The sequence below is a fragment of the Plantactinospora sp. KLBMP9567 genome (assembly GCF_033446045.1).
GTDB lineage: Bacteria > Actinomycetota > Actinomycetes > Mycobacteriales > Micromonosporaceae > Plantactinospora.
Genome location: NZ_JAWQRR010000011.1, coordinates 113775 through 229117 on the forward strand (window position 1 = coordinate 113775; position 115343 = coordinate 229117).

The 115343-nt window shown below is 72.6% G+C and carries 103 protein-coding genes, 2 tRNA genes and 2 pseudogenes (1 of these 107 only partly in view); 34 read left to right on the forward strand and 73 right to left on the reverse strand.

The genetic code is table 11. The annotated features are described in order from the left end of the window. The 4 genes from rpsP to R6Y94_RS09310 all read right to left on the reverse strand — a co-directional run. Window positions 1-184, reverse strand: the start of a protein-coding gene (gene rpsP, locus R6Y94_RS09295) for a 30S ribosomal protein S16 (protein ID WP_318395383.1). 296 nt of this gene lie to the left of the window's left edge; the window shows 184 of its 480 coding nt (coding positions 1-184); the start codon lies at window positions 182-184; its stop codon lies beyond the left edge, outside the window. A gap of 341 nt (window positions 185-525) precedes the next feature. Continuing rightward, window positions 526-1392 carry a carbohydrate ABC transporter permease gene (locus tag R6Y94_RS09300; protein WP_318395476.1) on the reverse strand — a complete coding sequence of 289 codons (867 nt, stop codon included), beginning with the start codon at window positions 1390-1392 and terminating at the stop codon, window positions 526-528. Next, window positions 1389-2297 carry a sugar ABC transporter permease gene (locus R6Y94_RS09305; protein ID WP_318395384.1) on the reverse strand — a complete coding sequence of 303 codons (909 nt, stop codon included), beginning with the start codon at window positions 2295-2297 and terminating at the stop codon, window positions 1389-1391. Before R6Y94_RS09305 ends, R6Y94_RS09300 begins: the two co-directional genes overlap by 4 nt. Beyond that, a complete protein-coding gene (locus R6Y94_RS09310; RefSeq protein ID WP_318395385.1) occupies window positions 2255-3694 on the reverse strand; it encodes an ABC transporter substrate-binding protein in 1440 nt (479 codons plus the stop codon). The genes R6Y94_RS09305 and R6Y94_RS09310 overlap by 43 nt, the downstream gene beginning before the upstream one ends. Before the next feature lie 139 nt (window positions 3695-3833). Here R6Y94_RS09310 and R6Y94_RS09315 point away from each other — a divergent pair, with 139 nt between their 5' ends. Next, the gene (locus R6Y94_RS09315; RefSeq protein WP_318395386.1) at window positions 3834-4892 is read left to right on the forward strand and encodes a LacI family DNA-binding transcriptional regulator; all 1059 of its coding nucleotides are present in this window, start codon (window positions 3834-3836) and stop codon (window positions 4890-4892) included. 94 nt (window positions 4893-4986) lie between these two features. Here the strand turns inward: R6Y94_RS09315 and R6Y94_RS09320 are convergent, their stop codons facing one another. The 14 genes from R6Y94_RS09320 to ftsY all read right to left on the reverse strand — a co-directional run bounded on the left by R6Y94_RS09320 (window position 4987) and on the right by ftsY (window position 21160). After that, on the reverse strand, window positions 4987-5634 hold the full coding sequence (locus R6Y94_RS09320) for a DUF402 domain-containing protein (protein WP_318395387.1): 648 nt from the start codon (window positions 5632-5634) through the stop codon (window positions 4987-4989). Between the two features lie 19 nt (window positions 5635-5653). After that, entirely contained in the window at window positions 5654-7060 is a 1407-nt protein-coding gene (gene proS / locus R6Y94_RS09325; protein ID WP_318395388.1) for a proline--tRNA ligase, read from the reverse strand. A gap of 133 nt (window positions 7061-7193) precedes the next feature. Then, window positions 7194-8273, reverse strand: coding sequence for an amidohydrolase family protein (locus R6Y94_RS09330; protein ID WP_318395389.1), 1080 nt, complete (start codon window positions 8271-8273; stop codon window positions 7194-7196). A 138-nt stretch (window positions 8274-8411) separates the two neighbouring features. Continuing rightward, a complete protein-coding gene (locus R6Y94_RS09335) occupies window positions 8412-8987 on the reverse strand; it encodes a Uma2 family endonuclease (RefSeq protein ID WP_318395390.1) in 576 nt (191 codons plus the stop codon). An 87-nt stretch (window positions 8988-9074) separates the two neighbouring features. After that, a complete protein-coding gene (gene ffh, locus R6Y94_RS09340) occupies window positions 9075-10616 on the reverse strand; it encodes a signal recognition particle protein (RefSeq protein ID WP_318395391.1) in 1542 nt (513 codons plus the stop codon). Window positions 10617-10888: 272 nt separating this feature from the next. Continuing rightward, entirely contained in the window at window positions 10889-11587 is a 699-nt protein-coding gene (locus tag R6Y94_RS09345; protein ID WP_318395392.1) for a response regulator transcription factor, read from the reverse strand. After that, entirely contained in the window at window positions 11584-12786 is a 1203-nt protein-coding gene (locus tag R6Y94_RS09350; RefSeq protein ID WP_318395393.1) for a sensor histidine kinase, read from the reverse strand. The genes R6Y94_RS09345 and R6Y94_RS09350 overlap by 4 nt, the downstream gene beginning before the upstream one ends. Before the next feature lie 37 nt (window positions 12787-12823). After that, a complete protein-coding gene (locus R6Y94_RS09355) occupies window positions 12824-13645 on the reverse strand; it encodes an ABC transporter permease (protein WP_318395394.1) in 822 nt (273 codons plus the stop codon). After that, window positions 13635-14567, reverse strand: a complete 933-nt coding sequence (locus R6Y94_RS09360; RefSeq protein WP_318395395.1) for an ABC transporter ATP-binding protein — start codon at window positions 14565-14567, stop codon at window positions 13635-13637. Before R6Y94_RS09360 ends, R6Y94_RS09355 begins: the two co-directional genes overlap by 11 nt. Window positions 14568-14669: 102 nt before the next feature. Then, on the reverse strand, window positions 14670-17075 hold the full coding sequence (locus R6Y94_RS09365) for a [protein-PII] uridylyltransferase (RefSeq protein WP_412102720.1): 2406 nt from the start codon (window positions 17073-17075) through the stop codon (window positions 14670-14672). Window positions 17076-17090: 15 nt separating this feature from the next. Beyond that, the gene (locus R6Y94_RS09370) at window positions 17091-17429 is read right to left on the reverse strand and encodes a P-II family nitrogen regulator (protein ID WP_196205300.1); all 339 of its coding nucleotides are present in this window, start codon (window positions 17427-17429) and stop codon (window positions 17091-17093) included. Between the two features lie 24 nt (window positions 17430-17453). Beyond that, window positions 17454-18848 (reverse strand): ammonium transporter, encoded by a 1395-nt coding sequence (locus tag R6Y94_RS09375; protein WP_318395396.1) that lies wholly within the window; start codon window positions 18846-18848, stop codon window positions 17454-17456. Between the two features lie 251 nt (window positions 18849-19099). Next, entirely contained in the window at window positions 19100-19888 is a 789-nt protein-coding gene (locus R6Y94_RS09380) for an aminoglycoside phosphotransferase family protein (protein WP_101370291.1), read from the reverse strand. Between the two features lie 90 nt (window positions 19889-19978). Then, window positions 19979-21160, reverse strand: coding sequence for a signal recognition particle-docking protein FtsY (gene ftsY, locus R6Y94_RS09385; protein WP_412102724.1), 1182 nt, complete (start codon window positions 21158-21160; stop codon window positions 19979-19981). 178 nt (window positions 21161-21338) lie between these two features. Here ftsY and R6Y94_RS09390 point away from each other — a divergent pair, with 178 nt between their 5' ends. Then, a complete protein-coding gene (locus R6Y94_RS09390) occupies window positions 21339-23102 on the forward strand; it encodes an alkaline phosphatase D family protein (protein ID WP_318395398.1) in 1764 nt (587 codons plus the stop codon). 35 nt (window positions 23103-23137) lie between these two features. Here R6Y94_RS09390 and R6Y94_RS09395 read toward each other — a convergent pair whose 3' ends face one another. Together R6Y94_RS09395 and R6Y94_RS09400 are read right to left on the reverse strand one after the other, a co-directional pair. Then, window positions 23138-23347, reverse strand: a complete 210-nt coding sequence (locus R6Y94_RS09395) for a DUF397 domain-containing protein (RefSeq protein ID WP_318395477.1) — start codon at window positions 23345-23347, stop codon at window positions 23138-23140. 57 nt (window positions 23348-23404) lie between these two features. Further along, window positions 23405-24385 (reverse strand): annotated as a pseudogene (locus tag R6Y94_RS09400) (helix-turn-helix domain-containing protein); the annotation flags it as partial. Window positions 24386-24623: 238 nt separating this feature from the next. Here R6Y94_RS09400 and R6Y94_RS09405 point away from each other — a divergent pair. Further along, entirely contained in the window at window positions 24624-25142 is a 519-nt protein-coding gene (locus R6Y94_RS09405; RefSeq protein ID WP_318395399.1) for a DinB family protein, read from the forward strand. Window positions 25143-25209: 67 nt separating this feature from the next. Here the strand turns inward: R6Y94_RS09405 and R6Y94_RS09410 are convergent, their stop codons facing one another. The 3 genes from R6Y94_RS09410 to R6Y94_RS09420 form a co-directional block, all read right to left on the reverse strand. Then, window positions 25210-25833 carry an HAD-IA family hydrolase gene (locus R6Y94_RS09410; RefSeq protein WP_318395400.1) on the reverse strand — a complete coding sequence of 208 codons (624 nt, stop codon included), beginning with the start codon at window positions 25831-25833 and terminating at the stop codon, window positions 25210-25212. After that, a complete protein-coding gene (gene smc, locus R6Y94_RS09415; RefSeq protein ID WP_318395401.1) occupies window positions 25834-29412 on the reverse strand; it encodes a chromosome segregation protein SMC in 3579 nt (1192 codons plus the stop codon). Window positions 29413-29877: 465 nt separating this feature from the next. Beyond that, window positions 29878-30072 carry a hypothetical protein gene (locus R6Y94_RS09420; protein ID WP_101370286.1) on the reverse strand — a complete coding sequence of 65 codons (195 nt, stop codon included), beginning with the start codon at window positions 30070-30072 and terminating at the stop codon, window positions 29878-29880. Window positions 30073-30487: 415 nt separating this feature from the next. Between R6Y94_RS09420 and R6Y94_RS09425 the strand changes: the two genes are divergently transcribed. Both R6Y94_RS09425 and R6Y94_RS09430 read left to right on the forward strand, forming a co-directional pair. Further along, window positions 30488-31864: a CAP domain-containing protein gene (locus R6Y94_RS09425; protein WP_318395402.1), complete on the forward strand. Its 1377-nt coding sequence runs from the start codon at window positions 30488-30490 to the stop codon at window positions 31862-31864. A 244-nt stretch (window positions 31865-32108) separates the two neighbouring features. Next, window positions 32109-32930: an endo alpha-1,4 polygalactosaminidase gene (locus R6Y94_RS09430; RefSeq protein ID WP_318395403.1), complete on the forward strand. Its 822-nt coding sequence runs from the start codon at window positions 32109-32111 to the stop codon at window positions 32928-32930. A 5-nt stretch (window positions 32931-32935) separates the two neighbouring features. Here the strand turns inward: R6Y94_RS09430 and mutM are convergent, their stop codons facing one another. The 9 genes from mutM to rsmD all read right to left on the reverse strand — a co-directional run bounded on the left by mutM (window position 32936) and on the right by rsmD (window position 38780). Then, window positions 32936-33799, reverse strand: coding sequence for a bifunctional DNA-formamidopyrimidine glycosylase/DNA-(apurinic or apyrimidinic site) lyase (gene mutM, locus R6Y94_RS09435; RefSeq protein WP_318395404.1), 864 nt, complete (start codon window positions 33797-33799; stop codon window positions 32936-32938). 13 nt (window positions 33800-33812) lie between these two features. Continuing rightward, on the reverse strand, window positions 33813-34736 hold the full coding sequence (gene rnc / locus R6Y94_RS09440) for a ribonuclease III (protein ID WP_318395405.1): 924 nt from the start codon (window positions 34734-34736) through the stop codon (window positions 33813-33815). Continuing rightward, window positions 34733-34882 (reverse strand): hypothetical protein, encoded by a 150-nt coding sequence (locus R6Y94_RS09445; RefSeq protein ID WP_318395406.1) that lies wholly within the window; start codon window positions 34880-34882, stop codon window positions 34733-34735. Before R6Y94_RS09445 ends, rnc begins: the two co-directional genes overlap by 4 nt. Before the next feature lie 85 nt (window positions 34883-34967). After that, complete coding sequence (locus R6Y94_RS09450; protein ID WP_318395478.1) at window positions 34968-35945, reverse strand: phosphate acyltransferase PlsX; 978 nt, start codon at window positions 35943-35945, stop codon at window positions 34968-34970. A 117-nt stretch (window positions 35946-36062) separates the two neighbouring features. Further along, window positions 36063-36236 (reverse strand): 50S ribosomal protein L32, encoded by a 174-nt coding sequence (gene rpmF / locus R6Y94_RS09455; protein ID WP_089254967.1) that lies wholly within the window; start codon window positions 36234-36236, stop codon window positions 36063-36065. A gap of 8 nt (window positions 36237-36244) precedes the next feature. Further along, window positions 36245-36808 carry a YceD family protein gene (locus tag R6Y94_RS09460; RefSeq protein WP_318395407.1) on the reverse strand — a complete coding sequence of 188 codons (564 nt, stop codon included), beginning with the start codon at window positions 36806-36808 and terminating at the stop codon, window positions 36245-36247. A 181-nt stretch (window positions 36809-36989) separates the two neighbouring features. Then, window positions 36990-37487 carry a hypothetical protein gene (locus R6Y94_RS09465; RefSeq protein WP_107258419.1) on the reverse strand — a complete coding sequence of 166 codons (498 nt, stop codon included), beginning with the start codon at window positions 37485-37487 and terminating at the stop codon, window positions 36990-36992. Window positions 37488-37719: 232 nt separating this feature from the next. Further along, window positions 37720-38205, reverse strand: coding sequence for a pantetheine-phosphate adenylyltransferase (coaD, locus tag R6Y94_RS09470; protein WP_318395408.1), 486 nt, complete (start codon window positions 38203-38205; stop codon window positions 37720-37722). Further along, a complete protein-coding gene (gene rsmD / locus R6Y94_RS09475) occupies window positions 38202-38780 on the reverse strand; it encodes a 16S rRNA (guanine(966)-N(2))-methyltransferase RsmD (RefSeq protein WP_318395409.1) in 579 nt (192 codons plus the stop codon). Before rsmD ends, coaD begins: the two co-directional genes overlap by 4 nt. Before the next feature lie 376 nt (window positions 38781-39156). Here rsmD and R6Y94_RS09480 point away from each other — a divergent pair, with 376 nt between their 5' ends. After that, a complete protein-coding gene (locus R6Y94_RS09480) occupies window positions 39157-40095 on the forward strand; it encodes a cell wall anchor protein (RefSeq protein WP_318395410.1) in 939 nt (312 codons plus the stop codon). A 199-nt stretch (window positions 40096-40294) separates the two neighbouring features. Here R6Y94_RS09480 and recG read toward each other — a convergent pair whose 3' ends face one another. Together recG and R6Y94_RS09490 are read right to left on the reverse strand one after the other, a co-directional pair. After that, window positions 40295-42547, reverse strand: a complete 2253-nt coding sequence (gene recG, locus R6Y94_RS09485) for an ATP-dependent DNA helicase RecG (protein WP_318395411.1) — start codon at window positions 42545-42547, stop codon at window positions 40295-40297. Window positions 42548-42677: 130 nt separating this feature from the next. After that, window positions 42678-44407, reverse strand: a pseudogene (locus R6Y94_RS09490) (DAK2 domain-containing protein). A gap of 223 nt (window positions 44408-44630) precedes the next feature. On the opposite strand from R6Y94_RS09490, the gene rpmB reads away from it, so the two are divergent. Then, window positions 44631-44822: a 50S ribosomal protein L28 gene (rpmB, locus tag R6Y94_RS09495; protein ID WP_101370273.1), complete on the forward strand. Its 192-nt coding sequence runs from the start codon at window positions 44631-44633 to the stop codon at window positions 44820-44822. Between the two features lie 253 nt (window positions 44823-45075). On the opposite strand, the gene R6Y94_RS09500 is transcribed toward rpmB, so the two are convergent. Together R6Y94_RS09500 and R6Y94_RS09505 are read right to left on the reverse strand one after the other, a co-directional pair. After that, on the reverse strand, window positions 45076-45543 hold the full coding sequence (locus R6Y94_RS09500; protein WP_318395412.1) for a GNAT family N-acetyltransferase: 468 nt from the start codon (window positions 45541-45543) through the stop codon (window positions 45076-45078). A 101-nt stretch (window positions 45544-45644) separates the two neighbouring features. Further along, window positions 45645-46583, reverse strand: a complete 939-nt coding sequence (locus R6Y94_RS09505) for a thiamine-phosphate kinase (RefSeq protein WP_318395413.1) — start codon at window positions 46581-46583, stop codon at window positions 45645-45647. Window positions 46584-46798: 215 nt separating this feature from the next. Between R6Y94_RS09505 and R6Y94_RS09510 the strand changes: the two genes are divergently transcribed. Together R6Y94_RS09510 and R6Y94_RS09515 are read left to right on the forward strand one after the other, a co-directional pair. Continuing rightward, on the forward strand, window positions 46799-47032 hold the full coding sequence (locus R6Y94_RS09510; protein WP_318395414.1) for an Lrp/AsnC ligand binding domain-containing protein: 234 nt from the start codon (window positions 46799-46801) through the stop codon (window positions 47030-47032). A gap of 3 nt (window positions 47033-47035) precedes the next feature. Continuing rightward, window positions 47036-47737 carry a DUF3515 domain-containing protein gene (locus R6Y94_RS09515; protein ID WP_318395415.1) on the forward strand — a complete coding sequence of 234 codons (702 nt, stop codon included), beginning with the start codon at window positions 47036-47038 and terminating at the stop codon, window positions 47735-47737. A 73-nt stretch (window positions 47738-47810) separates the two neighbouring features. Here the strand turns inward: R6Y94_RS09515 and R6Y94_RS09520 are convergent, their stop codons facing one another. Beyond that, complete coding sequence (locus R6Y94_RS09520) at window positions 47811-48905, reverse strand: D-alanine--D-alanine ligase family protein (RefSeq protein ID WP_318395416.1); 1095 nt, start codon at window positions 48903-48905, stop codon at window positions 47811-47813. 380 nt (window positions 48906-49285) lie between these two features. Between R6Y94_RS09520 and R6Y94_RS09525 the strand changes: the two genes are divergently transcribed. Both R6Y94_RS09525 and R6Y94_RS09530 read left to right on the forward strand, forming a co-directional pair. Beyond that, entirely contained in the window at window positions 49286-50644 is a 1359-nt protein-coding gene (locus R6Y94_RS09525; protein ID WP_318395417.1) for an ATP-binding protein, read from the forward strand. Then, entirely contained in the window at window positions 50644-51792 is a 1149-nt protein-coding gene (locus R6Y94_RS09530) for a tetratricopeptide repeat protein (protein ID WP_318395418.1), read from the forward strand. The genes R6Y94_RS09525 and R6Y94_RS09530 overlap by 1 nt, the downstream gene beginning before the upstream one ends. A gap of 152 nt (window positions 51793-51944) precedes the next feature. Here R6Y94_RS09530 and R6Y94_RS09535 read toward each other — a convergent pair whose 3' ends face one another. Next, complete coding sequence (locus R6Y94_RS09535) at window positions 51945-52166, reverse strand: hypothetical protein (RefSeq protein WP_318395479.1); 222 nt, start codon at window positions 52164-52166, stop codon at window positions 51945-51947. Between the two features lie 469 nt (window positions 52167-52635). Between R6Y94_RS09535 and R6Y94_RS09540 the strand changes: the two genes are divergently transcribed. From R6Y94_RS09540 to R6Y94_RS09555, 4 genes are all read left to right on the forward strand, one after another. Next, a complete protein-coding gene (locus R6Y94_RS09540) occupies window positions 52636-53481 on the forward strand; it encodes a helix-turn-helix transcriptional regulator (RefSeq protein ID WP_318395419.1) in 846 nt (281 codons plus the stop codon). Window position 53482: 1 nt separating this feature from the next. Continuing rightward, window positions 53483-53707 carry a DUF397 domain-containing protein gene (locus R6Y94_RS09545; RefSeq protein ID WP_318395420.1) on the forward strand — a complete coding sequence of 75 codons (225 nt, stop codon included), beginning with the start codon at window positions 53483-53485 and terminating at the stop codon, window positions 53705-53707. Between the two features lie 156 nt (window positions 53708-53863). Continuing rightward, window positions 53864-54454: an HD domain-containing protein gene (locus tag R6Y94_RS09550; protein ID WP_318395421.1), complete on the forward strand. Its 591-nt coding sequence runs from the start codon at window positions 53864-53866 to the stop codon at window positions 54452-54454. Between the two features lie 268 nt (window positions 54455-54722). Beyond that, window positions 54723-55610 carry a hypothetical protein gene (locus R6Y94_RS09555; protein WP_318395422.1) on the forward strand — a complete coding sequence of 296 codons (888 nt, stop codon included), beginning with the start codon at window positions 54723-54725 and terminating at the stop codon, window positions 55608-55610. A gap of 27 nt (window positions 55611-55637) precedes the next feature. Here R6Y94_RS09555 and R6Y94_RS09560 read toward each other — a convergent pair whose 3' ends face one another. Next, window positions 55638-56300, reverse strand: coding sequence for a DUF998 domain-containing protein (locus R6Y94_RS09560; protein ID WP_318395423.1), 663 nt, complete (start codon window positions 56298-56300; stop codon window positions 55638-55640). Window positions 56301-56521: 221 nt separating this feature from the next. On the opposite strand from R6Y94_RS09560, the gene R6Y94_RS09565 reads away from it, so the two are divergent. Continuing rightward, on the forward strand, window positions 56522-56713 hold the full coding sequence (locus tag R6Y94_RS09565; RefSeq protein ID WP_318395424.1) for a DUF397 domain-containing protein: 192 nt from the start codon (window positions 56522-56524) through the stop codon (window positions 56711-56713). Between the two features lie 15 nt (window positions 56714-56728). On the opposite strand, the gene R6Y94_RS09570 is transcribed toward R6Y94_RS09565, so the two are convergent. The 5 genes from R6Y94_RS09570 to R6Y94_RS09590 form a co-directional block, all read right to left on the reverse strand. Further along, complete coding sequence (locus R6Y94_RS09570; RefSeq protein ID WP_318395425.1) at window positions 56729-57793, reverse strand: ROK family protein; 1065 nt, start codon at window positions 57791-57793, stop codon at window positions 56729-56731. A 393-nt stretch (window positions 57794-58186) separates the two neighbouring features. Next, window positions 58187-58768: a hypothetical protein gene (locus R6Y94_RS09575; RefSeq protein WP_318395426.1), complete on the reverse strand. Its 582-nt coding sequence runs from the start codon at window positions 58766-58768 to the stop codon at window positions 58187-58189. 92 nt (window positions 58769-58860) lie between these two features. Further along, window positions 58861-59985 (reverse strand): cystathionine gamma-lyase, encoded by a 1125-nt coding sequence (locus R6Y94_RS09580; protein WP_318395427.1) that lies wholly within the window; start codon window positions 59983-59985, stop codon window positions 58861-58863. 26 nt (window positions 59986-60011) lie between these two features. Then, entirely contained in the window at window positions 60012-61007 is a 996-nt protein-coding gene (locus R6Y94_RS09585) for an NAD(P)H-dependent glycerol-3-phosphate dehydrogenase (protein ID WP_318395428.1), read from the reverse strand. Between the two features lie 76 nt (window positions 61008-61083). After that, window positions 61084-61806, reverse strand: a complete 723-nt coding sequence (locus R6Y94_RS09590) for a lysophospholipid acyltransferase family protein (RefSeq protein ID WP_318395429.1) — start codon at window positions 61804-61806, stop codon at window positions 61084-61086. Window positions 61807-62053: 247 nt separating this feature from the next. Between R6Y94_RS09590 and cofC the strand changes: the two genes are divergently transcribed. From cofC to R6Y94_RS09615, 5 genes are all read left to right on the forward strand, one after another. Next, window positions 62054-62698: a 2-phospho-L-lactate guanylyltransferase gene (gene cofC, locus R6Y94_RS09595; RefSeq protein WP_318395430.1), complete on the forward strand. Its 645-nt coding sequence runs from the start codon at window positions 62054-62056 to the stop codon at window positions 62696-62698. Window positions 62699-62784: 86 nt separating this feature from the next. After that, a complete protein-coding gene (locus tag R6Y94_RS09600) occupies window positions 62785-62982 on the forward strand; it encodes a cold-shock protein (protein ID WP_318395431.1) in 198 nt (65 codons plus the stop codon). A 542-nt stretch (window positions 62983-63524) separates the two neighbouring features. Then, window positions 63525-65756, forward strand: coding sequence for an RNA degradosome polyphosphate kinase (locus R6Y94_RS09605; RefSeq protein ID WP_412102725.1), 2232 nt, complete (start codon window positions 63525-63527; stop codon window positions 65754-65756). Between the two features lie 68 nt (window positions 65757-65824). Next, entirely contained in the window at window positions 65825-67360 is a 1536-nt protein-coding gene (locus R6Y94_RS09610) for a CYTH and CHAD domain-containing protein (RefSeq protein WP_318395432.1), read from the forward strand. Further along, on the forward strand, window positions 67348-68325 hold the full coding sequence (locus R6Y94_RS09615) for an NUDIX hydrolase (protein ID WP_318395433.1): 978 nt from the start codon (window positions 67348-67350) through the stop codon (window positions 68323-68325). Before R6Y94_RS09610 ends, R6Y94_RS09615 begins: the two co-directional genes overlap by 13 nt. A gap of 254 nt (window positions 68326-68579) precedes the next feature. Here the strand turns inward: R6Y94_RS09615 and R6Y94_RS09620 are convergent, their stop codons facing one another. From R6Y94_RS09620 to leuC, 3 genes are all read right to left on the reverse strand, one after another. Beyond that, the gene (locus R6Y94_RS09620) at window positions 68580-69182 is read right to left on the reverse strand and encodes an HU family DNA-binding protein (RefSeq protein ID WP_318395434.1); all 603 of its coding nucleotides are present in this window, start codon (window positions 69180-69182) and stop codon (window positions 68580-68582) included. Between the two features lie 174 nt (window positions 69183-69356). Then, a complete protein-coding gene (gene leuD / locus R6Y94_RS09625) occupies window positions 69357-69944 on the reverse strand; it encodes a 3-isopropylmalate dehydratase small subunit (protein WP_318395435.1) in 588 nt (195 codons plus the stop codon). Between the two features lie 14 nt (window positions 69945-69958). Then, a complete protein-coding gene (gene leuC, locus R6Y94_RS09630; protein ID WP_318395436.1) occupies window positions 69959-71413 on the reverse strand; it encodes a 3-isopropylmalate dehydratase large subunit in 1455 nt (484 codons plus the stop codon). A gap of 49 nt (window positions 71414-71462) precedes the next feature. Here leuC and R6Y94_RS09635 point away from each other — a divergent pair, with 49 nt between their 5' ends. Further along, entirely contained in the window at window positions 71463-72149 is a 687-nt protein-coding gene (locus tag R6Y94_RS09635) for an IclR family transcriptional regulator (RefSeq protein WP_101370253.1), read from the forward strand. A 789-nt stretch (window positions 72150-72938) separates the two neighbouring features. Here R6Y94_RS09635 and R6Y94_RS09640 read toward each other — a convergent pair. The 3 genes from R6Y94_RS09640 to R6Y94_RS09650 form a co-directional block, all read right to left on the reverse strand. After that, window positions 72939-73011 (reverse strand) — tRNA-Glu (locus R6Y94_RS09640). 82 nt (window positions 73012-73093) lie between these two features. Beyond that, window positions 73094-73168: transfer RNA gene (locus R6Y94_RS09645), tRNA-Gln, on the reverse strand. 103 nt (window positions 73169-73271) lie between these two features. Next, complete coding sequence (locus R6Y94_RS09650; RefSeq protein ID WP_318395437.1) at window positions 73272-74075, reverse strand: fumarylacetoacetate hydrolase family protein; 804 nt, start codon at window positions 74073-74075, stop codon at window positions 73272-73274. Window positions 74076-74231: 156 nt separating this feature from the next. Between R6Y94_RS09650 and R6Y94_RS09655 the strand changes: the two genes are divergently transcribed. Both R6Y94_RS09655 and R6Y94_RS09660 read left to right on the forward strand, forming a co-directional pair. Then, window positions 74232-76136: a hypothetical protein gene (locus R6Y94_RS09655; protein WP_318395438.1), complete on the forward strand. Its 1905-nt coding sequence runs from the start codon at window positions 74232-74234 to the stop codon at window positions 76134-76136. A gap of 57 nt (window positions 76137-76193) precedes the next feature. Next, entirely contained in the window at window positions 76194-77075 is an 882-nt protein-coding gene (locus tag R6Y94_RS09660; RefSeq protein WP_318395439.1) for a 3-methyladenine DNA glycosylase, read from the forward strand. Window positions 77076-77136: 61 nt separating this feature from the next. Here R6Y94_RS09660 and R6Y94_RS09665 read toward each other — a convergent pair whose 3' ends face one another. After that, on the reverse strand, window positions 77137-77895 hold the full coding sequence (locus R6Y94_RS09665; RefSeq protein WP_318395440.1) for an SDR family oxidoreductase: 759 nt from the start codon (window positions 77893-77895) through the stop codon (window positions 77137-77139). 147 nt (window positions 77896-78042) lie between these two features. After that, a complete protein-coding gene (locus tag R6Y94_RS09670) occupies window positions 78043-78759 on the reverse strand; it encodes a TetR/AcrR family transcriptional regulator (RefSeq protein WP_318395441.1) in 717 nt (238 codons plus the stop codon). A gap of 94 nt (window positions 78760-78853) precedes the next feature. On the opposite strand from R6Y94_RS09670, the gene R6Y94_RS09675 reads away from it, so the two are divergent. Continuing rightward, the gene (locus tag R6Y94_RS09675) at window positions 78854-79891 is read left to right on the forward strand and encodes an aminotransferase class V-fold PLP-dependent enzyme (RefSeq protein WP_318395442.1); all 1038 of its coding nucleotides are present in this window, start codon (window positions 78854-78856) and stop codon (window positions 79889-79891) included. Between the two features lie 15 nt (window positions 79892-79906). Here R6Y94_RS09675 and arfB read toward each other — a convergent pair whose 3' ends face one another. From arfB to R6Y94_RS09700, 5 genes are all read right to left on the reverse strand, one after another. Then, window positions 79907-80329 carry an alternative ribosome rescue aminoacyl-tRNA hydrolase ArfB gene (arfB, locus tag R6Y94_RS09680; RefSeq protein WP_318395443.1) on the reverse strand — a complete coding sequence of 141 codons (423 nt, stop codon included), beginning with the start codon at window positions 80327-80329 and terminating at the stop codon, window positions 79907-79909. 17 nt (window positions 80330-80346) lie between these two features. After that, on the reverse strand, window positions 80347-81219 hold the full coding sequence (locus tag R6Y94_RS09685; RefSeq protein WP_318395444.1) for a S1C family serine protease: 873 nt from the start codon (window positions 81217-81219) through the stop codon (window positions 80347-80349). 89 nt (window positions 81220-81308) lie between these two features. Then, the gene (locus R6Y94_RS09690; protein WP_318395445.1) at window positions 81309-82268 is read right to left on the reverse strand and encodes a VWA domain-containing protein; all 960 of its coding nucleotides are present in this window, start codon (window positions 82266-82268) and stop codon (window positions 81309-81311) included. Continuing rightward, window positions 82265-83275, reverse strand: coding sequence for a DUF58 domain-containing protein (locus R6Y94_RS09695; protein WP_412102726.1), 1011 nt, complete (start codon window positions 83273-83275; stop codon window positions 82265-82267). Before R6Y94_RS09695 ends, R6Y94_RS09690 begins: the two co-directional genes overlap by 4 nt. A 44-nt stretch (window positions 83276-83319) precedes the next feature. Continuing rightward, entirely contained in the window at window positions 83320-84369 is a 1050-nt protein-coding gene (locus R6Y94_RS09700) for an AAA family ATPase (protein ID WP_318395446.1), read from the reverse strand. Window positions 84370-84539: 170 nt separating this feature from the next. On the opposite strand from R6Y94_RS09700, the gene R6Y94_RS09705 reads away from it, so the two are divergent. Next, window positions 84540-85676: a hypothetical protein gene (locus R6Y94_RS09705; protein ID WP_318395447.1), complete on the forward strand. Its 1137-nt coding sequence runs from the start codon at window positions 84540-84542 to the stop codon at window positions 85674-85676. Between the two features lie 125 nt (window positions 85677-85801). Next, a complete protein-coding gene (locus tag R6Y94_RS09710; RefSeq protein WP_412102727.1) occupies window positions 85802-86740 on the forward strand; it encodes an endonuclease/exonuclease/phosphatase family protein in 939 nt (312 codons plus the stop codon). A gap of 139 nt (window positions 86741-86879) precedes the next feature. On the opposite strand, the gene R6Y94_RS09715 is transcribed toward R6Y94_RS09710, so the two are convergent. Both R6Y94_RS09715 and cimA read right to left on the reverse strand, forming a co-directional pair. Next, window positions 86880-87395, reverse strand: a complete 516-nt coding sequence (locus R6Y94_RS09715) for a hypothetical protein (protein ID WP_318395448.1) — start codon at window positions 87393-87395, stop codon at window positions 86880-86882. Between the two features lie 528 nt (window positions 87396-87923). Next, entirely contained in the window at window positions 87924-89513 is a 1590-nt protein-coding gene (gene cimA / locus R6Y94_RS09720; protein WP_318395449.1) for a citramalate synthase, read from the reverse strand. Between the two features lie 448 nt (window positions 89514-89961). Between cimA and R6Y94_RS09725 the strand changes: the two genes are divergently transcribed. Then, window positions 89962-90438, forward strand: coding sequence for a PRC-barrel domain-containing protein (locus R6Y94_RS09725; protein WP_318395450.1), 477 nt, complete (start codon window positions 89962-89964; stop codon window positions 90436-90438). Window positions 90439-90581: 143 nt separating this feature from the next. After that, window positions 90582-91319, forward strand: a complete 738-nt coding sequence (locus R6Y94_RS09730) for a tyrosine-protein phosphatase (protein WP_318395451.1) — start codon at window positions 90582-90584, stop codon at window positions 91317-91319. Between the two features lie 228 nt (window positions 91320-91547). Here R6Y94_RS09730 and R6Y94_RS09735 read toward each other — a convergent pair whose 3' ends face one another. Together R6Y94_RS09735 and R6Y94_RS09740 are read right to left on the reverse strand one after the other, a co-directional pair. Then, a complete protein-coding gene (locus R6Y94_RS09735) occupies window positions 91548-92645 on the reverse strand; it encodes a branched-chain amino acid aminotransferase (protein ID WP_318395452.1) in 1098 nt (365 codons plus the stop codon). A gap of 187 nt (window positions 92646-92832) precedes the next feature. After that, window positions 92833-93864 (reverse strand): 3-isopropylmalate dehydrogenase, encoded by a 1032-nt coding sequence (locus tag R6Y94_RS09740; protein ID WP_318395483.1) that lies wholly within the window; start codon window positions 93862-93864, stop codon window positions 92833-92835. Between the two features lie 250 nt (window positions 93865-94114). Between R6Y94_RS09740 and R6Y94_RS09745 the strand changes: the two genes are divergently transcribed. Both R6Y94_RS09745 and R6Y94_RS09750 read left to right on the forward strand, forming a co-directional pair. Beyond that, window positions 94115-94975: an FAD:protein FMN transferase gene (locus R6Y94_RS09745; protein ID WP_318395453.1), complete on the forward strand. Its 861-nt coding sequence runs from the start codon at window positions 94115-94117 to the stop codon at window positions 94973-94975. A 391-nt stretch (window positions 94976-95366) separates the two neighbouring features. Next, a complete protein-coding gene (locus R6Y94_RS09750) occupies window positions 95367-95720 on the forward strand; it encodes a hypothetical protein (RefSeq protein WP_318395454.1) in 354 nt (117 codons plus the stop codon). A 60-nt stretch (window positions 95721-95780) separates the two neighbouring features. Here the strand turns inward: R6Y94_RS09750 and serA are convergent, their stop codons facing one another. The 6 genes from serA to R6Y94_RS09780 form a co-directional block, all read right to left on the reverse strand. After that, complete coding sequence (gene serA / locus R6Y94_RS09755; RefSeq protein WP_318395455.1) at window positions 95781-97385, reverse strand: phosphoglycerate dehydrogenase; 1605 nt, start codon at window positions 97383-97385, stop codon at window positions 95781-95783. A 280-nt stretch (window positions 97386-97665) separates the two neighbouring features. After that, complete coding sequence (mpgS, locus tag R6Y94_RS09760; RefSeq protein ID WP_318395456.1) at window positions 97666-98910, reverse strand: mannosyl-3-phosphoglycerate synthase; 1245 nt, start codon at window positions 98908-98910, stop codon at window positions 97666-97668. Between the two features lie 204 nt (window positions 98911-99114). Continuing rightward, window positions 99115-100128, reverse strand: a complete 1014-nt coding sequence (ilvC, locus tag R6Y94_RS09765) for a ketol-acid reductoisomerase (RefSeq protein WP_203858481.1) — start codon at window positions 100126-100128, stop codon at window positions 99115-99117. A gap of 71 nt (window positions 100129-100199) precedes the next feature. Beyond that, window positions 100200-100715 carry an acetolactate synthase small subunit gene (ilvN, locus tag R6Y94_RS09770; RefSeq protein ID WP_101370234.1) on the reverse strand — a complete coding sequence of 172 codons (516 nt, stop codon included), beginning with the start codon at window positions 100713-100715 and terminating at the stop codon, window positions 100200-100202. Window positions 100716-100725: 10 nt separating this feature from the next. After that, window positions 100726-102663: an acetolactate synthase large subunit gene (locus R6Y94_RS09775; protein ID WP_318395457.1), complete on the reverse strand. Its 1938-nt coding sequence runs from the start codon at window positions 102661-102663 to the stop codon at window positions 100726-100728. Window positions 102664-102917: 254 nt separating this feature from the next. Continuing rightward, window positions 102918-105236, reverse strand: coding sequence for a putative bifunctional diguanylate cyclase/phosphodiesterase (locus R6Y94_RS09780; RefSeq protein WP_318395484.1), 2319 nt, complete (start codon window positions 105234-105236; stop codon window positions 102918-102920). A 293-nt stretch (window positions 105237-105529) separates the two neighbouring features. Here R6Y94_RS09780 and ilvD point away from each other — a divergent pair, with 293 nt between their 5' ends. Next, complete coding sequence (gene ilvD / locus R6Y94_RS09785; protein ID WP_318395458.1) at window positions 105530-107377, forward strand: dihydroxy-acid dehydratase; 1848 nt, start codon at window positions 105530-105532, stop codon at window positions 107375-107377. A 54-nt stretch (window positions 107378-107431) separates the two neighbouring features. On the opposite strand, the gene R6Y94_RS09790 is transcribed toward ilvD, so the two are convergent. The 5 genes from R6Y94_RS09790 to R6Y94_RS09810 all read right to left on the reverse strand — a co-directional run bounded on the left by R6Y94_RS09790 (window position 107432) and on the right by R6Y94_RS09810 (window position 111034). After that, window positions 107432-108466 carry a hypothetical protein gene (locus tag R6Y94_RS09790; protein WP_318395459.1) on the reverse strand — a complete coding sequence of 345 codons (1035 nt, stop codon included), beginning with the start codon at window positions 108464-108466 and terminating at the stop codon, window positions 107432-107434. Then, entirely contained in the window at window positions 108463-108831 is a 369-nt protein-coding gene (locus tag R6Y94_RS09795; protein WP_318395460.1) for a GntR family transcriptional regulator, read from the reverse strand. Before R6Y94_RS09795 ends, R6Y94_RS09790 begins: the two co-directional genes overlap by 4 nt. A gap of 103 nt (window positions 108832-108934) precedes the next feature. Then, window positions 108935-109858 (reverse strand): alpha/beta hydrolase, encoded by a 924-nt coding sequence (locus R6Y94_RS09800; protein ID WP_318395461.1) that lies wholly within the window; start codon window positions 109856-109858, stop codon window positions 108935-108937. Next, window positions 109851-110321: a hypothetical protein gene (locus R6Y94_RS09805; RefSeq protein ID WP_318395462.1), complete on the reverse strand. Its 471-nt coding sequence runs from the start codon at window positions 110319-110321 to the stop codon at window positions 109851-109853. The genes R6Y94_RS09800 and R6Y94_RS09805 overlap by 8 nt, the downstream gene beginning before the upstream one ends. Window positions 110322-110425: 104 nt before the next feature. Then, a complete protein-coding gene (locus R6Y94_RS09810; protein WP_318395463.1) occupies window positions 110426-111034 on the reverse strand; it encodes a TetR/AcrR family transcriptional regulator in 609 nt (202 codons plus the stop codon). A gap of 165 nt (window positions 111035-111199) precedes the next feature. Between R6Y94_RS09810 and R6Y94_RS09815 the strand changes: the two genes are divergently transcribed. Continuing rightward, window positions 111200-111919 (forward strand): siderophore-interacting protein, encoded by a 720-nt coding sequence (locus tag R6Y94_RS09815; RefSeq protein ID WP_318395464.1) that lies wholly within the window; start codon window positions 111200-111202, stop codon window positions 111917-111919. 141 nt (window positions 111920-112060) lie between these two features. On the opposite strand, the gene R6Y94_RS09820 is transcribed toward R6Y94_RS09815, so the two are convergent. Further along, window positions 112061-112852, reverse strand: coding sequence for a maleylpyruvate isomerase family mycothiol-dependent enzyme (locus tag R6Y94_RS09820; RefSeq protein WP_318395465.1), 792 nt, complete (start codon window positions 112850-112852; stop codon window positions 112061-112063). Window positions 112853-113188: 336 nt separating this feature from the next. Here R6Y94_RS09820 and R6Y94_RS09825 point away from each other — a divergent pair, with 336 nt between their 5' ends. Further along, window positions 113189-115186: a M14 family metallopeptidase gene (locus R6Y94_RS09825; protein ID WP_318395466.1), complete on the forward strand. Its 1998-nt coding sequence runs from the start codon at window positions 113189-113191 to the stop codon at window positions 115184-115186. The last annotated feature ends 157 nt before the right edge of the window (window positions 115187-115343 follow it).

Below are 115343 nucleotides of genomic sequence, written 5' to 3' on the forward strand. Positions count from 1 at the left end.
CAGAGAGCCAGTACTGCACCCGCTCCGACTTGACCTCGATCACCGAAGGGTGCTCCTTCGGCTGGTAGATCCCGACGAACTCGATCGCCCGACCGTCGCGCTTGGTGCGCGAGTCGGCGACGACAATGCGGTACTGCGGGTTGCGGATCTTACCCATCCGCAGGAGCCGGATCTTTACGGCCACAGTGTGTTCGCTCCTGTTGCGATTCTCACCGTCCCGGACACGGGCGGTGCGCGGGTGAGAGCCGACCGGCACAGTGGGGTTTGAGCCGGGGACTGCTCGATGGACTGGCGACACGCCCGGGTTAGAGGGCGCCGGACGCGTGCCGGATACCAGCGACCCATTGTGCCAGACCCGGCCCGGGAACCTCACACCGGTCGGCGAACTCGCCGGCGGGGCGCGCTCCGGGCGATCATGGCTGGTGGCCGCTTCGCTCGCCGGGGGCGCGCCCCGCCGTCCCGACCACCCCGTCCGGGCCTCGATCAGGCCGCGCCTCCCCCTTCCCGCGCCCGTACCGCTGCGGCTCAGCCCTTGACCGCGCCCTGTAGGCCACCGACGATCTGCTTTTCGGCGAATGTGAAGAAAAGCAGTGCCGGCAGCATCGCCAGCGAGGTGAAGGAGAGAATTCCCGCCGTGTCGGAGGTGTACTGGCTCGAGAAGTTCTGCACGCCCAGTGGCAGGGTGTGCAGATTGACGTCGCCGAGGACGAGTAGCGGCAGGAGGAACGCGTTCCAGCTCGCCACGAACGCGAGGATCCCGACCGTGACGAGCGCGGGCCGCGACAGCGGCAGCACGATCAGCCAGAGGAACCCGAGCCGGCCCGTGCCGTCGATCGCGGCGGCGTCCTCCAGCTCGCGCGGGATGGCGGCGAGAAAAGGACGCAAGATCACGATCGTGAGCGGCAACGCGAAGGCGACCTGCGGGAGGATCACCGCGTAGTACGAGTTGATCAGGTTGAGGTCGCGCAGCATGAGGTAGAGCGGCAGGATCGCCGCCCCGGCCGGGAAGAGCAGGCCGAGCGTGAAGAAGGTGTAGAGCGCCTCGCGGCCCCGGAAGGTGTACCGGGCGAGCACGTACGCGGCGCAGACACCGAGCACCACGACACCGAGGGTCGTACCCAGGGCGATCACCGCACTGTTGAACGCCTGACCCCAGAAGTCACTCTGGGTCAGTACCCGGACGTAGTTGTCGAAGACCCACGGGTCGGGCAGCCCGGCCGGGTCCGCCACGATCTGCGGGGTGGTGCGGAAACCGCCGACGATCACGTAGACGACCGGGGCGATCGACACAGCCGCGACCGCGAGCGCCAGCGCATAGGTGAGCGGGCTACCCCAGGACACCGGGCGGCGCTTGGACGGTGGGGGCAGGACAGCGTTCGCGGCCACGGTCAGTTCGCCCTTCTGGTGATGGCACCCTGGATGTCGCGGCGGAGGAAGAAGCGCTGGAACAGCAGCGCCGCGACGAAGGAGATGACGAAGAGGATCACGGCCACCGCGTTGCCGTAGCCCCACAGCCGGGCGAAGAAGCCGTTGTCCACCATGTACGTCGCCATGGTGGCCGACGCGCCGAGCGATCGCACCGACGGTACCGAGGTCACCCAGATCACGTCGAAGACCTGCAACGAACCGATCATCGACAGGAACATCCAGATCCGGATCGTCGGGCCGAGCAGTGGGAGCGTGATGTGGCGCTGGATCTGCCACCAGCTCGCGCCGTCGATCGAGGCGGCCTCGGTCAGCTCGTGCGGCACGTTCGACAGGCCGGCGAGCAGGAGGATGATGGCGAAGCCGACGTACTTCCAGGTGAGGACGGCCAGCAGCGTCCAGATGACGACGTCGAGGTCGGCGAGCCACGCCTGGACCAGGCTGCCCAGTCCCAGCGACCGCAGCAGCGCGTCGGCCGTCCCGCCGTCAGTCAGGATCAGCTTCCACATGATGCCGACGGTGACCTCGGCGAGCACGTAGGGCACGAAGACCAGCAGGCGGAACACGGTGCGTCCACGGAAGCGCCGGTTGAGCAGCAGCGCCACGGCGAGCGCGATGGGGCCCTGGATCACCAGCGACCCGACCACGATGATGGCGTTGTTGCGCAGCGCGTCGAGGAAGATCGGGTCCTGGAAGGCGAGGACGTAGTTGTCGAAGCCGACGAACTCGGTGGGCGGCCCGACCCCGCGCCAGCGGAAGAGGCTGTAGTAGACCGCGAAGCCCATCGGCACCAGCACGAACATCACGTAGACGACGACCGCCGGTGTCGTCAGCCCGATGATCTCGTACCACTTACGGCGTTTTTCGGCCACGCGGGAGGACGACCGCCTCCGGGCGGGCCGGACGCCCGCCGGCGGGGGCGGCGCCGCCCCCGCGGGGGTGAGGGGTTGGTTGGTGGGGGGCACGTGCGTGCGGGCGCCTTCATGGCGTCGACGACCTGCTGCGGGCTGCCGCTGCCGGCGAAGATGGCGACGATCGCGTCGTTCATCGCGTTGCCGACGGTGCTGCCGAAGGCCGTGTCCAACCAGAGCTGCACGTAGGTCGCTCCGGACGTGGCCTCCAGGATGGACTTCAGGGCGGGGTCCGCGACACCGCTCTCCGCACCCTTGGCGACGGGCAGGCCGGTGCCGGTCTCGGCGTAGCCCTTCTGCACCTCGGGGCTCACGATGTACTTGAGGAACTCGACGCACTCCGCCGGGGCGTTCTTGGCGCAGGCGAACCCGTCACCACCGCCGAGGGCCGCCTTCGGGTCACCGGCCGAACCGGAGATCGCCGGCACGGGGAACCAGCCGAGGAACTTGGCCAGCGCCGCCTTGTCCTCCGCGACGGTCTCCAGGGTGCCCTTGTTCCAGTCACCCATCAGCTCCATCGCGGCCTTGCCGTTGGCGAGCATCCCGTTCGCGCTGGTCGGGTCGTTCTGGCCCGGGGTGGCGATGAAGTTGGGCTGGAACGGGTTGGTGCCGATGAAGGTCTTCAGGTCCTCGCCGGCCTTCACGAAGCACGGGTCGTCGAAGACCGCCTCGGTGGAGGCCTTCTTCAGGGTGTCGACCGAGCAGGCACGCAGCGCGAAGTTGTACCACCAGTGCGCGGCGGGCCACTTGTCACCGGCACCGAGGGCGATCGGGACGACGTTGATCGCCTTGAGCTTGGTGACCGCGTCGTTGAGCTCGTCGAACGTGGTCGGCACGGCGGCGATGCCGGCCCGGTCGAACATGTCCTTGTTGTACCAGATGCCCTCGATGCCCATCCGGTACGGCAGGCCGTACTGCTTGCCTTCCACCGCCCAGATCTCGGCGGCGCTGCCGATGTTGGCCACCTCCGCCTTCACCTGCTCGGTGATGTCCTTGAGGTAGTCGGCCTCCACCTGCTCGCGCATCTCGCCGCCGCCCCACGCCTGGAAGATGTCCGGCGGGTCGGTGGTCAGGAGCGCAGCAGGGAGCCGGGTGCGCTGGAGCTGGTTGGTCTCGATCGCCTCGATCTGGATCGTGACGGTCGGGTGGAGCGCGGAGAAGTCCTTGGCGACCTTCTCCCAGTAAGTCTTGCCTGGCCCGTCCTGCGAAGCGTTGTGCCACCAGGTCAGGGTCACCGGGTTCTTGTAGAGCTCTTCCTCAGCGGGCGCTTCGTCGCCGCCGCCGCTACATCCGGCAGCAAGGAGTGCGCTGGTCGTAAGCAGCGCCAGGACGGTGCCCGCGCGGCCTTTCATCGCCATCGAATGTCTCCTCGACTATCAGTCGCGGTACTCACCTGAACGGCGAGTTTTACAGCCGCGTAACTCGGTGTCAACCGTTGTCGATAACGGTTTCGACTCCCCTGTCACGGGGCGCTGGCAGCCCTCTATCATCGTCGGCGTGGCGTTTCCGCAGCGTGTCAAGATGTCGGACGTGGCCCGTACGGCCGGCGTCTCCGTCGCGACGGTATCCAAGGTGGTAAATGGCAGGTACGGCGTGGCGCAGGCGACGGTGGAACGCGTCCAGCAGGTCATCCACCAACTCGGGTACGAGGCCAGCCTAGGGGCACAGAGCCTGCGCAGTCACCGCACGAACGTGCTGGGAATCCTGGTCGCGGAGTTCGAGCCGTTCTCGACCGAGCTGCTCAAGGGGGCGTCCAGGGAGGTCGTCGGGACCGGCTACCAGCTGCTGGCCTACTCCGGCGGCGACGGTGCCAGCGCGGCCATCGGCTGGGAGCGGCGGTCACTGGCCCGGCTCTCCGGAACGCTCATCGACGGGGCCGTGATCGTCACGCCGACCGTGGTCGAGACCAACCAGGGCTTCCACGTCGTCGCCGTCGACCCGCACACCGGCCCGTCCGGCCTGCCCACCGTCGACTCCGACAACTTCGCCGGCGCCGTACTCGCGACCAACTACCTGCTGTCACTCGGCCACCGCCGCATCGGGCACATCAGCGGACGCTCCGACCTCGAGTCGGCACGCCTGCGCGAGGCCGGGTTCCGCAAGGCGATGGCCGACGCCGACGTCCCGGTGGACGAGCGACTGGTACGGGTCGGCGGGTTCCGGACCGAGAGCGCCGCCGGTACGGCCGCGGAGCTGCTCGCCCTCCCCGACCGGCCGACCGCGGTCTTCGCCGGAAACGACCTCTCCGCGATCTCCACCCTCGACGTCGCCCGGAGCATGGGCCTGCGGGTACCCGACGACCTCTCCGTGATCGGCTTCGACAACGTACCGGAGTCGGCGCTGGTCAACCCGCCGCTGACGACGATCATGCAACCGCTGCAACGGATGGGCGCCGAGGCGTTGCGCCTGCTCATCGACCTGATCGGCGGCGTCGAACGGGACACGCACATCCGGCTCCCCACCGAGCTGGTCATCCGGGCGTCCTGCCGGCCCTACGCCCCTGCCCGCGAGCCGAGCCTGCCGCTCTCCGCCCGCGCCACGCCGGCGGCTGGCTGAACTCACCGCGCCGGTCACGGCCTTCCGGTCTCCAGCGAACGGACCTCCGGTCTCCACCGCACGGGTGGGCGGTTCAGCGCACGTGGTGGGTGGTTCAGCGCACGGGTGGGCGGTCCCAGCCGGGCGGCAGGTCCGGCGCGGTCCAGGCCGGATCGGGGACGAAGTCGCACCAGGTGCCGTCGAACGGGAACTGCGCCGCCTCGGCGATCTTGATTACCCGCTCTCCCTCGGCGCGTACCGCCGCCGGGTCCGGGACCCAGTAGTGCTCCGGGACGGCGAGCCGCTCGGCGAACTCCCCCTCGTCCTTCCACTCCCAGGTGTGGTCCGGCCAGACCACCACGTCGAGATCCTGGTCCACCACGTCCACGCCGGCCAGCTCGCCGTCGTCCCAGCGGACGCCGTGCTCCTCCAGGTTGACGTACCAGTTGGCAAACCGGTCCGCCGCGTCCCGGAAGAACCAGACCGAGTGGACCGCGCCGGCCGGCAGGAACTTCAGTACCGGCGGTCCGGCCCAGAGGGCGACCCGCAACCGGTAGGTCGAGGCGGCCACCCACTCGGTGAACGGCATCGCCCGCATCCCGCGACCGTCCGCCGTGACCTCGCTGGCCACCTGGGTGCCCCGGGCGACCCAGAGCAACAGGCCACGGTCGTCATCACTGACCACCCGGGCCGGGCGGACCCAGCCGATCCGGCCCCGCCGCACGTTGCGGTGCACGACGACGCGGCCCGGTGGGAAGCGCATCCCGGTCACATCCGGCCGGTCAGTAGGAGCGGGCGAGGATGGCGGTCAGATCCGGCTCGTCCTCCGAATCCGGCACCGAGCCGTCGGCCCGGCGCAGGCAGCGGACGGTCACACCCTGAGCGTTCGCCTCCGCCTCCCCCTCGGCACCGACGGCCGACCACGGCACCCGGGCCCAGCCGGTGCCGGCCGCCTCGATCGCCTCGGCCAGCGAATCCACCGCGACGGTGTGCGACTCGCGCCGGGCCAGAGCCTCGTCGTAGAGCGCCTTCTGGTCGGCGTCGAGCGCGGCGAGGACCCCGGCGACCACGTCCGGCACCGGGACCGGGGTCTTGGCGCCGGTGGTCCGGCGGACCAGCACCGCATTGCCGGCGGCCAGGTCGCGGGGACCGAGCTCGATGCGTACCGGATAGCCCTTGAGCTCGGCGTCGACGGCCCGGCGGCCGAACGGGGTGTCCACCCGGTCGTCGAGGGCGACCCGGACCCCGGCGTCGCGCAGCGCGTCGCAGAGCTTCGCGGCGGCCTCGGCGACCCCGTCGCCGGCCTTCACCACCATCACGTACGCCTGCACGGGCGCCAGCCTCGGCGGCACCCGCAGCCCGTTGTCGTCGCCATGGCACATGATCAGCCCGCCGAGCATCCGGGTCGAGCTGCCCCAGGAGGTGGTCCAGGCGTGCTCGACGCTGCGCTCGGCAGAGGTGTAGGTGATGTCGAAGGCGCGGGCGAAGTTCTGCCCCAGCTCGTGCGAGGTGCCCATCTGGAGCGCCTTGCCGTCACCCATCATGCCTTCGAGGGTGTAGGTGTGGGTGGCACCGGCGAACCGCTCCCGGGCGGTCTTCAGCCCGGTCAGCACCGGGATGCCGAGCACCCCGACCATGAAATCCTCGTAGACCTCGTGCAGGATCTTCCGGGCGTACGCCCGCGCGTCGGCCTCGTCGGCGTGCGCGGTGTGCCCCTCCTGCCAGAGGAACTCGGTGGTCCGCAGGAAAACCCGGGGCCGCAGCTCCCAGCGCACCACGTTCGCCCACTGGTTGAGCAGCAGCGGCAGGTCGCGGTAGGAGTCGACCCACTTCGCCATGAACTCGCCGATCACCGTCTCGCTGGTCGGCCGGACCACGACCGGCTCGGCGAGCTGCTTGCCGCCACCGTGGGTGACCACCGCCAGCTCGGGCGAGAAGCCCTCGACGTGCTGCGCCTCCCGGCGCAGGTAGCTCTCCGGAATGAAGAGCGGGAAGTACGCGTTCTCCGCGCCGGCGAGCTTGATCCGGGCGTCCATCTCGGCCTGCATGCGCTCCCAGATGGCGTAGCCGGCCGGTCGGATGACCATGGTCCCCCGCACCGGGCCGTTGTCGGCGAGCTGTGCCTTGGCGATCAGGTCCTGGTACCAGCGGGGGAAGTCCTCCGCACGGGGAGTGAGCACGCGTGCCATGAGGGCACATCCTATGCGTCGGCCCGGGGCCCGACGCGCCCGGCCCGCTGCCGCCGACCGTCAGCCCGTCACCTGCGCCGGTCGCCGTGAGCCGGCGCACGGTGCCAGCGGACCGACCCGGCCAGGCGCAGAGTCAGCGCAGCACCCGGCCGCGCAGCACGACGCGCTCGGGTGCGCGTACCACCCGCAGGTCGGTCCGGGGGTCGGTGGGGTACACCACCAGGTCGGCGAGGCCACCCTCGACCAGGCCGGGGAAGCCGAGCCAGTCCCGGGCCCGCCAGGAGGCGGCGGCCAGCACGTCGACGGTGGACATCCCGGCCTGCTCGTGCAGCAGCAGCATCTCCTCGGCGGCCAGCCCGTGGTCGATCCCGCCGCCCGCGTCGGTGCCGACGTAGATCGGTACCCCGGCCTCGTACGCCGCGCCGACCACCGCCGGGAAGTTGTCCCGGAGCGCGAGCATGTGCTTGGCGTACCCGGGGAACTTCGCGGCGGCCCGCTCGGCGATCTCGCCGAAGGTGGCGATGTTGATCATCGTCGGCACCAGCGCGGTGCCGCGCCGGGCCATCTCGTCGACGAGGTCGAGGCTGACCCCGGTGCCGTGCTCGACCGAGTCGACCCCGGCCCGGACCATCACCTCGACCGCCGCCTCGGAGAAGGTGTGCACCGCGGCGCGGGCGCCGGCCGCGTGCGCGGCGGCCACCGCGGCGGCCACGGTCTCCGGCTCCCAGGACGGCGCCAGGTCGCCGACGTTCCGGTCGATCCAGTCCCCGACCAGCTTGACCCAGCCGTTGCCGGCCCGGGCCTGCTCGGTCACCGCCGCCGGCACGTCGGCGGGCTCGACCTCCACCGCGATGTCCCGCAGATACCGCTTCGGCGGCGCGATGTGCCGCCCGGCGCGGGCCAGTCGCGGCAGGTCCGGCTCGTCCTCCAACTCCGGGTACGGGAACGGCGAACCGGCGTCCCGGATCGCCAACACCCCGGCGTCCCGGTCGATCCGGGCCAGCTCGCGGGCCTGGTCGAGCGAGGTGATCGGCACCGAGCCGGGAGCGATCCCCGGATGGCAGTGCGCGTCGACCAGACCGGGCAGCACGAAGCCGCGATCGGCCACCGTGACCGCCCCGGGGACCGGGGTGAAGGTGACCCGGTCGCCGACCAGCCACAGGTCGCGGACCTCGTCGTCCGGGAGCACGACCCCTCGTACGTGCAGCGCCATGCGCACATTCCTACCCGATCGGGCCGGGGCGACCCGCCGCACCCCGGCCCGCCCCGCCGCAGATCACGCCCCGGCCACCCGTGGCACCGCCCTCGCCGCGCGACGCGACCCGACGTCACACCTCGACGCGATCCGACGTCACACCTCGACGCGGCCGCGCAGGCCGGCCCAGCGGGTGGTCAGGGCCGGCAGGTCGACGGTCACCTTCCAGGGACGCTCGGTGGAGTAGACGTCGTCGGTGTGTACGGCCGGCTCGTACTCCCCGGTCGGCCCGAGCACGAACTCGGTGAGCGTCATCCGCTCGTGCAGCGGGTCGACCACCCAGTAGGTCGGCACCCCGGCGCGGGCGTAGACCCGGGCCTTGTCGTACATGTCCTGGAAGGTGGAGTCGGGCGAGATCACCCCGACCGCGAGGACGGCGTCCTGCACCGGGACCGGGCTGCGGGTGACGTGCTCGGGTCGCAGCGCCACCACGTCGGGCCGGGGCTCGTTGCGCCGGTCGACCAGCATCGACAGGTCGATGCTGACCACGTACTCCGGCGGGCAGTTCGCCCGCAGTGCGAGCAGGATTTCGACACAGAGGTCCTGGTGCAGGTGGGGGGACGGCACGATCAACCTTCCGTTGATCAGCTCGTACGGAAGGTCCTTCGGCAGCTCGCCGAGGTCGTCAACCGTCCACTCCTGCCGCTCCGACAGCATCGGCGCCGCGGTCATGACCACTCCTTCCCGGCGCGGCCGTTACCCTACGCGGTCAGGCTATCGCCCGCTGTCCCGGACGACGGACACCCTGTCCGTCCCCGGTCACTTCTCGTTCGGGCGCTTGCCGAGCTTGTTGAAGTCGAGCTTCGGCGGCTTGAAGCCGGGCGGCAGGCCCTGGCCGCCCTGGAGTGCGTTCGGGTCCAGCCCCGGCGGCAACTGCGGCATGCCGCCCGGGAAGCCGCCGGCCGGACCGCCGACCCGGGGCCGGCCGCCGCCCTTGGTGCCCTTGCGCTTGTTCTTCGGCGACTTGGTCGCCTTGCGTCGCCCACCGGGCAGGCCCATCATGCCGCCCATCTGCTTCATCATCTTCTGCGCCTCGGCGAAGCGGTTGAGCAGCTGGTTGACGTCCATCACGGTGACACCGGAGCCGTTCGCGATCCGGGCTCGCCGCGAGCCGTTGATGACCTTCGGGTTGGTCCGCTCACCCGGGGTCATCGACCGGATGATCGCGGTGACCTTGTCGAAGTGCTTGTCGTCCACCTCGGCCAACTGGTCCTTCATCTGCCCCATCCCGGGCATCATGGCCAGGACGTTGGCGATCGGACCCATCCGGCGTACCGCGATGAGCTGGTCGAGGAAGTCCTCCAGGGTGAACTGCTCGCCGCCCATCAGCTTGGCGGTCATCTTCTCTTTCTGATCGGCGTCGAAGGCCTGCTCGGCCTGCTCGATCAGCGTGAGCACGTCACCCATGCCGAGGATCCGGCTGGCCATCCGGTCCGGGTGGAAGACGTCGAAGTCGGTCAGCTTCTCGCCGGTGGAGGCGAAGAGGATCGGCTGGCCGGTGACCTGCCGTACGGAGAGCGCGGCACCACCGCGCGCGTCACCGTCGAGCTTCGAGAGCACCACGCCGGTGATCCCGACGCCGTCCCGGAACGCCTCGGCGGTGCGTACCGCGTCCTGACCGACCATCGCGTCGATCACGAAGATGACCTCGTCCGGGTCGACCGCGTCCCGGATCGCGGCGGCCTGCGCCATCATCTCGGCGTCGATACCGAGCCGGCCGGCGGTGTCCACGATGACGATGTCCCGGGCGGCCCGCCGGGCGTGCTCGATCGACGCCTTGGCGACCTGTACCGGGTCGCCGACCCCGTTGCCCGGCTCCGGCGCGAAGACCTCGACCCCGGCCCTGCCGCCGAGCACCTGCAACTGGTTGACCGCGTTCGGCCGCTGGAGGTCGGCGGCGACCAGCAGCGGCTGGTGCCCCTGCCCCTTCAGCCAGCCGGCCAGCTTGCCGGCCAGGGTCGTCTTACCCGAGCCCTGGAGGCCGGCGAGCATGATCACCGTCGGGGGCTGCTTGGCGAACTGCAACCGGCGCCCCTCGCCGCCGAGCACGGCGACGAGTTCCTCGTGGACGATCTTGATTACCTGCTGGGCCGGGTTGAGCGCCTGGGACACCTCCGCGCCCCGGGCCCGCTCCTTCACGCTGGCGATGAAGGACTTGACCACGGGCAGGGCGACGTCCGCCTCCAGCAGCGCCAGCCGGATCTCCCGGGCGGTGGCGTCGATGTCGGCGTCGGTGAGGCGACCCTTGCCACGCAGCTTGGTGAAGATCCCGGACAGGCGGTCACTCAAAGTGTCAAACACGGCGCAGCATCCCGTTTGTCGTATTTACCCGAGCATGGCATGGCCGAGGCACGGGTGCCCGGCCACCGCAAGGGTAGCCGCCCACCTCCCCCGCCGCCTCCGCCCCGCCCCAGCCGGGCTAGGCCGGGCGGTGGTGGCGGCTGGTGGTGGTGGCGGTGGTGGCGGCGGTGGCGGTGGTGGCGGTGGCGGTGGCGGTGGTGGGCGCACAGGCGGGGCAGCTCGACAGTCTCGCGGCCAACCTACCCCGCCCGGCCGGGCAGCGGGGCGGACCGTCAGGGCTCGACCAGGCCGGACTGGTAGGCGTACACCACCAACTGGGCCCGGTCCCGGGCGCCCAGCTTGACCATGGCCCGGCTGACGTGGGTACGCGCCGTCGCCGGGCTGACCAGTAGCCGGCTGCCGATCTCGTCGTTGCTCAGCCCCTCGCCGACCAGCCCGAGCACCTGCCGCTCCCGCTCGGTCAGCGTGTCCAACCGGGGGTGCGGCCGGAGCACCCGGGACGGCCGGGTGGCGAACTCCCGCACCACCCGCCGGGTCACCGACGGCGAGAGCAGCGCCTCGCCGCTGGCGACCAGCCGGATCGCCCGGAGCAACTCGACCGGCTTGGTGTCCTTGGTCAGGAAGCCGCTGGCGCCGTGCCGGAGCGCCTCGAAGACGTACGAGTCAAGTTCGAAGGTGGTCAGCACCACCACCCGGGTACCGGCCAGCTCCGGGTCGGCGACGATCCGCCGGGTCGCCTCGATGCCGTCGATTCCGGGCATCCGGACGTCCATCAGCACCACGTCGGGGCGTTCCCGCCGGGCCACCGCCAGCGCGCCCAGCCCGTCGGCCGCCTCTCCGACCACCCGCAGGTCGGCCTCGCTCTCCACCAGGGCGCGCAGTCCCAGCCGCACCAGGTCCTGGTCGTCCGCGATCAACACCCCGATCGGCGTGCTCCGCCCGGTCGCCATCCCGCTCTCCTCCTCGGTCATCTCCGCTCCCCCGTGATGCGGCGTGCCTGCGCGGGCAGCCGTGCGAAGACCCGGAACCCGCCCCCGGGGCGCGGTCCGACCTCCAGGACGCCACCGAGCGCGTCGATCCGCTCCCGCATCCCGGTCAGCCCGTGGCCGTCCCCCGGCCCCGCCACCGCCGACCCGCCGTGTCCGGTGTCGACCACCTCGACCGTCACCTCCGGCGGCAGGTACCCGATCCGGACGGTCGCGGCGGCGGCGCCGGCGTGCCGCAGCACGTTGGTCAACGACTCCTGCACCACCCGGTACGCGGCCAGGTCCACCGCCACCGGCAACGGCCGGCGCTCCCCGGTGATCTCCAGGGTGACCGTCAGCCCGGTCTGGCGCAGCCGGGCGGCCAGCGCCGCCACCTGGTCCAGCCCGGACACCGGAGCGCGGTCGACGGCGGCGTCCCGGCGGACGACCGAGAGGGTGACCCGCAACTCGTCCAGCGCCTCCCGGCTGGTCCGGCTGATCGCGGTCAGCGCCGTCTCGGCCTGCTCCGGGCGCTTCGCCAGCAGGTGTAGGGCGATCTCGGCCTGCATGTTGATCGCGGCGAGCCCGTGGCCGACCACGTCGTGCACCTCCTGGGCGATCCGCAGCCGCTCGTCGTCGGCCAGCCGGCGGGCCTGCTCGATCCGGTCCCGGGCGGCGGCGTCCCGGTTGTTCCGCACCGTGACCCCGACCGCGAACGGTACGACGACCCACGCCGAACCGGGCAGCAGGCCGGTCAGCCCCACCGGTTCACGCAGGGACACGAAGACGTGCACCAGCAGCACCCCCAGGGCGGGGGCACAGCCGAGCACCGCCCGCCGGATCGGCAGGTGCCGGGCAACCGTGTAGACCGCGACGGAGAACGAGATCAGGATCGGCCCCGGCGGATACCCGACCACCAGGTACGCCGAGGTGGCCACGATGCAGAGCGCCAACGTGACCAGCGGCCAGCGCCGGCGTACGACCAGCGCCAGCCCCGCCGTCGCCACCAGTGCGTACGCCGCATCGTCGACCGGCGCGGCGTCCGGGAAGTTCTGCGCCGCGCCGGTCGTGCCGAAGTAGCCGAAGACCAGCAGCACGAGCGCGAGCGCGGCGTCGGCCAGCAGGCTGCCCCACCGCCTGTCGGCCGGTCGCACCCCGCCGTCCGCTTCCCGCCCCTGCATCGCCATCTGTGCCGAGGATGTCATGCCGGTTCCCCTCCCAGCAGGCCCCGCCGGTACGGCTTCAGAGGATGTCCCGGCGGTGCAGGTACGCCCCGGCCAGCAGGACGAAACCGAGCAGGTACCCGGCGAGGACGACCGCCGCCTGGCCACCGCCGACGACCGCACCGACCCCCGGGGCGTCGGCCGAGGCGCCGAGCGCCGCCGCCAGCGCCCCGGCGTTCGGTCCGGGCAGCCCCTTCTGGAGTTCCGCCACCCAGTCCAGGATCGGCGCGGCGACGGCGGCCAGCAGGTTCTGCACGGCGAGCAGCCAGACCAGGCCGAGCCCGATCGGCAGCGCCACCCCGCGCAACAGCACCGCCAGCAGTACGCCGAACCCGGCCCAGACCATGCTGATCAGCCAGCCGCCGCCGATCCCGACCGCCAGGTCGCCGACGGCCGGCCAGTGCACCGGCTGCGACTCCGCCACCGCGATCAGCAGGCTGGTCAGCGCGCCGACCCCGAAGAGGGTCAGCACCAGCGCCAGGGTGGCGGCGGCCAGCACCAGCAGCTTGCCCAGATAGACCGACAGCCGGGAGGGCCCCTGGGTGAGCAGGGTCTTCCAGGTGCCCCAGGCGTATTCGGCGCCGACGGTGAGTACCGCCAGGATCAGACAGATGGCGCCGACGAAGACCGGCAGTCCGCCGATCGAGTTGCCGACCAGCCGCGCCGGCAGCAGCGCGTCGAGCGCCCGGTCGCTGAGCACCCCGGCGGAACCGTCGGCGTAGGCGGCGTACGGGACGAAATAGGTGAAGACCAGGCTGAGTACGGCCGCGACGGCAAGCAGCAGCCACGTGCCCGGTCGACGGACCATCTTGATCGCTTCCGCTCGGCAGCTAGCCCACATGGTCGGCCCCTCCGGTCAGTTCGAAGAACACCTGCTCCAGGTCGCGTTCCAGCGGCCGGAGTTCGCGTACCGCCACTCCGGCGCCGACCAGCTCGGTGTTGAGCCAGGCGGCCCGGTCCGGGTCGACGGACAGGTCCAACCCGCCGTCGACCACCCGTACCCGGTCGGGGCCGAGCAGTGCCCGTACCCGCTCCTCGGCGCCGCCCAGCGGCTCGGCCAGTACCCGCAGCCCGGCGGCGCCGCGCAGCTCCGCGACCGTGCTCTCGGCGACCAGCCGGCCCCGGGAGACCACCCCGACCCGGTCGCAGACCTGCTGCACCTCGCCGAGCAGGTGGCTGGAGAGCAGTACGGTGCAGCCCGCCTCCGCCAGCCGGCGGACCAGGGCCCGCATGTCGGCCATCCCGGCCGGGTCGAGCCCGTTGGTCGGCTCGTCCAGGATCAGCAGCCGGGGATCCTTCAGCAGGGCGGCGGCGACACCGAGCCGCTGCTTCATCCCGAGCGAGTAGCCGGCGTACCGGTCGCCGGCCCGGTCGGCGAGGTCGACCAGCTCCAGCACGGTCCGGATCCGGATCGGCGGGATGCCGGTGAGCCGGGCCAGCACCCGCAGGTTGTCCCAGCCGGAGAGGTAGGGATAGCAGGCCGGCCCCTCGATCAGCGCGCCGACCCGGTCCAGTTGGCCGGGGGCGCCTGGCGGCCGGCCGAACAGCCGGACGGTCCCGGCGGTGGGCCGGACGAGGCCGAGCAGCATCCGCAGGGTACTGGTCTTGCCGGCGCCGTTCGGGCCGAGGAACCCGTACACCTCGCCGCTGCGTACGGTGAGGTCGAGCGAGTCGACGGCGACGAGGTCGCCGTACCGCTTGGTCAGGCCGCGGGTCTGCACCGGGTGCGGCGGCCCGGCGGGGCCGGATGGCATTTCCGTCATGCCCTCGACGATCCCGCCCGGCGGGCCCGGCGGCGTCGCCCGGCGAGCGACCTCCCGACTACGCCCGCTGACGTAGTCGGGCCGTCCGGCCGGCGCGACGGTTCAGCCGGCGGCGGCCAGCACGGCGGCCTCGACCCGGTCCCGCTCGGCCTCGTCGGGCCAGCTCCCGACCAGGTAGAAGGCGTCGACCACGTCGCCGCCGAGGGTGGAGATCCGGGCCGCCCGCACCTGGGCGCCGGCCTCGTCCAGCGCGCTGCTGACCCGGTAGAGCAGCCCGCCGGCGTCGGCGGCCCGCAACTCCAGCACCACGGCGTCGGTGGCGGCGGCCCGGTGCCAGACCACCCGGGGTGGCGAGCCGCCGCCCCGGGCCGCCAGGGCACGGCCGCGCAGCCGCTGGGTCACCGAGACGTCGCCGCTGACCGCCCGGCGCAGGTCGGCGGCGAGCGCGACCGGGTCCGGCGGGGTGCCGTAGCGGGGCTGGACCAGGAACTCGACCAGGGCGGTCTCCTTGACCATGCTGGCGTCGGCGGCGAGCACCTCCAGCCGGTGCAGGGCCAGACATCCGGCGACCGCGGCGAGCAGGCCCCGCCGGTCCGCCGCGGCCACCGCCACCCGGTCCCCCTCCAGGTGTACGGCCGGCAGCGGCCCCGCCACCAGCGCCGGGTCCGGGGTCGGCGGCTCGGGAAGCCGGCCGGTGTCGAGCCGGGTGTGCACCCTGCGGACCAGTTCGGCGATCAGCCGGGCCTTCCAGTCCGACCAGGCGGCCGGTCCGGTCGCCAGGGCATCGGCCCGGGCCAGCGCGTGCAGCAGGTTCAGCGTGCTGGTGTCCTGCACCGCCTCGGCCACCCGGGCGATGGTGACCGGGTCGGCGAGGTCCCGCCGGGTCGCCACCTCGGGCAGCAGCAGGTGCAGCTCGACCAGCTTCTCGATCAGGTCGACCTCGGCCGGCGGCAGCCCGATCCGGGCGGCGATCCGGGCCGCGATCGGCGCCCCGACCGAGCTGTGATCCCCACCCAACCCCTTCCCGACGTCGTGCAGGAAGGCGGCGAGCAGCAGCAGGTCGGGCCGGTCCACCTCGCGGGCGTACCCGGTCGCCTCGGCGGCGGCCTGCACCAGGTGCCGGTCCAGCGTGTAGCGGTGCACCGGATTGTGCTGCGGCAGGCTGCGCATCCGGGGCCACTCCGGCAGCCAGCCGTCGACCAGGCCGTACCGGTCACAGGTCTCCCAGGTGGCGACCAGCCCGGGACCGGCACCGAGCAGGGTGATCAGCGCGGCCCGGGCGGCCGGCGGCCAGGGCGTCGGCAGCGGCGGGCAGTACGCGGCCAGCCACTCGCAGGTGGCCCGGGCGATCGGCAGCCGGGCGCTGGCCGCGGCGGCGGCGACCCGCAGCGACAGGCTCGGGTCGGGGCGGGCCCCGATCGCCGTCCGGGCGAGCACCAGCTCGCCGTCCTGCTCCACCACGTCCCGGGCGACCGGGCGGCGCAGCGGTCGGCCGTCGGCGCCCCGGCGCCGGCCCGAGCGGAGTCGGTCGGCGGCCCGCCAGGCGTCGTCCAGGGCGTGGCTGATGGTCCGGGCGTCCCCGGCGACCTGGCGCAACAGCACGTCGCCCAGTTCGGCGACGCCGTCGGACGGCCCGGCGCCGTCGGACGGAACCGGCCTCGCGCCGTCGGGTGGAAGCTGTCGGGGGGCGGGGTCGAGGGTGCCGCGCCGGAGCTGACGCAGCCCGAGCAGGCCGGCCACCGCGGCCCGCTCCTGGGCGAGCAGCCGGTCGACGCGGCGACCGACCGAGGTGTGCAGGGCGTCCCGGGTGTCCAGCATCCGCAGATGCGCGGCCCGGACCGCCGGGCGCAGCGTGTCGCTGATCCCGGCGAAGGCGATGGCCCGGAGCAGCGCGACGTCCCGCAGGCCGCCGGCCGCCTCCTTCAGGTCGCCTTCCAGCAGGAACGCCAGCTCGCCGTGGGCCTGCCAGCGGGTCGCGGTGACCTCGCGCAACGCCGGCAGCGCGCGTACCGCGGTCCGCCGCCACTGGTCGGCGGCGGCGCCGACCAGCCGGGCGGAGAGTTCCCGGTCTCCCGCGACGTGCCGGGCGTCCAGCAGGCCGAGCGCGACCTTGACGTCGTCGTGTGCGACGGAGAGCGCCTCGGGGATGGTCCGCACCGAGTGGTCCAGGCCGAGCCGGGCGTCCCAGATCGGATACCAGAGCGCGGCGGCCAGCTCGTCCATGCCGGGCATCCCGGAGTGCAGCAGCACCAGGTCCAGGTCGCCGCAGGGCGCGCACTGCCGGCGGCCGAGCCCGCCGACCGCGACCAGGGCGACCCCGTCGGCCGAAATCGGGTCGGCCGCGCCCCGCTGGCCGGCGGTCTCCCGCAGCCCCGCCGCGAGCAGCCCGGCCAGCCACGCGTCGAGCGCCGCCGCACGCTGCTCGCGTGCGGCGGCGCCGATGCCGGGGATGACCAGGGGCCTCGGGTCGACCTGACCGGCGGTCAGCGGCGCGGGTCCCGTGGTCATCGTGGCGATTTCCTCCTAGAGCGCGTCGAGGCCGCGCTCGCCGGTACGGACCCGGATGACGTCCTCGACGCCGGTCACCCAGACCTTTCCGTCACCGATCTTGCCGGTACGGGCGGCCGTGACCACCGCGTCGACCACCTTGTCGACGTCGATCTCGTCGGTCAGCACCTCGACCCTGATCTTCGGCAGGAACTCGACGGTGTACTCGGCACCCCGGTACACCTCGGTGTGGCCCTTCTGCCGTCCGTACCCCTGGACCTCGCTGACGGTCAGGCCGGCCACGCCCAGGGCGTGCAGCGCCTCCTTGACCGCGTCCAGCTGGTACGGCTTGATGACCGCAGTCACCAGCTTCATATCCAACCCCTCCATCGGAGAAACTTAACCGGCGACCTTCTCGCTGACCGGAGCGGCGGGCTCCTCCGCCGCCGTGCTGCTGTTCGGGGTGCCGATTCCGGCCATGGCGAACGCGCCGCCGCCGCCGGAAGCCGTGGAGAGGTCGTACCCGCTCTCCGCGTGCTCCGCGAGGTCGATGCTGTCGACCTCGGCCTCCTGGGAGACCCGGAAGCCGATGGTCTTCTCGATCGCGAAGGCCAGCAGCCAGGCGATGCCGAAGGACCAGACGGTGACGACCAGACCCGCCAGGGCCTGCCGGCCGAGCTGGGTCGCGCCGCCGCCGTAGAAGAGGCCGTCGGAGGCGCCTACCACGTCGGTGATCGCGCCGTTGACGCTGTTGGTGGCGAAGAGGCCGAGCCAGAGCGAGCCGATCCAGCCGCCGACGAAGTGCACGCCGACCACGTCGAGCGAGTCGTCGTAGCCGAGCTTGTACTTCAGGCTGACCGCGAGCGCGCAGACCGCACCGGCGACCAGGCCGAGGATCACCGCCGCCCAGGGCGCGATGAAGCCACAGGCCGGGGTGATCGCGACCAGGCCGGCGATCGCGCCGGAGGAGGCGCCGACCAGGGTCGGCTTGCCACCCTTGATCCACTCGACGACGATCCAGCCGAGCACCGCGGCGGCGGTGGCGAGCTGGGTGTTGATGAAGGCCAGACCGGCGACCGAGTCGACGGTCAGCTCCGAGCCGGCGTTGAAGCCGAACCAGCCGAACCAGAGCAGTCCGGCACCGAGCGCCACCAGCGGAATGTTGTGCGGCTTCATGACCTCCTTGGGCCAGCCGAGCCGCTTGCCGAGCACCAGCGCCACACCGAGCGCGGCCGCACCGGCGTTGATGTGCACCGCGGTGCCACCGGCGAAGTCGAGCGCGTGGATGTCGGCGCCGATGAAGCCGCCGCCCCACACCCAGTGCGCCACCGGGAAGTAGACCAGGGTCGCCCAGCCGAACGCGAAGAGCAGCCAGCCGGCGAACTTGGCCCGGTCGGAGATGGCACCGCTGATCAGCGCGACGGTGATCACCGCGAAGACCATCTGGAACGCCATGAAGACGTAGAGCGGGACGCCGATGCCGCTGGGGTTCTCGGCCGTCGCGCCCCACAGGTCCGTCTCGGCCAGGAAGGTCTTGGTGCCGAGGTACTGGGAGATGTCACCCCAGAAGCCGTTCACGTCCGAGCCGAACGCCACGCTGAAACCGTAGAACCACCACAGAACAGAGATGAGCCCGATCGCGGAGAAGCTCATCATCATCATGTTGAGCACGCCCTTGGACCGGTTCAGGCCGCCGTAGAACAGCGCCAGACCGGGCGTCATGAGCAACACGAGCGCCGTCGACACCAGCAGCCATACGGTGTTGCCGGAGTCGATCGTCGGTGCTTCAGGCACGCTGGCCTCCTAAAGTTGGTTACCCTCCTTCCCGGCCCACCGAGGCAGCATCGCCCGTACGCCGGTTGCGCGGAAGCTTCCTGGCTGGAGGTTTCACGCGTGGTGCCCACTTGGTTTCCACCGCGTCACGGGTTGTTTCCAACATGTGAAGAAGCCCGCACCATCGATGGAACGGACGGGGGCATACCAGCCGAATAGCCCGTCATGGATGTACGGACAGCGACACCCGACTGCCGGAACGCGTAATCGGGCTACCGGAGCGCGTACTCCAGGGTGTGCCGTTCGTAGTCGAGCAACCGCAGATCGCGCATCGGGCGCCGGAGGTGACCCTTGTGCACGATCCGGACGAACGCCGGGTCACCGGCCGCCGCCATCCGGCGGATCCCCTCGACGTGGTCCACGATCCGCTTCCGGATGGTCCGGACCAGCCGGTGCCGGTCCCGGGGGATCAGCCCGTACGCGTCGGCGAAGAGCCGCAGCCGGCGCGGCCGGTTGGGCCGCTGCCAGCCGAGGGTGTAGGAGTCCCGGTCGGAGAAGAGCGGCACCCAGGTCCAGGCCGCGTACGCCACGTCGTAGATCCGGGCGCCCGGCGAGGCGAGGTCGAAGTCGATCAGGGCCAGGGTGCCGTCCGGCCGCCAGATCACGTTGTGCGGGGCGGCGTCGTGGTGGCAGATCACCTCGGTGTCCGGCGGCGGCGGCCCGAACGACCGCCAGACCGCGTTCGGCGGCGGCTGGAACCCATATTGCGCGTCGTGGAACATCCGCAGCATGGTGGCGACGGTGACCAGCGCCTCGTCGGTGACCCAGTGCGGGGCGAGCGGGTACTCCCCGCACTCCCCCTCGAGATACGACAGCACCTCGCGGTTGCGCGAGTCCATCCCGAGGGCCCGGGGCGAGCCGGTGAAGCCGACGTATTCCAGGTGCCGGAGCAGGGCGTGCACCGAAGGGGTCCACGGGCCGGCGTTGCGCCGCACCGTGTCGCCCACCCGCACGACGGTGCTGACGTTCCCGCCGTGCAGCGGGATCTCCTGCGAAGTCACGTACGTCTCTCCTGAAGGAGCGGCGCTGGAACAGCGTCACCAGGCCCGCGCCCGGGGACGGGGCGGGGTTAACGAAACAGTCCCCCGAGATTACGCGTCCACGCCAAGCGGCTCGGTGCCGAGGAGCGCGTCGACGAACTGTGCCGGATCGAAGGGCGCGAGATCGTCCGGCCCCTCGCCCAGCCCCACCAGCTTGACCGGGATGCCGAGCTTGCGCTGCACCGCGATCACGATGCCGCCCTTGGCGGTGCCGTCGAGCTTGGTCAGTACCACGCCGGTCACGTCCACCACCTCGGTGAATACCCGGGCCTGCTCCAGGCCGTTCTGCCCGGTGGTGGCGTCCAGCACCAGCAGGGTCTCGTCCACCGGACCGTGCCGGGAGACGACCCGCTTGATCTTGCCCAGCTCGTCCATCAGGCCGACCTTGTTCTGCAACCGGCCGGCGGTGTCGATCAGCACGGTGTCGACGGACGCCTCGATGCCGCGCTGCACCGCGTCGAAGGCGACGCTGGCCGGGTCGGCCCCCTCCGGGCCCCGGACCACCTCGGCGCCGACCCGGCCGGCCCAGGTGGTGAGCTGCTCGGCGGCGGCGGCCCGGAACGTGTCGGCGGCGCCGAGCAGCACCGTCCGGCCGTCCGCGATCAGCACCCGGGCCACCTTGCCGCAGGTGGTGGTCTTGCCGGCGCCGTTGACCCCGACCACCAGCAGCACCGCCGGGGTGCCGCCGTCCCGGGTCGCCCGCAGCGACCGGTCCAGCGTCGGGTCCAGTACGCCCACCAGCTCGGCCGCGAGCAGCGCCCGCAGCTCGGTCGCGGTACGGGTGCCGAGTACGGCGGTCCGCTCCCGCAGCCGGTCGACGATCTCCCGGGTCGCCTCGACCCCGACGTCCGCGCCGATCAGGCTGTCCTCGATCTCCTCCCAGACCTCCTCGTCGAGATGGTCCCGGGCGAGCAGGCTGAGCAGACCCTTGCCGAAGACGTTCTGCGACCGGGAGAGCCGGGCCCGCAGCCGGACCATCCGGCCGGCGGTCGGCTCCGGTCGCTCCACCACCACCGGCGCCTCGACCTCGGTCGGTGCCGGCGGCGCCTCGACGGGCGGGGTCAGGACGTCCGTCGGCGGTGCCGCCGTAGGGCTGGGCGGCACCGGTGGTACCGGTGGGGCGGGCGGGATCGGCGGCAGCGGCGGGGCGGCCCGGCCGCCCCGGCGGGTCATCACCAGACCGACCGCCAGGCCCACCAGCAGGAGCACCAGCACGGCGGCCACGACCACCATGACGAGGAGGTTGTCCATACGGGCGATCCTGTCAGACGCCGGACGGCTTGGCGCAGCCGCCGCACTGTGCCGGGGTGTTACAGCCGAGTAGGCTCGCCGCGAAGCTCCGGTAAGCACTGCGGGCAACCGGGCAGGAAAGCCTGTCCACCACCCCCTCACCTCGCTCGGAGGTCGTCCCATGCCCACCGCCCGGCTCCTGATCGGCCCGGTCCTGCGCCGGGTGGTCGGCTCCAGCGCGACCGTCTGGGTGGAGACCAGCGGGCCGGCCCTGGTCCGGGTCGAGACGCCGGACGGCGCGGGTGGCGAGGCGCCCACCTTCACCGCCTTCGACCACCACTACGCGCTGGTCGTGGTGACCGGGCTGACCCCGGGTACGGCCGCGCCCTACCACGTCTTCCTGGACGGTGAGCAGGTCTGGCCGGAGCCCGGGGGGAAGTTCCCGCCGAGCGTGATCCGGACCCGCCCGGCCGGCGACCTCGGGGCGCGGCTGGTCTTCGGCTCCTGCCGGGAGACCACCCAACACGCCACCGCCCGGAAACTGCCGCCGGACGCGCTGGACGCGTACTCCCGGCGGTTGATGGCCTCGGTCGGCGCCGGGCGGCCGGGAGAGCGCGGCGGGCCCGCGAACGCCGCCGACGGCTGGCCGGACCTGCTGGTGCTGCTCGGCGACCAGGTCTACGCCGACCAGACCTCTCCGACGGTACGCAAGCTGCTGCGCCGCCGGCGCGACCGGAGTGCCGGTGCCCCGGCCGACCAGGTGGTGAGCTTCGACGAGTACACCAAGCTCTATCTGGAGTCGTGGCGGGATCCGGAGATCCGCTGGCTGCTCTCGACCGTGCCGAGCGTGATGATCTTCGACGACCACGAGATCATCGACGACTGGAACACCTCGACGCCGTGGCGGACCGAGACGCACCGCCAGCCCTGGTGGCCGGAACGGATCTCCAGCGGGCTCGCGTCGTACTGGGTCTACCAGCACCTGGGCAACCTCGAACCGGACGAGATCGCCGCCGACCCGGTCTATGCCAAGGTCGTCGCCGCCGAGGACGCGACCTCGGTGCTGCGCGAGTTCGGCGAGCGGGTCGACGCCGAGGCGACCGGCTACGACGCCGCGCTGGGCCGGGGCGAGTCGCCGGCCCAGGCCGCCCCGCCCGGCCGCTACCAGTGGAGCTACTCGCTCGACGTCGGCCGTACCCGGCTGGTGGTGCTGGACAACCGGTGCAGCCGGGTACTCGACCGGACACACCGGGCGATGCTGCCGCCGGCCGAGTGGTCCTGGTTCACCGACCAGGTGCACGGCGAGTACGACCACCTGGTGGTCGGGTCGTCGCTGCCCTGGCTGCTGCCGCCCGGCATCCACCACCTGGAGTCCTGGAACGAGCGGCTGGCCGACTCGGACCGGCCCCGGGTGGCGGCGTTCGCCGAACGGTTGCGCCGGGCGCTCGACCTGGAGCACTGGGCGGCGTTCCGCCGGTCGTTCGACGCGCTCGCCCAGGTCTTCGTCCGGCTCGGCAGCGGGTCCGCCGGAGAGCCGGGCGACCGGGTCGGCGCCGGGCCGGCGTACCCGGCACCGGCGTCGATCAGCGTGCTCTCCGGCGACGTGCACCACTCGTACGTCGCCCGGGCCCGGTTCCCGGGCGGGCCGACCGCCACTCCGGTGCACCAGTTGACCTGCTCGCCGATCCACAACCAGATCCCGGTACCGATGCGACCGCTGCTCCGGCTCGGCTGGTGGCGCGGCCCGTCGGTGGTGGCCCGGGCACTGGCCCGGGCGGCGGGGGTCAGACGGCCCCCGGTGCACTGGCGCAAGCTGGACGGGCCCTACTTCGGCAACGCGGTCAGCACACTCCGGCACGAGAGCCGCTCCGCCGAGGTGACCATCGAGGGCACCGCGCCGGACGGCACCCTACGCACCGTCGCCCGGCGCACCCTCACCCGCTGACCGTCGTAACCCCCAGCCGGGTAAGGGCGAACCGGTCAGAAGTCGAACTCACCGTCCTTGGCGCCGGCCAGGAAGGCATCCCACTCGGCCCGGGTGTAGACGATCACGGCACCGTCCGGAGCCTTGCTGTGCCGCACCGCCACCCGGCCACTTCCATCCGCCAACGGCCCCGCCTCGACACAGTTGCCGCCGCCACCGCTGCTCCGGGTGCTGACATGCCACCTCACGCCGCTCAGGTCGTCCATCGGATCTCCTCCGCGATCGCCGCAATCAGCTCGGCCGATGTGCCCACGGGCAAGCGCGACCTCCCGGAGCCGATCGTACGCCTGGGCAAACCGGGTGGACTTGGGCCATTCCAGGAAGAGCCGTCCGCCCAAATGCTCCACATAGGCCACCGGCGGAAACGGCTTGGGTAGCTCGAAGAGCTGGAACGGACCATCCGTGCCGACGCTCGCGCCAGCGGCGAGCGGCAATACCCGAACCTCGATATTCCGTTGCCGAGCCAACTGCACCAGGTGGTCGAGTTGGCTCCGCATCACCCGGTCACCGCCGATCCTGGCCCGCAGCACCGCCCCGGCGACCACGCAGGTCTACCGGGTAGGTTTGGCGCCGGTGAGCACGCGTTGCCGGGCCAGCCGCAGCGCCACCACCCAGCGGTCGATCCGCTCGTCGGTAGGCTGGTCTCCCTCCGCCTCCCGCAGGATCGCGCTCGCGTATGCCGGCGTCTGCAACAACCCAGGAACCCGCCCGAGTTCGAAGACGCAAATCCGCGCGGCGCGTTCCTCCAACCAGGGTAGGCCGACGAAGGACTTGTCGTAGATCGCGTCCTCGAATTCGGTCTCCCACTCGTGGCGGCGGCCGACCTCCTCGCTGAGCCGGATGAAGTGCTCCCGGACCTCCTTGTCAACCACGCCGTAGAGGTCGAGCAGCAGTCGTACGTCCGGGCGCGGGAACGGCCATTCGGCCCGTTCGAACCGGCCGAGTGCGGAGCGGTCCCGGTTGAGATAACTGGCCGCCTCCTCCAGGCTCAGCCCGATCTCCTCGCGCAGCGCGCGCAACTGCTGGCCGAGGAGTTGGCCGCGCAGTGTCGAAACCTTGCTCGGGTGCGATGAATGCATCGATCGTCTCCTGTCGGCGGGCGCCCGGGAACCGTTGCTCCCACTGTTGGGCGCGGGGAAGCGTGGTGACGTGCGCGACGAACGCCACCGGGCGACTAGCAACGGCTTGGCTGTGAAGCCGACAGGTAAGGGTTTCCGGGTGCTGTCCCGGCCACCGGGCCTCATCTGCGGGTCGGACCGGACCCGCCTTACCAGCCCGCTAAAGAACTACCACAAACCCCCAACGCCGACTACCCCGCGACCACACAAGAAGATGCGGCCCAAGATTCTCGGCGAATTGTGGTTAGCGGCGAGCCACAATTCGCCAAGAATCTTGACGCCCTTGAGCACGGTGGCGGGGCGGGGCGCAGCGCGGGGCCGGTGGCGGCGGTGGGCGGGCGAGTGATCATGCGATCATGTCCCGATGACCTGGACCGCCCCCGACATCGACCGGCACCGCGCACCAGTGGTCGCGGACGAGCGCACCATGCTCGACGGCTGGCTCGACTTCCACCGGCAGACCCTGCTCACCAAGTGCGCCGGGCTGACCGCCGACCAGCTCCGCACCGCCAGCGTCGAACCCTCCGGGCTGACCCTGCTCGGCCTGGTCCGGCACTGCGCCGACAACGAGCGGTACTGGTTCCGCCAGCAGTTCGCCCGGCTCGACGTACCGTGGCTCTACCACACCCCGGAACAGCCCGACCGCGACCTCGAAGGCATCGCCGACGCGGACCCGGCGACCGACCTCGCCACCCTGCGAGACGAGATCGAACTTGCCCGCCAGGCCGTCGCCGGCCGTGACCTGGACGACACCTTCCCCGGCAACCGTGGCAGGGACATCAGCCTGCGCTGGGTCTACCTGCACATGATCGAGGAGTACGCCCGGCACAACGGCCACGCCGACCTGATCCGGGAACGCCTCGACGGCACCACCGGCGAGTAGTCGGCCGACGCGGTCGCCTGGCGCGGGGCCCGCCAAGGGCGCGGCCAGCTTCTCGGCCACCCGCAGGTCAGCGGGCCAGTGCGGCGCGCAGGTAAGGCAGGTCCGCCGGCCCGTTCCACCGGTACGCCGACAGCCCGGCGACCCGGGCTCCCCGCACCGACCGGTCCGAGTCGTCGACGAAGAGCACCTGGGCCGGCGGGGTACCGACGGCCAGGCAGGCCTGCTGGAAGTACTCCTTGGACGGCTTCGGCACGCCCAGCTTCGAGGAGTTGACCACCACGTCCACCTCGTCGGTCAGGCCGAGCAGCGCCAGATCGGAGTCGAGCAGGTCGGTGGCGTTGGTGGCCAGCCCGACCCGGATCCCGGCGGCGCGCACCTCCCGGAGGAAGCCGAGCACGTCCGGATCCACCGTGCCCCGGTCGGCCTGCCACTCCTGCACCGCCGCCCGCGCCCGGTCCGGCCCACCGGCCGGCTCGGCGAGCGCGTCGGCGATCCCGGCCAGCCAGTCGGCGTGGCTGAGCTGCCCGGTGACCGCCGGTTGCCGCAGCGACCACCGCATCGCGGTGTCGTAGAGCGCGCCGGCCGGCAGCCCGTACCGGCGCTCGACGGCGGCGGTGCTCTCCGGATCCCACCGGCGCAACACCCCGTCCAGCTCCACCAGCAGGGCGTTCGGGCGTTCCCGCCGGGCCATTCAGTCCTCCTCGTTGCTGAGCCGCTGGCTGATCACCTGGGTCACGCCGCTGCGCATGGTCACGCCGTACAAGGCGTCGGCCACCTCCATCGTGCGCTTCTGGTGGGTGACGACGATGAGCTGGCTCTTCTCCCGTAACTGGGCCATCAGGGTGATCAGCCGGCCCAGGTTGACGTCGTCCAGCGCCGCCTCGACCTCGTCCATGATGTAGAACGGGCTGGGCCGGGCCCGGAAGATCGCCACCAGCATGGCGACGGCGGTCAGCGACCGCTCGCCGCCGGAGAGCAGCGACAACCGCTTGATCTTCTTGCCCGGTGGGCGGGCCTCGACCTCGACGCCGGTGGTGAGCAGGTCCTCCGGGTCGGTGAGCACCAACCGCCCCTCACCGCCGGGGAAGAGCACCGTGAAGACCTGCTCGAACTCCCGGGCGGTGTCGTGGTAGGCGCTGGCGAAGACCTCCAGGATCCGGTCGTCCACGTCCTTGACCACGGTGAGCAGGTCCCGGCGGGTCGCCTTGAGGTCTTCGAGCTGCTCGGAGAGGAACTTGTAGCGCTCCTCCAGGGCGGCGAACTCCTCCAGGGCCAGCGGGTTGACCTTGCCGAGCAGGGCCAGCTCGCGTTCCGCCTTCGCGGCCCGCTTCTCCTGCACCGGCCGCTCGAACGGCACCGGTTCCGGCGCCGGCCGGTCGTCCCGTTCGGCGGCGGCGATCTCGGCCTGACTCGGCGGTACCGGCTGCTGCGGGCCGTACTCGGCGACCAGCGTCTCCACGTCCAGCCCGAAGTCCTCGGCCGCCTTCGCCTCCAACTGCTCGATCCGCAGCCGCTGTTCGGCCCGGGCCACCTCGTCCCGGTGCACCGCGCTGGTCAGCCGCTCCAGGTCGGCACCGAGCCGCTTGGCCGCGCCGCGTACCTCCTGAAGCTCGGCCTCCCGGGCGGACCGGGCCGCCGCGACCTCGTCCCGGGTCTGCTCGGCCGCGGCCAGCGAGACCGCGAGCCGGGTCAGCGCCTCCCGGGCGCCGAACTCGACGGCCCGGGCGATGCCGGCGCCCCGGGCCCGGGCGGCCCGTCGGGCGGCGGCCCGCTCCCGGGCGGCCCGCTCGGCGGCGGCCTGCCGGGCCAGCGAGTCCGCGCGGCCGGCGATCGAGGCGACCCGCTCCTCGGCGGTACGCACCGCGAGCCGGACCTCCATCTCGTTCTGCCGGGCCTGCGGCAGGTACGCCGCCAGTTCGTCCCGCTCCTCGGTGGACGGGTCGGCGTCGATCGGGGTGACCTCGGCGAGCCGGAGCCGCTCCTCCAGCTCGGCCAGGCCGGCGAGGTCCCGCTCCCGGGCCTGCTCGGCGCGACCGCGCGACTCGGCCAGCCGGTCCATCTCGGCCTTGGCCGAGCGGGCGGCGGCGCCCAGCTCGGCGAGCCGGCGGGCGGCGGCGTTGCGCTGTCCCTCCGCGTCCCGCTTCACCGCTGCGGCGGCGGCCACCTCCTGCTTGCGCTCGGCCACCTCCTCGCGGGCCTCGCCGAGCTGCTCGCGCAGCTCGGCGATGGTCTGCTCGGCGGTGAGCCGGTTGGCCCGGGCCTCCTCGACCGCGGCCTGCACCTCCAGGAAGCTCGGTGCCTTGGCCGAGCCGCCGGCCGCCGCGTAGCCGCCGACCACGTCACCGTCGGCGGTCACCGCCCGGAGTTCCGGATTGCCGGCCACCAGCTTGGTCGCGGCCTCGAGCGTGTCGACCAGTACGACGTCGCGCAGCGCCCGGTGCACCGCCGGGCGTACCTCGTCGGGGCAGCCGACCAGGTCGGGCGCCCAGTGCGTACCGTCCGGCAGGGCGGGACGGAGCGAGCTCGGGGAGCCGATCATGCCCGGCCCGGCGTGGCCGCCGACCAGCAGCTCGGCCCGGCCGGCGTCCTGGATCTTCAGCCACCGCATCGCCTCGGCCGCCTCGTCCACCCCGGCGACCGCGACCGCGTCGGCCAGCGAACCGAGCGCGGCGGCCAGCGCGGCCTCGTGCCCGGGCGCGACGGTCAACAGCCCGGCCAGGCTGCCCAGCAGCCCCGGCACCTGGTCGGCGCGGGACAGCAGCGCCCCGGCGCCGTCCTTGCGGCGCAGCCCCATCGCCAGCGCCTCTTCCCGGGCCTTCCAGGTCGCCGCGTCCTTCTCCGCCGCCCGTTCGGCGTCGGAGAGGGTACGCACCCGGGCCGCCGCCTCCTCCTGCGCGGCGACCGCCTCGGCGTGCCGGGCGTCCAGCTCGGCGTTGTCCCGATCCGCCTCCGAGGACTGCTCGGCAACGGCATCCAGCTCGTTCTGGGTCTGCTCCGCCCGCAGTTGCGCGTCGGCGTGCGCGGCGGCGAGCCGTTCGATCTCCTCGGCCGCCGAGCCGGTACGCGCCCGCGCCGAGTTGACCTGCCCGGTCAGCTTGGCCAGCCCCTCGCGCCGGTCGGCGATCGCCTTCGCGGCCGCCACCAGCGCGCGTTCCGCCTCGGCGAGCTGGCGTTCGAGCTGCTGGCGGCTCTCCACCGCCTCGGCCAGCCGGATCTGGTCCTCGGTGAGGGCGGCACGCAGCTCCTCCTCGTGCGCGCGGACCTCCTCGGCCTCGGCTTCCAGGCGGTCCGGGTCCCGGCCGGGGCGCTCGTCGTCCGGGGTGGCGCTCAGGTGCCGCAGCCGCTCCCGGGCCAACTGCTCGGTGGAGCGGAACCGCTCGGTGAGCGCGGAGAGCCGATACCAGGTGTCCTGGGCCCGGGCGAGCAGCGGAGCGTCCTCGGCGAGCGCCTCCTCCAGCTCGGCGAGCCGGGACTGCACCTCGGCGTGTTCCGCCTCGACCTGCTCGCGCCGCTGCCGCAGGGCGGCCTCGTCGGCGATCTCCTTGTCCAGGGTCGAGCGGAGCGTGGCCAGGTCGTCGGCGAGCAGCCGCAGCCGGGCGTCCCGCAGGTCGGCCTGGATGCCCTGGGCCCGGCGGGCCACCTCGGCCTGCCGGCCCAGCGGCTTGAGCTGGCGACGCAGCTCGGCGGTGAGGTCGGTCAGCCGGTTCAGGTTGACCTGCATCGCGTCGAGCTTGCGCAGCGCCTTCTCCTTGCGCTTGCGATGCTTGAGTACCCCCGCCGCCTCCTCGATGAAGGCCCGCCGGTCCTCCGGCTTCGCGTGCAGTACGGCGTCGAGCTGGCCCTGCCCGACGATGACGTGCATCTCCCGGCCGATACCGGAGTCGGAGAGGAGTTCCTGGATGTCGAGGAGCCGGCAGGAGTCGCCGTTGATCTCGTATTCGCTCTCGCCGGAGCGGAACATCCGGCGGGTGATCGACACCTCGGTGTAGTCGATCGGCAGCGCGCCGTCGGTGTTGTCGATCGTCAGGGTGACCTCGGCCCGCCCCAGCGGCGCCCGGCCGGCGGTACCGGCGAAGATCACGTCCTCCATCTTGCCGCCGCGCAGCGCCTTCGCGCTGTGCTCACCGAGCACCCAGGCGATCGCGTCGACGACGTTCGACTTGCCCGAGCCGTTCGGACCCACCACGCAGGTGATCCCCGGCTCCAGCTTGAAGGTCGTGCTGGAGGCGAAGGATTTGAAGCCCTTCACCGTCAGGCTCTTGAGATACACGTTCCCGATCCTCGTCCGGCGCGACCGCCGGGCAGACTCAGCGCTTCCCGGTCCGTCCCGCTCCCGGTCCGGCACCGCCCCGACCGGGTCGTCAGCCGCTCGGCCGCGCCCGAACTCGGCGGAGAGTTTGCCCCCGGCGGTGGGAGCCTGGTCAACCCGCAGGGTAACCCGGAGGCGGTCGTCCTGCTCGACGCGGCACGCCCCGACCAGCGTATCGGATCGGCAGAGACCACCCTCGGGGCAGCGCAGCGGCCGCCCGGTTCTGCTCCGGCTCGCGGCACCGGCGCCGGGTCAGGACACGACCGGGCCGCCGTACTGTCGCCGGACGGAGACGGACCGGCGACGGGCGCGTGGGAGCAGGCGTACCCGGGAAACAGAACTGCGCGCCGCCACAGGTGTGTCGGCGCGCTTTTTCTGGTGCGATTCAGTTGTCAGGCGGGGCGCCGGTTGCCCGACGCCCGGAGCTCAGGTCAGTGCGGGCTCGGCCAGCCGCAGCAGGTCGTCTGCCTCGGCGACCGCCGCCGCGAGCCGATCGTTCTCGGCACGCAACCGCGTCGTCTCGAACTCCAGTGCCTGAACCCTGGCACGCAGTCGGGTGACCTCGTCGAGGAGGCGCCGGTCGGGCGCCGCACCAACGTGGCCGTAGAGGGCCTTCGCCATATCGTCTCCTTGTAATGCGCTGCCGGAAAGGCCGGCCAACGCGCGCCCAACTCGTACGCGACTACCCGCCCGCAGGCATACGCGGGCATGGTCGGGCGCGACTGGCGACACTTACATAGTGTGCCGATGTCCCGGCTGAGTCAAGTTCACCGGGACATAGGCCACCTGTGCCATCAACCACTCGATCGCCGAGGGCTTGCCGCGCAGGCACGAACCAGGTCGCTGTCCGGACCACCGGAGTCTATCCGCCGTCGATGTCCAGATCGGCGTCGCCCCTGGCCAACCGCACAATCCCGCCGGCGGGTCCCCCCTTATATCTTCCTTAGCCACGTTGCCCCTGGCTGACAGGCCCGCGTAGCGTCCGCACGGTCAGCGACCAGGCAAAACCGAGGTCCGGAAGCAATGGAGGCACGGCGTGCAGGGTTGGAACGAGCAGACCGACTGGGAGGACGGCGGGGACTGGCCCGGCCGACCCGACAACGGTGCTGCCTACCCGGCCGCCCCCGCCGGTCATCCGGATGATCTCTCCCGCTCGTCCCGACACCCCGGCACGGCGGACCCGCACCACCGCCCCGACCCGGACCGGTCGGACCGGCGCACCGAGCCCGCCTGGTCGGTCAACCGTCCCGACTTGGGCTTGCCGGACCAGCATCCGGACCTGGACCGGTCCGACCAGCGCCCCGATCCGGACTGGTCGGACGAGCCCGACCACCACCGGCAGTACCCCGACGGCGGCTGGCAGGACGAGCCAACCAGGACCGGACGGCGGACCGGAGCAGGCTGGTCGGACGAGCCGACCGAATTCCCGCACCCCGGCGAGGCGGGCTGGACGGACGAGGCCACCGAGCGCTGGCGAAGGGCCGGACTCGACCCGGTGGACGAGCCGACCGGGCGGCGGGAGCACGCCGCAGCACGCTGGGCGGACGAGCCGGCCGACCTCGGCGCGTTCGCGCTCGGCCGGGACCCCGGCGGCGTGCCGGGCCGCCGGGTACCGTCCGGCGACCTCCGGACGGACGGCGGCCCTTCCGACCGGAACGGATCCGGCCGGCACCGCCGGCCCACTCCGCTACGTGGCCCGGTCGGCCTGGGTATCGCGGTGACCGCGCTGCTCGGCCTCTTCGGCGTCGGTGCGGCCCTGCTGCCGCCGAGCCTCGCCGACACGCCGGCCGGCAGCCGTGCCGACCAGCCGGCCGTCGAGGCGGCCGGCCCCGAGCAGGCCACGGATCCGGCGACGCCGGAGCCGAGCGGGACCGCCGGGCAGACCGCCACCCCGACGCCGACCACGACCGCCACCCGGCCCGCCCCGAAGCCCAAGGCCACCACCACCGCGCCGAAGTCGCCGCGGACGAGCAGCCCGGCCGCGCGGCGTACGCCGGCCCGGTCGGGGTCCGGGGGCAGCGCGGCGGGGAGCAGCCAGGAGGCGCAGGTACTCGCGATCGTCAACCGGGAGCGCGCCGCCAACGGGTGCGCCGCAGTGGTGATCAACAGCGATCTGGCCGAGGCGGCCCGGCTGCACAGCCAGGACCAGGGCGAGAACACCAACATGTCGCACACCGGCAGCGACGGCAGCGACTTCGTGGAACGGGCCCGGCGGGCCGGCTACGACCGGCCGATCGGTGAGAACGTCGCCATGGGGTACGAGAACGCCGCCGCCGTGATGGACGGCTGGATGAACAGCTCCGGACACCGGGCCAACATCCTCAACTGCGACGCCAGGGCGATGGGAGTCGGGGTGGCCACCGGGGCCGACGGCCGGCTCTACTGGACCCAGGTGTTCGGCGCGGTCGCCTGACCCTCTCGCCCGGATCGGTTGGCCCCTTGCCCGGATCGGCGGCCCCTCTCGCCCGGATCGGTTGCCGCCCTCGGCCGGATCGGCTGACCGGGTCCGGCCCGGCCGGCCGGCTGGCTGGCCCGTCCGGCCCGGCCGGCTTAGCTGCGGCTCCGGCGGCACCTCTCCGGCCGCCGTGCCCGACGTACGGGCTGACTCGTTGGCCGGTACGAGGGGGTGCGCAGCCGTGCTCAGCGCTGCTGGATGAGTGTCCGGGATACACCGGGCGGCCGGGCTGGTCCTCGCGGTCGCGCTGCTGCTGCCGACCCAGGGGTGTCGCCTCCTGCCGGACCGGTCCGAGGTGCCACCGTGGCCGGGCGGCCCGACCCCGAGCTGGCAGTGGCAGGTCAGCGGTCAACTCGATCCGACCGTCGACGCCGAGGTGTACGTGCTCGACGGCTTCCTGATATCGCTGGAGACCGCCCGACGGCTACGGGCGGACGGGCGGCGTCTGGTCTGCCACGTCGAGGCCGGGATCTACCAGGAGTCCCGCCCCGACGCGGCACGCTTTCCGGCCGGCGTACTCGGTGCGCCGGCCCGGGTGCCCGGCCAGCCGTCGGGTACGCCGCGCGGCCGGTGGCTGGACATCCGGCAGTGGTCGGTACTCGAACCGGTACTCGCCGACCGGTTCCGGCTCTGCCGGGGCAAGAGGTTCGTCGCGGTACTGCCGGTCGGGATGGACGGCTACACGCACCGGTCCGGCTTTCCGCTGACCTTCGACGACCAGCTCGCCTTCAACCGGCGCGTCGCCGAGCTGGCCCGGCAGGCGCAACTCACCCCCGGGCTCGCCAACGACATCGACCAGGTGCTGGCGCTGGAGCCGTACTTCGACTTCGCGGTCAACGAGGAGTGCGTCCGGCGTACCGAGTGTGCCCGGCTGGTGCCGTTCACCCAGGCCGGGAAGCCGGTGTTCCACGTCGAGTACCAGGGGTCGACCGCCGACTTCTGCACCACCTCGGTCGGTTACGGCCTCACCTCGATCCGCAAGGACCGGGACCTCGGGGTACGCCGGGACGTCTGCCCGCCCTGACCGCCTCAGCGGGTCGGCCGCGCCGCCGTCCGGGGTCGGGGCTGGCAGCGGGGGCAACTGAACGACGACCGGTTCATGAACGCCTCGCGGCGGATCGGCGTGCCGCAGCGCCGGCAGGGCAGGCCCTCCCGGCCGTACACGTTCAGTTCGCGGTCGAAGTAGCCGCTCTCGCCGTTGACGTTGACGTAGAGTGCGTCGAAGCTGGTGCCGCCCTCTTTGATCGCCTCGCCGAGCACGTCCCGGACGTGGCCGAGCAGTCGGGCGACCGCCGGCCCGGTGAGCGCCTCCGTCGGCCGGGCGCCGTGCAGGCCGGCCCGCCACAGCGCCTCGTCGGCGTAGATGTTGCCGACCCCGGAGATCAGGGTCTGGTCGAGCAGCGCCCGCTTGACCTCGGTGCGTCGCCGTCGCGTCGCGGCCACGAAGTCGGTGTCGGAGAACTCCGGGTCCATCGGGTCGCGGGCGATGTGCGCGATCTCGGCCGGCAGGGTCGCGCCGCCCTCCGAGACCGCCAGGCCGCCGAAGGTGCGCTGGTCGACGAAGCGCAGGTCGGTGCCCCCGTCGTCGAAGGTGAACCGGATCCGCAGATGGGTCTCGTCGGCCGCCTCGGTCGGCCGGACCAGCAGTTGCCCGGACATGCCGAGGTGTCCGACGATCGCGTCATCACTGTCCAGTGGCAGCCACAGGTACTTGCCGCGACGGCGGGCGTCCAGGATCGTCCGTCCGGCGAGTACCGCGGCGAAGTGCTCGGCGCCGGGCAGGTGCCGGCGTACGGCGCGCGGATGGCGTACCTCGACGGCCGCGATCCGCCGACTCGTCACCCAGCGGGACAGCCCTTCCCGGACCGTCTCCACCTCGGGCAGCTCAGGCATGTACCACCTTCGTTCAGCTCGGGACGGCGTCGCCGACCGTATCCGGGTTGCCACGGTCGGCGTCGGCCGGCCCGCCGGAGGCCGCGACGACCGGCCGTCCGGCGTCCGGTTCGGCGGCCGGACCGGTGCCGTCGGATGCCGGTCCGCTGCCGTCCGGTGCCGGAACGGCGGCGGGCTCGGCGGCGACCGGCTCGGCGACGGTCGTCGCGGCGGCGGCCGGCTCGTTCTGCTGCTCGGAGAGGGTCCGCCAGGCGGCCTCGGCGGCCCGCTGCTCGGCCTCCTTCTTGCTGCGGCCGTCGGCACCGCCGTATTTCCGGCCGGCCACCACCACCCAGGCGGTGAAGGTCTTGGCGTGGTCGGGCCCGGCCTCGTCGATCCGGTACTCCGGTACGCCCAGCCCGAGTGCGGCGGTCAGCTCCTGGAGGCTGGTCTTCCAGTCCAGCGCGGCCCCCCGGCCGGCCGACTCCGCCATCAGCGGGTCGAAGAGCCGGTGGATCACGATGGCGACGGTGTCCAGGCCGTACTGGAGGTAGATCGCGCCGAGCAGCGCCTCCAGGGTGTCGGCGAGGATGCTCGCCTTGTCCCGCCCGCCGGTGCTCTCCTCGCCCTTGCCCAGCAGCAGGTACGGCCCGAGTCCGTCCGGGCCGAGCCGCCGGGCGACGTCGGCCAGCGCCCGCATGTTGACCACGCTGGCCCGCAGCTTCGCCAACTGCCCCTCGGGCAGGTCCGGATGGTTGTGGAACAACGCGGTGGTGATCACCACACCCAGCACCGAGTCGCCGAGGAACTCCAGCCGCTCGTTGGTCGGCAGGCCACCGTTCTCGTACGCGAACGACCGGTGCGTGAGGGCCCGCTCCAGCAGGTCCGGGTCCAGGGCGACCCCGAACGCCGCCTCCAGGTGCGTGGTCGGCGGTCGCCGCCGCTTGTCCTTGGTCATGCCGTCTCCTCGCTTCGCCGGCCGCCGCCCCGACCCGGGCAGTTGGGCTGGCCGATTCGCTCGTTGCGCTCGCCCACGCCATCTCCGCCGCCCCTGTGGTGGACGTGCCGGGGCCGGGCGCCGAGCTGGCTGGTGTGTTCACTCATGCCGGTACTCCGCTTCGCCGCCACGAAGCTTGTCCGCACCGAGGCTTGTCCGCACCGAGCTGGCTGATTCGCGCGCTACGCTCGCTCATGCCGTCACCCCGGTGCCGGTGGCCCGACCGGCCGCGATGGACTCGGCGAGCAGCGCGGACACCGCCGGGATGCTCCGGCGGCGGTGCAGGTGGGCGGCGAGCGCGATGCCCGACGCGACGTCGTCTTCCCGGGCCGCACCGTGGCAGACCACCACGGCACCGGCCACCCCGAGCAGGGTGGCGGCGCGTGGCGGGCCACCGCCGGCAGGCGGGCCGCCGGCCATCGCGTACGCGCCCTCGATCCCCTTGAGCAGGACGTTTCCGGTGAACCCGTCGGTGACGACGACGTCGGCCCGGTTGCCGAGCGCCACGTCGTACCCCTCGACCAGGCCCACGTACCGGGCGCCGGCCGGCAGATCCTGCTCGGCCAGCGCCGGGTCGGCGGCCCGGCGGATCCGGTCGCCCTTGCCCGGCTCGGTACCGATCGAGAGCAGCCCGACCCGGGGCCGCGACACCCCGTGGGTGACCGCCGCGTAGGCCGCACCGAGTACGGCGTGCCGGGCCAGGGTGCCCGGTCGGGCCTCCAGGGAGCCGCCGACGTCGAGCAGTACCACCGGGCCGTCCAGGGCGGGCAGGGTGGCGACCAGCGCCGGTCGGCGTACGCCGGGCCAGCGTCCGAAGCCGAGCACGGCGGCGGTGACGGTCGCGCCGGTCGCGCCGGCCGAGACCACCGCGTCGGCCGCGCCCTCGGCCACGGCCGCCACCGCGGCCTGGATGGTGTTGTCGGAGCGGACGATCGCGGCCGGGTCCCCGTTCATCGCGACCACGTCGCGGGCCGGCCGCACGGCGACCCGGTCCCGCTCGGCCGGGCGGAGCACGGCAATCAGCTCGTCGGCCACCTCGACGGGGCCGACGAGCAGAAGACGCAGGTCGGGATCAGCGCGGAACGCCCGCAGAGCGCCGTCAACCACGACGGCGGGAGCTTCGTCCCCGCCGAGGAGGTCGACGGCGATCCGCACGGTGCCCGGCTCCACGGGTACGCCGGCCGTCCAAGGCCGGTCGGCGTCGGCGGGAGCCGGTGCACCGGGCAGTCGCCAGGGCGGGTGCGCCGTCCGACCGGAGGTCGGTGGCGTCACTCGGTGTCCAGGAGATCAGACCTCGATGACCTGGCGGCCGTTGTAGGTGCCGCAGACGCTGCAGGCCGCGTGCGGCAGCTTCGGCGACTTGCACTGCGGGCAGGCCACGGTCGCGACCGCCGTGGTCTTCCACTGCGCCCGGCGGGACCGGGTGTTGCTGCGCGACATCTTGCGCTTGGGGACGGCCACGGTTCTTCCTACTCCTCTTGACGGGTCAGTTGCGACAGGCCCGCCCAGCGCGGGTCGACCTGCTGGTGGCTGTGCTCAGCCGGCAGCTCGTCCCAATGCACCCCGCACTCGGGGCACAGTCCTGGGCAGTCCTCCCGGCACACCGGGTTGGTCGGCAGTGCGAGCACCACCGCGTCCCGCAGTGCCGGTTCCAGGTCGATCAGATCGCCCTGCATCCGGCCCACCTCGTCCTCGTCGGTCGTCTCGTCCGTGGTGCTGTGCTCGTAGGCGTACAGCTCCTGGATCGGGACGACCAGCGAGTCCGTGATCGGGCGCAGGCAGCGGCCGCACTCGCCCTCGATCGGACCGGTGACGGTCCCCGAGACGAGTACGCCCTCGGACACCGACTCGAGCCTCAGGTCGAGGCTCAGGTCCGCGCCCTCCGGCACGCCGATCAGCTCCACGCCGAGGTCCGCCGGTGCCGCCGCCGTCCGACTGACCGTACGCAGCACTCCAGGTCGGCGCGGCAGCTCCCTCGTGTCGAGGACCAGCGGCGACCTGGGGTTGAGATGGGTCGGCAGATGCTTGGGCATAGTCAGACTCCGGCCTGTGCGAGGCCGACGAAACAGGTTACCTGAGCAGGCGGCTTAGCGTCGAACCGGGGCGAGCCGGCCGGGCCTCGACGGACACCGGTTCACCCCGGGCGGCGCCCCGGATCGCCGCCCGTCGGAACGGTCGGCGACCCGGACAGCGCGCTCAGACCGGACAGTACGCTCAGAACGGCAGTGGGCGCTCGTTCTCCTCCCCCACGAACGTGCCGATCTCGCGCAGCGCGTGCATCTTGTCCCGCCCGCGCTCGATGGAGGCGAGCGCCCGGGTCAGGAACTGTTCGAAGTTGGCCAGCGCGGTGTCGACGTAGTCGTCGACCTCCTCGCGGAGCCGCTGGGCCTCGGCCCGGGCCTCCGCGATGATCCGGGCGCCCTCGTGCTCGGCGGAGACGGTGATCTCGTTGACCGAGACCAGCCGGGCGTGCTCCGCCTCGCCCTCGCTGATGATCCGGTCCGCCTCCCGCTTGCCGGCGTCCATGATCTTGTCGCGCTCTTCCAGCAGCGCCGCCGCCCGGCGCAGTTCGACAGGCAGCTCGACGCGCAGTTCCTCAAGGGCACCGATCATCTCGGCGCGGTCGACCATGGCGTTGTTGCGGGACATCGGGACGGATCGCGCCGTCTCCACCATGCCGATGATCTCGTCTATGCGATCGAGCGGGTCCACCGGTACCTCACTCCCGTCGTTGCTTCGGTCGACATACATGATGGGGTGTCGGACCGGATTACTGCTCAACCAATGATGCGGTGCGATCCGTACCCGACCGGCGATCGACCCGGGACCGGCGCGTCGCAGGGGCATGGACCTGGGCCGGAGCGCCGGCAGTCACCGATTTTCGGTGGTCCGGCCGGCGCCGGCCGGCACCCGGGGCGAGCGCGGGCCGACAGGCGCCGGTCGGTCAGGAGCCGGGGCGGACCAGCCGCTCCCGCAGCCGCTCGCGGACCACGTCCGGTACGTGCGGCGAGACGTCCCCGCCCCACTTCGCCACGTCCTTGACCAGACTCGACGACAGGAACGAGTGCAGCGGGCTGGTGGGCATGAAGAGGGTCTCGACGCCGGCCAGCCCGATGTTCATCTGGGCCATCTGCAACTCGTAGTCGAAGTCGCTCACCGCGCGCAGCCCGCGCACCACGACGCCGGCCTGCTGGGTCCGGCAGAAGTCGACCAGCAGTCCCTGGAACGACTCCACCCGGACGTTGCCGTAGGAGCCGGTCACCTCGCGGAGCATCTCGATCCGCTCGTCGACGGTGAACAGCCCGCGCTTGGACTCGTTGATCAGCACGCCGACGATCACCTCGTCGAAGAGCCGGCTCGCCCGACCGATGATGTCGAGGTGACCGTTGGTGACCGGATCGAAGGAGCCGGGACAGACCGCACGTCTCACGATCGGCGACCGTACCAAAGAGTGGTCTCGCCGTAACGGCGACTGCGCTGCGCAGTGATCCCCTGCACCCAGTCGACCGGTCCGGTCCGGCTGGACCGCTCGATCACCAGCAGGGCGTCCGACGCCAGCCAGCCCTGGTCGCGCAGTGCGGCCTGCACCGCCGTCAGCTCCGATTCCGGTACCGCGTACGGCGGGTCGGCGAAGACGACGTCGTACGGGCCCTCGGGCGGCGCGCCGAGCACCTGGCCGACCTTGCCGGTGACCAGCCGGGCGGTGCCGGCCACCGGGCTGGCCGGGGTCGAGCGCAGCGCGGCGAGGTTCTCCCGGATGGTCCGGGCGGCCCGGGGATCGGACTCGACCAGCAGCACGTGCTCGGCACCCCGGGACAGCGCCTCCAGACCCACCGCGCCGGAGCCGGCGTAGAGGTCGGCGAAGCGGGCACCGGCCAGCTCGGTGCTCGCCTCGATCGCGCTGAACAACGCTTCCCGGACCCGGTCGCTGGTCGGCCGGGTACGCCCGCCGGGCGGCGCGGAGATCCGGCGCCCACCGAGTACGCCCGCCACGATCCGGGTCATCCCGCCTCCTGGGTGGACGCCTCCTGCATGACAGCGACGCTACGCGACCCGCAGGTGGTGCCGGCTCGCCACGGGTGGCAACACACCTCCGATGAACGCCAACGGACAAATGGATACGCCAAGTACACCGAGGGAGATAGGTTCACTACCCCCCGTTCATCAATCGTCTCGAATTGACAACATCATCGTTAGAGGACCCTGAAGGGTGTTCCTGTACCACGCCGATCGCTAAGGTCGTGCGCTGTGCCGGCTGCGTCTTGCCGGCGCCTACGACGTCGGGGAGGCGGTTCTCGCAGGTCGAGCGCCACCCCATGGCGCCCCCGCTCGCCAACCCACCCGCGTCGTACCATGACGCCCTCATCTCTCAGGAGTACGCGTGATCCGTCCTAAGCTGTCGCTCCGGCGATCGGCTGCCGTCCTCGGGGCCGCCTTCCTCGGCCTCGGCGCGGCAGTCGCGATTGCGGCGCCGGCCAGCGCCCACCACCCCGAGATCTACGGCAAGTACTGCAAGGTCGAGGGGAGCAACAACTACGAGTTCCAATGGACGGTCGGCAACAGCGAGACCATCAAGGCCGAGGTCATCCGGGTCGAGCCCGGCCCGGTCGGTGACATCAAGGTCGGTGCCGAGATGAACCCGAGGGGCGGCAAGCCGCTCACCGGCACCGAGACCCGTACGGCCCCTTCGAAGGGGAAGCTCGACAAGAGCCTGCTCGTCGAGGCCAAGTGGAAGCGCCCGGATCGCATCCTCAAGGAGCACCGCAAGGTCGACGCCAGGGACATGGGCAAGTGCAAGACCCCGCCCACCACCCCGCCGACGACTCCGCCGGCCACCTCGACGCCGACCCCGGAGCCGACGCCGTCTGCGACGCCGACCCCGGAGCCGACCCCGTCGACCACCCCTACCCCGGAGCCGACCCCGTCGACCACTCCGGAGCCGGTCGAGCCGGTGGGCACCTACGAGTCCACCTGTGACGAGCTGATCATCACGCTGGAGAACACCACGGACGCGGAGATCAGCGTCGTCCTCACCCCGAACGAGGGCGAGGCCAAGACCCTGACGGTGGCCGCGGGCGAGACCGGCAGCGTGAAGTTCCCGGCCGAAGAGGGCCTGGTCGTCACCCCCAGTGGTGAGGGCCTGACGGGCGAGCCGATCGAGTACGAGCAGCCGGAGAACTGCGGTGGCGGCGGCGGTGGCGAACTGCCGCTGACCGGTGCCGCTGCCGGTGGCATCGCGGCTGGCGCCGTGCTGCTGCTCGCCGCCGGTGTGGTGCTCTACATCGTGGCCCGCCGCCGTCGGGTGACCTTCACCGCCTGATCGGTAGCGACCGCACCAACTGAACCAACCGCCTGAGGGCGCGTCGACCGGAAACGGTCGGCGCGCCCTCAGCGTTTTCCGGCGTACGCCGCTGTAGTGGAGTGCGCGGGCGACCGGCCGGGCTATCAAGGCGTTGTGCGGAAGTGTGCGCGCAACTTCTCCCAAGCGTCGATTCCAGGCGACCCGGCTTGGCGGACCGTCAGCCCTTCTCCAGGTATTCCGCGCGTTCCTCGTCGACCAGGGCTGCCACCGAGGCAGCCAGCGCAGGATGCCGATCCAGCTCCGGATCCTCCTCGACCAGGGCGATCGCCTCGACCCGGGCGTTGCGGATCAGCTCGGCGTCCTTCAGCAGCGACAGCAGCCGCAGGTGCGAACGCCGCCCGGACTGGGTCGCCCCGAGTACGTCCCCCTCCCGCCGCTGCTCCAGGTCGAGTTCGGCCAGCCGGAACCCGTCGGTGGTGGAGGCGACCGCGTCCAGCCGCTCCCGGGCCGGCGACTCCTCGACGGCCTCGGTGACCAGCAGGCAGAGTCCGGCGGCGGAACCACGGCCGACCCGGCCCCGCAACTGGTGCAGTTGGGAGACCCCGAACCGGTCCGCGTCGAGCACGATCATCACGGTCGCGTTCGGCACGTCGACCCCGACCTCGATCACGGTGGTCGCCACCAGCACGTCCAGCTCGCCGGCCGCGAAGGTCCGCATCACCGAGTCCTTCTCGTCGGCCGGCAGCCGGCCGTGCAGTACGCCGATCCGCAACCCGTGCAGTGGGCCCTCGGCAAGGAGTGGGGCCACCTCGGCCACCGCCAGCGGGGGACGCCGGCCGTCCTCGCCGACCGCGCCGACCTCCTCGGCGGTCGCCGCCTGGTCGCCGATGCGCGGGCAGACGACGTACGCCTGGTGGCCGGCGGCGACCTCCTCGCGCAGCCGGCGCCAGGCCCGGTCCAGATAGGCGGGCTTCTCCGCCGCCGGTACGACGTGCGAGGCGATCGGCGACCGGCCGCGCGGCAACTGGGAGAGGGTGGAGATCTCCAGGTCGCCGTAGACGGTCATCGCCACGGTGCGCGGGATCGGCGTCGCCGTCATCACCAGCACGTGCGGCGGCTGCTCGGCCTTGGCCCGCAGCGCGTCCCGCTGCTCGACACCGAACCGGTGCTGCTCGTCCACCACCACGAGACCGAGGTCGGCGAAGTCGACACCCTCGTAGAGCAGGGCGTGGGTGCCGACCACGATGCCCGCCTCCCCGGCGGCGACGCTCTCCAGGGCACGGCGCCGGGCCGCCGCGCCGAGCGAACCGGTGACCAGGGCCAGCCGGGTACCGTCCGGATCGCCGTCCAGCTCGCCGGCCCGACCGAGCGGGCCGAGCAGGTCGAGCATGCCCCGGTAGTGCTGCGCGGCGAGTACCTCGGTCGGGGCCAGCAACGCGGCCTGGCCGCCCGCGTCGACGACCTGGAGCATCGCGCGCAGCGCGCAGACCGTCTTGCCGGAGCCGACCTCGCCCTGGAGCAGCCGGTGCATCGGATGCGCCGTGCCGAGATCCGCCGCGACCTCCTCGCCGACCGCGCGCTGCCCGGCGGTCAGCTCGTACGGCAGCCGGGCGTCGAACGCGGTCAGCAGCCCGCCCTCGCGGCGCGGCCGGGGCTTCGCGGGCCAGGCCGCCGCCCGGTGTTTGCGCTGCACCAGGGTCAGTTGCAGGGCGAACGCCTCGTCCCACTTCAACCGGTGCCGGGCCCGGTACAGCTCCTCCTTGGTCGCCGGCCGGTGGATCTCGCGCAGCGCGGTGGCCAGCCCGACCAGGTTGCGGGTGGCCCGCAGCGTCGCCGGCAGCGGGTCCTCCGGCGGCGTGACGGTGTCCAGCACCACCCGGACACACCGGGCGATCACCCAGGTCGGCACCGCCGCCGCGGCCGGGTAGACCGGGATCAGCGCCCCGGCGAACTCCTCGATCTCCTCGCCCACCTCGCCCCCGGTGCCGGGCTCGCCGTCGCCGCTGCCGCTGCCGTCGCCGAGCAGGACGTACTCCGGGCCGTTGAGCTGGCGCTTGCCCCGGAATTCGGTGACCTTGCCGGCGAACATCCCCCACCGGCCGGGCTTGAGGTCCCGCTCCCGCCACGCCTGGTTGCCGAAGAAGGTGAGCGTCAGTACGCCGCCGGAGCCGTCCCCGACGGTCACCTCCAGCAGGTTTCCCCGGCGCTGCCGCATCGGCCGCACCGCCGTACGCTGCACCTGGCCGAGCACCGTGACCTGCTCCCCCACCTCCAGGGAGCGGATGTCGGTGTGCTCGCCGCGCTCGTCGTAGCGACGCGGGAAGTGGTAGAGCAGGTCACCGGCGGTGTGCAGGTCGAGATGGCTGCCCAGCGCCTTCGCCGTCTTCTCGCCGACCAGCTTGCGCAGCGGCGTCTCCAGGTCGGCCGAGGTCGATCCGGTGCCGGCCGAGGTCGATCGGTTCGCTGTCATCGGTCCCCCACGAACGCTCTCATCCGGCTCTCCACCACCAGCCTCACCCGACTCTCCGGCACGCTCGGCCGACTGCTCCGACACCCTCGGCCGGCTTCCCCCACGCCCTCGGCCGGCTTCCCCGACAGCGTCATTCGACTCCCACCAGCAAGGGATAGAACGGCTGACCGCCGGAGTAGTGGTGCACCTCGACGAAGGGCCAGCGCCGGGCCAGGTGGCCCCGGAGGACCTCGGCCAGCTCCTCCGGGGCGTCGGCGCCGAGCAGCAGGGTGACCAGCTCACCGCCGCCGCCGAGCAACCGGTCGAGCAGCGCCGTGCAGGTCTGCACCAGGTCGCCGCCGATCAGGTGCACCTCGCCGTCCACCAGCCCGAGCACGTCGCCCGGTTGGCAGCGGCCGGCCACCGTCAGCGCCTCCCGGGAGGCGTGGCAGACCTCGGCGTACCGGCAGGCGCCGGCCGCCTCGGCCATCGCGATCACGTCGTCGGCAAACCGCCGGGCCGGATCCCGGACCGCGAGCGCGGCCAACGCCTGCACCGGGGAGCGGGTCGGCACCACGCTCACCGATATCCCGAACGGCTGCGCCTCCTCGGCCGCCACCCTGGCCACCGCCCGGGTGTTCGGGTCGTTCGGCAGCACCACCACCCGGGACGCGCCAGTCGACCGGACCGCCCCGAGCAGCTCCCCGGCGGACGGGTTGCCGTCCACCACGGTCGCCCCCTCGGCGGCGAAGATCGCAGCCAGCCCGGGACCTGCGGCGACCACCACCGCTGCCCGCTCCGGCGTCTCCGCCGGAGCCGGCGCCGGCGGGGGCGCCGCCCCCGGCCGGGCCGCCCCCCCGGGGGCCGGGCGCCCCCCCCCCGGGGGCCCGGCGGGGGCGCCCCCCCCCCCCCCGCCTCCGGCGGGCCCGCCTCCGCGAGCTGGTCCTCGAAGCGGGTGACCGAGATCTGGTACGGCCGGCCGGCCACCACGCCGGCCTCGATCGCCGCCCCGACGTCGTTGACGTGTACGTGCACGTTCCAGGTCGACGTGCCGGTGGCGTCCGCCTCGTCGCCGACCACCACCAGCGAGTCGCCCAGCCTGGCAAGTTCGGCCCGGAGCCGGTGTACCGCCGCCCGGTCGGCGTCGAGCAGGAACTGCACCTCGTAGGCGTACTCGGTGGAGCCGGTCTCCCGGGCGGCCGCCAGCGGCCGGCGCGGCGGGGCCGGGGCGGGTTCCGGCCGCTCCGGTGCGGCACCGGTGACCACCTCGACCAGCGCGTCCAGCAGGACGCAGAGGCCACGCCCGCCCGCGTCCACCACACCGGCCCGGGCCAGCGCCGGCAACTGCTCCGGGGTACGCGCCAGTGCCTCGGCGGCGGCGGTCGCGGCAGCCCGGACCACCGCCGGAAGATCGTCGGTGTCGGCCCGTTCGGCGGCCGCCGCCGCGGCGGTGACGACGCTGAGCACGGTCCCCTCCACCGGCTCGGCCACCGCCGAGTACGCCGCCGTGCCGGCCGCCCGCAGTGCCCTGGCGAGCGCCCGACCCCGGACCTCGGACGTGTCGCCGAGCGCGTCGGCCAGGCCGCGCAGGATCTGCGAGACGATCACTCCCGAGTTGCCCCGGGCGCCGAGCAGCGCACCCCGGGCCAGCAGCCGCAGGACCCGGGCGGGTGCCGGCTGTCCGCCGACGCCCGGATCGTCCCGTTCGAGCCGGACCGCCTGCTCGGCGGAGGTCATCGTGAGCACCAGGTTGGTGCCGGTGTCGCCGTCCGGAACCGGATAGACGTTGAGCTGGTTGATCTCCTCCTGGTGCCGCTTGAGCGCGGCCAACCCACCGGCACACCACCGGTGCAGGGCCGCGGCGTCGAGGGTCTCCAGCACGGCGAGAAGCCTACTGGCGTACCCTGACGCCCCGCTGACACTGCCGCGCGACTCCGGCCACCGCTTCCGACCGGGAAATCCGGCGGCGGAGCGACGCGGCGGCCGGTGGGCCGGGACGGGTGGAGCCGATTCGCCCGGCGACCCGACCATCGGGTACCCTGGCCAGGTTGCCCGGCCAGCACCCTGCCGGCGACCTGACAACGATCAATCCCAGGAGTATCCCGTGGCTAGCGTGTGCGACATCTGTGGCAAGGGGCCTGGCTTCGGCCACAACGTGTCCCACTCGCACCGGCGGACCAACCGTCGCTGGAACCCGAACATCCAGTCGGTGCGTACCCCGGCGGGTGGCGGCACGACCCGCAAGCTCAAGGTCTGCACCTCGTGCATCAAGGCCGGCAAGGTCGCCCGCGCCTGAGCCTGGGCAACCGTAAGCTCGAATAGCCGCCGGAGCAGTGCTCCGGCGGCTATTGCTGTCCGCACCGGCCCGCCACCACCGGATCCGCCACCCAGCCGCACCACGCGCCCCAGCGGCGCCACGCCACCCAGCCGCGCCACGCCACCCGGCGCGGCGCCGCCGGCAACGGGTCCCGAGGTGGCCGGTGCCCACCGGCCGGCGGATCAGAGAGACGGCCGGTCAGAGGGACCAGCGGATCAGAGAGAACGGCCGGTCAGAGGGAGCGGCCGAACGAGAGCACCCCAGGCTCGTCCCGGTAGTAGCCGAAGTCCGGAATCCGCTCGTAGCCGCTGCCCTTGTAGAGCGCGATCGCCTCGGGCTGCCGGTCGCCGCACTCCAGGATCAACCGACGGCGTCCGTGTTCCCGGGCCGAGTCCTCGACCGCCGACAGCATCCGCCGGGCGACACCGCGACCGCGAGCCACCGGGGAGACGTACATCCGCTTGAGTTCGGCGACGTCGCCGCTGCCGCCGTGAGTACGCCACCCGGCGCAACCGACCGGCACCTCTTCCAGGTACGCCACCAGGAACGCCCCGGCCGGAGGCGCGAACTCGCTCACCGCCACGGGGGTCTGGTCGCCCCCGCCGCCGTACCGCTGTGCCAGGTCGGCCAGCGCGGAGCCGACCAACTGCTGCGCGACCGGGGAATCGTAGGGGACGACGCGGATGTCCAGCTCACTCACCCAGTGAAGGGTACGACCCGCGCCCACGCCTCACCGATCGGGCCCCAGGATGCAGCCGCCGATCCGGGAACCGGCGCACCGGACCGCTCGACCCGCGCCGGTCAGCGGAAGTGGTCCCAACCACCCGATCCCTTGTAGGCCCGCCCGTCCACGGTCACCCCGGCACCGTGCACCACGTGACCGATCAGCCGGAAGCCGCCCGGCAACGGCAGGTCCTCCGGGAACGTCGCCACCAGCGCGTGGTCGTCGCCACCGCCGAGGACCCAGGCCAGCGGATCCACCCCGAGCGCGTGCGCGGCGTCCCGCATCTGCTCAGGCACCTCGAACGCGCTGCCGAGCAGGTCGATGCCGACCCGGCTGGCCGTCGCCACGTGACCGAGGTCGGCGAGGAGCCCGTCCGAGACGTCGATCATGGCGGTGGCGCCGAACCGGGCCGCCGACGGCCCCGCCCCGTACGGCACCTCGGGCCGCCGGTACGCCTCGACCAGGACCTTCGGGGTGCGGAACCCGCGGGACAGCACGGTGTAGCCGGCAGCGGCGTAGCCCAGCCGGCCGGCGAGCGCGACGACGTCGCCGGCCCGTGCGCCGCTGCGCACCACCGGGGGATGTCCGCCCAGGTCACCGAGGGCGGTCACCGCGATGGTCAGGGTGGGACTGGCCGACATGTCCCCGCCGACCACGCTCGCTCCGACCCGGGCCGCCTCCGCCGCCAGGCCGTCGGCCAACTCCTCCGCCCACTGCGCCTCCAGATCCGGCGGCATGCAGAGCGCGACGAGCAGCGCGGTCGGCACCGCGCCCATCGCCGCCACGTCGGCCAGGTTCGCCGCGGCGGCCCGATGGCCGATGTCCACCGCGCTCGCCCAGTCCCGGCGGAAGTGCCGCCCCTCGACCAGTACGTCCGTGGAGGCGACCACCCGGCCGTCGGGGGCGTGCACCACCGCCGCGTCGTCGCCCGGCCCGAGCAGCGTGGCGTGCCCGGCACCCAGCCGGGCGGTGACCCGGGCGATGAGGCCGAACTCGCCGGCCCTCGCGACGCTCACACCGACCTCCGGGCACGCTCGGCAGCCGTCCCGGCCGGACCCGTGGCTGGTCGCGGCCGCCGGTTTCCGGGTACCTCCGGATCCGGCGCCACGCCCGCACCGGGCCGGCCGATTCGATCGCTCATCGTGTCTCCTCCGACCACCGATCGGGATCCGACCTGCTCCGTACGGTATTTTCACGGTCTAGCCGCTCGGCGGCGGACGGGAGGCGGGTCGTGGTCCAGGCGTACATCCTCATCCAGACAGAGGTCGGAAGGGCACGTGACGTGGCCGCGCGCATCTCGGATATTCCTGGAGTCGTCCGCGTCGACGCCGTCACCGGCCCGTACGACGTGGTCGTGCTCACCGAGGCACACACCGTCGACGAACTGGGCAAGATGATCGTCAGCAAGGTGCAGTTGGTGCCCGGCATCACCCGCACGCTGACCTGCTCCGTGGTCCGGTTGTAAGTGGTGCGGAGCACGAAGTCCGGCCAGCCGGACGGACACCAGACCCAGCCGGAAGCAGCCGCCGCACAGCCGGAAGCAGCCGAGTCAGGGTCGGAGGCGGCGGCGACCGGTCGTCCGGCGGGCTCGCCGACCGGGGCCGGACCGGACCGGACCACCCGGCAGGCCGCGCTCTGGGCCACGGTGGTTGCCCTGCCGCTGACCGTCCTCGTCGCGGTGCTGGTCTTCGGCCAGCTCAGTCCGGACCCCGTCGAGAAGCCCGCCGCGACGCCGACCTCGGCCGCACCGCAGGCGACCACGCCGGTGCAGATGGCCGCCCCGGGCCTGGCCGAACGGCCGGCCACGGTCTGCCGGGCCCTGCTGTCCCGGTTGCCGGCCACCCTCCGCGACCTGGGCCAGCGCCCGGTCACCGCCGGCCCGGAGCAGAACGCCGCGTACGGTGACCCGGCCATCACCCTCGCCTGCGGGGTGGCCCGGCCGGCCGTTTCGGCGGTCGCCGACCTCTGGATGGTCAACAACGTCTGCTGGCTCACCGAACACCGCGACGGCGGCCTGGTACTGACCACCGTGGACCGTGAGGTGCCGGTCCGGCTCAGCGTGCCGGCCGGGCAGGAGCAGACGGTGCAGTGGGCGGCACCGGTGTCGGAGTCCCTGGTCGCCTCGGTGCCGTCGGTGCCGGACGTACCGACCGGCTGCGCCGAGGGCTGACCGCCACCGCACCGACGCCGCGCCGTTTCCGGTCCGGCCGACCTATCCCGGACAGGCAGCGAACGGACGTTTGTCAATGCAGACCGGTGCCTCGACGCAGCGCGGTCCGGATCAGCCGGTTGACTAGTTTGGGGTACTCCAACCCGGTCGCCGCCCACATCTGCGGGAACATCGAGGTGGGTGTGAACCCCGGCATGGTGTTGATCTCGTTGAGATAGACGTCCAGTTCCGGTGTGACGAAGAAGTCGACCCGGGCCAGACCGGCGCAGTCCAGCGCGGTGAACGTGCGGCAGGCGTACTCCTGCACCTGCCGGGTCACCCGGTCCGGCAGCTCGGCCGGGATGTCGTAGTCGCTGGCGTCGAGGTACTTCGCCTCGAAGTCGTAGAAGTCGTGCTCGGCCACCCGGATCTCGGCCAGCAACGACGCCTCCGGGCCGCCACCCGCCTCGGCCTCCAGCACCCCGCACTCGATCTCCCGCCCGACGATCGCGGCCTCGACCAGCACCTTCGGGTCGACCTGCCGGGCCAGCGCGACGGCGTCGTCGAGATCCGCCCAGTCGGAGACCTTGCTGATCCCGACCGACGAACCCGCCCGGGACGGCTTGACGAAGACCGGCAGTCCGAGCCGCTCCTTGTCCTCCTCGGTCAGGCTGACCCCGCTGCGCAGCACCACGTAGGGCCCCACCGGGATGTCCTCGGCGACCGCCAGCTTCTTGGTGAACTCCTTGTCCATCGCCGCCGCCGAGGCGAAGACGTTCGCACCGACGTACGGGATGCCGGCCATTTCCAGCAGCCCCTGGATGGTGCCGTCCTCGCCGTACGCGCCGTGCAGCGCCGGAAAGACCACGTCGACTCCGGCGAGTGCCTGTGGCCCCTGGGCCGGGTCCAGCACCATCAGACCGTCGCCGGTCGGGTCGGCCGGCAACACCACGGTGGATCCGGCGGCAGCGGTGATCTCCGGCAGCCGCCGATCGGTGATCGCGAACTGGGCCGGGTCACCATCGGTCAGCACCCACTGGCCCGCCCGGGTGATGCCCACCGGGACCACGTCGTACTCGTCCGGGTCGAGGGCGGCGAGGATGCTGCCCGCGCTGACGCAGGAGATCGCGTGCTCCGTACTCCGGCCGCCGAAGACGACGGCCACGCGGGTCTTGCCTGGGGTGGTCACTCCGGTCACCTTTCGTTCGCGTCACCGCTGGTCGCTCGCGTCACCGCTGGCCGGCGCCGTCGCTGGCCGAACGCGGCACCGCTGGGCGAACGCGGCACCGCTGGCCGGCGTCATCGCTGGTCCTTCGCGTCACCCGACGGTGCCCGCCCGGCCGGAGACCCTGCCGTGCTGCCGTCGCTCCTCGTGCGCTCACCGGGAGACCCTACTCTGCGTGGCCTACTCCCGGGTCCACACCCCTTTTCAGGGCCGGGAAACCTCTACCGCAGTGAACGTGCCGAGCACAACGGGTAACCGGTGACGTACGGCGCCCGAGGGGCCGTGGGGACCGGAGTTGCGGGTGTGTCGCCGCCGTGACCGCCGCCGTCTAGGCTGCTCGTCTTGTGAGTTCCGATTCGCTCATCGACAGCCTGACCTCGGCGGTGAACGCGAGCCCGCAGGACGTTCCGCTGCGGTTGCACCTCGCCGGGCTGCTCCTCGACGTCGGACGCCCCGCCGAGGCGATCGCGCACGTCGGGCAGGCGCTCGCCAGCAACCCGGCCGACCCGCAGGCACAGGCCCTGATGCAGCGGGCCCTGCGCGGCGGCGCACCCGCACCCGTCTCCGGTACGCCGATTCCCGGGACGCCCACCCCGGGTCCGGCGACCGGCCCGGACGCCGCCGCCGAAGCGGCGGCCGGCACCGGAGCCGCACCGAAGCCACCGCGACCGACCCGGTCCCCCGGACCGGACCAGCCGGGTGGACCGGGCCAGCCGGGCGACGACCCGCTCGCCGCCTACGAGCAGGAACTCGCCGACGTGGTGCCGCCGCGCTTCTCGCCGGCCGGAGACCAGCCCGAGCCGGTGACCGGGGACGCCGACCGGATGTTCGACGTCGAGGTCTCCACCGTCCGGCTCGGCGACGTCGGCGGGATGACCGAGGTCAAGGAACGGCTGGAACTGGCCTTCCTCGGCCCGCTGCGCAACCCGGAACTGCGCAAGCTGTACGGCAAGAGCCTGCGCGGCGGCCTGATGCTGTACGGCCCGCCCGGCTGCGGCAAGACGTTCCTGGCCAAGGCGATCGCCGGCGAGATGGGCGCCAAGTTCATCTCGCTCTCCATCGTGGACGTGCTGGACATGTGGATCGGCAACTCCGAGCGCAACCTGCACGAGCTGTTCCAGACGGCCCGGCGCAGCGCGCCGTGCGTACTCTTCCTCGACGAGGTCGACGCGCTCGGGCACAAGCGATCCAAGGTCACCTCCAGCGGGATGCGGACGATCGGCAACCAACTGCTCGCCGAGCTCGACGGCGTGGAGGGCAACAACGAGGGCGTCTTCGTGCTGGCCGCCACCAACACGCCCTGGGACGTGGACCCCGCGCTGCGCCGGCCCGGCCGCCTCGACCGGGTGGTCCTGGTACTCCCGCCGGACGCTCCGGCCCGGACCTCGATCCTGGAATACCACCTGCGGGACCGGCCGATCGCCAACATCGACGTACGCCGGATCGTCGCCGCCACCGAGGACTTCTCCGGCGCCGACCTGGCGCACCTGTGCGAGTCCGCCGCCGAGTACGCGATGGCCGACTCGATCCGGCGCGGCGAGGTACGGATGATCGAGCAGCGCGACTTCGACCGGGCACTGAAGGACGTGCGCCCGTCCACCAGGCCCTGGTTCGCCACCGCCCGGAACGTGGCGATGTTCGCCAACGAGGGCGGCATGTACGACGACCTGGTCGGCTATCTGAAGCGACGAAAGCTGCTCTGATGACCGCCGGTGCCGCCGGGGCCGGTACGGACACGGACACCAGGAAGTCGCTCCTGGAGCGGGCGTTGCAGCTCGCCCAGGTCGGCCGGGTGAAGGCGGCCTACCCGCTGATCACCGAGGCACTCCGGGCCGACCCGGGCGACGGCTACGCCCTACAGGTGCTCGGCTACTGCTACCAGCGGGAGAGCCGCTGGGGGGACATGCTGACCGTGCTCGACATGGCGGCCCGGGCCAATCCGGGCAGCCCGCAGGTGCAACGCAACCGCTCCCTGGCGCTGCGCCAACTGGGCCGGATCTCCGAGGCGCTCGCCGCCGCCGAGCTGGCCCGCTCCCTCGATCCGGACGACGCCCGCAACGAACTCGCCCGGGCCGAGGCGCTGCTGCGCGGCAGCTGTACCCGGACCGTGCTCGCCGCGCTGGCCGCGACCCGGCGGGCCAGGGAACTCGACCCGGAGAGTGTCTGGGCGCACGTCACCGAGGGCAAGGTGCAGCGCCGGATGGCGGAGTTCGGTCGGGCCCGGGCGGCGTACCTGGAGGCGCTGCGGCTCGCCCCCGATGACCCGCAGGCGCTGTACGGGCTGGCCACACTGGACAGTGACCGGGGCCGGGCGGTACGCGCCTCGCCGGCCATGGCCGGGGTGCTCCGGACGGTACCCACCGATCCGGTCGCGATCCGGGCTGGCACCCGCAATGCCCGCCGGGCGCTCTGGCTGCTGACCGATCTCGGCTGCGTCGTACTCCTGCTCGTCGCCTTCGTGGTGGGGACGTTGCAGGAGGCGATCGGGTCCCGGCCGCTCGCGGCGGCCAGCGGGGTACTGGTGGCGCTGGCCGGCGCGGCTGCCGTCCTCGCGCTGCTGCGCTGGCGGTTCAACCGGCTCTCCGCGCCGATCCGCGCGCTGGTGCTGGCCAACCGCTACCGGTTCACCTTCGTCACCGCGCCGCTGCGGCTCGCCGCACTGCTGCTCGGCATGCTGCTCTTCACGCTCGGCCCGTATCCGCCGGTCGCGGTCGTGGCCGTCGGCACGACGGCGACGGTCGTGCCGCTGCTGACGCTGATCGTCCGGTGGCGCAGCAGAGCCGCGGTCGAGGTGGGTCTGCTGGTCCGTCGCTGCTGGTTCCGGTTCCGCCGCCTCCTCTCGGGCGGCTGACCGATCACTTGTGGCGGATGATCGCTCGCCTCGGGCGGATGATCGCTCGCCTCGGCGGCTGACCGATCACCTCGGCGGCCGACCGATCACCTGTGGCGGATGACCGCTCGCCTCGGGCGCCTGGACCGGCGGCCCGACCGGCGGTCGGCGGCTCAGCCGGCCAGGGATCGCCGCCGGCCGACCGCGAGTACCTTGACCCGCTGCCGTCCCGCCCGCACCATGCCGAGCGCCGCGAAGGCGGTGGCTATCCGGTCGGCGGCCTCCCGGCTGGTGGCGCCGACCACCTGCCGGCGCCGCTCGGGCTCGATCCGCTCGTCCCGGCCCTCCCTGGTCAGCGGCCGCACGTCGGTGAGCACCACGAGGTACCGGGTCACCGTGACCGCCCCGGCCACCACCGCGGGTAGCTTCCCCGCCCGCGATCACTCCGAAGTCCGTGCCGGTCAGAGGCCACGGCGAGCCGCCTCCGGCTCGGCCGTCGTGCCGGCCAGCCCACCCCACCGGTCCCGGCACACGTAGGCCAGGTCGGCGTGGATCCACGCGCCCTCGTTGTCCCGCAACACGGGTCGCGCACACCAGCGGCATCGGGAAACCCGAGGCCAGCACGGGGTCGCGGTCATCTGTCACCTCCAGGTCCGCTTGCTGGCGGGAGGGACACGGCGATCGGGTACGGGAAGGTCCGATCGCCGTGCGCCTCATTCCCCTTCGGTCACCCACAGCCACCGTCGACACGACCACCGGCGGTGAGGACGTGATGACAGATTGCCAGTTGTGAACGCGTGAATGCAACTCTCACGTAGCTTCTCTCATGCACGCATTCCCGGTTCCATGTGACAGGATCGATGCATGGCTCCGAAGTCGTTCCGTGCCCGCCGCCTCGGCATCGCCCTGCGCCATGCCCGCGAGGCGGCCGGGCTCACCCTCGAACAGGCCGCTGACGAGATCAACAGCACCCGCAGCACGCTCTCCCGGTACGAGAACGCGCAGACAATGGTCAGCCCGGCCTCGGTACGCGCGCTGCTCACCCTCTACAAGCGGCCGGAGAGCGAACTGGAGGACATGGTGGCGCTTGCCAAGGAGGCCCGGAAGCAGGGTTGGTGGGTTCCCTACTCGTACATCCTGGACCGCCGCACCATCGACTTCATCGCGGTCGAGGCCGAGGCCACCGCGATCGCCAACTTCGAGCCCTCGGTCGTGCCGGGCCTGCTCCAGACCACGGAGTACATCCGGGCGATCATGCGCGGCGGCCCGCACACCCTCGGCGACGAGGAGGTGGAGCAGCGGGTGCAGATCCGGATCGGCCGGCAGGAGCGGCTGAAGGAGCCCGACCCGCCGATCTACGACGCCATCGTCGACGAGGGCGCCCTGCTCCGGCCGGTCGGCGGGGAGGCCGTGATGGCGGCGCAACTGAAGAGCCTGCTCAAGATGTCCGAGCTGCCGAACGTGACCGTCCAGGTCATCCCGCTCAAGGCGGGCTACCACCGAGGTACCCGTGGTTCGCTGCACATCCTCGAGTTCGCCGACCCGGAGGATCCGATCCTCGCCTCGGTGGAGACCGTCGCCGGGCAACTGATCCTCGATCGGCCGGACGAGCTGCGCACCTGCACAAAGATCATGGAACACCTGCGGGCCGTCGCGCTGAGTCCCGCGGAAAGCCGCGACAACATCAACCGCCTCCTGAAAGGACTGTGACATGTCACCGGAGACGACCGACCTGCTCGGCCGGGCACCCTGGCGCAAGAGCAGCCACAGCGGAGACCAGGGCGCCTGCGTCGAGTTCGCCCTGCTCGCCGGGGCCGCCGACGACGTCGTGGCGGTACGCGACTCCAAGGACACGACCGGCCCGGTGCTGGTCTTCGCATCGGCCGCCTGGACCGCATTCACCACCGCGCTGCCCACCTCCCCCGTTCTCCCCTGACCTCGGGGGAGGTCGGCGGTCACCGAGCTGCGTCCCCCCGGCAAGGCTCGGCCCGCCCAGCTCCGGTGCCCCACGCCCCCTGTTCCGCCGGTCCGGGTCGGTGGTCAGGGGGCGTGGCGGTCCGGGGCGTGGCGGGGGTGGCTACCGTTGATCGGCGTGACCGTCACCGCGCTGCACCGCGCCCTCTCCGACCCCGGCACGCCGCCACTGCGGCCGCTCCCGCCGGAGGCCGCCGAGCTGCTGCTCAGGTCGAAAGCCCCGGCCCGGCTGGCCGCACACCTGCGGGCGGTGCACGACGTCGCGGCCCAGTTGCTCGACTGGCTCGGCCAGCACTGTCCCGAGCTCGCCGTCGACCACCGGGCGGTGCTCTTCGGCGCGGCCACCCACGACATCGGCAAGACCCGCCATCCCGAGGAGCTCTCCGGGCCCGGCTCGCGGCACGAGCCCGCCGGCCGCGAGCTCCTGATCGGGTACGGCGTCCCGCCGGCCCTGGCCCGGTTCGCCGCCAGCCACGCCCGCTGGGACTCACCGGACGCGACGATCGAGGAGTTGTTGGTCAGCCTCGCCGACAAAGTCTGGAAGGGTCGACGCGAAGCCGACCTCGAAACCCGGATCGTGGACCGACTGGCGGCGGCCGGCGGGCAGCAGCGCTGGGCCGCGTTCCTGGCCCTCGACGACGTACTGACCGGGATCGCCGAGGAGGCCGACGCGCGCCTCGACTTCCAGTCCCGCTATCCCGTCGCCTGACTGTGAGCCCACCGGCCGGCGGGCGCTGCCCGCGGCGACGCGATCATCATGGTGGCGGTCTTCGCGGTCTTCGCGACCCTGTCGATCCATTCCCGATCGGTTGATGGGAGATTACCTCTGCCGGCTTGATCGTTCAGCAAGGTTTCGGGCACCGCTTCATTGAACCTTTTCAACCTTCCCTTGCGGTTCGACGGACCGCAAGGTCGGACGCGGCGTGTGAGCGCCGCGCGGTTCAGGTTGGAAAAGGCTCATTGCTACGGTGATCCTCATGCCCGAGGTGACCGAAACGAAGCTCGACGACTGGCGCGAGCAGCTCGGGCCGATGCTTGCGGGACTCCAGGATTTCGTCGTCGGACCCGACAAGCCCCTCGATCATTCCGTCGAGTCCCTGCGCGACCTCGAACACACCCTGCTCGCCGAGACACCGGTCGGGCACCCGCCACGCGAGGGACTGGCCGTAGCAGCCGGCGGCTACCTCGGCGAAGCATTGCTCACCATCGGCGGAGGCGCCTGGACCTGGGACCCGGACTCCGACCTCCCCGTCGCCGGCCTCGGCGTCGGCGAAACGGCCGAGCCCATGCGGCTCGTCCTTGACGCCCTGGTAGAACGTACCGGGAGGGTGTGGTCGGCTGAGTACGAACGTATCCGGGCACTAGCCGCCGCACGCCGGACCGAGGATCCCTGCTGGGAACCGCGCCGCACCGATCGGCCGGCGCTACACACTGAGACCTCGGACGCCGCATCGACCGATCCATGGCTCACACAGTGGCTGACCGTCCGTGCACGAGCCTTCCCCGAGTGGTCCGCCGCCACCGGCCGGGCCGACGAGCTGGACTTCAGCCCGGAGTCATTGCTGACACTCGAGCAGGTCGTACGACGCCGGATCCCGAACAAGGACGCCCTGCGCGGACCGGTGGACGACGACTTCGTCCAGGGGGCGATCTGGTACATCGGCGAGATCGCCCGGCGCCACCGCGACGCACACTGGCGTTACCACCCCAACCGCACCGGCACCAGCAAGAACCCGTACGCGGGCAGGCCATTCGTCCAACAAGATCGCGGCGGAAACGACGCGATACCGCTGCTCGAACTGCAGGCCGCCGTCTTGTCCGACGAGCCCGGCGTACTCCTGGACCGGTTCGAGGTGTTCGATTAGCAGCAAGACGGACGCCGACGCGGGCTCCTAGCGGGCCGGGACCGCCCGGGACGGGTTGCCGGCGACCCGATGCAGCCGGGCCACCAGCACCGCGAGCAGCGCCAACTCGGCCAGCACCAGGATCCGTTCGACCAGGCCCATCATCACCCGACCACCCGGAAACGCGACGTAGTAGAGCGCGAGCAGCGCGAGCACGCTGCTCACCGCCAGCGCCCGCAACCGGCGTACGGCATCCCGCCAGCGGGCGTCGGCGGCGAGCCGGCGGATAGCCAGCAGCGTCGCGACCGGCAGGGCGACGAAGGCGGCGACCGAGACATACCTGTGCACGTAGCCCTGGGTACTCAGCTCGACCACCCCGATCGGGTCGGTCGGGATCAGCGCCGAGGCGATCAGCCCCAGGCACCAGACCAGCAGCAGCGCCTCGGCGAGGCGTCCCACCCTGACCCGGGCGGCCCGCAACGCCAGTGGCACGGCCATCGAGGTGATCCCGAGGATCAGGATCGCGAGGTTCATCGGCCAGCCGTTGTTCGATACCGCGTAGTCGCTGATGGTGAGCGACAGCGGGCTCATCCCGGGGTCGGGGGCGAGGTGCGCCGCGACGCCCAGGGTCGCCGTCAGGCACATGCCGAGCGCCGCGACCAGGGTCAGCGGTCGAGCGGTCCACGGCTGCGGTAGGGATCCGGACATCATGTGACCAGCGTCGTCGCGCCGCCGCGTCGGCGAATCCGGCGTGATCCCGGACCGATCCCGGGGATCCGCGACCCTGAGCAGGTCAGGGTCGGGTTTCCCCTACCACCGGCACTCCCCCCAGCACCATCGACACGGGCATCCCGGCCCGCTCCCGCCGCGCCCCGGGCCGCCGTAGGAGGGACGACAGCGACCCGGGGCCGCTTCGAGCGCGGGCCGTATCGATGAGCACAACTGAGCCGACCTGGCGGAATTCCAGTCGCGGCGGTTCAAACGGCGGCGCCTGCGTCGAGGTGGCCGACAACCTCTCCGGACGTGTCCTCGTCCGGGACACCAAGGACCGTGCCGGCGGTACCCTGGCCTTCGGCCCGGCCGCGTGGCAGGCGTTCGTCAACCTGGCGAAGTCGCACGGCTGACGCCGGGCCGAAGTCTCAGTTGGCCGGCTGAGCCTGTCCTCGGACGGCCGGGGTGGCCGCACCGTCCAGCAACTTCAGCGCGGCGATGGCGGCGCCCCGGGCCCCGGCCATGTCGAGATCCGGCACCAGCGCGAACCGGGCCCGCTCCGCCTGCTCGGTCCGGAGCGTGGTGTGTTCCCGGACGGTGGCCAGGAACCAGTCCCGGAACTCCTGCGCCGCCTCGACCACGCCACCGCCGACGAAGTACCCGTCCGGGTCGGTGAAGTTGGCGACGATGGTGAAGAGCCGGCCCAGGGCCATCGCCTGCTGTTCGAAGATCCGCAGCGCCATCGGGTCGCCGTCCGCCCCGTACGACCGGACCTGCTTGGCGGCGCTGGACGGGTCGAGTTCGCCGAGCGGGTGCCCGGCGTACCGGCCCAGCCAGTACGGCAGCAGGTTGCGCCGGATACCGGTCAGCGAGGCGACGCTCTCCACGTCCCCGACGAACCCGCAGTTGCAGACCGGCACCGGCTGCCCCTCGGCGAGCAGGCCGAACATCGGGATGTGCACGTGCCCGAGTTCGCCGGCCATCCCGGCGGTACCGGTCACCACCTGCCCGCACACGACCACGCCACCGCCGAGTCCGGTGCCCACGATGGCGGAGACCGACGACCGCTGCGGCGCCTCGGCGCCGAAGTAGGAGTGGTGGGCGTAGAGCGCGGCCGCGTTGCCGTCGTTGTGGTAGACGACCGGCAGGCCGAGCCGGCGTTCGAGGGCGCCCCGGATGTCGTAGCCGCGCCAGGCCGGCTGGGAGAAGTTCGTCGAGCCCTTCGACGAGATGACTCCGGTGGCGCTGGCCGGCCCCGGGGTGTCCAGCCCGACGGCCCGGACCTGCTCCGGCCGGGTGCGGGTATGCGCCAGCACCTGGGCCATCGCCCCCGCCAGCGCCTCGACCGCCGCCTCCGGCCCCTCGAGCACCTGGCACGGGCTCTCGACCAACTCGTCGACCAGGAACCGCCCGGTCGCGTCCAGCACGGTGGCGTTGTTGCTGTTGCCGCCGTTGTCGAGCCCGACCACGACAGGTATTTCGGAATTCGCCATGGTGTGCCTCCCGGTACGCCGGCCGGCCCGGACCCGATCCCGGCGGCAGCCGACCGTTGTGCATACCCTGCCGTACCCGAGCCAGTCCCGCACCCCTCGCCGCCGGCACACAGACCCCCACCAATCCCAACCGCCGCCCCGCCCTCCCGCTCCCCCTTCCCCCGCCCTCCCCCTCCCGCTCCCCCCTTCCCCTCCCCTCCCCCTCCCCTCCCCCTTCCCCCGCCCTCCCGCTCCCCCCAACGCTTCCCTGATTGGGGAGTTTGGTTGGTGTGATGACCCCGCTGGATCCCCCCGATAATGCCGGAACGGGTCTGCCAGGGTCGCCGATCCCGCAGGCCGGGGTCGTGAGCTACCCGCAGTGCCGAGGGGCCGGCGTCAGCGCGGCCAAGCCGGTCACTCCGGACAGTCGACGCCAGCTCGCATCCGGACCCGCTCCTCGCGTCCGCCGGACCGGACCGCCACCGGCACGCAGGCGGGCACGTCGAGCCAGATTCCGCCGGCGAAGGCGAGCCAGCCGGACTCGCCGGGGCAGCCCGGAAAGTGCAGCGCCCGGGCGGGCCGCGCCGGGCTTCCCCAGCCGATCCAGGGCCGATTGGCCGAGGCCGTCGGCACGGCCAGCTCGACGCGGGAGTCGGCCCGCACCACCAGGCCGGTCTTGGCGAACAGCCGCGCCGGGCCGGTACCGCCGGTCGGGGAGGGTTCGAGCCGGACCGGCGTCATCGCCACCGCGTCAACCAGCGTCGTCCAGCCCTCCGGCGGCGCGTCGATCCGGTCGATCACGTACGCGCAGGAGAGCGCCTCGCCGGCACCGCCCGGCACCGGGCCGGGCGCGGCCGGACCGCCCGAGGATGCTGCGGTGGGGGTCGGGGCCGGAACGGCCGCGCCGGCCGGAGGGACCCGTCCCGGGCCGGTGCATCCGGCAGCCAGCAGGCCGATCGCGACGAAGGGCGGCAAGATCCGCGGCGTTGTCCACATGCCGGAACGAGTCGCCACACGCCCGCCCCGGTTCCAGGCTCGCCCGGCCCCGCCGGACAGCCGGGTTCGCTACCAGCTCGGATGCCTGAGTGCTACCCGCCGGCCGCGTCGAGCGCGTTGGTCAGGTCGGCGACCAGGTCGGCGGCGTCCTCGACCCCGCAGGAGAGCCGCACGAATCCGGCCGACACGTCGTCGCCCCACTGGGCCCGCCGGTCGGCGCTGGTGTGCAGCCCGCCGAAGGAGGTCGCCGCGAAGACCAGCCGGCTGGCGGTCAGGAACCGCGTCACCCGGTCGGCGTCGCCGAGGTCGAACGCGACGATCCCGGGCACCCGCCGGAGCTGCCGGCTGGCGATCGGGTACGCGGGGTCGTCGGCGAGCCCCGGCCAGCGTACGCCGGAGACGTCGGAGCGGCCCCGCAGCGTCGCCGCCACCGCCGCCGCGTTGGCGCTCTGCCTAGCCAGCCGCAGGTCCAGCGTGGCCAGTGACCGGTGCGCCAGCCACGCGTCGAAGGCGCCCGGGATCGAGCCGGTGGTCGCCCGCCAGCCCCGGATCGTCTCCAGCAGTCCGGCGGTCCGGCTGGCCACGTAACCGAGCAGCAGGTCCGAGTGCCCGGTCAACGCCTTGGTGCCGGACGCGACCACCAGGTCGGCGCCCAGGTCCAGCGGTCGCTGGCCGAGCGGTGTCGCGGTGGTGTTGTCGACCGCGAGCAGCGCACCGGCGGCGTGCGCCCGGGCGGCCAGTTCGGCGATGTCGCAGACGTCCAGGCCCGGGTTGGCCGGTGTCTCGACCAACACCAGCCGTACGCCGTCGAACGCCGGGTACGGGCCGGCGGTCGGCACGAAGTCGACCCGTACCCCGATCCCGCGCAGCGTCTCGGCGGCGAACGCCCGCACCGGGAAGTACCCGTCGGTGGGGAGCAGCACGGTGTCACCGGGCCGGAGCACCGAGAGCAGCACCGCCGTGATCGCGGCCTGCCCGCTGGCGAAGGCGAGGCAGTCCCCGCCTTCCAGTTCACCGATGGCCGCCTCCAACCCGCGGCGGGTCGGGTTGTCCGGCCGGCCGTACCCGTTCGGGGTCGCCTCCGGGCCGATCGCCGGATCCAGGTGGTAGGGGGCGGCAAAGACCGGCCCGGGCAGGAACGGCTGCCCGGGCACCGGCTCCGGCAGACCGGCGTGCACGCTCCGGGTGCCGTCACCGTAGTTCGACTGGTGGGGCATGGTGTCCTTCCGTGGATCGGTGCCGGTCACTCGGGCCTCGGCTTGCGGCTCATCAGCACGGCCATCGCGGTGTGCGGGTCGGCACCCTCGTGGCAGACCCGCTCGACCTGCTCGGTGATCGGCATCTCCACCCCGTGCGCCCGGGAAAGGTCCCGGATCGCCAGGCAGCTCTTCACCCCTTCGGCGGTCTGCCGGGTCGCGGCCTGCGCCTGCTCCAGGGTCTCGCCCCGGCCGAGGCGCTCGCCGAAGGTCCGGTTCCGGGACAGCGGCGACGAACAGGTGGCGACCAGGTCACCGAGGCCGGCCAGGCCGGCGAAGGTCAGCGGGTCGGCGCCGAGCGCCACCCCGAGCCGGGCCGTCTCGGCCAGCCCCCGGGTGATCAGGGTCGCCCGGGTGTTGTCGCCCAGCCCCATCGCGGTGGTGATGCCGTACGCCAGCGCGATCACGTTCTTGACCGCCCCGCCCAGCTCGCAGCCGACCACGTCGTCATTGGTGTACGGCCGGAGGTACGACGTGCTGACCGACGCCTGCACCAGGTTTGCCCGGTCGGTGTCGGTGCAGGCCACCACGGTCGCGGCGGGCTGCTCGGCGGCGATCTCGGCGGCCAGGTTGGGGCCGGAGACCACGACGACGCGGTCGGCGGCGACCCCGGCGGTCTCCACGATCACCTCGCTCATCCGCTTGGTGGTACCCAGTTCGATCCCCTTCATCAGGGAGACCAGCGTCGCGTCGGGTTCGAGGTGCCGGGCCCACTCGGCCAGGTTGCCGCGCAACGTCTGCGCCGGTACCGCCAGCACCACCAGGTCGGCGCCGGTGATCGCCTCGGCTGCCTCGGCAGTTCCGCGTACCGCCGCCGGCAGCCGCAGCCGGGGCAGGTAGTCGGGGTTGGTCCGGGTGGTGCGGATCGCCTCGGCCACCGCAGGGCGGCGGGCCCAGAGCAGCACGTCCCGGCCGGCGTCGGCGAGCACCTTGGCGAAGGCCGTACCCCAGGAGCCGGCGCCGAGCACGGCGACGTGGCTCATGCCGGCACTCCGCTTCGCTCCGTGCCGCCATGAGGCACATCGGCCCTGAGCTGACTGATTCGCTCGCCACGCTCCCTCATGCTCGGTCCTCGGTGCGGCGGTTCGGCTGCGCCGACCAGATCGGCGGGGGCGTCCCGCCCCGGATCTCGGCGAGCATGTCGCGCAGCCGCAGCATGATGGCGTCGGTCATCTCGTCCAGTACGGCCTTGCTCGGCGCCGCGCCGGTCCACCGGCTCAGATCCACCGGCGGACCGGCGACCACCGTCACCGGGGTACGCGGCCGGAGGCTGACCTTCTTCGTCCGCGGGTCGAAGATCCGCTGTGGTCCCCACATCACCACCGGCACCACCGGGGCACCGGTGGCCAGGGCGAGCCGGGCGGCGCCGGTCTTGCCGCGCATCGGCCACAGCTCGGGCTCCCGGGTGGTGGTGCCCTCCGGGTAGATCACGACAGCCGCACCGGAGCGGACCGCCCGGTCCAGCGCCTCCAGCGACCTGGCCGCGTCGACGGTGCCGCGCTCCACCGGGATCTGCTGGCATTTCAGCAGGATTTTGCCGATCACCGGCACCTTGAAGACGCTCGCCTTGCCCAGATAGCTGGGCCAGCGGCCGGAGTCGTAGATGAAGTGCGCCGAGACCAACGGGTCGAAGTGGGAGAGGTGGTTCGGCACGATGATCACGCCACCGGAGGGCGGGACGTGCTCCATGCCGCGCCAGTCGCGCCGTGTCCAGACGGTCAGGACCGGCTTGACCACCGCGACGGCGAACCGTCGCCAGAATCCCAGCCTGCGCCGTGTCACTGTGCCTCCTCGTCGTACCCACCCTGGCGCGGCCCGGCCGGGGCGCCATCCGGGCGTCCTGGCTCGGGTGGCGAGGTGACACCGCCCGTGCCCACCCCGTTCCGGCCCGCCACCGACCCGGGCCCGGGGTGCCGCCGCCCGCAGCGAAATCATGCCTGCCCGTCCCGGGTACGGCCAGCCAGGGGTATCCCCGGGGCCGGGTACGCCACACGCCGGGCGGCCGGCGGCGAGCTGGCAGGATTGTCGCGTGGCAGAGCGGAACTGGACCGTGGTGGTGCCGGTCAAGCGCCTCGGGTCGGCGAAGAGCCGGCTGCGCGGCGCACTCGACGGCGTACCGCACGAACTGCTCGCCCTGGCCCTGGCCCAGGACACCGTCGAAGCCGTACTCGGCTGTCCGGCCGTCCGGGAACTGCTGGTGGTGACCGACGACCCGGCGGCCACCCGGACCCTGGGCCGGCTCGGCGCCCGGGTCGTGCCGGAGCCGCCGACCACCGGGCTCAACCCCGCGTTCGTCCGGGGCGCGGCGGCGGCTTCCGACGGCCCGGTGGCGGCACTCACCGCCGACCTGCCGGCGCTGCGTCCGGCCGAGCTGGCCGAGGCGCTGCGGGCCGCCGACGGTTCGCCCGGGGTACGCCGGTTCGTCGCGGACGCTCCCGGCACCGGAACCGTACTGCTCACCGCCGTCCCCGGCGCAGCCCTCGACCCCCGCTTCGGCCCGCACTCGGCGGCGGCGCACGCGGCCTCCGGCGCTCGTCCACTCACCGGCGCCTGGTCGACGCTGCGCCGCGACGTCGACACCCCGGCGGACCTGCGGGCGGCGGCGGCGCTCGGGCTCGGCCGGCACACCGCCGCACTGAACCGGCGGGCGGCACCGGCCGACGTCGAGTGCTGAGCCTCGACCCGACCAGCGGCGCAGACCGCTGCCGGTGCCCGGCAGGCCGACCCCACCACCCGGCGGACCGGTGTACGGTGCTGGGCATGCAAGGCACGGTGGCCGACTACGACCCGCAGACCAGGACCGGCACGCTGCTGCTCGACGACGGATCCCGGGTCACCTTCCCGGCCACCGCGTTCGACGCCTCCGGCCTGCGCCTGCTCCGGTTGGGTCAGCGGGTCCGGCTGGAGCACGACGACGCCGGCACGCTGGTCCGGGTCACGCTGCCGACCTTCCCCTGACCTGCTCGGTCAAGTTCATTTTCCGTTAACCGCCGCCGGGGAATGATGGGGTGGTGAGCACCCCGCCGTCCCGACGCCCCCTCTCCCAGCGCCAGTCGCGGTCCGGCGCCAGCGAGCGACCTACGCCGGATCCGGCACCGGACGGCACGGACGAATCCCGGCAGACGGGCCCGTCCCGTCCCGCGCCGACACCCCTGCCCGGGGCCGGTTCGACCCGCACACCCCGTACTCCCCAGGGTGGCCGGAAGAACGGGGACCAGCCGCGCGGCACCACCCGTACCCCACGGGGTGGCCGGACGGGCGGAGACCAGGCGCCGGGCACCGCCCGTACTCCCCGGGGCGGCCGGGCCGGCGGTGGCGGGCAGCCGGCCGGTTCCGGTGACCGGCCGGAGGGGCACACCGACCGCGAGCCGGCGGGCGAGCCGGACGGCACCGTCGAGCCGGACACCGTCGCCGAGCCGGACCGGTCGGCGGCGCTGGACCAGGCGGCCGACTCGGCGCGCGCCGCGGCCGGCGGGCCGGACCGGAGCCCGGCGACCGGCCTGGCCGACAACCCGGCGCACGGCCGGCGCGGAGCACCGGCGACCGGCCCGGGCAGCGCCGTCCCGGAGAGCGCCCTGGCCGCCCGCGGCGAGACGACCGAGCCGTCCGCCGAGCCGGTCGGGGAACCGGCCGCGCCGCTGCCGTCGGACCGGTTCCTCAACCGCGAGCTGTCCTGGCTGGATTTCAACGCCCGGGTGCTGGCCCTGGCCGAGGATCCGGACACCCCGCTGCTGGAGCGGGCGAAGTTCCTCGCCATCTTCGCCAACAACCTCGACGAGTTCTACATGGTCCGGGTCGCCGGGCTGAAGCGACGGTTGCAGGCCGGGCTGCCGGTCCGGGGCGGCGACCGGATGCCGCTGACCACCCAGCTCGAACTGGTCTCCGAGCGCGCCGCCGACCTGGTCGCCCGGCACGCGGCGTGCTTCGTCGACGAGGTGATGCCGAAGCTGGCCACCGAGAACATCGCACTGCTGCACTGGGACGAGCTGCCCGTGCCGGAGCGGCAGCGGCTGCGGGCGTACTTCCGGGAGCAGATCTTCCCGGTACTCACCCCGCTCGCCGTCGACCCGGCGCACCCGTTCCCGTACATCTCCAGCCGGTCGCTCAACCTGGCCGTGCTGGTCCGCGACTCCGACCACGGATCGGAACTCTTCGCCCGGGTGAAGGTGCCGAACAACGTACCCCGGTTCGTCCGGGTCGAGCGGGACGCGCCCGGCTACCGGTTCCTGCCGGTGGAGGACCTGATCGCGGCCCACCTCGACCAGCTCTTCTCCGGCATGCAGGTGGTGGAGTGCCACCTGTTCCGGGTCACCCGCAACGCCGAGGTGGAGGTCGACGAGGACCGCGACGAGGACCTGCTGCAAGCCCTGGAACGGGAACTCGCCCGGCGCCGCTTCGGCCCGCCGGTACGCCTGGAGGTGGCCGCCTCCGTCTCCGACCACGTACTCGACCTGCTGGTCCGGGAACTCGACATGGACAGCCAGGACGTGCTGCGGGTGCCGGGGCTGCTCGACCTGACCGCGCTCTGGCAGGTCTACAACGAGTCCAACCGGCCCGAGTTGAAGGACCCGCCGTTCGTGCCGGCCACCCACCCCCGGCTCGCCGAGGGTGAGGTGCCGCGGAGCGTTTTCGCCACCCTGCGCGACGGCGACATCCTGGTGCACCATCCCTACCGCTCGTTCTCGACCAGCGTGCAGCGCTTCATCGAGCAGGCCGCCGCCGACCCGAACGTGCTGGCCATCAAGCAGACCCTCTACCGCACCAGCGGGGACTCCCCGATCGTCGACGCGCTGATCGACGCGGCCGCCGCCGGCAAGCAGGTGGTGGTGCTGGTGGAGATCAAGGCCCGGTTCGACGAGGTGGCCAACATCGGCTGGGCCCGGGTGCTGGAGCGGGCCGGCTGCCACGTGGTCTACGGCCTGGTCGGGCTCAAGACGCACTGCAAGACCGCGCTGGTGGTCCGGCAGGAGGGCAACCAGATCCGCCGGTACTGCCACATCGGCACCGGCAACTACCACCCGAAGACCGCCCGGCTCTACGAGGACTTCGGCATGCTCACCGCCGACCCGGAGATCGGGGCCGACCTGACCGACCTGTTCAACGTGCTGACCGGGTACAGCCGGCAGACGTCGTACCGGCGGTTGCTGGTGGCGCCGCAGGGCATCCGGCGCGGCCTGATCGAGCGGATCGAGGGCGAGATCGACCGGGCCCGTCAGGGCCTGCCGGCGCTGGTCCAGTTCAAGGTCAACTCGCTGGTCGACGAGGCGATCGTGGACGCGCTCTACCGGGCTTCCCGGGCCGGGGTGCACGTCGACCTGCTGATCCGGGGAATGTGCACGCTGCGGCCGGGCGTACCAGGGTTGTCGGAGAACATCCGGGTGCGCTCGATCCTCGGCCGCTTCCTCGAACACTCCCGGGTGTTCCGGTTCGGCGGCGGGGTCGCCGCGGTCGGCGGTGCCGGCGGGTCGGACGGCGGCGTCGAGTTCTGGATCGGCTCCGCCGACCTGATGCACCGCAACCTGGACCGCCGGGTGGAGGCGCTGGTGCAGGTGACCGACCCGACCGCCCGGGCCGAGCTGGACGAGTTGCTGACCGCCGCGATGAGCCCGCAGGTCGAGGCGTTCGACCTGACCGGGGACGGCTGCTGGACCCGGCGCAAGGGGACCCTGGAGGCACCGCTGGTGAATCTCCAGGAGGCGCTGCTGCGCCGGGTCGCCGGAGCTGCCAAGTGAGCCGCCGGGCGGTTCGCCGGGAGCGGCGGACGCTCGGCGGAGCCGACATTCCGGACTAGGCTTGGCCGATGCTGGAGGAGGAGCGGAAGTACGACGTCGACCCGGAGTTCACCCTGCCCGACCTGTCCGCGGTCCTGCCCGACGGGGTACGGGTGGTGGAACTGCCCCCGGTGACGCTCACCGCGACCTACCTCGACACCACCGACCTGCGGCTGGCCCGGGCCGGGGTGTCGCTTCGGCACCGCAAGGGCGACGAGCTGCCCTGGACGGTCAAACTCCCTGCCGGCAGCCCTGGCGTACGGCACGAGATCTCCCGGACGGGCCGGCCGAAGACCGTCCCGGCCGACCTGGTGGCGCTGGTGACCGCGTACTCCCGGGGCGCGGAACTCAAGCCGGCCGCGGTGGTCCGCACCGTCCGGCGGGCGTACGAGCTGCGCGACGGCGCCGACCGGACCCTGGCGGAACTCGCCGACGACGCGGTGCAGGTACGCGACGGCAAGCAGGTCCGGTCGACGTTCCGCGAGATCGAGGTGGAGCGCAAGGACGGCGGGCGGGACCTGCTCGACGCGGTGGAGTCGGCGCTGACCGGAGCCGGCGCCCGGACCGGTGCCTTCACCCCGAAGCACGTCCGGGCACTCGGTGCGACGGCCGAGGCGGCGCCCGACCTGGTGCCCCCGGGCGAGCTACCGGAGCGGCCCAGCGCCGGTGACGTGGTGACGGCGGCGGTCCGCCGCAGCGTCGGCCGGGTGCTCGCACACGATCCGCTGGTCCGGTTGCGGGCGCCGGTCGGCGACGACGACACCGCCGTACACCAGATGCGGGTCGGCTGCCGACGGCTCCGCAGCGACCTGCGGACATTCGGGCCGCTGGTCCGCACGGCGTGGGCCAAGCCGTTGCGGGACGAGCTGAAGTGGCTGGCGGGGGTGCTGGGGCAGGCCCGGGACGCCGAGGTGCTGCGGGCCCGGCTGTCCCGGACGGCCGCCGCCGACCCGCTCAGCCCGCTCGACCCGGCGGCGGTGGAGCGGATGGACCGGGTACTCGCCGACCGGCACTCCACGGCGCTGACCGAAGTCGACGAGGCGCTGGGGTCGGCGCGCTACCACGCCCTGGTCGAGGCGCTGGTCGACGCCACCCGGACGCCGCAACTGACCGCTCGGGCCGACGGGCCCGCCGAGGAGGTGCTGCCCCGACTGGTCGCCCGACCCTGGCACCGGCTGACCGACGGCGACGACGAGGTCGAGGTCGACGGCGCCGCCGACCTCGACCCGGCCGCCCCGGACGAGCGCTGGCACGCGGTACGGATCAACGGCAAGCGGGCCCGGTACGCCGTCGACGCCGTCGCCGGGGTGCTCGGCGGCGACCCGGCGAAGCTGGCCAGGGCGCTGGCGAAGGTACAGGACGTGCTCGGCGAGCACCAGGACGCGGCGGTCGCCGCCGAGACCTGGCTGTCGATCGCGGAACAGGACCCGGCCGACCACGCCGTGGCGGTCACCGCCGGCCGGTTGGTGGAACGGGAGCGGGTCGCCGTCCGTGCCGCCCGGGTGGCCTTCCCCGAGGCGTGGCGCCGGGCGAGCCGGGGACGCCGGACGGCATGGCTGGGGTGACACCGGTCCGCGCGGCGGGTGGCGTGGTCTGGCGCCACGGCGATGACGGCGTGCGGGTGTGCGTGGTGCACCGCCCCCGCTACGACGACTGGTCGCTGCCGAAGGGCAAGCTGGACCCGGGGGAACATCCGCTGACCGCCGCGGTACGCGAGGTGGCCGAGGAGGCCGACGTACGCGGGGTGCCGGAGGTGCGGCTGCCCCCGGTGCACTACCGGATGCGCGACGGTGCGCCGAAGACGGTCGAGTTCTGGTCCATGCGGGCCGGCGGCGGCGGCGGTTTCCAGCCGGAGACCGAGGTCGACGCCGTACGCTGGCTGCCGCTGCCCGAAGCCACCCGACTGGTCAGCTATCCGCACGACGTCCGGGTGCTGGAGGACTTCGCGGCCCTGCCGCCGGTGACCGTGGTGCTGGGCCTGGTGCGGCACGCCCCGGCGGGCAACCGGGGCACCTGGTCCGGGCCGGACACCGCCCGCCCACTGGACACCGCCGGTCTGGCCCAGGCCCGGGAGTTGGCCGAGCTGCTGGCACTGCTCCGCCCGGTACGCCTGCGTTCGGCGGCGCCCCGGCGCTGCGTGCAGACGCTGCAACCCCTGGCCGAACTGCTCGACCGGCCGATCGAGGTGGATTCCGCGTACGACGAGCCGAAGCCGGGGCAGGACGGTGAGGAAAACGCCCTGGCCGCCGCCGGAGCCCTGCTCGAACTGGCCCGGGCCGGCGAACCGGCGGTGGTCTGTAGCCAGGGAAAGGTGATCCCGCAGGCGTTGGCCCGACTGGCCGCCGCATCGGCCGAATCGGCCGCACCGACCGGCCCGGTCGCCCCGGGTGACCCGGTCGCGCTGCCCGGGTCGGTGGAGGATTTCCGGACCAGGAAGGGCACCGGCTGGCTGCTCGCCTTCAGTGGCGACCGGATGGTCGGCGCGAGCCGGCTCGACGGCGCGGACCGCCTCGCCGCGATCACACCCTGACCGCCGCCGCCATCGCACCCTGACCGCCGCCGCCCGGTTCGCCGCGCTCACATCCCTGTCCGGCTCTGCCGGGACTGTCGGTGCAGGGGCACCCCGAAGGGTCCGGCTCGGGCTTTCAGGCCGTCCAGGGGCCGCTGAGCGGCGTTAACGCCCTGTCGACGCCGGAAGACGAGACCGCACAGCCCAGGTTTTCCGTGCCGGACAACGTGAAGGGCGCCCCCGGACGAGCCGGAGGCGCCCTGACGGTACCCGGATCAGCGCTTGGCGGCCTTCTTGGCCGGAGCCTTCTTGGCCGGAGCCTTCTTGGCCGGAGCCTTCTTGGCCGTGGTGGCCTTCTTGGACGCCGTCGCGCGGGTGGACGTGGTCTTGGCTGCCGTCGTCTTCTTCGCCGCCGTCGTCTTCTTGGCCGTGGTGGCCTTCTTGACGCCGGTGGCCTTCTTCGCCGGAGCCGTCTTCTTCGCCGCCGCCTTGGTGGCGGTCGTCTTGGCGGGTGCCGCCTTCTTGGTCGTCTTCTTGGCAACGGTCGACTTGGCCGTCGACGCCGTGCCGGCCTTCTTCGCCGCCACGGTGTTCTTCGGGGCCTTGCCGCTGGCCACCATCTCCTTGAACCCGGCGCCCGGCCGGAAGGCCGGAACCGATGTCTTCTTCACCTTCACCGATTCACCGGTACGGGGGTTGCGGGCTGTTCGAGCACCGCGCACGCGCTTTTCGAACACCCCGAACCCGGTGATGGCAACCCGATCGCCCTTGGTGACCGCCGCCTGGACCTCCGCGAGGACCGCGTCGAGCGCCGACGTCGCCGTCTTCCGGTCTCCCAGACGAGCGGCGAGAGCCTCGATGAGCTCGGCCTTGTTCACGACTTCCCTCCCAATGTGCAACTGGACTCAACGCGAGCCATTCTGCGCGCACGGTATGCCCTGTGCCACCGGGACACAAACATCTGCTCGAAAAAACCCATTGTGTCGCAACGGATTCGCCCCCGCCGGGCGAACCGGCGGGGGCGAAAACGACTGTACGGTCGGCGGTTCGGCCTATGCCACCACGGGCCGGAAGGGGGATCGCCGGCCCTCGTAGGCGGTGATGTCCGCCTCGTGCCGGAGGGTCAGTCCAATGTCGTCCAAGCCCTCCATCAGCCGCCAGCGGCTGAAGTCGTCCATCGGGAAGGACCAGGTGTCCTCCCCGGCCCGGACCTCCCGGGCGGTCAGGTCGACCGTGATCCGGACCGTCGGGTCGGACTCCACCAACTCCCACAAGGCCTCGACGGCCTTCAATTCAAGCTCTACCGGAAGGAGCCCTTCCTTGAGCGCGTTCCCCCGGAAGATGTCCCCGAAGCGAGGGGCGATGACGGACCGGAACCCCCAGTCGCGCAGTGCCCACACGGCGTGCTCCCGGGAGGAGCCCGTGCCGAACTCGGGGCCGGCCACGAGAATCGACGCCCCGGAATATGAGGAATCGTTGAGTACGAATGCCGGATCCTCCCGCCAGGCGCTGAAGAGGCCGTCGGCGAAGCCCGTCCGGGTCACCCGCTTGAGGTACACGGCGGGGATGATCTGATCGGTATCCACGTTGGACCGGCGCAGCGGGACCGCCGTACCGGTGTGCACGGTGAACTTGTCCATGTCAGGTCAGCCCTTCACAGGTCGGCCGGTGCGGCCAGCCGGCCGACCACGGCAGTGGCGGCGGCGACCGGTGGCGAGACCAGGTGGGTACGCCCACCCCGGCCCTGCCGGCCCTCGAAGTTACGGTTGGAGGTCGAGGCCGAGCGCTGGCCCGGCTTGAGGGTGTCCGGGTTCATGCCCAGGCACATCGAGCAACCCGCGAAGCGCCACTCGGCGCCCGCCTCGGTGAAGACCTGGTGCAACCCCTCCTGCTCGGCCGCTTCGCGGACCGCTGCCGACCCGGGTACGACGAGCATCCGCACCCCGTCGGCCACCCGGTGTCCGCGCAGCACGTCGGCGGCGGCCCGGAGGTCCTCCAGCCGGCCGTTGGTGCAGGAGCCGACGAAGACCACGTCCACCGGTACGTCCCGGAGCGGGGTGCCGGGCTTGAGGTCCATGTATTCCAGGGCCCGCCGGGCAGCGGTCTGCTCGGCGTCGGTGACGAAGTCCTCCGGGTCCGGCACGGCCGCGTCCAGCGCGGTGCCCTGGCCGGGGTTGGTGCCCCAGGTGACGAACGGGCTGATCCGGCTGGCGTCCAGCACCACCTCGCTGTCGAAGGTCGCACCCTCGTCGGTCGGCAGGGTCCGCCAGTATTCGACGGCGGCGTCCCAGTCCGCGCCCTGCGGGGCGTTCGGCCGCCCCAACAGGTAGGCGAAGGTGGTCTCGTCCGGCGCGATCATCCCGGCCTTGGCGCCCCACTCGATGGACATGTTGGCGATGGTCATCCGGCCCTCCATGGAGAGCCTGCTGATCGCCTCGCCCCGGTACTCCACGATGTGGCCGCGACCGCCGCCGGTGCCGACCTGGGCGATCAGCGCCAGCACCAGGTCCTTCGCGGTGACCCCGGGGGCCAGCTCGCCGATCACGGTTACCGCCATGGTCTTCGGGCGGATCTGCGGCAGGGTCTGGGTCGCCAGGACGTGTTCGACCTCACTGGTGCCGATCCCGAAGGCCAGCGCCCCGAACGCCCCGTGGGTGGCCGTGTGTGAGTCGCCGCACACGATGGTCAGGCCCGGCTGGGTCAGCCCGAGCTGCGGCCCGATCACGTGCACGATGCCCTGGTTGTCGTCGCCGAGCGGATGCAACTTGAGGCCGAACTCGGCACAGTTGCGGCGCAGCGTCTCGATCTGGGTCCGCGAGGTCGGGTCGGCGATGGTGAGTAGATCACCGCGCCGGGACCGGAACGACGGGTCGTCGTAGCCGGTCGGGGTGTTGTGGTCCTCGGTCGCGAGCGTGAGATCGGGCCGGCGGACCTTGCGATTCGCCATCCGCAGCCCGTCGAAGGCCTGCGGGCTGGTCACCTCGTGCAGCAGGTGCAGGTCGATATAGAGCAGGTCCGGCTCACCGTCAGCGGATCGCACCACGTGAGCATCCCAGACCTTCTCGGCCAAGGTCCTGGACGAGGACGGCTCTGGAGTGACTCCCACCATCTGGACATCCTAAATTCTGGGAGGTAGGTTTCGGCTTGTGGGACACAGTATGAGCGGTGTCGGCGTTCTCGACAAGGCGGTGGTCATCCTGGCCGCCTGCGTCGACGGCGCCAGCCTGGCCGAACTCGTCGATCGCACCAAGCTGCCCCGGGCCACAGCCCACCGCCTGGCCCAGGCCCTGGAGATCCACCGGATGCTGGTCCGGGACACCCAGGGACGCTGGCGCCCAGGGCCGCGTCTGGGCGAGTTGGCGAACGCCGCCCCCGACGTACTGCTGACTGCGGCCGAGCCGCTGCTCTCGGCGCTCCGAGACGCGACCGGCGAGAGCGCCCAGCTCTATCTGCGCCGGGCGGACGAGCGGATCTGCGTGGCCGCCGCCGAGCGGGCCAGCGGATTGCGCGACACCGTGCCGGTCGGCTCGGTGCTGCCGATGACCGCCGGTTCCGCCGCACAGATCCTGCTGGCCTGGGAGCCGCCGGAGGCGGTCATGCCCCTGCTCCCCCGGTGCAAGTTCACCGGCCGCACCCTCGCCGAGGTGCGGCGCCGGGGCTGGGCGCAGAGCGTCGCCGAACGGGAGGCCGGAGTGGCGAGCGTCTCGTCGCCGATCCGGGACCGGACCGGTCGGGTGATCGCCGCGATCAGCATCTCCGGGCCGATCGAGCGGCTCGGCCGGCGACCCGGCGACCGGCATGCGATGGCCGTGGTCCGGGCCGGCCAACGGCTGAGCGGCCTGTAAAACGCACCCGTGCCGGCGGCGGTCGCCCTCGCGCGGGCCGATTTCGCGCGGCAGGTCCGGCCAACCGACACCCACCTGACCGGCCGACACCCACTGGCGCCCCACGCCCGCCCAGCCGACACCCCAGCCGAGACACCCCAACTGGCGGGCCACGCCGCCCGGCCGACGCCCGGCCCGGCCGCCAGCGGCTCCGTCACCGGACGAACTCCCGCCGGCGGACTGACCTGGCGCCGTCGCCGGGCGACGAAGCCGTCCTGGCGGCCTCGGCCCAACACCGGTCTGTCGAGCTGCCCCGTCCGTGCACCCACCCGACCGGCGACCCCACCCGACCGGCGACCCCGCCACCGCCACCGCCACCGCCAGACTCCACCCCACGCACGGTCAGGCTGCCCCGTCCGTGCACCCAGCTCGACAGTCTCAGCGGCAGGGTGGTGTCCGGCGCGGGGGCAGGGGGTTCGCGGGCATCGCCGCCGCAGGGGCGGATCGGCGGGCGCAGCCGCAGGCCATCGGAGAACACCCGGAATCCCAGCGCCGCCACGGGCTGCCGCACCGGACCGGAAGGCCACGCACCGGACCGGAAGGCCAGCAGCGCAGGTGGTTCGTTTCGGGTACGAGGTCGGGGGCGGTGTGCCATGCTCGACATCGGGAACTGGCCCGGCGGCCCACTCGGCCGAGGAGTCTCGGCGCCGGGGCCAGGTCGATCGCCGACCTGCGTAGGAGCACGCGGTCGCGGCTGGTGTAGGGAACGGAAACGGCCCGCGCCACCGGAGTGACGCGGGCCGTCGGTCGTAGCCCCGACCGGATTCGAACCGGCGCTACCGCCTTGAGAGGGCGGCGTCCTAGGCCGCTAGACGACGGGGCCAGGACTTTCCCGTTGTTGACCTTGCGATCAACGCTGCTGAACTCTACCAGAGACCAGCTACCGGCACCCCTTCGGGTTTCGGTGGCTGGGGTACCAGGACTCGAACCTAGACTAACTGAACCAGAATCAGTCGGGCTGCCAATTACCCCATACCCCATCGGTGCTCGTCGCACCGAAAGCGAACTTTACCGGACCCGGTGGTGCAGACCAAATCGGGTCGGTACCGGGCGACGCCGTACCGCCGCCACCCCCGCCGGACCTCAGTCGAGGGTCACCACCGGGTTCGACAGCTCGCCGATGCCGCCGACGCGGACCGTGACGGTATCCCCGTCGACGATCGGACTAACCCCCGCCGGAGTACCGGTCAGCACCACGTCGCCCGGGAGCAGCGTCATCACGTGCGAGATATAGGACACCAGGGTCGGAACGTCGAAGACCATGTCCCTGGTCCGGCCGAGCTGGCGTACCTCCATCTCGTCCGCGCCCCGGCCCACCTCGCAGCGGACCTCGACGTCGCTGACGTCGAGGCCGGTGGAGATCCAGGGGCCGAGCGGGCAGAACGAGTCGAAGCCCTTGGCCCGGGTCCACTGCCCGTCCGAGCGTTGCAGGTCCCTCGCGGTCACGTCGTTGGCGCAGGTGTAGCCGAAGACGGCCTGGGCGGCGGCGGCCCGGTCGGCCCGGCGTGCACCGGGCGGCCCGATCACCACGGCCAGCTCGGCCTCGTGCTCGACCTGCTTGGACTGCGCCGGCAACCGGATCGCGTCCCGGGGGCCGATCACCGAGGTCGACGGCTTGAGGAAGAGCAGCGGCTCGGCCGGTACGTCGTTGCCGAGTTCGGCGGCGTGCTCGACGTAGTTACGTCCGACACACACCACCTTGCTCGGCAGGATGGGCGAGAGCAGCCGGACGTCGGCCAGCGCCCAGCGGGCGGTGGTGAACCGGATCTCGCCGAATGGATGGCCCTCGATCTCGGCCACGGTCAGGCCCTCGGGACCGGCCTCCGGGTCACCCTCGACGACGCCGAACGACATTCCCTTTGCATGAGCGAAACGAGCGATACGCACGCCGCCAATCTATCCCCACCGGGAGCCGGTGCCGGCGCCCACGTGCGGCGCGGCGGCACCATACCGCAGCAGGCCAGCCACTGGCGGGGGTTCGATCCTTCCCCGCCGGCCGGCCACCCGTCCGACCTAGCGTTCGGGGCGGGAGGAGACTTCGTGATGCCTGCATCGATCCGACTACGTGCGGTGGGGGCGGTGATCGCGGGTTGCCTGCTGGCCGCCACCGCGCCCGGCACCCCCGGCAAGGCGGCCAACGCCCCCGCCCAGGCGGCCCAGGCCCGAGCGGGCAACGCCGCTGCCCGGGCAGCCGGCGCCCCGATCCGACCGACCAGTCCGCTGATCACCGTCTCGATGACCACGTCCGGCGATCCGGCGCCCCGCTACGAGATCCGGGTGCGCAACGGCACCGACGGCATGGTGAAGACGACCGTCCGGCAGGAGCTGCCGCCGGGCGCCACCCCGGCCATGATCAGCCAGGGCGGCGCGGCGAGTGCGCCCGGCACCATGCCGGGGCAACTCGGCACCGAGGTGGTCTGGCAGGTCCAGCTGGGCGCCCGCAGCACCGCGTTGCTCAGCACCACCCTCGTACCGCCGGCACACGGGGTCGACGTCACCGCCCCGGCCTGCGCCTTCGTCGCGGGCGGCAACATGCCGTACGACTGCGCGACCGTGACCTGGAACCGGGCCACGGCGGCCGCCGCCGGTCCCGGCTCTGACGACTCGGCGCAGGCGCAGGCGGCCGCCTCCCCACCCTGGTGGCGCCGTGGCACCCTGCTGGGTACCGCGCTCGCGGCGCTGGTGCTGCTCGCCGCGGCCGGCGGTGCGCTCTGGTGGTGGCGACTGCGTCGGCGGCGCGCCGCCGACCAGGTCAACACCACGCCCGGAGACGGTACCGACCGACGGGCCGCCAAACGGGCCGCGAAGCGGGAAGCGGCAGAGCAGCGCGCCGCCGAGAAGCAGGCCGCAGCGGCGCAGCGGCGGGTCCGCAGGTCCGGCAACCCGATCGCCCGGGCCCGGGCCCGGGTACGCGGGGACCACAAGATCCCGGTTCCGGAGAGCGTACGGCGGGCCACCGGTCACCGCCGGAGCGGCGGGGCGGCGGAGCAGGCCGACCTGGCGGAGTCCCCGGCGGCCGGCACCGCCGGTGCGCCCGGTCACCAGGCCGGGGGCGGGGATCACCATGTCCGGGGCGAGGAGGCGGGCTCGACCAGAGGCGGCGCCGCGCTGGAGCAGCGGCGGCCGGTCGACGACGACACGGCGGTGGACGGCGGCGGGCTACTCCGGGACGGTGGGCTGGCCGCAGCCGACGAACCGGCCGAACCGGGTGGTGACGAACCGGGTGGCCTGGTCGGCATCGCCGGCGGGGCCCGCTACGTCGGGCAGGCGCCGGTACCGCCCCGCACCGCCGCGCCGGCCGACGACGAGGAGCCGGCCGAGGAGCCCGTACCGGAGCCGCCGGAGCCGACCGACGAGGAACTCGGTCCGGTGGTCGGCCGGGCCCGCCCCGCCCCGCATCCGGCCACCACCTACCGGCCGCCCCGACGGCGTTCCAGGCCCCCGGCGTGGGCCGCGGTCGGCTCCGCCGCCCTGCTGGCGGTGGCCCTGGCCGCGCTCACCGCGTGGACCGGGTCGAGCCAGGTGAGCGCGATCAACGGTAACCGGCAGCCGTCCAGCGGGGCGTGGGTGGGCAAGACCGTGGCCGGACCGGTCGGTACGAGTCTGCGGGAGAGCGCCTTCGAGTTCACCGTCTACCGGCTGGTCTGCCCGCCGGCACCCGGCGGCTGCCAGGCGATCCTCGGGGTACGCAACCTGACCGACAAGAGCCAGCAGTGGCACGGCACGCTGCAACGGGCGTACCTGCCCAACGGGGACTGGGTCGGTGCCGACGTGGCGGCGACGCAAGTCGCCAACGCTGGGAAGGACCCGTTCGCCGAACCGGTACCGGCCGGCCAACGCATGATCATGCCGCTGGTGTTCGCCTCGACCGGTGCGGTCGAACCGACCCGGATCGAGCTGCGCAGCGCCGTCTTCTCCGCAGGGGTCAGCGTCGACGTGCCGCACTAGGAAGGGACGTGCGTCGCACCGGGCGGGGCCGCGCGGCGGGCGCCGTACCCTGGAGCGGTGACCGCCGCCCTCGCCCGTACCGTCGTGCTCGACGCGGCGGACTGGCGCGCCCGGCGGGCGGCCCACGAGCGGCGCGTGGACGAGTGGCTGGTGCCGCACCTGGCCCGGCGGGGCAGCGGCACCCGGCATCCGGTGCAGGACTTCCTCTTCACCTACTACTCGCACCGGCCGGCGCAGCTTCGCCGCTGGCATCCCGGCGCCGGAGTGGTGCTCCGGGACGCCGACCCGGCCGAGTTCGGCCGGGACTACCGCGCCGGGGACGCCGGCCTCACCCTCGACACCGAGGCGGTACGGCGGCGCCGGGGCGACTCGGTCGACTGGATCCGCACCCTGCTGACCCGTACCGCCGGCCGGCCCGGCCAGTTCGGCTGCTTCGGCATGCACGAGTGGGCCATGGTCTACCGGCAGACCCAGGCGGAGGTACGGCACAACGCCTGGCCGCTGCGGCTCTCGCCCGAGCAGACCGCCCGGGTGGTGGAGGGCAACCGGATCCGGTGCAGCCACTTCGACGCGTACCGGTTCTTCACCCCGCCGGCCCGGCCGCTGAACCTGCTCGCCCCGAGCCGCGAGACGCAAGCCGACAACGAGCAGCCGGGCTGCCTGCACGCCAACATGGACCTTTACAAGTGGGCCTACAAGCTCTCCCCGCTGGTGCCGGGCGAACTGGTCGCCGACGCGTTCGCACTGGCCCGGGAGATCCGCACCCTGGACATGCGGGCCAGCCCGTACGATCTGGCCGCGCTCGGCTATCCGCCGGTCCGGGTGGAGACCCCCGAGGGCCGGGCCGAGTACGCCACCGCCCAGCGCGGTTTCGCCGAGCGGGCCGCCCCGCTCCGGGCCCGGCTGCTCGCCGCACTGGCGGCGGCCGAGCCCGGCTGACGGTGCCCGAGCCACGCTCACGCCGGTCGGCCGGGCGCCGGTCGGCCGGGCGCCGGTCGGGTCAGATGATTCCGCCGTTGGCCCGCAGCACCTGGCCGTTTACCCAGTGCCCGGCCGGGCTGGCCAGGAAGGCCACCACCTCGGCGACGTCGTCGGGGGTGCCGAGCCGCTCCAGCGGTGCCTGGCCCGCGAGCTGGGCGATCCGCTGCTCGCTGTTGGCCCGCAGGAACAGGTCGGTGGCGGTCGGCCCGGGTGCGACGGCGTTGACCGTGACATCCCGGCCGCGCATCTCCCGGGCCAGCACCAGGGTCATCGCCTCGACCGCGCCCTTGCTGGCGGCGTAGGCGCTGTAGTTCGGGAAGGCGAGACCGACGACCGAGGAGGAGAAGTTGACCAGCGCGCCGCCGGGGCGGAGCCGGCGTACCGCCTGCTGGTCGACGACGAAGGTGCCCCGGATGTTGGTCCGGTGCAGGTCGTCCAGGTCGGCCAGGTCGAGTTCGGCGAGCGGCGCCAGCGGCATCCGGCCGGCCGCGTGCACGACCACGTCGACGCCGCCGAAGGTCCGCTCGGCGGTGTCGAAGAGTACGGCGACAGCGTGCTCGTCGGCCACGTCGGCCCGTACGGCGATCGCCCGGCCGCCGGCCGTCTCGACCTCCTTGACCGCGGCCTCGGCCTCGACCTGGTTGCCGGCGTAGCCGACCACGACGGCGAAGCCGTCGGCGGCGAGCCGGGTGACGACCCGGCGGCCGATGCCGCGGGAGCCGCCGGTGACCACAGCGGTACGACCGTTCGGGGTGGCGGGGATGGACGAGGTGGACACAGTGGTTCTCCTTGCTGTTCTCGCGGTTGTGGGGTGCGGGACATCGCCGGGCGTCGCCGGCTGCGACGTCCGCCGGGTTCGTCGTGCCGTTCTCCCGGCTCAGCCACCGGCCGGGTCCGCCACCGGCGGTTCGGCCGCCGGCCAGGGTCAGGCGGTGCCGGTGCGGTCGGCCAGTCGGGTCAGCCACTCCAGCAGCAGGCCGGTCTCGGCCGGCGACAGTGGGCTGTCCGGCAGTGCCGGCAGCAGCGCGCCGAGGTTCGCGGCGGCCACCGCGACCTCGCCACCCGGTCCGGTGCCGCGCTCCGGCCCGGTGGAGGCGTCCGGGGTGACGATGGCGTTGACGATCGCCTCGCGTACCCGGGTGGAGACCTGGGTGGCGTCGGTGTAGATCGTCGGGCGGTTGATCAGCAGCAGTGCGACGCCGACGGTGGCCGGCATCACCATCTGGGCCGCCAACTGTGGACTGATCCGGAGTCTGCCCGCCGCGGCGCAGCGTTCGAGCACGCTCAGCAGCAACTGGTGCGCCTCGGTCGCGGCCGCGGGCGGGGTGGAGAGCCCCGGCGAGTACATCAGCCGGTAGAAGTTCGGGTTCTCCAGCGCGAACGCGACGTGGTTGTCCCAGCCGTCGCGCAGGTCCCGGACCGGGTCGTCGGAGGGGACGGTGGTCCGCTTGCCGGCCAGGTACTGCTCGAAGCCGAAGTCGACCACTGCCGCGAGCAGGCCCTCCTTGTCACCGAACTGCCGGTAGAGCACCGGAGCGCCCACCCCGGCGGCCTCGCAGACCGCCCGGGTCAGCAGATCCGCCTCCGGGGAGCGGGCCAGCAGGTCCGCCGCGGCGTGCAGTATCCGCGTTCTCGTATCCACGTGAACGACGATAACACCTCTTCCGTAGCACCGCTCTCGCAGAGGTGTAACCGTCGTTACAGCCGCTCCGGGCCGGCGGTACTACGCTGGCCGAGTGGATCTCGCTGCGGCGCGACAGTTGTGGAAACCGGAGCCGGGCTGGCTGAACACCGCCAGCTACGGGCTGCCGCCGGAGCCCGCCTGGGAGGCGCTCCAGGCCGCCCTCGCCGACTGGCGCACCGGTCGGACCTCGTGGGAGGGATGGGACGCCTCGACCCACCGCTCCCGGGCCGCCTTCGCCCGGCTGGCCGGCGTACCGGTCTCGGACGTGACCGTCGGGGCGACCGTCTCCCAGTTGCTCGCCCCGGTCGGGGCCGCACTGCCCGACGGAGCCACCGTGCTGGTGCCGGAGGTGGAATTCACCTCCAACCTCTTTCCCTGGCTGGTACACGCCGAGCGCGGGGTGCGGGTCCGCACCGTGCCGGCGGACCGGCTCGCCGAGGAGATCGAGGCCGACACCGACCTCGTCGCGTTCAGCCTGGTCCAGTCGGCGGACGGCACCGTCGCCCGGTACGACGAGATCCTGGCCGCCGCCGAGGCGCACGACGCGCTGGTGGTGGTCGACGCGACCCAGGGCTGCGGCTGGCTGCCGTTCGACGCCGGTCGGGCGGACGTGGTCGCCGTCGGCGCGTACAAGTGGCTGATGGCGCCGCGCGGTGCCGCCTTCGGCTACCTCGGTCCCCGGATCCGGGACCGGATCACCCCGCTCGCCGCCAACTGGTACGCCGGCTCCGACCCGCACGCCTCCTACTACGGGCCGCCGCTACGGCTGGCCGACGACGCCCGCCGCTTCGACCTCTCCCCGGCCTGGTTCTGCTTCGTCGGTGCGGCGCCGGCCCTGGAACTCCTCGTCGAGGTGGGAGTGCCGGCGATCCGGGAGCACAACGTCGGGCTGGCCAACCGGTTCCTGGCCGGCCTCGGCCAGCCGCCCCGGGACAGCGCGATCGTCACCGTCGACGTACCCGGTGCGGCGGAGAAGCTGGCGGCGGCCGGTGTCCGCGCCGCCGTGCGGGCCGGCCGGGTACGCGCCTCGTTCCACCTCTACTCCACCGAGCAGGACGTCGACCTGGCCCTGGCCGCCCTGACGCCCTGACCGGCCCCCGGGAGGTCAGTCCGCGTCGGGGCGGCGTAGCTGCTTGAGCTGGCTGCGGCGCTTCTTCTCGGCGAGCCGGCGCTCCTTGGCGCCGCGGCTCGGTTTGGTGGGTCGTCTCGGCGGCGGTGGTGGCGCGATCGCGTCGGCCAGCAGCGCGGTGAGCCGGGCCTGCGCGGCCTCCCGGTTGCGGAGCTGGGCACGGTGCTCAGACGCCGTGACCGTCAGTACCCCGTCGGAGAGCCGGCCGCCCAGCCGGTCCAGCGCCCGGGCCTTGAGCCGCTCCGGCAGCGCCGTCGAGTTCGCCACGTCGAAGGAGAGCTCGGCCCGGGAGTCGGTGGTGTTCACGCCCTGTCCGCCCGGGCCGCTGGACCGGGAGAACCGCCAGTGCAGTTCCGCCTCCGGGATGACGAGGCCGGGTCGGATGGTCAGGGGTGTCATGGTGTCAACCGTACGGCTCAGCCGCCCTTGCCGATGATGGTGTCCGCCGTCTGCTGCACCTGCTCGATCGGGATGGCGAAGCCGATCCCGATCGAGCCGCTGCCGTCGATGGTGGCGATCGCGGTGTTCACCCCGACCACCTCACCCCGGGCATTGACCAGCGGACCACCGGAGTTGCCGGGATTGATGGAGGCGTCGGTCTGCACCGCGCTGTGCCGGTTCTCGCCCAGCTTCACCTGGCGGTCCAGCGCGCTGACGATCCCGGCGGTCACCGTGCCGGCGAGCCCCAGCGGCGAGCCGACCGCGAGCACCGGCTCACCGACCCGGGTAGCGCCGGGCTTGGCCAGCGGCAGCGCCGTCAGTCCGGCCGACGGCGGCACCCGGAGCACCGCGATGTCGCTGCTGGAGTCCCGGCCGACGAGCCGGGCCGGGAACTGCCGGCCGTCCGAGGTCTCCACCATCACCGCGCCGCCGGGCTCCCCGCCGCCGCCCCGGGCCACGATGTGGTCGTTGGTGACGATGTGCTGGAGATCGTCGATGGCGAACCCGGAGCCGCTGGCCGACTTACCACCCCCGGCCACCATCACCGAGACGACGCCGGGCACCACCTGCGCGGCGGCGGCCACCAGGTCGGCCGGGATGGCGGCCTGCGCCGCCCTGCCCCGCTCCGTCGTCTCCTGGCTGGCCACGTAACCGCCGGCCAGGCCGCCGGAGCCGATGGCGAGCGCGACCACCGCCAGCGCGGCGACCAGCGCGCGCCGCCGCCGGGTCGCCCGGTCGGCCACCAGCACCTCACCGGGTACGCCCGGAACGCCACGCCCGTCCGGCTCCAGGTCCGGTGAGATGAACCATGGACCGCGGGGTTCGCCGAGTCCGGTCTGCGTTGCCATAGCTCACTCCTCGTCAGTCCATCGTCGGATCAGGGCAGAAGGTGTGCCGGTCCGTCCGCCTCGGCGGGGCCGAGCCGGTCCGGCGGGGTCTATGGCAGCCGGGAGAACCACGCCATCGAGCCACCCGCCGCCGCCAGGGCCAGCAGCAGCCCGATGCCGATGAACCGGGCGGAGATGTCCTGCTTCTCGGTGCGGTAGCCGACCGAGGTCCCGATGTCCTCGTACACGGCACGCAGCTCGGCGCTGCTGCCCGCCTCGTGGTAGGCGCCCTTGGTCTGCTCGGCGACCGCCCGCAGGGTCTGCCCGTCCACCGGTACCCTGATCGGCCGGCCGCCCCGGGCGACGTAGCCGGAGGCGGTGCCGAACGAGATGGTGTGCACCGGTACGCCCACCTTCACCGCCTCCTCGGCAGCGGACATCGGATCGCGGCCGGAGGTGTTCGCCCCGTCCGAGAGCAGCACGATCCGGGCCGGCGGCGGGTTCTTCGCGGCCTGGGCGTCGAAGGTCCTGATCGCCTCCAGCGAGGTGCCGATCGCCTCCCCGATGGCGGTGCCCTGCACTCCGGTGCTGCCCTCGGCGAGCCGTCTGATCCCGGAGTGCAGCGCCGACCGGTCGGTGCCCGGCGGCACGAGTACCGCCGCGCTGCCGGCGAAGGCGACCAGCCCGACGTTGAACTCGTCGGGCAGCGTCTCGACGAACCGGTGCGCCGCCGACTTCGCCGCCGCCAGCCGGTCCGGTTCGACATCGGTGGCCAGCATCGAGGTGGATACGTCCACCGCGACCATCACGGTGGCCCGCTCCCGGGGCACCCTGACCTCCGCCTCCGGCCGGGCGAAGCCGACGACCAGCAGCGCCAGCATGGCCAGGAACAGTCCGGCCGGCAGGTGCCGCCGCCAGGACGGCCGGTCCGGCGCGACCCGGTCCAGCAGCCGCAGGTTGGTGAAGCGGACTGCGTACCGGCTGCGGCGGCGTTGCAGCACGACGTACCAGATGCCGAGCCCGACCACGCCGAGCAGCAGGAACAGCCGCTCCGGAGACTGCCAGGTCATGCCGCGCCTCCCCGTACCGCTGCCACGGGCGGGCGGGCCGCGCCGGCCAGCCGCCGCTGGGTGTGTACGTGTCGGACGATGTCCGCGATCCAGTCCCGGTCGGTACGCAACGACAGGTGCGCGGCGCCCGCCCGGCGCAGCGCCTGCCGGACCAGTTCGCGCTGGCCGGCCGCTGCGGCGGCGTACCGCTGCCGGAGCCTGCGGTCCGCAGTGGACACCTCGCGCCGCCGGCCCGTCTCCGGGTCGACCAGGGTGACCAGTCCGACGTCCGGCAGCTCCAGTTCGCGCGGGTCGACCACCTCGACCGCCAGCACCTGGTGGCGTACGCCGAGCCGGCGGACGGCCCGCTCCCAGGCCGGCGTGCCGCCCTCGGTCTCGGGCAGCCCGTCGAGGAAGTCCGAGACCAGCACTGCCAGGCCCCGGCCGGCGGTGGCCCGGTGCAGCGTGGTCACCGCGTCGGCGAGCGCCGGGGCGCCGCCGGAGGTGTCGCGCCGGGGCGCCGCGAGCAGCATGTTGAGCAGGCCCAGCAGGTGGGTCCGACCGGTCCGGGCCGGGAAGCGGCGGATCCCGGTGTCGTCGAGCAGGTGTGCGCCGAGCCGGTTGCCCACCCCGGCGGTGAGGAAGCCGACCGCGGCCGTCGCGGCCACCGCGAGTTCCCGCTTGTCCAGCTCGGCGGTGCCGAAGTGCATGCTGGGGGTGGAGTCGACCAGCAGCCAGGTGGTCAGTTCCCGGTCGGCGTCCACCTCCCGGACGTGCGGCAGGGTGGTCCGGGCGGTCACCGCCCAGTCCATCCGGCGCACCTCGTCCTCGCCGGGCCGGTATTCCCGGGCGCCGCTGTACTCGCTGCCGGGGCCGGGGAGCAGGCCGAGGTGCTGGCCGTGCAGCAGCCCGTCGAGCCGGCGGGTGACCAGCAGTTCCAGCCGGCGCAGCCGGTGCTCGGGAGCGAGCTGGCCCAGCGTGGGGTCGCCGCTGCCCCGCTGGGCGCCGTCGGAGCCGACCCGGGAAATCCGACCACCCGTCCGGGCGTCCCGGCCCGTTCGGCTGGCCCGGCTCACGCGACCGCCAGGCCGCGCCGGTGTTCCTCACGACTCGGCGCGATCCGGGGCGGCGGGACCGCCTCGACCAGCCGGCGTACCACCGACTCCGCCGGTACCCCGTCGGCGATCGCGTCGAACGACAGCACCAGCCGGTGCGCGATCACCTCGGAGGCGAGTTCGCGTACGTCGTCGGGGAGCACGTAGTCCCGTCCGCGCAGCAGGGCCTGGGCGCGGGCGGCGGCGACCAGCCCGAGGGTGGCCCGGGGACTCGCCCCGTACGCGAGCAGCGGCGCGACCTCCGGCACCCCGAACCGGGCGGGATCCCGGGTGGCCAGGATCAGCCGTACGACGTACTCGGCCAGCGCGTGGTGCACGAAGACCCGCGAGGCCCGGTCCTGGAGTGCGCGCAACCGCTCCGGATCCAGTACCGCCCGCGCGGTCGGCCGCTCCGCGCTCATCCGGTAGAGGATGGCCAGCTCGTCGGCGTCGGTGGGATAGTCGACGAGGATCTTCAGCAGGAACCGGTCGCGTTGCGCCTCCGGTAGCTGGTAGACCCCCTCGGACTCGATCGGGTTCTGGGTGGCCAGCACCAGGAACGGCTCCGGCACCGGGTAACTCCGGCCGCCGATCGAGACCTGCCGTTCGGCCATCGCCTCCAGCAACGCCGACTGCACCTTGGCCGGCGCCCGGTTGATCTCGTCGGCCAGTACCAGGTTCGCCATCACCGGACCCAGCTCCACGTCGAAGCTCTCCGAGGAGGCCCGGTAGATCCGGGTACCGACGATGTCCGACGGCACCAGGTCCGGAGTGAACTGGATCCGGGAGAAGCTCCCGCCCACCGCGACGGCCAGGGTCTGCGCGGCGAGTGTCTTCGCCACCCCCGGTACGCCCTCCAGCAGGCAGTGCCCGTCGGCCAGCAACGCGGTGAAGAGCCGCTCCACCAACCTGTCCTGCCCGACGATCACCCGCTTGACCTCGAAGAGGGCCTGTTCCAGCTCGGGGCCGACGGAGGCCGTCTCGACCGGCCTGGGGCGGGTGGCCACGGTGTCTGACATGTCCGTCACGGTGCGGGCTTCCCGAGGTCACCGGCGGCAAACCCCCGGTCGCCACAGTGTCATGACGAGTTCCGTCACACGCACAACTCGGGGCGCCGGAAACCTCCGCCGTACCAATAAAATCAGCGGCACACAAACCCGTCAGCGGAGCCGGGACGGGACGAAACGCAGGAGGCGCTGTGTTGCTGCGACGGTGCGGAGCGGTGCTGCTGGCGGTCGCCTCGGTGGTGGTCTTCGCGGCACCCGCGACGGCGGCTCCCGATCCGGGTCCCCCGCCGAGTTACGCCGGCTTCCGGCTGGTCAAGGCGATCCCCGGCGAGCCCGGAACGCCGCGGATCACCCTGCCCGCCGGCTACGAGCTCGTCCCCGGCACCGCGACCCAGGTGGCCAGCCGGGCCGAGTACTACTCCTTCGTCCGGGGGCCGCGCAGCGAGGCGGTCACCGTCACCGTCGACTGGCCCGGCACCTGGGTCGGCTCGGTGGTCGCCTCGGACACCCGGCTGGCGATCCGCCGGCACCCCGGCACGCCCTACCGGATCAGCTTCACCCTGCCGGTGACCTGGTCGTCGGTGAACGCCAACCAGGCGACCGTGCAGGTCTGGAGCATGCTCAGCCCGGACACCTCGACCGGGCTGCACTGGCGGATCGAGCACAACGACCCGGACCGGGTGGCCGGGCCGTGGACCACCGTCGCCTGGCCGGCCACACAGGCCGCCTCCGTGATCAATTACATGATCGCCAGTGAGGCGGTGCTCCAGGACTCCGGGCTGGTCGCCGAGGCACGCCGCAAGGGACACTTCTTCTCGCTGATGGGCTTCGAGACCAACAACGTGCTGCACCCGGACAACCCACCGCACTGGCACCTCGCCTACTACCCCGGCCTCAGCTACGGCGCGCCCAAGGCGCACGTGCCGCACTTCTGGGTCGACGCCCAGGGCAAGACCTACTACAACGGGATGGACATCCAGGGCCAGGGTCGCAGCCGCTTCTACGCCGGTGACCCGGCGCAGATCCACGACCTCGACGACAACCTGGTCGTCACCCTCACCATCCGGGCCGACGGCGGGCTGGACATCGACCCGCCGGCCGGGCCGCGCTACTCGATCACCGCCCCGGACGGCAACTTCTCGCACCAGGTCGACGTCGCCCGGGACGGCGTACCGTGGCGCTCGGTGGTCAGCCGGGACCACGTGAAGATCGGCGTACTGGTCACCCAGGTGAAGGACCACCGGTCGCGCGGGACGCACCGGACCACCGTCCACCGGTACGACGCGCTGACCGGGGTGCTGACCAACACCTGGCCCGGCGGGCACTAGATCGACACCACGCACACGTTCTTCACCGGCTCTGCACACCCGGGGGTTAGCGTGCGGGTGTGGATGTCGATCTCGCCCCGGAGCCCCCGCCCACGGCCGCGCCGAGCCGGACGCGCCGGCGGCTGCTGACCGGGCTCTGCTGGTTGCTGGTGCTGCCCGTGCTCGGCCTGCTGCCGGTACGGCTGGCCGGGCTGGAGCGGGGCCCGCTGGTGCAACTGCTGGCCTTCACGCCGTACCTGCTGGCCTGGACGCTGGTCCCGCTCGGGCTGGCCCTGGCCGCCCGGCGCTGGTGGCCGGCGGGCGCTGCGGCCGTCGCCGCGCTCGTGCTGGTCGCGCTGGTCGCGCCCCGGGCACTGCCGGACCGTCAGCCGGCCGCCGAGGGCACGCCGCTGCGGGTACTCACCGCCAACCTGCTCGCCGGGGCCGCCGAGCCGGAAGCGCTCGTCGCGCTGGTCCGGAGCGCCCGGGTCGACGTGCTAGCCGCGCAGGAGTTCACGCGAGAGGCCGAAGCGGCACTGGACCGGTTGGGCCTGGCCGAACTGCTGCCGTACCGGCAGGTCAATCCGGAGGTCGGCACGACCGGGTCGGCGTTGTACTCCCGCCACCCGCTCCGGGAGACCGGTACCCGGCGCAACGGAGGCGGCTTCACCCAGGCGTACGCCACGCTCCAGCCTCCGGACGGGCCGGCGGTGCTGGTGGAGTCGGTGCATCCGATGGCGCCCGCCACGCTGGCCTGGCTGGCGGCCTGGCGCGCCGACCTGCGGGCCCAGCCACCGGCCACTCCGGACGGACCGCTGCGGATCCTGGCCGGGGACTTCAACGCCACCCTCGACCACGCCCCGCTGCGCGACCTGCTCGACACCGGGTACGCCGACGCGGCCGATTCGGTCGGGGCGGGGCTCACCGGCACCTGGGGCCCGTACGACGGCGACCGGATCCCGCCGGTGACCATCGACCACGTACTGGTGGACCGGCGGATCGCGGTCGACCGGGTGGCGGTGTTCCGGCTGCCCGGCTCCGACCACCGCCCGGTACTGGCCGAAGTGGTCCTGCCGGCTCCCTGACCGGGCATCGGGATTCGGTTCCGACGCTGACATCGCCCAGGCAGGGCGACCTCGTGTCCGCTGGGCCACCACCCCCCACCGGACGCCGCCGGCCTCCGTGTCCGTTCGGGGGGACACGGAGGCCGGCGGGCACCGGGGGTCAGGGCAGGAACACTGCCAGGTGGAAGCTCCGGTTGGCCGGCTGGTTGGCCGCGTTCCAGGTCTGCACGAAGACACCCTGGGCCAGGTTGGTCCGGCCGACCACCGAGATGAGGCCGGACGGTGAGGTGCCGACGCTGCCGGTCAGCCCGATGGTGGCGACGAACGCCCCGGTGTCCACCGGCACGTTGAAGACCACCTGGTAGAGGCCGAGCCCCAGCGAGGTCACCGAGACCGCCTGGCTGCCGCGGATCAGGCCGCCGTTCGCGCTGACCACGGCGAAGAGCTGCGCGCTCGACGCCTGGACGCCCGCGTCGCCCTTGAGTAGCGCGGCCTTGGCCAGGTCGATGTCGGCCTGGGTCACCGGCGGCTGCTGGACCATCTTGCCGTTGACCCGGACCGCGTCGGGGTCGGCACGGTGGCTCGGCCCGGCGACGGCGATGCCGCCACCGGCCAGGGTCAGCGCGAGTGCTCCGACGACTAGCAGGATCGTCTTACGTCCAAAGATTCTGGCCATGACGTCATCTCTTTCTTTCTACCCACGATGGTGATGGTCGTCTCCGACGATGGAGATGGTCCGAACTGTCGACCTGCTGCTCCGGGTACGCCCCCGCCCGGCGAGACTCGCGACCGAAATTGACTGCCCGACAATTGCCATGGGCACTTTCGATACGAGTCACCGGCGGACAGGAAGGCTGCGTCAGTCCTTGACGCGCGATTGTTTCGCTCGTTGAACGCCCGACCGGCGCCGATCGTCATTCCGCGTTCACCAGCGGATACTACTTAGAGTGGCCACTCAACAACCATGAGCGAACATAGCATTCAGCAAAGCAGCAGGTCAATAGCGGTTTTACCCGCCCGAGGAACCCGCTTCGCCGGCGCACAACCGGCCGCCACACTCCGCGCATGATTTCCGAGAATGCGTACCACACTCAGATCTCACGTTCATTTTCGCTTTTCCGGAAAGGGTGACGGGTGTGCCCGGGAACGGAACGGCCCCGCTCGCGGTCGTCACCGCGGCGGGGCCGTCACCCGGGTCGTCGACTCAGACCTCGGCGGGGGTACGCGCCACCCCGTACGTCAGCGCGTCGACCAGCGCGTGCCAGCTCGCCTCCACCACGTTCGGGTGTACGCCCACCGTGGTCCAGTCCCGGCCGCCGATGTCGGCCGTCTCCACCAGTACCCGGGTGATCGCACCGGTGCCGTGGCTGCCCTCCAGGATCCGGACCTTGTAGTCGGCCAGCTCGAACCCGCGCAGTTCCGGATAGTGCCGGAGCAGCGCCACCCGCAGCGCCTCGTCGAGGGCGTTGATCGGCCCGTTCCCCTCGGCGGTGGCGATCACCCGCTCGCCGCGTACCCGGAGCTTCACCGTCGCCTCGGAGACCACCGCGCCGTCCTCGCGGTGCTCGACCTGCACCCGGTACGACTCCAGCGCGAACGGCCGGGGCGCGCTCATCCCGGGCAGCTCGGCGCGGACCAGCAGCTCGAACGAGGCGTCGGCGGCCTCGAACGACCAGCCGCCGGCCTCCAGCTCCTTGACCCGCTTGGTGACCCGCGCGGCGGCGTCGGGATGGTCGGCCAGGTCCAGACCGAGTTCGCGGCTCTTCAGCTCGATGCTGGCCCGGCCGGCCATCTCCGTCACCAGGATCCGCATGTCGTTCCCCACCACGGCGGGGTCCACATGGTTGTAGAGCAGCGGATCCACCTTGATCGCGCTCGCGTGCAGTCCCGCCTTGTGGGCGAAGGCGGCGGCCCCGACGTAGGCCTGGTGGGTGTCGGGGGCGATGTTGGCGATCTCCGCGATGGCGTGCGAGACGCGCACCATCTGCTCCAGACACCCGTCCGGTAGGACCGGTAGCCCGAGCTTGAGTTGCAGGTTGGCGACCACCGCGAACAGGTCGGCGTTGCCGGGCCGTTCGCCGTAGCCGTTGGCGGTGCCCTGGAAGTGGCGTACCCCGGCCTCGACCGCGGCGATGGTGTTCGCCACCGCGCAGCCGGTGTCGTTCTGGGTGTGTATGCCGAGCCGGGCCGGCGAGATCCCGAGCCGCTCGGTCAGCTCGCCGATCGCCGCGGTCACCTGGGAGGGCAGCATCCCGCCGTTGGTGTCGCACATCACCACGACCTCCGCGCCGGCTTCGAGGGCGGTCTCCACCACCGAAGAGGTGTACGCCGGGTCGTGCCGGAAGCCGTCGAAGAAGTGCTCGCAGTCCAGGAAGGCCCGCCGCCCCTGCGCGACGAGGTGGGCCACGCTGTCCCGGACCATCGCCAGGTTCTCCGCCCCGGTGGTGCGCAGCGCCCGCTCGACGTGCCGGATGTCGGACTTCGCGACCAGGCAGACCGCCGGAGTCTCGGCGTCCAGCAGCGCGCGAAGCTGCGGATCGGCGTCGACGGCCACGCCGGCCTTGCGGGTGGAGCCGAAGGCGACCAGGACGGCGTGCTTCAGGTCCAGCTCCGCCCGGGCCCGGCGGAAGAACTCGGTGTCCTTCGGCATCGCCCCCGGCCAGCCCCCCTCGATGAAGCCGACGCCGAACTCGTCGAGCAGCCGGGCCACCGCCAGCTTGTCGACGACCGAGTAGCTGATCCCCTCGCGCTGCGCGCCGTCGCGCAGCGTCGTGTCGAACACCTGGTACGTCATCTGATCTCCTTCGAGAAGGGCGCAGCCCCTGCTCCGATGCCTTCCTGGCCCGACAAACAAAATGACCCCCCGCGGATGCGGGAGGTCTGCGCGCTCGGCGGGGGAGGATGCCGGCGCGCTAGTTGCCAATAATGAGTGCGGAGCAGGTCACGGAACGTACTCTGCCACGACCGCAAGAATCTGGGAGAAAAAATCCACATCCCGGGACCGAAGGGCCCGACCCGCAGGTCCGGGGCGGCGGGCCGGACGCCGGGCGGCCACCTCGCCTTCCTCCTGCGGTCGTCGCGGACGAACACTCTCGTTCGCCGGCCCCGCAGGCGCGGCGCCCGGGTTGCGCCGCCGTGGCGGAGCCGTCGAAGGTCTTGCGTGTAGGGATCGACCACGGTGGGTAGGTGTCCTCGGGACAGCGGAGATATGTCGAGACAGTCGAGAAGAGGAGTGATAGCCAGTGGACAGGCTCGATCCTCAGACGACCCCGCAGCAACAGACGCCGGATCCCCTGATCCATGGCGGCGGTGGCGCGTTCGTGGGCGGCACGCCTGCGGGCGAGTTCGACCCGTGGCGCTACCGGGACGACGCCGGGGTGACCGGCGCCGACCTGGTGGGCTACAAGGTGGAGGCGACCGACGGCGGCATTGGCAAGATCGACAGTGCCAGCCACGACGTGAACGCCAGCTACCTGGTGGTGGACACCGGCCCGTGGATCTTCGGCAAGAAGGTCATGTTGCCGGCCGGCGTGGTGAACCACGTCGACCACGACGACCGGAAGGTGTACGTCGACCGGAGCAAGGACCAGATCAAGGCCGCCCCGGAGTTCGACGGCACCGCGTACGAGGATCCGGCCTACCGGGACAAGCTCGGTGGCTACTACGGCGGGACGTACGGCCCCTCGGGCTGGACGATTCCGCCGGGCCGCGCCATGTGACACGCGACCCGCAGTCGACTGGCCGGTGGGGCATCCGCCCCGCCGGCCAGCGGCATCTCCGGGGTCCACCCGCCCGGACGCCGCGGACCCCCGCCCCCGCAAGCCCGGGCGGGGGGGTGCGGCACAGGCACTACGGTGGTCGGGTGGACGGAACTTCGACGCGTACGACGGCCTTCGAAACCCTCTTCAACTTCCGGGACGTCGGCGGCGTTCCCGGGCTCGACGGCCGGCCGGTCCGTCGCCAGCGGTTGTACCGGTCGGACTCACCGCACCGGCTCGACGGCGTGGACCGGGAGGCGTTCGAGGCGCTCGGCATCCGCACCGTGGTCGACCTGCGCCGCCCCGCCGAGGTACGCCGGCACGGCCGGGTACCCGCCTACGACGGACTGGTCTACCAGCACATCCATCCGGAGCACCCGCTGTGGGAGGAGTCGGCGTACTCCGAGGAACTGGGGCTGGCCCGCTGGCTGGCGGACCGCTACCACGACCTCGCCACCGCCGGCTCGGCCGGCCTGGTGGCGGCGATCGAGGTGATCGCCGACGCCGAGGCCGCGCCGGTGCTCGTGCACTGCGTGGCCGGCAAGGACCGGACCGGGGTGGTCTGCGCGCTCACCCTGTCGCTGCTCGGCGTCGCCGACGCCGACATCGCCGACGACTACGCCCGGAGCACCGCCGCCTCGGCCCGGTTCAGCGAGTGGCTGGCCAGCACCATGCCGGACGATCCGCCGCTGCCGGCGCCGTTCCTCGCCTCGCCGGCCGAGGCGATGTCCCTGTTCCTGGCCGAGCTGCGCGACCGGCACGGCTCGGTGCCGGACTACCTGGTCGGTGCCGGCCTGGCCGCGGCCCGGATCGACGCGCTCCGCACCCACCTGCTGGACTGAGCCGGCCGACCTGCCAAGCAACTGAGCCGGCCGACCTGCCGAGCCGCACACCGCACCGGTACGGGCCGGGTCCGACGGACCCGGTCCGCCTGGCGTGATGCGCGCCCCCCGTCAGCCGGACGCTGCGAGGCGCGCACCGACGCCGTCCCCGCCGCGCGCAGTCCATGACGCCGCCGAACCCACCGCCAAGGACGCCGCGCCGCACTCGGCCGACCACGCCGCCCGCGCTCAGTCGATCCGGTGGATCCAGCCGTTGCGGTCCTCGGCCCGGCCCCGCTGGATGTCGACCAGTTGCTGCCGCAGCCGCATGGTGACCTCGCCGGGGCTGCCGTCGGCGATCGGAAACTCCCCGTCGGGGTAGCGCACCTGGCCGATCGGGGTGATCACCGCAGCGGTGCCACAGGCGAAGACCTCGCGCAGCCGGCCGCTGGCCGCGTCGGCCCGCCACTCGTCGAACGCCACCGGCCGCTCCAGCACCGTACCGCCGGACCGCCGGACCAGCGTGATCAACGAGTCCCGGGTGATGCCGCGCAGGATCGTGCCGCCGAGCGGCGGGGTGACCAGGGTGCCGTCGTCGTATACGAAGAAGATGTTCATGCCGCCGAGTTCGTCGACGTACCGGCGCTGCACGGCGTCGAGGAAGACCACCTGGTCGCAGCCGTGCTCGATCGCCTCGGCCTGGGCGACCAGCGAGGAGGCGTAGTTGCCGCCGAACTTCGCCTCGCCGGTGCCGCCGGGCGCGGCCCGGGTGTAGGTGGGCGAGACCCAGACGTCGACCGGCTGCACGCCCCGGGCGAAGTACGAACCGACCGGCGAGGCGATCACCATGTAGAGGTATTCGTTGGACGGGCGCACCCCGAGGAAGACCTCGTTGGCGAACATGAACGGCCGCAGGTAGAGGCTGCCCTCCTCGGAGGTCGGCAGCCACTCCCGGTCGATCTCCACCAGGTGCCGCAGCGAATCCAGGAACGCCGCCTCCGGCAGCTCGGGCATGGCCATCCGGCGGGCCGACTCGGCGAACCGGGCGGCGTTGGCGTCCGGCCGGAACATCGTCACCGAGCCGTCCGCCGCCGAGTACGCCTTCAGCCCCTCGAAGATCTCCTGGGCGTAGTGCAGCACCGCACTGGCCGGGTCCATCGGGATCGGCGCCCGGGCCTCCACGCGGGCGTCGTACCAGCCCTTGGTCTCGGCGTACCGGATCGTGACCATGTGGTCGGTGAAGACCCGTCCGAATCCCGGGTTGGCCATCAGCGCCGCACGCTCGGCGGCGGCTACCGGCTGAGGATTCGGACGGATCTCGAAGTCGAGCTTGTCACCACCGCTCATCGTGCTGACCTCCAGAGAGTGGACCGGCGCCCGGGCACGGGCGGACCGGAACATGGGAGTTGTGCCTGAAAACTTACCCGAACGGTCGTTCAACCTCGACCCTCCGGGCGACCGGCGAGCCGCACCACCCGCGCCTTCGCGCAGATCCGGCGGTTGCCGGAGCCCTGGGCGGAACGGGTCGGGCGACTCAGGACGCCGCGTGGGCGGCGAGCCGGTCTCCGACATCGGCGGTGCGCCGCGGCGAGCCCGAGGTGCGGGTGGCCAGCTCGGCGGCGACCGCCTCGGTTACTCGGCGGGCCGCGTCGGGGTGGCCCAGGTGGTCGAGGAGCAACGCGGTGGAGAGCACCGCGGCGGCCGGGTCGGCGACGCCCTGACCGGCGATGTCCGGCGCGGAGCCGTGCACCGGCTCGAATATCGACGGGTACGCCCGCTCGGGGTTGATGCTGCCGCTGGCGGCCAGCCCGATCCCGCCGGTGACGGCGGCGGCGATATCGGTGAGGATGTCCCCGAAGAGGTTGTCGGTGACCACCACGTCGTACCGCTGCGGCTGGGTGACCAGGAACATCGCGGCGGCGTCGACATGCTGGTATTCGGTCTCGATGTCCGGATGCTCGGCGGCGACCGAAGCGAAGGCCCGGGCCCAGAGCGAACCGGCGTGGGTCAGCACGTTGGTCTTGTGCACCAGGGTCACCTTGCGGCGCTCCCGGCGGCCCGCCCGGGCGAACGCGTCCCGGATCACCCGCTCGACGCCGTGCCGGGTGTTCAGGCTCTCCTCGGTGGCGATCTCGGCCGGGGTGTCCCGGTGCAGCGTGCCGCCGGCCCCGGCGTAGAGGCCCTCGGTGCCCTCCCGGACGACCACCAGGTCGATCTCGTTCGGCTTGACGCTCGCCAGCGGGCCGGTGGTGCCCGGCCAGAGCCGGGACGGCCGGAGGTTGACGTACTGGTCGAACTCGAAGCGGAGCTTGAGCAGCAGGCCGCGCTCGAGCACGCCCGGCGGCACGGTGGGGTCGCCGACCGCGCCGAGCAGGATCGCGTCGTGCTCGGCCAGTTCGGCGAGCACGGAGTCGGGCAGCACCTCACCGGTCCGGTGGTAGCGGGCGGCCCCGAGATCGTATTCGGTGGCCTCGACCCCGGGCAGTACGGCGTCGAGCACCTTGCGGGCCTGTTCGACCACCTCCGGCCCGATGCCGTCGCCAGCCACCACCGCGATCCGCGCCACCGCCACGTCCCAGCTCCCTTGCCTCCGTCGTGTCTAGGGAACGTTAAGGGACCGTCCCGGGTCCCGGTACGGCACTCCCAATATCTGGAAGGTCAACTGCACAGGAGCTTCTCAGCCAGCACTCATGCTCTAGCCAACTTCGCTACCTAGGGTGAGCGCGAAGAACGGCTCACGGGCTGGAAACGGCCCCGCGGGCCGGCGGGGCTAGACGCGGATCCAGGGGGCGAACGTGCGGATCCAGGGGGCGAACATGCGAATCCCGGGAGCTGGCCGGGGTCGGGGACAGCGTAGCCGGAGCCTGCCGCCGGCGCCCGCCGTAGGCCGGGGACGGCCGGACCTGCGGTTGGGCGCCGGCTGGCGCAACGTCCGGCCCGGCGCGACCCTGACCGACCGGGTGGTCGCCCGGCACACCGTGCAGACCTCGATCGCCGAATACACCCTGGTGCTGAACGGGATGGGTGCGGTCGGCTGGCGCGGGGTCGGGGACGCGCTGCGGGACGCCGTCGCCGAACTGCGGGCGATCGACCTCACCTACAGCCCGGCCCGGCCGGCCAGCCTGGTCTCCCGGCTGCGCCGGGGCGAGATCTCCGCCGACGCCTACCCGCCGCTGGCCGACATCGTCGCCCGGTGCGCCGCGATGCGGGCCGCCACGGACGGCTGGTTCGACGCCTGGGCGGTGCCCGGCGGCTTCGACCCGGGCGGCCTGCTGGTCGGCTGGGCGGTGGAGCGGGCCGCCGCCCGGCTGCGCGCCGCCGGCATCCGGGACTACGCCGTGGTCAGCGGCGCCGACCTGGTGGTACGCGGCCACGCGCCGCACGGCGGCCCCTGGCGGATCGCGGTGCACCACCCGACCCAGGGCGAGCGGCAGCCGACGATGCTGGAGATGACCTCCGGCGCGATCGGCACCTCGGGCGTCGCCGGCCGGCGTGGCCACGTGATCGACCCGCACACCGGGCAGCCGGCCGACAAGTTGGTCGCGGCCACGGTCGCCGGCCCGGATCTCGCGGTCGCCGACGGGTACGCCACCGCCCTGTTCGCCGCCGGCCGTCCCGGCCTCGACTGGTTCCCCACCCGGGACGGATACCGGGCCCTCTTCGCCGCCGCCCGCTGACCCGATCCGCCGGCCCCCTGACCGATCCGCCGGCGGGAAGCCGGAGGATCGCGCGCCCTTGTGGAACGGCGCCTGAGGACTGGAAACGCGATCGGCCCCCGCGATCTCGGCAACGATCACGGGGGCCGATCAGCGACGAGTGCGCGTGGCTCGCGCACACGGGGGTGCTGGCTACCCGGCCGGCGCGACGCCTCATCACCCGAAGACGAGTCCACGCCCAGGAACTCGCCGGGTATCCGCGTCAATACGCTATCGACCCGACGTGAGTCCCCGCAAGAGTTCCCCGTTCCGCGTGTCGCCGGGCTATCCGAGAAAAGGTCACCGACTCAGTGGCACCCTGTACCCCCGTGAGTTCTGATCTGTCAACACTCTTGGGACACGGGAGCCCGGTGTGAGCTTCGATCTGATCGTATGGGCGCTCGGGCCCGGCGCCGGCGCCGAGGACGTACGCGCGGCACACCGTCGGTGCCGGCAGGGTGTCCATGTCGGGGGGAGTCCGGAACCACGGATCTCGGTGTTCCACCGGGCGATCATCGCCGGCTATCCGGACCGGCCGGGGCCGGGCACGCCATGGGCGGTGACTCCACTGCACGTCGCCGTCGACCACGTGGAGATGAACCTCGACGAGTCCTGCCCGGACCAGGTGCTGCTCGACATCGAACGGCTGGCCGCGCAGTACGGCCTGATGCTGCTCGACCCGCAGGACGGCTCGGTCTATCCGCCGCCGACTCCGGTGAGCGGCTGACCCGGACGGGGCGGCCGGGCGACGATCGCCCCGTCCGGACACCGCGGGCTCAGGCCCCGCTCACGCCTCCTCGTCGCGCAGGTCGGCGGCGCTCGCCGCGACCGCGCCGATCGAGTCGGCCGCCGAGCTGAGCAGCTCCGCCGCGGTCGCCGAGTCCACCGTCAGGGTCATCAGCGCCTCGCCACCGGCCTCTCGCCGGGCCACCTGCATCGCCGCGATGTTGACGCCCGCCTCGCCGAGGATCGACCCGATCGTGCCGACCACGCCGGGCTTGTCGACGTAGCGGAAGAAGAGCAGGATGCCGTCCGCGCCGAGCTCCAGGTCGAAGCCGTCCACTTCGGTCAGCTTGAGCACGTCACGGGTGCCGGTGTGCACGGCGGTGCCGGAGACCGACACGGTCCGGCCGTCCGGCAGCGCACCGCGCACGGTGACCAGGTTCGGGTGGTCGATGGTCTCCGCGTGCGTGGTCAGAGCCACCGTGACACCCCGGTCGGCGGCGAGCAGCGGCGCGTTGACGTAACTCACCTGCTCCTCGACGACCGAGGTGAACAGGCCTTTGGTGGCGGCCAGCTTCAGCACCGAGACGTCGTTGGCGACGATCTCGCCGCGTACCTCGACGGTGACGCTGGCGGCCACCCCGCCGGCCACCGCGGTGAAGACCTTGCCCAGCTTCTCGGCGAGCGGCAGCAGCGGCCGGACGTCCTCGGCGACCACGCCGCCGGTCTGCACGTTCACCGCGTCCGGCACGAACTCGCCCTGCAGGGCGAGCTTGACGCTGCGGGCAACCGCCAGGCCCGCCTTGTCCTGCGCCTCGGCGGTGGAGGCGCCCAGGTGCGGGGTGGCCACCACGTTGTCGAAGGCGAACAGCGGCGAGGCGGTGCAGGGCTCCTTCGAGTACACGTCGATGCCGGCGCCGCCGACCCGGCCCTCGGCGATCGCGTCCGCGAGGGCCTGCTCGTCGATCAGGCCGCCGCGGGCCGCGTTGACGATCCGGACGCCGGGCTTGACCAGGGCGAGTTCCTTCTCACCGATCAGACCGACCGTCTCCGGGGTCTTCGGCAGGTGGATCGAGATGAAGTCGCTCTCCCGGAGCAGCTCCTCCAGCCCGACCAGGCGTACGCCGAGCTGCGCCGCCCGGGCCGGCTGCACGTACGGGTCGTACGCGATCAGCCGGGTACCGAACGCCGCGATGCGCTGCGCGAAGAGCACGCCGATCCGGCCGAGCCCGACCACGCCGACGGTCTTGCCCTGGATCTCCACGCCGGTGTACTTGGACCGCTTCCACTCCCCCGCCTTCAGCGCGGCGCTGGCGCTCGCGGTGTTCCGGGCGACGGCCAGCAGCAGCGCGAGCGCCTGCTCGGCGGCGGAGACGATGTTGGAGGTCGGCGCGTTGACCACCATCACGCCCCGGGCGGTCGCGGCCGCCACCTCGACGTTGTCCAGCCCGACGCCTGCCCGGGCCACCACCTTGAGCCGGGGTGCTGCGGCGACGGCCTCGGCGTCGACCTGGGTGGCGCTGCGTACGATGACCGCGTCGGCCTCGGCGAGCGCGGCCAGCAGGGCCGGGCGGTCGGTGCCGTCGACGTGGCGTACGTCGAAGTCGTGCGCGAGCACGTCGATTGCGGCGGGAGCGAGCTCTTCAGCGATCAGTACGACGGGAGTCATTGGTCCTCGTATATGTCGTCCGGGCGAGGTCTGCGGCGACGTGGGCGCCGCACTGCGTCCCGCGCTCCGCCAAACGGGTGCTTCCCTACGGTGCGGACGCACCTGTCTGCCGATCGTAGGCGCCCTGCTGCGCACGGTGCGGCGCAGAACCGCGTGAGTGCCCTCACAGGGTGCGCCCCCGGGCGGGTCCGGTCGGCGCGGACTGATCCCGGAGCATCGGACGGAACCGCTGGTCACCGCCGCGCGACCGGCCGGAGGAAAGGGAGGGCGTGCCGGCGGCTCAGGCCGAGGTGAAGACCTCGGTGCCGGGCAGCGCGGGGTGCGGCCGAAGCTGGCTGACCAGCGACCGGGTACCGAGCTGGCGGAAGGTCCCCGCCTCGGTCTCCAGTACGTCGCGCAGCAGGTCCAGGTCGAGCGAACCGACCGGCGGATAGATCCGCTCCCGGGGCGGCTCCTCGCCGGGCGCGAGCGCCTGCTGGGCGACCATGAAGTCGAGGATCGCCTGGCGGACCGCGGGCAGCGCGACCGGCGAGTGGTAGAGCACGTTCAGCGCCTGCATCCGCATGCCCTGCACGTGGTCCTCGCCCTTGTTGTCGTGGAAGTGCGGGTTACGGGTCTCGATCTGGAGTACCGGAACGGAACTCGTCATCACCTCGGGGTGGGCGGTGTCGAGCAGCCCGCCGAACTGTTCGAACAACTCCACGAACTCGAACGGCTCCACCGCGAAGCCGCCGGCCAGCCGCATCCGCAACCCGAGGTCGAGACTGAGTGCGTGCTCGCCGGCATTGCCGGTGGCGATCACCTCGGTGCCGAACCCGGAGTACTCGGCCACCAGCCGGTTCAGGAACTCGTTGGTGATCTCGGAACTCCGGCCGCGCCGGCTGAAGAAGAGCCGCCCGTCCCGCAGTTTCGGCTTCGAGTGCCAGGAGATTCGGACCATCGCGTACGGGTTGGCCGCGAGGTGCAGGCCGGCGGCGTACACCTTGACGTACTCGTGCACAGCGCCCGGCACATAGTTGTCTGCATCGATATAGCCGAGGTACTTGCGACCGGTCAGCGCCGCGACCGCCATGCCGATCAGCATCGCCTCACCCTTGCCGGCCCGGACCAGCCCGTCGTCGTCGATCAGCTCGGGCATGCCGGCGGCCTTGACGGCGGCGGCCAGCCCCGGATCCTGTTGGTGCACCATGATCGCCGGCCGCTCGGTCGCCCGGCAGTACTGCTCCAGGGTCTGCGCTTCCATGTCGTAGCGATCGACCGGCGCTCGGGCACTGTTCGAGACCAGCACGATCAGGCAGTCGTGTGGAATCCCCGAGAGCACGCCTTCGATTACTCTGCGTGTCTCATTCATACAGGGAATGACGATGACCATCTGCCGCTCGATCGCGCGCATCGCCGCCTGCGAGACGATCCCCTCGCCGGTGGTTCCCGTGGCGTCTCCCGAGTCCAGCTGGATGACACGCTGGAGTTCGTGGATACGGACGGCGCCGAAACGCTCGGTGCGGTGCGATTGCTCCAGACGCATGCGGCGACAGTACCCGAGCGGACGCATTAACCGCCCGTAACCGCCGACCATTTCCTGACGACAACGGTCCGGGTAGCGATTGGACGCCGAATGGCAATGATCCGGTAACTCGCCGGGGGAAGACCCGGTAACGACATTGATCTCCAGCCCCGTGCGGGTGCCGCTCCGGGCCGGTGTGCTCACCGGCCCGGAGCCACCGCCGCGTCAGGCCGTCTCAGTGATCGGCCGGTCGACCCAGCTCATCATGCCGCGTAGCTTCTTGCCGGTCTCCTCGATCGGGTGCGCCGCGCCCTCGGCCCGCCACTTGGTGAAGTTGGGCCGGCCCGCGTCGTCCTCGGCGATCCACTCCCGGGCGAACTCGCCGGACTGGATCTCGGAGAGGATCTTCCGCATCTCGTCCTTGACCCGGGCGTCGACCACCCGCGGGCCGCGCGAGTAGTCGCCGTACTCGGCGGTGTCGGAGACGCTGTAGCGCATCCGGGCGATACCGCCCTCGTACATCAGGTCGACGATCAGCTTCAGCTCGTGCAGGCACTCGAAGTACGCCACCTCGGGCGCGTACCCGGCCTCGGTGAGCACCTCGAACCCGGTCTGCACCAGCGCGGAGGCGCCACCGCAGAGCACCGCCTGCTCGCCGAAGAGGTCGGTCTCGGTCTCCTCCTTGAAGGTGGTCCGGATCGCACCGGCCCGGGTGCCGCCGATCGCCTTGGTGTAGGCGAGTGCGAGCGGGAAGGCGGTGCCGGTGGCGTCCTGCTCCACCGCGACCAGGCAGGGCACGCCCTTGCCGTCGACGTACTGCCGGCGGACCAGGTGACCCGGGCCCTTCGGGGCGACCATCGCCACGTCGACGTCGGCCGGCGGGGTGACGAAGCCGTACCGGATGTTCAGGCCGTGGCCGAAGAACAGCGCCTTGCCCGCGGTCAGGTGCGGCGCGATGGCCTCGGCGTAGAGCGACCGCTGCGCGGTGTCCGGCGCCAATACCATGATCACGTCGGCCTCGGCCGACGCCTCGGCCGGGGTCAGCACCCGAAGGCCCTGCTCCTGCGCCTTGGCCCGGCTCTTGGAACCCTCCGGCAGACCGATCACCACGTCGACGCCCGAGTCGCGCAGCGACAGCGCGTGGGCGTGGCCCTGGCTGCCGTACCCGAGCACCGCGACCTTCTTGCTCTGGATGAGCCCCAGGTCGGCGTCGTCGTCGTAGAACACCTCAGCGGTCATGACTTTCCTCTCCTGCGGCGCGACCCGGCCGGGCCCGCCGTTGTCAATCGTTTATGCGGGATCCGCCGTGGTCAGGCGGCCCGCAGCGCCGAACCGGTGGTGATCGAACGGGAGCCCCGCCCGATGGCCACCAGACCCGACTGCACCATTTCCTTGATTCCGAACGGTTCGAGATCGCGCAGCAGCGCGTCCAGCTTGTCAGCGGTGCCGGTCGCCTCGATCGTGAGGGTGTCCGGCGCGACGTCCACCACCCTGGCCCGGAACAGGTTCACCGTCTCCAGCACCTGGGCCCGCTGCGAGCGGTCGGCCCGGACCTTGACCAGCACCAGCTCCCGGGCCACCGAGACGCCCGGATCCAGCTCGACGATCTTGAGTACGTTGACCAGCTTGTTGAGCTGCTTGGTGACCTGCTCCAGCGGCGAGGTCTCGGCGTTGACCACGATGGTGATCCGGGAGACGTCCGGGTTCTCCGTCTCACCGACCGCCAGCGAGTCGATGTTGAAGCCCCGGCGGGAGAAGAGCCCACTCACCCGGGCCAGGACACCGGGCTTGTTCTCCACCAGCACGGACAGGGTGTGCTTGCTCATCGCGCCAGCCTCACAGCTCGTCGTCGTCGAAGGCGGGGCGGACCCCACGGGCGAACATGATCTCGTCGTTGCTGGTGCCGGCGGCCACCATCGGCCAGACCATGGCGTCCTTGCCGACCACGAAGTCGACCACCACCGGCGCGTCGTTGATCTCCATCGCGGCCTTGATGGTCTTGTCCACGTCGGCCTTGCTCTCGCAGCGCAGTCCGACGCAGCCCAGCGCCTCGGCCAGCTTGACGAAATCCGGGATGCGGTGCTTGTGGGTGCCCAGTTCGGTGTTGGAGTAGCGCTCGCCGTAGAAGAGCGTCTGCCACTGCCGGACCATGCCCAGGTTTCCGTTGTTGATCACAGCGATCTTGACCGGGATCCCCTCCAGTGCGCAGGTCGCCAGCTCCTGGTTGGTCATCTGGAAGCAGCCGTCGCCGTCGATGCCCCAGACCGTGGTGTCCGGCTTGCCGACCTTGGCGCCCATCGCCGCCGGCACGGCGTACCCCATGGTGCCCAGGCCGCCGGAGTTGAGCCAGGTGTACGGCTTCTCGTACGAGACGAACTGCGCCGCCCACATCTGGTGCTGGCCGACCCCGGCCACGTAGATCGCCTCCGGGCCGGCGATCGCGCCCAGCCGCTCGATCACGTACTGCGGGGCCAGGGTGCCGTCGGTCGGCTCGTCGTAGCCGAGCGGGTAGCGGTCGCGCAGGTCGTCCAGCTGCGCCCACCACTCGGTCCGGTCGATCGCGGCGGTCTGGCCGGCGGTGGCGGCCCGGACCGCCTCGATCAGCTCGTCGATCACGTATTTCGCGTCGCCGACGATCGGCACGTCGGCGGCACGGTTCTTGCCGATCTCCGCCGGGTCGATGTCGGCGTGCACGATCGCGGCACCCTGGGCGAACGAGTCCAGCTTGCCGGTCACCCGGTCGTCGAACCGGGCGCCAAGCGCCACGATCAGGTCCGACTTCTGCAAGGCGTAGACCGCGGCGACCGTGCCGTGCATGCCGGGCATGCCGAGGTGCTGCGGGTGCGAGTCCGGGAAGGCGCCCCGGGCCATCAGCGTGGTCAGCACCGGGATGCCGGTCAGTTCGGCCAGCTTGCGCAGCCCCTCGGTGGCGCCGGCCTTGAGCACGCCGCCGCCGACGTAGAGCACCGGGCGGCGGGCCGTGGTCATCAGCCGGGCCGCCTCGCGGATCTGCTTGCCGTGCGGGTGCAGGGTCGGCCGGTAGCCCGGCAGGTCCAGGGCGGGCGGCCAGCTGAAGGTGGTCTGCGCCTGGAGGACGTCCTTCGGGATGTCGACCAGCACCGGGCCGGGCCGGCCGGTGGCGGCCAGGTGGAACGCCTCGGCCAGGATCCGCGGGATCTCCTCGGCGGTCTGCACCAGGAAGTTGTGCTTGGTGATCGGCAGGGTGATGCCCTGGATGTCCGCCTCCTGGAAGGCGTCCGTGCCGATCGCCGGCCGGGCCACCTGGCCGGTGATCGCCACCATCGGCACCGAGTCCATGTACGCGTCCGCGATCGGTGTGACCAGGTTCGTCGCGCCCGGCCCGGAGGTGGCGATGCAGACCCCGACCCGGCCGGTGGCCTGCGCGTACCCGGTGGCGGCGTGCCCGGCGCCCTGCTCGTGGCGGACCAGGATGTGCCGCACCGACGAGTCGTAGAGCGGGTCGTACGCCGGCAGGATCGCCCCGCCCGGGATGCCGAACGCGACATCGACGCCGAGCGCCTCCAGCGACTTCACCAGCGAGCCGGCCCCGGAGACCTGGACCGGCGCTACCACCTGCCCGGTTCCGGCCGCCCGGCCCGGCTCGGCGAGCGGACCGGCCGGGTCGGCGGTCGGCTGGGCACCGGGGCGGAGTCGGCGGGGGAACTGGTCGGAGGGGTCGTTGCCCCCCTCGGCAGCGGCGGACCGGTGGCGCCGTGCGCTGTTGGCCAGGGTCTCGGGTGTGGGTCTCGTCATGGCTATTCAGGCCTTCGGCTCGGAGCAGTGATCTTTTCCAGATGTACGGAGCGGTGCGGGCGGGCCGCCTCGGCCGGCGGCCGATCCACACAAACCGGCAGGAGTGGTACGCCAACCAGGGCGACTGCGCCGCCAGCGCGGGATACGTGGCCAATAAAAACGGCCCTCGTGCTGATGCACGGGGCCTGCGCACTCTCGGGAGTCGAGAGTGCGCTCAGATAAGTACTCGGAAGGACCTGGTCGCAGACATGTGGCTAAGCCTGACGCATCTCACGCGATGAGTCAACTGATCCCGCATTTTGGGCACTTTCGGCTTTCGGGTCCGCCGGCCGGTCACTGGGCCTGCGCTGCCGGGGCGCGCTGCGGTTGTTGCCGCCGATCCGGGAGGTGGACGTGCCGGCGTCGCCCTGTGGGCGGGACTCCGATCCGCTCCCCTCGGGCGGGCTGGCCGCCTCCAGCATCGCCTCCAGGTGCTCGGCCGGCACCCCCCAGCCGAAGAGCTGGCCCTGCCCGAACCGGCAGCCCGCCTCGACCACGGCGGCGAGTTCGGTCCGGTTGGTCACCCCTTCGGCGATCACCTCCAGCCCGAGCTGGTGGCCGAGCCGCATCACCACGTCCACCATCGGGGCGAAGGCGCGGCCGTCCGGTGGCCGGATCGGCTCCGGGCCGGCGACCAGGCTGTGGTCGATCTTGAGGATGTCGATCGGCAGCCGGCGGAGCTGGCCCAGCGACGAATATCCGGCGCCGAAGTCGTCCAGCGCGATGCGTACCCCGGTCAGCCGCAGTGCCCGGAGCCGGCGGATCAGCTCGTCCAGGTCGGTCGCCACGGCGTGCTCGGTCACCTCCAACACCAGCCGTTGCGGCGGCACCCGGTGCGCGCGCAGCGCCTCGGTGACCTGGAGCACGTATTCCGGGTTGTGCAGTTCCCGGGGCGACACGTTGACCGACGCCCAGACGTCGTGCCCGGCCGCCAGCCAGAGGGAGAGCTGGTGGCAGGCCCGGTGCAGTACCCAGGCACCGAGCTTGGCGATCATCCCGCACTCCTCGGCGAGCGGGATGAACTCGTCCGGGCCGACGTTGCCCAGCTCGGGATGGTGCCAGCGGAGCAGCGCCTCGGCGCCGACCGGCCGGACCGACGGGACCGCCACCACCGGCTGGAACGCGAGGTGCAGCTCGTCCCGCTCGATCGCGCCGCGCAGCTCGTGCTCCAGCGTGGTACGCCGGCGCAGCAGGTTGTCGTAGGCCGCGTCGTACCGCTCGACGCGGTTCTTGCCCCGCTGCTTGGCGTACCGCAGGGCCAGGTCGGCGTTGCGCAGCAGGGTCTCCACGTCACCGGCGTCGGCGCTGTCCGCCACCCCGATGCTGACCGACAGGAACACCGACCCGGCCTCGTGCCGGTACGCCGAACCGACCACCCCGAGCAGCCGCTGCGCGATCCGCTGCGCCTCGGCCGGCCGGGCACGCATCAGCACGGCGAACTCGTCGCCGCCGAGCCGCGCGGCCAGGTCGCCGGGGCGCAGGTTGCTCTTCAACCGCTGGCCCACCTCGATCAGCACCGCGTCGCCGACGTCGTGCCCCCGCATGTCGTTGACGTTCTTGAAGCCGTCCAGGTCGAGCCCGAGCAGCACCCAGGGCGTCTCCGAGTCGGCCTGCTGCTGCACCGCCCGGAGCAGCCCCCGGCGGTTGGCCAGCCCGGTCAGCGGGTCGGTGTGCGCCAGTTCCCGGAAGTGCGCCTCCCGCTCGGCGAGCCGACCGGCGTAGGCCCGTACGTCGGCCAGCGCCAGGTATTGCCGGGCGACCAGACCGAAGCCCTCGACGATGCCGGCCACCACCGCGAAGATCGTGAAGGTACCGCCGACCAGCAGGTGGTAGACGGCGGAGACGGCCATCGCCATCATCGGCAGCACGGCGTAGGTGCCGCGCCGGATGACGTCGCCGTCCGGCCCGCCGGCCGGGTCGGGTGCCCGGCCGGCCAGCGCGACCATCAGCAGGCCGAACGGCAGCAGCACCGCCCCGACCAGCGCGACCACCGGACCGGCCTGGCAGATCCCGGCGGAGATGGCCAGCCCGGACCCGGTCACCACGGTCACGCCGGTGCCGGCCAGCAGCAGCCCGCGCCGGGGCGCCCGTGCCCGGGCGCCGACGATGAAGGTCAGCCCGACCGCCACCGCCGCCGTGACGGTGGCCACCAGGATGGCCAGGCAGCCGATCGGGGTGAGGTCGCCGAGCACCCGGGTCGGGTCGGTGAGCAGCACCCAGCCGACGAACCAGAGCGCCGCCCCGATCACCAGCCCGTCCAGCACCAGCCGGAGCGCCGCGGCGGGGGTCTCGGCGACGCCGGGCAACCGGAGCAGACCGGCGCAGAGCAGCCCCCCGCTGACCGCCATCCCGGCCGCGATCAGGGTCGCCAGGCCGCTGCGCTGGGCCTGCTCGTGCTGCCAGTGCTCGGTCATGGTGACCAGCGCGAACAGCCCCAGCGCGGCGCTGGCCGCCGCGAGTGCGCCACCGATCGCGAGCAGCCAGTGCCCGAACCGGCGCGCACCGGTGTGCCGGTGCGCCGACAACGCCAGCATGACCGGCCCGCAGCAGGATGCGAGACCGGCCGCCACGGCAAGGACCGGCGCACCGGAGAGGAGTTGCACGGGTTCACTCTGCCGGATCGACCGCACCCCATGGGGGAGCGCGCGCCGGTTCCTCGATCAGAGGCACAGACCGCCCATTCGGGCATCACCGGGATCATCGGGCCAGATCGAGCCGGCCCGCTCCGGCGGAGGCTGGCCGGGTCGGGCCCCGCCGGCGTCCCGCTGGCTGGACCCGGCGGACCGCGAAGGCGGCGGAGCGCGGCCCGGAGTGCCACACTGGTCGAATGCCTGACCTGCGGTCGAAGACCTCCACACACGGCCGGACGATGGCCGGCGCCCGCGCGCTGTGGCGGGCCACCGGGATGACCGACGACGACTTCGGCAAGCCGATCGTCGCCATCGCGAACAGCTTCACCCAGTTCGTACCGGGGCATGTCCACCTCAAGGACCTCGGCGGGCTGGTCGCGGACGCGGTGGCGGAGGCCGGCGGTGTCGGCCGGGAGTTCAACACCATCGCGGTCGACGACGGCATCGCGATGGGGCACGGCGGGATGCTCTACTCGCTGCCCAGCCGCGAGCTGATCGCCGACGCGGTCGAATACATGGTCAACGCGCACTGCGCGGACGCCCTGGTCTGCATCTCCAACTGCGACAAGATCACACCCGGGATGCTGCTCGCCGCGCTCCGGCTGAACATCCCGACGGTCTTCGTCTCCGGCGGCCCGATGGAGGCCGGCAAGACGATGGCGATCGAGGGCATCGTGCACGACAAGATCGACCTGATCGACGCGATGATCGCCTCGTCCAACGACGCGGTCACCGACGACCAGCTCGGCGCGATCGAGCGCTCCGCCTGCCCCACCTGCGGCTCCTGCTCCGGCATGTTCACCGCCAACTCGATGAACTGCCTCACCGAGGCGATCGGGCTGGCCCTGCCCGGCAACGGGTCGGTGCTGGCCACCCACGCCGCCCGCAAGGCGCTCTTCGAGGAGGCCGGACGGGTCGTCGTGGAGATCGCCAACCGCTGGTACGCCGACGACGACGCCTCGGTACTGCCCCGGTCGATCGCCTCCCGGGCCGCTTTCGAGAACGCCGTCGCCCTGGACGTGGCGATGGGCGGCTCCACCAACACGGTGCTGCACCTGCTGGCCGCGGCCCGCGAGGCGGAGCTGGACTTCGGCGTCGCCGACATCGACGAGATCTCCCGCCGGGTGCCCTGCCTGGCCAAGGTCGCCCCGAACTCGCCGAAATACCACATGGAGGACGTGCACCGGGCCGGCGGCATCCCGGCGATCCTCGGTGAGCTGGACCGGGCCGGGCTGCTGCGCCGGGACGTACACGCGGTGCACTCGGCCGACCTGGACGGCTGGCTGGCCGACTGGGACATCCGGGGCGGCAAGGCGAGCCGGGAGGCGATCGAGCTGTTCCACGCCGCCCCCGGCGGGGTACGCACCACCGAGCCGTTCTCCACCGCCAACCGCTGGTCCAAGCTGGACACCGACGCGGCCGAGGGCTGCATCCGGGACCGGGCGCACGCCTACACCGCCGACGGCGGGCTGGCCATCCTGCACGGCAACCTCGCCCCGGACGGCGCGGTGGTGAAGACCGCCGGCGTGCCGGCCGAGTGCCTCACCTTCCGGGGCCCGGCCAAGGTCTACGAGTCGCAGGAGGCCGCCGTCGACGCGATCCTCGGCAGGCGGGTCGTCGCCGGTGACGTGGTGGTGATCCGGTACGAGGGGCCGAAGGGCGGGCCGGGGATGCAGGAGATGCTCTACCCCACCTCGTTCCTCAAGGGACGCGGCCTCGGCCGGGAGTGCGCGCTGATCACCGACGGCCGGTTCTCCGGCGGCACCTCCGGGCTCTCCATCGGACACGTCTCCCCCGAGGCGGCCGGGGGCGGGCTGATCGCGCTGGTCGAGTCCGGCGACGAGATCGTCATCGACATCCCGGCCCGGAGCATCGAGCTGGCGGTGGCCCCGGAGGTGCTGGAGGCGCGCCGGATCACGCAGGAGAAGCGGGAGCGGCCGTACACGCCGGTGGACCGGGAGCGGCCGGTCTCCGCCGCGCTGCGCGCGTACGCCTCGATGGCGACCTCGGCCAGCGACGGCGCCTACCGGCGCGTCCCGGAGTGAGCACGGCGGCGAGCGCGGGCGCGCCCCCGACGGGGACCCGCGCTCGCCGCCGCGTCAGGCCCGGCGGGCCCGCAGGGTGTTCACCATCGCCACCGCGGTCGGCACGTCCCGGCAGGTGACCAGCCGGCGGCTGCCGTCGGTCAGCCGGAGCGCCAGCGCCGGGCCGGGCAGCAGCGGCAGGTCGCGGGCGGTGGCACCGCGCAGCATGCCGCGGAGCAGCCAGTCCTCCACCGCCAGGTGGTCCGCCTCGGCCGCCGCGATGGCGGAGATCGGCACCCGCCGTCGCAGCGGGCCGATCGCCACCCGGACCGCCTCGCCGTCGATGACCAGGCGGTAGCGGGTGAACGGCAGCATCGCCAGGGCCGACACCGCCGGTGCGGCACCGGCCCAGCCGACCACGCCGACCAGCGGCACCAGGACGGCGACCATCAGCACCCCGGTGAGGGCCAGCGCCCCGGTCGTCCAGAGCACCGGGCGCAGCGCCCGGAACTCCCACCAGAGCAAACGCTCGTCGGCCCCGGCCGCCAGCACCGGCCCCGCCGCGACGGACTGCTCCGGGACGTCGCGCCCGGCCGCCGCCCGGGCGAGGGTCGGGGACCCGGTGCCGGGTGACGCCGGGGGCGCCGCCCCGGCCAGCAGGTACGCCAGCAGCCCGGCGACCGCCGCGGCCACCATCGGCAGCGCCATCAGCGCGGCGAAGTAGCCCCAGGAGAGGCGTACGTCGGCGGCCGTCGGCGCGTCCAGCGCGGCACCGAGCATCATCAGCAGCACGGTGCCGCTGGCCGCGGCGGTGCCGTTCACCGCGACCTGGGCGCCGAGCCGAAGCCAGTGCCGCCCGGTGCTGGAGATCCGGCGGGTCAGCGCGAAGACCAGCAACCCGGTCGCCCAGACCGCGAGCGCGGCGCCGAGCAGCACTCCGGCCAGGGTGTCGACACCGATCGTGCTGAGCATCGGCCGGTCACCGACTCCGCCGGAGTTGGGCAGGCTCTCCGGGAGGCGGCTCCACCAGGCCAGCGTCACCGCCGCCGCACCGCCGACCAGGGCCGCGGGCAGCAGACCGCTGCCAATCGTCCACCGGACGCTCCTCATGCGCTCACCTCTCTCGAATACTGCTGCCGCAGCAGTGCGACGGCCTCGTCCAGGCCGACACCGGCGCGGCGGGCGGCCGTCACAAACTCCCGTACCGACTCGATCACCCGGGCCCGCTCGTGCGGGATCTGCCCGGTCACCACCGCACCCCGGCCTCGGCGAAGCTCGATCAGCCCCTCCTCGCGCAGCGCCGCGTACGCCCGGAGCACGGTGTGCATGTTCACGTCGAGCGTGCCGGCCAACTCCCGCGCGGCCGGCAGCCGGTCTCCCGGGCTGAGTGCGCCGTCGGTCAGTGCCCGGCGCACGCTGCCGGCGATCTGCTCGGCCAGCGGTACGCCGCTGCCCGGTGCCACTCGAAACAACATGTTCGCATTCTACTAGAACAAGTGGCACTACCCGCAAGCGCCTACGCCGGACCCGCACCACGCACGGGACCGTTCGCGTCCTGTCCGGACGGGAGCGGGCACGTTACCGGCGAAGGAACCGGGTGATCAGTTCGGCCAGTTCGCCCGGGCGCTCGGCGACCATGGCGTGGCTGGCGCCGTCGAGTTCGCGCACCTCCAGCCACGGGTTGTCCCGGACCGTCGCCAGCCGTTCCAGAACCCGACGCCGGTGCGCGGCGTACAGGTCGTGGAAGGGGCGCTGTTCGGGCATGTCCACAGTGGCCAGCACCAGCAACAGCGGGCAACGGACGTCGCGGTAGACCGGGACGAGGTCCAGCGACTCCATCGCCAGCCGCAGTTCCTCGGTCAGCCCCGGATCGGGACGCAGGCGGCTCGCGTCGCCGTCCGCCGGCACCAGGTTGCGCCGGAACGCCTCCACCCAGATCTCCTCGGCGGAGCCGTACTGCCGGGCCATGGCCCGCTGTCCGGCGACCGCCGCCGCGACCTGCTCGGCGGTGAGCGGCCGGGCCGTCGCGGCGGACATCCCGGCGAAGACCTCGCGGAGCCGGGCGAGTTCGGCCGCCGCCCGGTCCGGCTCCAGGCCGGCCAGGTCCTCCGGCCGGCTCGGCGTGGGATTGCCGTCCAGGCTGACCGCGCCGGGGCAGTCGGGGTGGCGGGCCGCCCAGAGGCTGGCGAGCATGCCGCCCAGCGACATGCCTACCACCGACGGACGGGTCAGCTCCAGTTCGTCGGCGACGGCAGCGAGGTCGTCGAGCACCTCGTCCCACTTCCACGGGCCGTCACCGGAGCGGCCGTGCCCGCGCAGGTCCACCGCGACCACCCGATGCGCCGGGCGCAACACCTCGGCCAGCCCGGTCATGGTGACGAGGTTGCCGCCGGCACCGTGCAGCAGCAGCATCGGGGCGCCGGAGCCGCCGAAGTCCCGGGCGACGATCGGCACCGGGCCGGAGTTGATGGATATTTCGGAGTTGTTAGATAGTTCAGACACGGCGGGGCCGTCCTTCCTCCAGTAGCCGGTCACGGACGGAGGAGGGCAGCACACCGCCTTCCGGATGACGGACCAGCTTTCCCCGGTTGATCAGGTCGTGGACGCCCTGCCGGGTGATCCCGAGCATCGCCCCGGCCACCGCGTAGGTCACCGAACCGGCGGTGGGGTGCCCGACCCGGCGCGCGACGACCTGGCCCAGCGGGCTGCGCCACCAGTCGAGCGGGGGCTCGAACGGACCGTCGCCGGGATAGAGCGTCGAGACGATCCGCATCGCGGTGCCGACCGCCTCCCGGTCGTCGCCGTCGACCAGCCGGTGCGCCCACGCCTCGGCCCGAACCCGCACCACCGCACGCAGCGCGTCGACCACGTCGTCCCCGTCCAGCAGGATCTCCAGCGGATCGAGCAACCGGACGTCCATCGTCCGGAGAAGTTGCTCGACGAGTTCGTCATGGGTCGGCGGCATGCCACCCTCCTCACTTGACGTTCAGTGTCAAGTACTTGACGGATGATGTCAAGTACTTGCCGGCCGGCCAGGTCACCCACTACCGACCCCGCGGACGAGCACGGTCAGGTCTGCACGCGGACCGGATTGAGCAGCGCGACGAGCACCCCGTCCACCTGGTCGAGCAGCGGGCCGGCGTCCAGGCCCTCCGTCAGGGCGCTCTCCATCACCCCGTGCAGCCCGTGTAGCAGGAACTCGACCGTGAAGGCCGGATCCTCGACCGCCAGCTCACCGCCGCGCACCCCCTGTGCGACCAGGTCCAGCAGGCCGGCCCGGATCGGCCCGAGTTCGTCGCGCTCCTCGATGCCGGCCCCGTGGAACAGCAACCCGATCAGCGCGGCGTTCGCCGCCCCGAACTCCAGCATCCCGGCGACGAACCGGCGTACCCGGTCGAGGGCCGGTGCGGCCGGTACGGCCGAGACCGCCGTGGCACCGGCGGCCAGGATCTGCTCGTTGCAGCGGTTCCGCAACGCGGTGAAGACCTGCGCCTTGGAACCGAAGTACTCGTAGACGGTGCCCTTACCGAGACCCGCCTCGGCGGCAATGCCGTCAATGGTCGCGTCGAGACCGTCCCGGAGCAGCACCCGGGCCGCCGCGTCCAGGATCTGTGCCGGTCGTTCGGCCGGTGCCCGGGCCGCGCGGGGCCGCCGTGCTGTCGCTCTGGTGCCGCTCATAGCGCCGGAGCCTAGCGCCGGCCCTTGACAACCGACCAACGGTCGGTAGGTTGTCCACCATTACCGACCGACGGTCGGTCAATTAGCGGTCGCCGACCGTGCCTCGCCCAGCCCATCCGTCCGGTCACCGCCGGTCCCGTTCCGGGACGGCCAGAGAGGATCGAGATGAAAAGCCCCGCCGACCTGCTCTTCCTGTCTGGCGTCGTGGAAGAGGTGGAGCCGGTGACCCACCGGATGCGCCGGCTGCGCCTCACCGGCGACCGCCTCCGGACCGTCGCGTGGCTCCCCGGCCAGCACGTACGCGTCAACGTCACGCCGCCGCGCGACTGGCTGCGCCGCCCCGGAGACGCCCGGCGCAGCTATTCGGTCTGGGCACTGGACCGCGACCGGGGCAGCCTCGACCTCGGCGTACTCGACCACGGCGACGGGCCGGGCGCGTCCTGGGGGCGCAACGCCCGGCCGGGTCAGTCGATCAGCCTGTCCCGTCCCGAGGGCCGGCTGACCCTGCGGGAGTCGGCGTACCACCTGTTCGTCGGCGACGAGACCGCCGCCGTCGCCTTCGGGGCCATGCTGCGGGCGCTGCCCGCCCGGACTCCGGCGTACGGCGTGCTGGTCACCGACCGCCCCGGCGGAGAGGTGCCACTGCCCGCCGGGCGGCAACTCCACTGGGTGTACCGGGGCGACGGCGACCCGGCCGACAGCGGGACGCTGCTCCCGGCGGTGCGCGCACTCGACCTGCCCGGCGAACCGGGCACCGCCTACCTGGCCGGCGAGGCCCGCACCTGCCAGGCCGTCCGGGACCATCTGGTCCGGGATCGGGTCTGGTCCCGGCGCCAGATCGTGGTCAAGCCGTTCTGGGCCCCGGGGCGGCGGGGCCTCGACTGAGGACCCGAGCCGGAGATTCCGCCCGACCGCCGCCCGGACCGACCGGGTGAACCGGAGATTCCGCCCGACCGCCGCCCGGACCGACCGGGGTGAAACTGTGCCGACCGGGTGGAACTGTGCCGACCAGGTGGCCTGTGCCGGTCAGTAGCCGGGGAAGACCCGGCGCAGGTCGTCCAGGCCGAGCGGGCCGGTCACGGTCAGCGTGTCGGGCGTGTGCTCGGGCGACAGCCGGCCGGCGGCCAACCGCAGGAACACCTCGGCCGGTCCGCTGATCTCGCCGGCCGGCTGCTCCGGCCGTTCCACCAGCTCGACCCGGTCGGTCAGCCGCAGCCCCAGGGACCGGTCCGGGTCGGTCAGCCGCAGCGCCAGCTCCACCGGCCGGTCGCCGACCTCGTCCGGCCGGCCGATCCAGCCGAGCAGGCCGCCGAGCCGGTCGAGCAGCAGCGGCACCGCCTCCGGCGCCACCGTCGCGTACCGGTTGAAGGCGACCTCCACGTCCCACTCGTGCAGGGCGAACTCGCTGAGCCGCATCCCGGCCGCGGTCGCCAGGTCGACCGGCTCGGGCAGGAAACCGAGGTCGATCCGCACGCTGGACCGGGTGGCCGCGTCCAGCGACTCGTACCGCTCGACGAGCCGGCGGTTGGCCTCCAGAAAGCCGTCGGCGTGCTCCATCGGGGTCATCGCGTCCCACCGGGCCCAGACCTGCTTGTTGAAGTCGGCCTCCAGCCCGGGGCGACCGCCCAGCGCCACGTCGAGGGTGGCCTCGTTGATCTCGGCACCGCTGCCGAGATGGCTGAGCACCTGCGACACCTGCCACTCGCTGGCCCCGGACGGCCGGGTCAGGTCGGACGGGCCGAGATCGCGGACCAGCGCCGCGAGTTCGTCGTGGCCCGAGCGGAGGGCGGCGATGGTCGTGTCGGCAGTAGTGGCCATGTCTTCCTGTCTCCCGGGTTGTACGTCGCCGGCTCCGGATCGGCCGGCGCGACACCCGCCCATCATGCCCGCTGGCCCCGGCCGGCCGCCGACCCACTCGGCGGATCCGCCGGGCCAGCAAGGATGATCGATCCGCCGCCGGTGATCTATCCGGGCCGGCGATAGCCCGGAATGGCCGGTCCACCCCTGTCACCAGCACCGGATATTTACACCGGCACACACCTCGATTAGCATGATCACCAGTGAGTAGACGTTGGGTGGCGCCCCCGACACGGAAAGTGACTAGCCCTGCCGACCCGGCAGGGCCGTCACGGAAGTGACGACAGGAGATCTACCGTGGGCTCCGAGATCACCCGACCCTCACCCGACCAACCCGCTGCCGGCGAGGCGATCCCGCCGTCCGTACCCCGAACCGCCCGACGGCCGACCTCGAAGCTGGTGACCCTGCTGGCGGGCGCCGCCGTCGTGCTGGCCAGTACGCCCCTGTGGGGCACCGGCGATCCGGCCGCGCTCGACGACGCCGAACTGTCGGCGGCGCCGACGTACACGATCGGGTTGCAGCCGGCGGCGGACCCGGGACCGTTCCCCGGCAGCGTCACCCCGACCACCCCGACCATCACCGTCGCCGGGGAGCGGGACGGGGAGAGCACCTTCGCCGTCGTACGGTATCCGCAGGTGCAGCCGAAGAAGCCGGGCCAACTGGACTTCGACCACTTCCACACCGGCATCGAGATCGAGTGGTGGCTGAAGAAGTGGGCGCACCAGCGGCCGGACATCGTCGACCTCTACATCGTCGGCGAGAGCTTCAGCGGCGAGCCGATCTATCAGCTCACCATCACCGACAAGTCGACCGGTAAGGACACCGACAAGCCGGCCGCGTTCTTCGAGGGCAACCGGCACTCCGGCGAGGTCTCCTCGGCCGAGAGCTCGCTCTGGCTGGCACACCACCTGATCAGCCGGGCCGGCAGGGATCGCCAGGTGGACCGGATCCTCGACGAGAAGACCGTCTACATCCGGCCGGTCAACAACCCGGACGGGCACAACCTCTACCTCTACACCGCCCAGACCAACCGGTCTTCGGTCCGGCCGACCGACAACGACGGGGACGGCAAGCTCGACGAGGACCCCGGCGAGGACCTCAACGGCGACGGCTACCTCGGTCAGCTACGGCAGTACGTGGGCGCCGGCAAGGGCACCCACGTGGTCGACGACCGCGATCCGGCCAAGGTCGTGATGCGCAGCGTCGGTGCCGGCAACGGCGACTACCTGATGTTCTCCGAGGGGGTCGACAACGACGGCGACGGCCGGAACAACGAGGACGGCGTCGGCGGCCTCGACCTGCACCGGAACTACCCGTACAACTGGCACGTCATGCCCGGCTACGACGAGACCGGCCGGAACCTGACCCAGGTCGGAGCCGGCGAGTACCCGCTGTCGGAGCCGGAGACCCGGCACGTCTACACCTGGCTGATGTCGCACACCAACATCGGCGCGGTGAACAGCATGGACACCCGGGTGCCGATGCACCTGCGCGGCCCGTCGACCTGCGACCCGGTCGAGTGCATGTACACCGGCGACCGCAAGCTCTACGAGCACTTCGACCGGGCCGGCGTCGGCTTCACCGGCTACCGGTACTCCGGCAGCGTCTACATCGACTACGCCACCCGCAACGGCGGCGACCCGGCAGCGCTCTTCGGGCACGGCCCGGACTTCGGCTACTTCCAGTACGGCGCCGTCTGGTACGGCGACGAGATCTGGAACGGCGGCGACTTCGTCGACTACGACAAGGACCAGCGGTTCGCCGACTGGGAGCGGTCGCGGTGGTGCGCCGAGAACCGGCGGACCAACTGCTTCCTGCCCTGGACCAAGATCCAGCACCCGTTGCTCGGCGCGGTCGAGGTCGGCGGGATCAACCCGAAGTTCTGGGCGCAGAACCCCTCGCCGGACCTGATCGGGCAGTGGGCGGCGAACCAGGCCCGGTTCAACATCTATCTGACCGAGTCGCTGCCGCAGGTGGCGCTCTCGCAGGTCGGTGTGCGCAGGCTCCGGGACGGGCAGAGCGACGGCGCGACGCACGAGATCACCGCCACCGTCACCAACACCGGCCGGATCCCCACCGCGCTGGAGCAGGCGAAGGAAGTCAAGATCGTGGCTCCGGACACCGTCGAGGTGCAGGGCGCGCGGCTGGTCGGCGAGGCTCCGCAGTTCTTCCTGGACGGCGGGAAGAAGCAACGGGTGACGCTGCGGGTGAGCAAGGCCGAGGCCGAGTCGGTCACGGTACGGGCGGTCAGCGTCCGGGGTGGACTCGACTCCGCACCGGCACGGCTGCGCTGACCGGTGCAGGTCGTCCCCGCCCCGCGCGACCCCGCGGGGCGGGGACACCCGTCGGGATCCCGCCGCAGCCCAGCCGCGCGGTCCAGGCCCCCGCCCGCGTACGCGGTGACGACGCCTGGGCTCAGCATCCGGCGCCGCCAGGCCGGCGCGCGGTCGG

Bases quoted from the DNA above. Each gene is read 5' to 3' on its own strand.
- R6Y94_RS09310 (WP_318395385.1), bottom strand. From the start codon at position 3,694: ATGGCGATGAAAGGCCGCGCGGGCACCGTCCTGGCGCTGCTTACGACC.
- R6Y94_RS09320 (WP_318395387.1), bottom strand. From the start codon at position 5,634: ATGCGCTTCCCACCGGGCCGCGTCGTCGTGCACCGCAACGTGCGGCGG.
- proS (WP_318395388.1), bottom strand. From the start codon at position 7,060: ATGGCACGCGTGCTCACTCCCCGTGCGGAGGACTTCCCCCGCTGGTAC.
- R6Y94_RS09330 (WP_318395389.1), bottom strand. From the start codon at position 8,273: ATGGCGCTGCACGTACGAGGGGTCGTGCTCCCGGACGACGAGGTCCGC.
- R6Y94_RS09335 (WP_318395390.1), bottom strand. From the start codon at position 8,987: ATGACCGCGGCGCCGATGCTGTCGGAGCGGCAGGAGTGGACGGTTGAC.
- R6Y94_RS09345 (WP_318395392.1), bottom strand. From the start codon at position 11,587: ATGACCGAGGAGGAGAGCGGGATGGCGACCGGGCGGAGCACGCCGATC.
- R6Y94_RS09350 (WP_318395393.1), bottom strand. From the start codon at position 12,786: ATGACATCCTCGGCACAGATGGCGATGCAGGGGCGGGAAGCGGACGGC.
- R6Y94_RS09355 (WP_318395394.1), bottom strand. From the start codon at position 13,645: ATGTGGGCTAGCTGCCGAGCGGAAGCGATCAAGATGGTCCGTCGACCG.
- R6Y94_RS09360 (WP_318395395.1), bottom strand. From the start codon at position 14,567: ATGACGGAAATGCCATCCGGCCCCGCCGGGCCGCCGCACCCGGTGCAG.
- R6Y94_RS09365 (WP_412102720.1), bottom strand. From the start codon at position 17,075: ATGACCACGGGACCCGCGCCGCTGACCGCCGGTCAGGTCGACCCGAGG.
- R6Y94_RS09370 (WP_196205300.1), bottom strand. From the start codon at position 17,429: ATGAAGCTGGTGACTGCGGTCATCAAGCCGTACCAGCTGGACGCGGTC.
- ftsY (WP_412102724.1), bottom strand. From the start codon at position 21,160: ATGGTGGTCGTGGCCGCCGTGCTGGTGCTCCTGCTGGTGGGCCTGGCG.
- R6Y94_RS09390 (WP_318395398.1), top strand. From the start codon at position 21,339: ATGCCCACCGCCCGGCTCCTGATCGGCCCGGTCCTGCGCCGGGTGGTC.
- R6Y94_RS09395 (WP_318395477.1), bottom strand. From the start codon at position 23,347: ATGGACGACCTGAGCGGCGTGAGGTGGCATGTCAGCACCCGGAGCAGC.
- R6Y94_RS09405 (WP_318395399.1), top strand. From the start codon at position 24,624: ATGACCTGGACCGCCCCCGACATCGACCGGCACCGCGCACCAGTGGTC.
- R6Y94_RS09410 (WP_318395400.1), bottom strand. From the start codon at position 25,833: ATGGCCCGGCGGGAACGCCCGAACGCCCTGCTGGTGGAGCTGGACGGG.
- R6Y94_RS09420 (WP_101370286.1), bottom strand. From the start codon at position 30,072: ATGGCGAAGGCCCTCTACGGCCACGTTGGTGCGGCGCCCGACCGGCGC.
- mutM (WP_318395404.1), bottom strand. From the start codon at position 33,799: ATGCCTGAGCTGCCCGAGGTGGAGACGGTCCGGGAAGGGCTGTCCCGC.
- rnc (WP_318395405.1), bottom strand. From the start codon at position 34,736: ATGACCAAGGACAAGCGGCGGCGACCGCCGACCACGCACCTGGAGGCG.
- R6Y94_RS09445 (WP_318395406.1), bottom strand. From the start codon at position 34,882: ATGAGTGAACACACCAGCCAGCTCGGCGCCCGGCCCCGGCACGTCCAC.
- R6Y94_RS09460 (WP_318395407.1), bottom strand. From the start codon at position 36,808: ATGCCCAAGCATCTGCCGACCCATCTCAACCCCAGGTCGCCGCTGGTC.
- rsmD (WP_318395409.1), bottom strand. From the start codon at position 38,780: ATGACCCGGATCGTGGCGGGCGTACTCGGTGGGCGCCGGATCTCCGCG.
- recG (WP_318395411.1), bottom strand. From the start codon at position 42,547: ATGACAGCGAACCGATCGACCTCGGCCGGCACCGGATCGACCTCGGCC.
- R6Y94_RS09530 (WP_318395418.1), top strand. From the start codon at position 50,644: ATGACCGCCGGTGCCGCCGGGGCCGGTACGGACACGGACACCAGGAAG.
- R6Y94_RS09540 (WP_318395419.1), top strand. From the start codon at position 52,636: ATGGCTCCGAAGTCGTTCCGTGCCCGCCGCCTCGGCATCGCCCTGCGC.
- R6Y94_RS09545 (WP_318395420.1), top strand. From the start codon at position 53,483: ATGTCACCGGAGACGACCGACCTGCTCGGCCGGGCACCCTGGCGCAAG.
- R6Y94_RS09555 (WP_318395422.1), top strand. From the start codon at position 54,723: ATGCCCGAGGTGACCGAAACGAAGCTCGACGACTGGCGCGAGCAGCTC.
- R6Y94_RS09560 (WP_318395423.1), bottom strand. From the start codon at position 56,300: ATGATGTCCGGATCCCTACCGCAGCCGTGGACCGCTCGACCGCTGACC.
- R6Y94_RS09565 (WP_318395424.1), top strand. From the start codon at position 56,522: ATGAGCACAACTGAGCCGACCTGGCGGAATTCCAGTCGCGGCGGTTCA.
- R6Y94_RS09570 (WP_318395425.1), bottom strand. From the start codon at position 57,793: ATGGCGAATTCCGAAATACCTGTCGTGGTCGGGCTCGACAACGGCGGC.
- R6Y94_RS09575 (WP_318395426.1), bottom strand. From the start codon at position 58,768: ATGTGGACAACGCCGCGGATCTTGCCGCCCTTCGTCGCGATCGGCCTG.
- R6Y94_RS09580 (WP_318395427.1), bottom strand. From the start codon at position 59,985: ATGCCCCACCAGTCGAACTACGGTGACGGCACCCGGAGCGTGCACGCC.
- R6Y94_RS09585 (WP_318395428.1), bottom strand. From the start codon at position 61,007: ATGAGCCACGTCGCCGTGCTCGGCGCCGGCTCCTGGGGTACGGCCTTC.
- R6Y94_RS09600 (WP_318395431.1), top strand. From the start codon at position 62,785: ATGCAAGGCACGGTGGCCGACTACGACCCGCAGACCAGGACCGGCACG.
- R6Y94_RS09610 (WP_318395432.1), top strand. From the start codon at position 65,825: ATGCTGGAGGAGGAGCGGAAGTACGACGTCGACCCGGAGTTCACCCTG.
- R6Y94_RS09615 (WP_318395433.1), top strand. From the start codon at position 67,348: ATGGCTGGGGTGACACCGGTCCGCGCGGCGGGTGGCGTGGTCTGGCGC.
- leuD (WP_318395435.1), bottom strand. From the start codon at position 69,944: ATGGACAAGTTCACCGTGCACACCGGTACGGCGGTCCCGCTGCGCCGG.
- leuC (WP_318395436.1), bottom strand. From the start codon at position 71,413: ATGGTGGGAGTCACTCCAGAGCCGTCCTCGTCCAGGACCTTGGCCGAG.
- R6Y94_RS09635 (WP_101370253.1), top strand. From the start codon at position 71,463: ATGAGCGGTGTCGGCGTTCTCGACAAGGCGGTGGTCATCCTGGCCGCC.
- R6Y94_RS09655 (WP_318395438.1), top strand. From the start codon at position 74,232: ATGCCTGCATCGATCCGACTACGTGCGGTGGGGGCGGTGATCGCGGGT.
- arfB (WP_318395443.1), bottom strand. From the start codon at position 80,329: ATGACACCCCTGACCATCCGACCCGGCCTCGTCATCCCGGAGGCGGAA.
- R6Y94_RS09685 (WP_318395444.1), bottom strand. From the start codon at position 81,219: ATGGCAACGCAGACCGGACTCGGCGAACCCCGCGGTCCATGGTTCATC.
- R6Y94_RS09690 (WP_318395445.1), bottom strand. From the start codon at position 82,268: ATGACCTGGCAGTCTCCGGAGCGGCTGTTCCTGCTGCTCGGCGTGGTC.
- R6Y94_RS09715 (WP_318395448.1), bottom strand. From the start codon at position 87,395: ATGGCCAGAATCTTTGGACGTAAGACGATCCTGCTAGTCGTCGGAGCA.
- cimA (WP_318395449.1), bottom strand. From the start codon at position 89,513: ATGACGTACCAGGTGTTCGACACGACGCTGCGCGACGGCGCGCAGCGC.
- R6Y94_RS09735 (WP_318395452.1), bottom strand. From the start codon at position 92,645: ATGAGCGGTGGTGACAAGCTCGACTTCGAGATCCGTCCGAATCCTCAG.
- R6Y94_RS09745 (WP_318395453.1), top strand. From the start codon at position 94,115: ATGCGAATCCCGGGAGCTGGCCGGGGTCGGGGACAGCGTAGCCGGAGC.
- serA (WP_318395455.1), bottom strand. From the start codon at position 97,385: ATGACTCCCGTCGTACTGATCGCTGAAGAGCTCGCTCCCGCCGCAATC.
- mpgS (WP_318395456.1), bottom strand. From the start codon at position 98,910: ATGCGTCTGGAGCAATCGCACCGCACCGAGCGTTTCGGCGCCGTCCGT.
- ilvC (WP_203858481.1), bottom strand. From the start codon at position 100,128: ATGACCGCTGAGGTGTTCTACGACGACGACGCCGACCTGGGGCTCATC.
- ilvN (WP_101370234.1), bottom strand. From the start codon at position 100,715: ATGAGCAAGCACACCCTGTCCGTGCTGGTGGAGAACAAGCCCGGTGTC.
- R6Y94_RS09775 (WP_318395457.1), bottom strand. From the start codon at position 102,663: ATGACGAGACCCACACCCGAGACCCTGGCCAACAGCGCACGGCGCCAC.
- R6Y94_RS09780 (WP_318395484.1), bottom strand. From the start codon at position 105,236: ATGCTGGCGTTGTCGGCGCACCGGCACACCGGTGCGCGCCGGTTCGGG.
- ilvD (WP_318395458.1), top strand. From the start codon at position 105,530: ATGCCTGACCTGCGGTCGAAGACCTCCACACACGGCCGGACGATGGCC.
- R6Y94_RS09790 (WP_318395459.1), bottom strand. From the start codon at position 108,466: ATGAGGAGCGTCCGGTGGACGATTGGCAGCGGTCTGCTGCCCGCGGCC.
- R6Y94_RS09795 (WP_318395460.1), bottom strand. From the start codon at position 108,831: ATGTTGTTTCGAGTGGCACCGGGCAGCGGCGTACCGCTGGCCGAGCAG.
- R6Y94_RS09805 (WP_318395462.1), bottom strand. From the start codon at position 110,321: ATGCCGCCGACCCATGACGAACTCGTCGAGCAACTTCTCCGGACGATG.
- R6Y94_RS09810 (WP_318395463.1), bottom strand. From the start codon at position 111,034: ATGAGCGGCACCAGAGCGACAGCACGGCGGCCCCGCGCGGCCCGGGCA.
- R6Y94_RS09815 (WP_318395464.1), top strand. From the start codon at position 111,200: ATGAAAAGCCCCGCCGACCTGCTCTTCCTGTCTGGCGTCGTGGAAGAG.
- R6Y94_RS09820 (WP_318395465.1), bottom strand. From the start codon at position 112,852: ATGGCCACTACTGCCGACACGACCATCGCCGCCCTCCGCTCGGGCCAC.